Origin of the sequence: Kitasatospora sp. MAA4 (assembly GCF_029893355.1) — a bacterium.
Taxonomy (GTDB): domain Bacteria; phylum Actinomycetota; class Actinomycetes; order Streptomycetales; family Streptomycetaceae; genus Kitasatospora.
Map to the genome: position 1 here is coordinate 340,877 of NZ_JARZAI010000001.1, position 113,256 is coordinate 454,132.

Annotated in this window: 102 protein-coding genes and 6 pseudogenes (2 of these 108 only partly in view); 51 read left to right on the top strand and 57 right to left on the bottom strand. The window is 70.1% G+C overall.

The features are described 5' to 3' along the window. Together P3T37_RS01535 and P3T37_RS01540 are read right to left on the bottom strand one after the other, a co-directional pair. Positions 1–901, bottom strand: partial view of a hypothetical protein gene (locus tag P3T37_RS01535; RefSeq protein ID WP_280721521.1) — the beginning only. It extends 1,574 nt beyond the left edge of the window; 901 of the gene's 2,475 nt are visible here — the first part of the coding sequence; it begins with the start codon at positions 899–901; the stop codon falls past the left edge of the window. Between the two features lie 81 nt (positions 902–982). Beyond that, positions 983–1,708: a Crp/Fnr family transcriptional regulator gene (locus tag P3T37_RS01540; RefSeq protein WP_280721522.1), complete on the bottom strand. Its 726-nt coding sequence runs from the start codon at positions 1,706–1,708 to the stop codon at positions 983–985. A 175-nt stretch (positions 1,709–1,883) separates the two neighbouring features. Between P3T37_RS01540 and P3T37_RS01545 the strand changes: the two genes are divergently transcribed. From P3T37_RS01545 to P3T37_RS01555, 3 genes are read left to right on the top strand one after another with little or no spacing between them, the layout of a single operon-like run. Beyond that, positions 1,884–2,645: a hypothetical protein gene (locus tag P3T37_RS01545; protein WP_280721523.1), complete on the top strand. Its 762-nt coding sequence runs from the start codon at positions 1,884–1,886 to the stop codon at positions 2,643–2,645. 7 nt (positions 2,646–2,652) lie between these two features. Beyond that, positions 2,653–3,069 (top strand): hypothetical protein, encoded by a 417-nt coding sequence (locus P3T37_RS01550; RefSeq protein WP_280721524.1) that lies wholly within the window; start codon positions 2,653–2,655, stop codon positions 3,067–3,069. Further along, positions 3,066–3,965 carry a protein phosphatase 2C domain-containing protein gene (locus tag P3T37_RS01555; RefSeq protein ID WP_280721525.1) on the top strand — a complete coding sequence of 300 codons (900 nt, stop codon included), beginning with the start codon at positions 3,066–3,068 and terminating at the stop codon, positions 3,963–3,965. The genes P3T37_RS01550 and P3T37_RS01555 overlap by 4 nt, the downstream gene beginning before the upstream one ends. A gap of 197 nt (positions 3,966–4,162) precedes the next feature. Here P3T37_RS01555 and P3T37_RS01560 read toward each other — a convergent pair. Next, positions 4,163–4,678: pseudogene (locus P3T37_RS01560) on the bottom strand (5'-3' exonuclease H3TH domain-containing protein); the annotation flags it as partial. A 49-nt stretch (positions 4,679–4,727) separates the two neighbouring features. Here P3T37_RS01560 and P3T37_RS01565 point away from each other — a divergent pair. Both P3T37_RS01565 and P3T37_RS01570 read left to right on the top strand, forming a co-directional pair. After that, the gene (locus tag P3T37_RS01565; RefSeq protein WP_280721526.1) at positions 4,728–6,326 is read left to right on the top strand and encodes a recombinase family protein; all 1,599 of its coding nucleotides are present in this window, start codon (positions 4,728–4,730) and stop codon (positions 6,324–6,326) included. Positions 6,327–6,363: 37 nt separating this feature from the next. Then, positions 6,364–6,978, top strand: a complete 615-nt coding sequence (locus P3T37_RS01570) for a hypothetical protein (protein ID WP_280721527.1) — start codon at positions 6,364–6,366, stop codon at positions 6,976–6,978. A 95-nt stretch (positions 6,979–7,073) separates the two neighbouring features. On the opposite strand, the gene P3T37_RS01575 is transcribed toward P3T37_RS01570, so the two are convergent. Together P3T37_RS01575 and P3T37_RS01580 are read right to left on the bottom strand one after the other, a co-directional pair. Further along, the gene (locus tag P3T37_RS01575) at positions 7,074–7,595 is read right to left on the bottom strand and encodes a GNAT family N-acetyltransferase (protein ID WP_280721685.1); all 522 of its coding nucleotides are present in this window, start codon (positions 7,593–7,595) and stop codon (positions 7,074–7,076) included. 2 nt (positions 7,596–7,597) lie between these two features. Beyond that, complete coding sequence (locus tag P3T37_RS01580; RefSeq protein ID WP_280721528.1) at positions 7,598–8,860, bottom strand: helix-turn-helix transcriptional regulator; 1,263 nt, start codon at positions 8,858–8,860, stop codon at positions 7,598–7,600. A 244-nt stretch (positions 8,861–9,104) separates the two neighbouring features. On the opposite strand from P3T37_RS01580, the gene P3T37_RS01585 reads away from it, so the two are divergent. From P3T37_RS01585 to P3T37_RS01610, 6 genes are all read left to right on the top strand, one after another. Then, entirely contained in the window at positions 9,105–9,557 is a 453-nt protein-coding gene (locus P3T37_RS01585) for an ATP-binding protein (protein ID WP_280721529.1), read from the top strand. Then, a complete protein-coding gene (locus P3T37_RS01590; RefSeq protein ID WP_280721530.1) occupies positions 9,554–9,751 on the top strand; it encodes a hypothetical protein in 198 nt (65 codons plus the stop codon). The genes P3T37_RS01585 and P3T37_RS01590 overlap by 4 nt, the downstream gene beginning before the upstream one ends. A 20-nt stretch (positions 9,752–9,771) precedes the next feature. Then, positions 9,772–10,914, top strand: coding sequence for a cyclophane-forming radical SAM peptide maturase AmcB (gene amcB / locus P3T37_RS01595; RefSeq protein WP_280721531.1), 1,143 nt, complete (start codon positions 9,772–9,774; stop codon positions 10,912–10,914). Continuing rightward, positions 10,911–11,075 (top strand): multiple cyclophane-containing RiPP AmcA, encoded by a 165-nt coding sequence (gene amcA, locus P3T37_RS01600; protein WP_280721532.1) that lies wholly within the window; start codon positions 10,911–10,913, stop codon positions 11,073–11,075. Before amcB ends, amcA begins: the two co-directional genes overlap by 4 nt. Positions 11,076–11,142: 67 nt before the next feature. Then, positions 11,143–11,832, top strand: a complete 690-nt coding sequence (locus P3T37_RS01605; RefSeq protein ID WP_280721533.1) for a pentapeptide repeat-containing protein — start codon at positions 11,143–11,145, stop codon at positions 11,830–11,832. Positions 11,833–11,854: 22 nt separating this feature from the next. Continuing rightward, positions 11,855–12,571 (top strand): hypothetical protein, encoded by a 717-nt coding sequence (locus tag P3T37_RS01610; protein ID WP_280721534.1) that lies wholly within the window; start codon positions 11,855–11,857, stop codon positions 12,569–12,571. 88 nt (positions 12,572–12,659) lie between these two features. On the opposite strand, the gene P3T37_RS01615 is transcribed toward P3T37_RS01610, so the two are convergent. Then, on the bottom strand, positions 12,660–13,337 hold the full coding sequence (locus P3T37_RS01615; protein ID WP_280721535.1) for a hypothetical protein: 678 nt from the start codon (positions 13,335–13,337) through the stop codon (positions 12,660–12,662). Between the two features lie 519 nt (positions 13,338–13,856). Between P3T37_RS01615 and mobF the strand changes: the two genes are divergently transcribed. Continuing rightward, positions 13,857–18,863, top strand: coding sequence for a MobF family relaxase (gene mobF, locus P3T37_RS01620; protein ID WP_280721536.1), 5,007 nt, complete (start codon positions 13,857–13,859; stop codon positions 18,861–18,863). A gap of 107 nt (positions 18,864–18,970) precedes the next feature. On the opposite strand, the gene P3T37_RS01625 is transcribed toward mobF, so the two are convergent. After that, the gene (locus P3T37_RS01625) at positions 18,971–19,729 is read right to left on the bottom strand and encodes a hypothetical protein (protein WP_280721537.1); all 759 of its coding nucleotides are present in this window, start codon (positions 19,727–19,729) and stop codon (positions 18,971–18,973) included. A 353-nt stretch (positions 19,730–20,082) separates the two neighbouring features. On the opposite strand from P3T37_RS01625, the gene P3T37_RS01630 reads away from it, so the two are divergent. Then, the gene (locus P3T37_RS01630; protein ID WP_280721538.1) at positions 20,083–20,478 is read left to right on the top strand and encodes a CU044_2847 family protein; all 396 of its coding nucleotides are present in this window, start codon (positions 20,083–20,085) and stop codon (positions 20,476–20,478) included. A 22-nt stretch (positions 20,479–20,500) separates the two neighbouring features. Next, positions 20,501–25,264, top strand: coding sequence for a serine protease (locus P3T37_RS01635; protein ID WP_280721539.1), 4,764 nt, complete (start codon positions 20,501–20,503; stop codon positions 25,262–25,264). Between the two features lie 221 nt (positions 25,265–25,485). On the opposite strand, the gene P3T37_RS01640 is transcribed toward P3T37_RS01635, so the two are convergent. The 5 genes from P3T37_RS01640 to P3T37_RS01660 all read right to left on the bottom strand — a co-directional run bounded on the left by P3T37_RS01640 (position 25,486) and on the right by P3T37_RS01660 (position 34,556). Beyond that, positions 25,486–28,260 (bottom strand): RNaseH domain-containing protein, encoded by a 2,775-nt coding sequence (locus P3T37_RS01640; RefSeq protein ID WP_280721540.1) that lies wholly within the window; start codon positions 28,258–28,260, stop codon positions 25,486–25,488. Position 28,261: 1 nt separating this feature from the next. Beyond that, a complete protein-coding gene (locus P3T37_RS01645; RefSeq protein WP_280721541.1) occupies positions 28,262–31,618 on the bottom strand; it encodes a hypothetical protein in 3,357 nt (1,118 codons plus the stop codon). After that, the gene (locus tag P3T37_RS01650; RefSeq protein WP_280721686.1) at positions 31,615–32,805 is read right to left on the bottom strand and encodes a hypothetical protein; all 1,191 of its coding nucleotides are present in this window, start codon (positions 32,803–32,805) and stop codon (positions 31,615–31,617) included. Before P3T37_RS01650 ends, P3T37_RS01645 begins: the two co-directional genes overlap by 4 nt. Before the next feature lie 681 nt (positions 32,806–33,486). Further along, complete coding sequence (locus P3T37_RS01655; RefSeq protein WP_280721542.1) at positions 33,487–33,771, bottom strand: hypothetical protein; 285 nt, start codon at positions 33,769–33,771, stop codon at positions 33,487–33,489. Continuing rightward, positions 33,768–34,556, bottom strand: a complete 789-nt coding sequence (locus P3T37_RS01660) for a helicase C-terminal domain-containing protein (RefSeq protein WP_280721543.1) — start codon at positions 34,554–34,556, stop codon at positions 33,768–33,770. The genes P3T37_RS01655 and P3T37_RS01660 overlap by 4 nt, the downstream gene beginning before the upstream one ends. Positions 34,557–34,650: 94 nt before the next feature. On the opposite strand from P3T37_RS01660, the pseudogene P3T37_RS01665 reads away from it, so the two are divergent. Next, a pseudogene (locus tag P3T37_RS01665) lies at positions 34,651–34,743 on the top strand (transcriptional regulator); the annotation flags it as partial. Between the two features lie 183 nt (positions 34,744–34,926). Further along, on the top strand, positions 34,927–36,414 hold the full coding sequence (locus P3T37_RS01670; protein ID WP_280721544.1) for a hypothetical protein: 1,488 nt from the start codon (positions 34,927–34,929) through the stop codon (positions 36,412–36,414). Between the two features lie 138 nt (positions 36,415–36,552). On the opposite strand, the gene P3T37_RS01675 is transcribed toward P3T37_RS01670, so the two are convergent. The 5 genes and pseudogenes from P3T37_RS01675 to P3T37_RS01695 all read right to left on the bottom strand — a co-directional run bounded on the left by P3T37_RS01675 (position 36,553) and on the right by P3T37_RS01695 (position 39,959). After that, the gene (locus P3T37_RS01675) at positions 36,553–36,756 is read right to left on the bottom strand and encodes a hypothetical protein (RefSeq protein ID WP_280721545.1); all 204 of its coding nucleotides are present in this window, start codon (positions 36,754–36,756) and stop codon (positions 36,553–36,555) included. A gap of 39 nt (positions 36,757–36,795) precedes the next feature. Then, on the bottom strand, positions 36,796–37,500 hold the full coding sequence (locus P3T37_RS01680; RefSeq protein WP_348533205.1) for a Shedu immune nuclease family protein: 705 nt from the start codon (positions 37,498–37,500) through the stop codon (positions 36,796–36,798). Continuing rightward, positions 37,464–38,582, bottom strand: a complete 1,119-nt coding sequence (locus P3T37_RS01685; protein ID WP_280721546.1) for a hypothetical protein — start codon at positions 38,580–38,582, stop codon at positions 37,464–37,466. Before P3T37_RS01685 ends, P3T37_RS01680 begins: the two co-directional genes overlap by 37 nt. Positions 38,583–38,607: 25 nt before the next feature. Then, a pseudogene (locus P3T37_RS01690) lies at positions 38,608–38,895 on the bottom strand (DUF4263 domain-containing protein); the annotation flags it as partial. A gap of 695 nt (positions 38,896–39,590) precedes the next feature. Next, a complete protein-coding gene (locus tag P3T37_RS01695; protein ID WP_280721547.1) occupies positions 39,591–39,959 on the bottom strand; it encodes a transposase family protein in 369 nt (122 codons plus the stop codon). 317 nt (positions 39,960–40,276) lie between these two features. Here P3T37_RS01695 and P3T37_RS01700 point away from each other — a divergent pair, with 317 nt between their 5' ends. Both P3T37_RS01700 and P3T37_RS01705 read left to right on the top strand, forming a co-directional pair. Further along, a complete protein-coding gene (locus P3T37_RS01700; RefSeq protein ID WP_280721548.1) occupies positions 40,277–41,935 on the top strand; it encodes a Helicase associated domain protein in 1,659 nt (552 codons plus the stop codon). A 66-nt stretch (positions 41,936–42,001) separates the two neighbouring features. Next, positions 42,002–42,214: a hypothetical protein gene (locus P3T37_RS01705; RefSeq protein WP_280721549.1), complete on the top strand. Its 213-nt coding sequence runs from the start codon at positions 42,002–42,004 to the stop codon at positions 42,212–42,214. A gap of 100 nt (positions 42,215–42,314) precedes the next feature. Here the strand turns inward: P3T37_RS01705 and P3T37_RS01710 are convergent, their stop codons facing one another. The 4 genes from P3T37_RS01710 to P3T37_RS01725 all read right to left on the bottom strand — a co-directional run bounded on the left by P3T37_RS01710 (position 42,315) and on the right by P3T37_RS01725 (position 45,970). Then, positions 42,315–42,872, bottom strand: coding sequence for a hypothetical protein (locus P3T37_RS01710; protein ID WP_280721550.1), 558 nt, complete (start codon positions 42,870–42,872; stop codon positions 42,315–42,317). A gap of 196 nt (positions 42,873–43,068) precedes the next feature. Next, positions 43,069–44,025, bottom strand: a complete 957-nt coding sequence (locus tag P3T37_RS01715; protein WP_280721688.1) for a 5'-3' exonuclease — start codon at positions 44,023–44,025, stop codon at positions 43,069–43,071. 48 nt (positions 44,026–44,073) lie between these two features. Beyond that, a complete protein-coding gene (locus P3T37_RS01720) occupies positions 44,074–44,922 on the bottom strand; it encodes a PhzF family phenazine biosynthesis isomerase (protein ID WP_280721551.1) in 849 nt (282 codons plus the stop codon). Positions 44,923–44,932: 10 nt separating this feature from the next. After that, positions 44,933–45,970, bottom strand: coding sequence for a cation diffusion facilitator family transporter (locus P3T37_RS01725; protein WP_280721552.1), 1,038 nt, complete (start codon positions 45,968–45,970; stop codon positions 44,933–44,935). 209 nt (positions 45,971–46,179) lie between these two features. Between P3T37_RS01725 and P3T37_RS01730 the strand changes: the two genes are divergently transcribed. Both P3T37_RS01730 and P3T37_RS01735 read left to right on the top strand, forming a co-directional pair. Beyond that, positions 46,180–46,974 (top strand): 3-oxoacyl-ACP reductase, encoded by a 795-nt coding sequence (locus P3T37_RS01730; RefSeq protein ID WP_280721553.1) that lies wholly within the window; start codon positions 46,180–46,182, stop codon positions 46,972–46,974. A 121-nt stretch (positions 46,975–47,095) separates the two neighbouring features. Beyond that, positions 47,096–48,325, top strand: coding sequence for a DUF2510 domain-containing protein (locus tag P3T37_RS01735; RefSeq protein WP_280721554.1), 1,230 nt, complete (start codon positions 47,096–47,098; stop codon positions 48,323–48,325). Positions 48,326–48,378: 53 nt separating this feature from the next. Here the strand turns inward: P3T37_RS01735 and P3T37_RS01740 are convergent, their stop codons facing one another. After that, positions 48,379–49,587 carry an alanine racemase gene (locus P3T37_RS01740; protein WP_280721555.1) on the bottom strand — a complete coding sequence of 403 codons (1,209 nt, stop codon included), beginning with the start codon at positions 49,585–49,587 and terminating at the stop codon, positions 48,379–48,381. A 90-nt stretch (positions 49,588–49,677) separates the two neighbouring features. On the opposite strand from P3T37_RS01740, the gene P3T37_RS01745 reads away from it, so the two are divergent. After that, a complete protein-coding gene (locus P3T37_RS01745) occupies positions 49,678–50,457 on the top strand; it encodes an SseB family protein (protein ID WP_280721556.1) in 780 nt (259 codons plus the stop codon). A gap of 1 nt (position 50,458) precedes the next feature. On the opposite strand, the gene P3T37_RS01750 is transcribed toward P3T37_RS01745, so the two are convergent. Beyond that, positions 50,459–50,833: a DUF1844 domain-containing protein gene (locus P3T37_RS01750; protein WP_280721557.1), complete on the bottom strand. Its 375-nt coding sequence runs from the start codon at positions 50,831–50,833 to the stop codon at positions 50,459–50,461. A 454-nt stretch (positions 50,834–51,287) separates the two neighbouring features. On the opposite strand from P3T37_RS01750, the gene infC reads away from it, so the two are divergent. From infC to P3T37_RS01790, 8 genes are all read left to right on the top strand, one after another. Next, positions 51,288–52,043 carry a translation initiation factor IF-3 gene (infC, locus tag P3T37_RS01755; protein WP_280721689.1) on the top strand — a complete coding sequence of 252 codons (756 nt, stop codon included), beginning with the start codon at positions 51,288–51,290 and terminating at the stop codon, positions 52,041–52,043. Between the two features lie 141 nt (positions 52,044–52,184). Further along, complete coding sequence (gene rpmI / locus P3T37_RS01760) at positions 52,185–52,379, top strand: 50S ribosomal protein L35 (protein ID WP_035804704.1); 195 nt, start codon at positions 52,185–52,187, stop codon at positions 52,377–52,379. A gap of 106 nt (positions 52,380–52,485) precedes the next feature. Beyond that, positions 52,486–52,881: a 50S ribosomal protein L20 gene (gene rplT / locus P3T37_RS01765; protein WP_280721558.1), complete on the top strand. Its 396-nt coding sequence runs from the start codon at positions 52,486–52,488 to the stop codon at positions 52,879–52,881. 94 nt (positions 52,882–52,975) lie between these two features. Then, entirely contained in the window at positions 52,976–53,851 is an 876-nt protein-coding gene (locus P3T37_RS01770) for an RNA methyltransferase (RefSeq protein ID WP_280721559.1), read from the top strand. A gap of 47 nt (positions 53,852–53,898) precedes the next feature. Continuing rightward, complete coding sequence (locus P3T37_RS01775) at positions 53,899–55,041, top strand: ATP-binding protein (protein WP_280721560.1); 1,143 nt, start codon at positions 53,899–53,901, stop codon at positions 55,039–55,041. Between the two features lie 211 nt (positions 55,042–55,252). Further along, complete coding sequence (gene pheS / locus P3T37_RS01780) at positions 55,253–56,374, top strand: phenylalanine--tRNA ligase subunit alpha (RefSeq protein ID WP_280721561.1); 1,122 nt, start codon at positions 55,253–55,255, stop codon at positions 56,372–56,374. Beyond that, positions 56,374–58,893 (top strand): phenylalanine--tRNA ligase subunit beta, encoded by a 2,520-nt coding sequence (pheT, locus tag P3T37_RS01785; RefSeq protein WP_280721562.1) that lies wholly within the window; start codon positions 56,374–56,376, stop codon positions 58,891–58,893. The genes pheS and pheT overlap by 1 nt, the downstream gene beginning before the upstream one ends. A gap of 243 nt (positions 58,894–59,136) precedes the next feature. Continuing rightward, positions 59,137–59,712, top strand: a complete 576-nt coding sequence (locus tag P3T37_RS01790; RefSeq protein WP_280721563.1) for a hypothetical protein — start codon at positions 59,137–59,139, stop codon at positions 59,710–59,712. Positions 59,713–59,769: 57 nt separating this feature from the next. Here P3T37_RS01790 and P3T37_RS01795 read toward each other — a convergent pair whose 3' ends face one another. Continuing rightward, positions 59,770–60,639: a 3-hydroxybutyryl-CoA dehydrogenase gene (locus tag P3T37_RS01795; RefSeq protein ID WP_280721564.1), complete on the bottom strand. Its 870-nt coding sequence runs from the start codon at positions 60,637–60,639 to the stop codon at positions 59,770–59,772. Positions 60,640–60,846: 207 nt separating this feature from the next. On the opposite strand from P3T37_RS01795, the gene P3T37_RS01800 reads away from it, so the two are divergent. Continuing rightward, complete coding sequence (locus P3T37_RS01800) at positions 60,847–61,665, top strand: SDR family oxidoreductase (protein ID WP_280721565.1); 819 nt, start codon at positions 60,847–60,849, stop codon at positions 61,663–61,665. Positions 61,666–61,684: 19 nt separating this feature from the next. Here P3T37_RS01800 and P3T37_RS01805 read toward each other — a convergent pair whose 3' ends face one another. The 6 genes from P3T37_RS01805 to P3T37_RS01830 form a co-directional block, all read right to left on the bottom strand. Further along, the gene (locus P3T37_RS01805; protein WP_280721566.1) at positions 61,685–62,560 is read right to left on the bottom strand and encodes a polysaccharide deacetylase family protein; all 876 of its coding nucleotides are present in this window, start codon (positions 62,558–62,560) and stop codon (positions 61,685–61,687) included. Between the two features lie 58 nt (positions 62,561–62,618). After that, positions 62,619–64,193: an alpha-amylase family glycosyl hydrolase gene (locus P3T37_RS01810; protein ID WP_280721567.1), complete on the bottom strand. Its 1,575-nt coding sequence runs from the start codon at positions 64,191–64,193 to the stop codon at positions 62,619–62,621. Positions 64,194–64,227: 34 nt separating this feature from the next. Next, complete coding sequence (locus P3T37_RS01815; protein WP_280721568.1) at positions 64,228–65,613, bottom strand: pyridoxal-dependent decarboxylase; 1,386 nt, start codon at positions 65,611–65,613, stop codon at positions 64,228–64,230. A gap of 83 nt (positions 65,614–65,696) precedes the next feature. Continuing rightward, the gene (locus tag P3T37_RS01820) at positions 65,697–66,977 is read right to left on the bottom strand and encodes a bifunctional GNAT family N-acetyltransferase/ATP-binding protein (protein WP_280721569.1); all 1,281 of its coding nucleotides are present in this window, start codon (positions 66,975–66,977) and stop codon (positions 65,697–65,699) included. 119 nt (positions 66,978–67,096) lie between these two features. Further along, positions 67,097–67,783: a class F sortase gene (locus P3T37_RS01825; protein WP_280721570.1), complete on the bottom strand. Its 687-nt coding sequence runs from the start codon at positions 67,781–67,783 to the stop codon at positions 67,097–67,099. Positions 67,784–67,883: 100 nt separating this feature from the next. After that, positions 67,884–68,309, bottom strand: a complete 426-nt coding sequence (locus P3T37_RS01830; protein WP_280721571.1) for a hypothetical protein — start codon at positions 68,307–68,309, stop codon at positions 67,884–67,886. A gap of 267 nt (positions 68,310–68,576) precedes the next feature. Between P3T37_RS01830 and P3T37_RS01835 the strand changes: the two genes are divergently transcribed. Then, positions 68,577–70,499 (top strand): Xaa-Pro dipeptidyl-peptidase, encoded by a 1,923-nt coding sequence (locus P3T37_RS01835; protein WP_280721690.1) that lies wholly within the window; start codon positions 68,577–68,579, stop codon positions 70,497–70,499. A gap of 42 nt (positions 70,500–70,541) precedes the next feature. Here P3T37_RS01835 and P3T37_RS01840 read toward each other — a convergent pair whose 3' ends face one another. Continuing rightward, the gene (locus P3T37_RS01840; RefSeq protein WP_280721572.1) at positions 70,542–70,787 is read right to left on the bottom strand and encodes a ferredoxin; all 246 of its coding nucleotides are present in this window, start codon (positions 70,785–70,787) and stop codon (positions 70,542–70,544) included. 4 nt (positions 70,788–70,791) lie between these two features. Next, positions 70,792–72,006 carry a cytochrome P450 gene (locus P3T37_RS01845; RefSeq protein WP_280721573.1) on the bottom strand — a complete coding sequence of 405 codons (1,215 nt, stop codon included), beginning with the start codon at positions 72,004–72,006 and terminating at the stop codon, positions 70,792–70,794. Positions 72,007–72,279: 273 nt separating this feature from the next. Between P3T37_RS01845 and P3T37_RS01850 the strand changes: the two genes are divergently transcribed. The 4 genes from P3T37_RS01850 to P3T37_RS01865 are packed head-to-tail and all read left to right on the top strand — an operon-like array spanning position 72,280 to position 77,572. Further along, positions 72,280–73,983 carry an ABC transporter substrate-binding protein gene (locus P3T37_RS01850; protein ID WP_280721574.1) on the top strand — a complete coding sequence of 568 codons (1,704 nt, stop codon included), beginning with the start codon at positions 72,280–72,282 and terminating at the stop codon, positions 73,981–73,983. Further along, complete coding sequence (locus tag P3T37_RS01855; RefSeq protein ID WP_280721575.1) at positions 73,984–74,931, top strand: ABC transporter permease; 948 nt, start codon at positions 73,984–73,986, stop codon at positions 74,929–74,931. Beyond that, the gene (locus P3T37_RS01860) at positions 74,928–75,917 is read left to right on the top strand and encodes an ABC transporter permease (protein WP_280721576.1); all 990 of its coding nucleotides are present in this window, start codon (positions 74,928–74,930) and stop codon (positions 75,915–75,917) included. Before P3T37_RS01855 ends, P3T37_RS01860 begins: the two co-directional genes overlap by 4 nt. Beyond that, positions 75,914–77,572 carry an ABC transporter ATP-binding protein gene (locus P3T37_RS01865; protein ID WP_280721577.1) on the top strand — a complete coding sequence of 553 codons (1,659 nt, stop codon included), beginning with the start codon at positions 75,914–75,916 and terminating at the stop codon, positions 77,570–77,572. Before P3T37_RS01860 ends, P3T37_RS01865 begins: the two co-directional genes overlap by 4 nt. Here P3T37_RS01865 and P3T37_RS01870 read toward each other — a convergent pair. The 3 genes from P3T37_RS01870 to P3T37_RS01880 are packed head-to-tail and all read right to left on the bottom strand — an operon-like array spanning position 77,558 to position 80,858. Continuing rightward, positions 77,558–78,976: a pyridoxal-phosphate dependent enzyme gene (locus tag P3T37_RS01870; RefSeq protein ID WP_280721578.1), complete on the bottom strand. Its 1,419-nt coding sequence runs from the start codon at positions 78,974–78,976 to the stop codon at positions 77,558–77,560. The genes P3T37_RS01865 and P3T37_RS01870 overlap by 15 nt on opposite strands. A gap of 9 nt (positions 78,977–78,985) precedes the next feature. Continuing rightward, complete coding sequence (locus P3T37_RS01875) at positions 78,986–79,906, bottom strand: aldo/keto reductase (RefSeq protein ID WP_280721579.1); 921 nt, start codon at positions 79,904–79,906, stop codon at positions 78,986–78,988. A gap of 13 nt (positions 79,907–79,919) precedes the next feature. Beyond that, positions 79,920–80,858, bottom strand: a complete 939-nt coding sequence (locus tag P3T37_RS01880; protein WP_280721580.1) for an NAD-dependent epimerase/dehydratase family protein — start codon at positions 80,856–80,858, stop codon at positions 79,920–79,922. Positions 80,859–80,928: 70 nt separating this feature from the next. Between P3T37_RS01880 and P3T37_RS01885 the strand changes: the two genes are divergently transcribed. Further along, on the top strand, positions 80,929–81,840 hold the full coding sequence (locus tag P3T37_RS01885; RefSeq protein WP_280721581.1) for a LysR family transcriptional regulator: 912 nt from the start codon (positions 80,929–80,931) through the stop codon (positions 81,838–81,840). Positions 81,841–81,875: 35 nt separating this feature from the next. Here P3T37_RS01885 and P3T37_RS01890 read toward each other — a convergent pair whose 3' ends face one another. The 5 genes and pseudogenes from P3T37_RS01890 to P3T37_RS37000 all read right to left on the bottom strand — a co-directional run. Beyond that, entirely contained in the window at positions 81,876–82,130 is a 255-nt protein-coding gene (locus P3T37_RS01890; RefSeq protein WP_280721582.1) for a hypothetical protein, read from the bottom strand. 225 nt (positions 82,131–82,355) lie between these two features. Next, the gene (locus tag P3T37_RS01895) at positions 82,356–82,868 is read right to left on the bottom strand and encodes a GNAT family N-acetyltransferase (RefSeq protein ID WP_280721691.1); all 513 of its coding nucleotides are present in this window, start codon (positions 82,866–82,868) and stop codon (positions 82,356–82,358) included. A 21-nt stretch (positions 82,869–82,889) separates the two neighbouring features. Next, positions 82,890–83,060: pseudogene (locus P3T37_RS36995) on the bottom strand (IS5/IS1182 family transposase); the annotation flags it as partial. 293 nt (positions 83,061–83,353) lie between these two features. Beyond that, the gene (locus P3T37_RS01900) at positions 83,354–83,749 is read right to left on the bottom strand and encodes a spore-associated protein A (protein ID WP_280721583.1); all 396 of its coding nucleotides are present in this window, start codon (positions 83,747–83,749) and stop codon (positions 83,354–83,356) included. A 1,347-nt stretch (positions 83,750–85,096) separates the two neighbouring features. After that, positions 85,097–85,488: pseudogene (locus P3T37_RS37000) on the bottom strand (transposase); the annotation flags it as partial. Positions 85,489–85,698: 210 nt separating this feature from the next. Here P3T37_RS37000 and P3T37_RS01910 point away from each other — a divergent pair. Continuing rightward, on the top strand, positions 85,699–86,334 hold the full coding sequence (locus P3T37_RS01910; RefSeq protein WP_280721585.1) for an alpha/beta hydrolase: 636 nt from the start codon (positions 85,699–85,701) through the stop codon (positions 86,332–86,334). Positions 86,335–86,393: 59 nt separating this feature from the next. On the opposite strand, the gene P3T37_RS01915 is transcribed toward P3T37_RS01910, so the two are convergent. After that, the gene (locus tag P3T37_RS01915) at positions 86,394–86,564 is read right to left on the bottom strand and encodes a hypothetical protein (RefSeq protein ID WP_280721586.1); all 171 of its coding nucleotides are present in this window, start codon (positions 86,562–86,564) and stop codon (positions 86,394–86,396) included. A gap of 718 nt (positions 86,565–87,282) precedes the next feature. On the opposite strand from P3T37_RS01915, the gene P3T37_RS01920 reads away from it, so the two are divergent. Both P3T37_RS01920 and P3T37_RS01925 read left to right on the top strand, forming a co-directional pair. Next, positions 87,283–88,137, top strand: coding sequence for a helix-turn-helix transcriptional regulator (locus tag P3T37_RS01920; RefSeq protein ID WP_280721587.1), 855 nt, complete (start codon positions 87,283–87,285; stop codon positions 88,135–88,137). Then, positions 88,134–88,343: a DUF397 domain-containing protein gene (locus P3T37_RS01925; protein WP_280721588.1), complete on the top strand. Its 210-nt coding sequence runs from the start codon at positions 88,134–88,136 to the stop codon at positions 88,341–88,343. Before P3T37_RS01920 ends, P3T37_RS01925 begins: the two co-directional genes overlap by 4 nt. A 178-nt stretch (positions 88,344–88,521) precedes the next feature. On the opposite strand, the gene P3T37_RS01930 is transcribed toward P3T37_RS01925, so the two are convergent. Beyond that, a complete protein-coding gene (locus P3T37_RS01930; RefSeq protein ID WP_280721589.1) occupies positions 88,522–88,857 on the bottom strand; it encodes a DUF6193 family natural product biosynthesis protein in 336 nt (111 codons plus the stop codon). A 30-nt stretch (positions 88,858–88,887) separates the two neighbouring features. Between P3T37_RS01930 and P3T37_RS01935 the strand changes: the two genes are divergently transcribed. After that, on the top strand, positions 88,888–89,652 hold the full coding sequence (locus P3T37_RS01935; protein WP_348533204.1) for a hypothetical protein: 765 nt from the start codon (positions 88,888–88,890) through the stop codon (positions 89,650–89,652). Between the two features lie 77 nt (positions 89,653–89,729). On the opposite strand, the gene P3T37_RS01940 is transcribed toward P3T37_RS01935, so the two are convergent. The 8 genes from P3T37_RS01940 to P3T37_RS01975 form a co-directional block, all read right to left on the bottom strand. Further along, positions 89,730–90,941: a serine hydrolase domain-containing protein gene (locus P3T37_RS01940; RefSeq protein WP_280721590.1), complete on the bottom strand. Its 1,212-nt coding sequence runs from the start codon at positions 90,939–90,941 to the stop codon at positions 89,730–89,732. A 106-nt stretch (positions 90,942–91,047) separates the two neighbouring features. Next, on the bottom strand, positions 91,048–91,509 hold the full coding sequence (locus tag P3T37_RS01945) for a GNAT family N-acetyltransferase (protein WP_280721591.1): 462 nt from the start codon (positions 91,507–91,509) through the stop codon (positions 91,048–91,050). Beyond that, positions 91,506–92,282, bottom strand: a complete 777-nt coding sequence (locus tag P3T37_RS01950; RefSeq protein ID WP_280721592.1) for a hypothetical protein — start codon at positions 92,280–92,282, stop codon at positions 91,506–91,508. The genes P3T37_RS01945 and P3T37_RS01950 overlap by 4 nt, the downstream gene beginning before the upstream one ends. A 32-nt stretch (positions 92,283–92,314) precedes the next feature. Continuing rightward, on the bottom strand, positions 92,315–92,971 hold the full coding sequence (locus P3T37_RS01955; RefSeq protein WP_280721593.1) for a DUF6875 domain-containing protein: 657 nt from the start codon (positions 92,969–92,971) through the stop codon (positions 92,315–92,317). Further along, positions 92,968–93,390, bottom strand: coding sequence for a hypothetical protein (locus P3T37_RS01960; RefSeq protein WP_280721594.1), 423 nt, complete (start codon positions 93,388–93,390; stop codon positions 92,968–92,970). The genes P3T37_RS01955 and P3T37_RS01960 overlap by 4 nt, the downstream gene beginning before the upstream one ends. Before the next feature lie 148 nt (positions 93,391–93,538). Next, complete coding sequence (locus tag P3T37_RS01965; RefSeq protein WP_280721595.1) at positions 93,539–94,387, bottom strand: helix-turn-helix transcriptional regulator; 849 nt, start codon at positions 94,385–94,387, stop codon at positions 93,539–93,541. A 24-nt stretch (positions 94,388–94,411) separates the two neighbouring features. After that, the gene (locus P3T37_RS01970; RefSeq protein WP_280721596.1) at positions 94,412–94,936 is read right to left on the bottom strand and encodes a DUF6879 family protein; all 525 of its coding nucleotides are present in this window, start codon (positions 94,934–94,936) and stop codon (positions 94,412–94,414) included. After that, positions 94,917–95,150, bottom strand: coding sequence for a hypothetical protein (locus P3T37_RS01975; protein WP_280721597.1), 234 nt, complete (start codon positions 95,148–95,150; stop codon positions 94,917–94,919). The genes P3T37_RS01970 and P3T37_RS01975 overlap by 20 nt, the downstream gene beginning before the upstream one ends. 140 nt (positions 95,151–95,290) lie before the next feature. Here P3T37_RS01975 and P3T37_RS37005 point away from each other — a divergent pair. The 3 genes and pseudogenes from P3T37_RS37005 to P3T37_RS01985 form a co-directional block, all read left to right on the top strand. Then, positions 95,291–95,380, top strand: a pseudogene (locus P3T37_RS37005) (VOC family protein); the annotation flags it as partial. An 89-nt stretch (positions 95,381–95,469) separates the two neighbouring features. Then, positions 95,470–96,432, top strand: coding sequence for an ATP-binding cassette domain-containing protein (locus P3T37_RS01980; protein WP_280721598.1), 963 nt, complete (start codon positions 95,470–95,472; stop codon positions 96,430–96,432). After that, the gene (locus P3T37_RS01985; RefSeq protein ID WP_280721599.1) at positions 96,432–97,292 is read left to right on the top strand and encodes an ABC transporter permease; all 861 of its coding nucleotides are present in this window, start codon (positions 96,432–96,434) and stop codon (positions 97,290–97,292) included. Before P3T37_RS01980 ends, P3T37_RS01985 begins: the two co-directional genes overlap by 1 nt. A 30-nt stretch (positions 97,293–97,322) precedes the next feature. On the opposite strand, the gene metG is transcribed toward P3T37_RS01985, so the two are convergent. Continuing rightward, positions 97,323–99,032, bottom strand: coding sequence for a methionine--tRNA ligase (metG, locus tag P3T37_RS01990; RefSeq protein ID WP_280721600.1), 1,710 nt, complete (start codon positions 99,030–99,032; stop codon positions 97,323–97,325). 260 nt (positions 99,033–99,292) lie between these two features. On the opposite strand from metG, the gene P3T37_RS01995 reads away from it, so the two are divergent. Continuing rightward, a complete protein-coding gene (locus P3T37_RS01995) occupies positions 99,293–99,811 on the top strand; it encodes an N-acetyltransferase (RefSeq protein ID WP_280721601.1) in 519 nt (172 codons plus the stop codon). 7 nt (positions 99,812–99,818) lie between these two features. On the opposite strand, the gene P3T37_RS02000 is transcribed toward P3T37_RS01995, so the two are convergent. After that, the gene (locus tag P3T37_RS02000; RefSeq protein WP_280721602.1) at positions 99,819–100,478 is read right to left on the bottom strand and encodes a response regulator transcription factor; all 660 of its coding nucleotides are present in this window, start codon (positions 100,476–100,478) and stop codon (positions 99,819–99,821) included. A gap of 271 nt (positions 100,479–100,749) precedes the next feature. Here P3T37_RS02000 and P3T37_RS02005 point away from each other — a divergent pair, with 271 nt between their 5' ends. Continuing rightward, positions 100,750–103,782 carry a BTAD domain-containing putative transcriptional regulator gene (locus P3T37_RS02005; RefSeq protein WP_280721603.1) on the top strand — a complete coding sequence of 1,011 codons (3,033 nt, stop codon included), beginning with the start codon at positions 100,750–100,752 and terminating at the stop codon, positions 103,780–103,782. Positions 103,783–103,800: 18 nt separating this feature from the next. Here the strand turns inward: P3T37_RS02005 and P3T37_RS02010 are convergent, their stop codons facing one another. Next, positions 103,801–104,019: a hypothetical protein gene (locus P3T37_RS02010; RefSeq protein ID WP_280721604.1), complete on the bottom strand. Its 219-nt coding sequence runs from the start codon at positions 104,017–104,019 to the stop codon at positions 103,801–103,803. A gap of 196 nt (positions 104,020–104,215) precedes the next feature. On the opposite strand from P3T37_RS02010, the gene P3T37_RS02015 reads away from it, so the two are divergent. Beyond that, entirely contained in the window at positions 104,216–106,057 is a 1,842-nt protein-coding gene (locus tag P3T37_RS02015; protein WP_280721605.1) for an APC family permease, read from the top strand. 24 nt (positions 106,058–106,081) lie between these two features. On the opposite strand, the gene P3T37_RS02020 is transcribed toward P3T37_RS02015, so the two are convergent. Beyond that, positions 106,082–106,411 carry an SAV_915 family protein gene (locus P3T37_RS02020; RefSeq protein WP_280721606.1) on the bottom strand — a complete coding sequence of 110 codons (330 nt, stop codon included), beginning with the start codon at positions 106,409–106,411 and terminating at the stop codon, positions 106,082–106,084. 316 nt (positions 106,412–106,727) lie between these two features. Here P3T37_RS02020 and P3T37_RS02025 point away from each other — a divergent pair, with 316 nt between their 5' ends. From P3T37_RS02025 to P3T37_RS02035, 3 genes are all read left to right on the top strand, one after another. Continuing rightward, positions 106,728–107,939: a PLP-dependent aminotransferase family protein gene (locus P3T37_RS02025; RefSeq protein WP_280721607.1), complete on the top strand. Its 1,212-nt coding sequence runs from the start codon at positions 106,728–106,730 to the stop codon at positions 107,937–107,939. A 219-nt stretch (positions 107,940–108,158) separates the two neighbouring features. Continuing rightward, positions 108,159–108,362 carry a cold-shock protein gene (locus P3T37_RS02030; RefSeq protein WP_035804653.1) on the top strand — a complete coding sequence of 68 codons (204 nt, stop codon included), beginning with the start codon at positions 108,159–108,161 and terminating at the stop codon, positions 108,360–108,362. Between the two features lie 256 nt (positions 108,363–108,618). Continuing rightward, on the top strand, positions 108,619–110,256 hold the full coding sequence (locus P3T37_RS02035) for a DEAD/DEAH box helicase (protein WP_280721608.1): 1,638 nt from the start codon (positions 108,619–108,621) through the stop codon (positions 110,254–110,256). Between the two features lie 50 nt (positions 110,257–110,306). Here the strand turns inward: P3T37_RS02035 and P3T37_RS02040 are convergent, their stop codons facing one another. Next, a complete protein-coding gene (locus P3T37_RS02040; protein WP_280721609.1) occupies positions 110,307–110,924 on the bottom strand; it encodes a hypothetical protein in 618 nt (205 codons plus the stop codon). Positions 110,925–111,058: 134 nt separating this feature from the next. Between P3T37_RS02040 and P3T37_RS02045 the strand changes: the two genes are divergently transcribed. Beyond that, positions 111,059–111,370, top strand: coding sequence for a hypothetical protein (locus P3T37_RS02045; RefSeq protein ID WP_280721610.1), 312 nt, complete (start codon positions 111,059–111,061; stop codon positions 111,368–111,370). Positions 111,371–111,381: 11 nt separating this feature from the next. On the opposite strand, the gene P3T37_RS02050 is transcribed toward P3T37_RS02045, so the two are convergent. Beyond that, positions 111,382–111,861 carry an ATP-binding protein gene (locus P3T37_RS02050; RefSeq protein WP_280721611.1) on the bottom strand — a complete coding sequence of 160 codons (480 nt, stop codon included), beginning with the start codon at positions 111,859–111,861 and terminating at the stop codon, positions 111,382–111,384. 213 nt (positions 111,862–112,074) lie between these two features. Here P3T37_RS02050 and P3T37_RS02055 point away from each other — a divergent pair, with 213 nt between their 5' ends. Then, positions 112,075–112,986 (top strand): SigB/SigF/SigG family RNA polymerase sigma factor, encoded by a 912-nt coding sequence (locus P3T37_RS02055; RefSeq protein WP_280721612.1) that lies wholly within the window; start codon positions 112,075–112,077, stop codon positions 112,984–112,986. Positions 112,987–113,016: 30 nt separating this feature from the next. Here P3T37_RS02055 and P3T37_RS02060 read toward each other — a convergent pair whose 3' ends face one another. After that, positions 113,017–113,256: the final stretch of a UbiA family prenyltransferase gene (locus tag P3T37_RS02060; RefSeq protein ID WP_280721613.1), read on the bottom strand. The gene runs 603 nt beyond the window's last position; the window shows 240 of its 843 coding nt (coding positions 604–843); the start codon falls outside the window, past its right edge; its stop codon occupies positions 113,017–113,019.

Below are 113,256 nucleotides of genomic sequence, written 5' to 3' on the forward strand. Positions count from 1 at the left end.
GCCGGGCGGCCAACTCGGCGCCGGACAGCGAGCCGAGCAGGTGCAGCAGGTCGCGCTCCGGCGGCCGGAGCCTGTTCAGCAGCGCGGGGAGCAGTTCGGGGAGGTCGGCGATGCCCGGCAGGCCCTTGCCTGTCGCGGCAGACAGGGCAATGCGCCGCAGCCGGAGCGGGTTGCCGTGCACAGCGTCGCACAGCGCCTGTACGGTCCGGGTCTCGTCGGGCCGCAGCTCGCGGGCCAGCACCGTCTGCACCAGGTGCGCCCCCGCCGGGGCCGTCAGCCCGTCGAGCTGGATCGCGTGTACGCCGGCGACCGCGGACCGTTGCTGCGAGGTGAAGACGAAGGAGGACTGCTCGGCCATGTCGAAGAGCCGGTGCAGGTCCTTCTCGTCGAGTCCCGCGTCGTCCAGGTAGATCCGAACCCGCAGGGTCTTCAGGTGCTCCTTCAGCACCTCCAGCGACGGCTTGTAGTTCGGCGCGTCGAAGCCGATGTCGAAGATCGCCTGCGCGATGTCGTCAGCCGTCCGTCCACCGGCTTCGATGTAGGCCGCGCCCTCGGGCCCGCGCGGCATCGTGCACGCGAGGTGGCGCAGCAGCGCGCTCTTGCCGACCCCGGACGCGCCCCAGATCTGCACCAACTGACGCTTCTCGACCGCCTGTTGCAGCACCTGGAGGTCCCGCTCCCGGCCGATCAGCGGATCGGCGCCGGACCGGGGCAGCTGGGAGATCGCCTGGCGCCTGACCGGTTTCGGCAGCGGCCCCGCATGCACGGTGACGGTCGCACCGTACTCGGCGGTGACCCTCAGGGTGTTCACGGTGTTGTGGCTGCCGACGACCATCGTTCCGGACACGTCGCCGACCCTGATCCGCTCGGAACTGTCCGGAGCGCCGTTGTTCTCTGGCATGTGCTTCCCCCGCCCTCTCCAACTCTTGGGTCCCAGCACTTGGTCATGGTGGCGCCGACCGGTTGTGCGAACCCGACGCTTTTACGTATTCGGTGAGATCCCCGGTGATCCGGCCGCGGCGGCGATCCGGGCGAGGCGGTCCAGGTCGAGGATCGTGATCCTCCGGTAGCCCGTCACGACCGCGCCCGACTCCCGCAAGGCTCGCAGGGCCTTGTGGATCGACGACTCCGCCGCGCCGACCAGCGTGGCCATCTCCGGCTGTGACAGCGGGAGTTGAGCCTCGTTCCGGCCGGGGCGCCGGTAGCTGACGGCCAAGTGGTGCAGGATCCTGGCCAGCCGCCCGAGTACGTCGCAACCGGTGAAGTCGACGATCCGGCCGGTCGCCGTGCGCAGCTTGGCCACCACGCTCGCGTTGAGCGCGAGTCCGATGGCAGGGTGCTGCTTCGTGCAATCCAGCAGTTCGGAGCGCAGGATGTAGCGGGCCAGCACCCGGCCGCAGGCGGTCACGGTGCCGATCCGCGGCTGACCGTCGATCCCGGCGAGCTCCCCGACCAGGTCCCCGGCCATCCGCACGGCCAGCAGCGCCTCCCGGCCGTCCTGCGCGTGCGCGGTGACCTTCACCGTGCCGCCGGTCAGGAGCAGCGCGAAGTCCGAGGTGTCCGCCTCGCGGATGGTGATCTGACCAGCCGGATAGACCACGCGGTGGCCGAGACCGAGCAGGACTCGGCGGTCGTCCTCGCCGACCCGGCCGAGCAGCCCGGCCGGCGGCCAGTACGTCTCAGCCCCGCGCACCCGTGTCCTGCTCATCGGCGACACCTCTCTTCTTCGTTCGGCCGAAGCCGGACAAGCGGTATTAGTAGCCGTTCTACCCGAGGACCCCTCCTCTACGATCTCGTCAATCATCTTGTCGGCGCCGGGAATTCGGCGCCGACGGCACATCGATCTTCGAAGTGCCGGCCCCCGTCGTGATCGCGGAGGGAATGTGAACCCGAGGTACGAATACCGAGCCCTGCTCGCCTGTGACATCGCGGGTTCCGCAGGTCGCGGGCAGCAGCGGCTGCAAGAGATCCGCGGTGTGCTGCGGTCCGCGCTGTCCGGTGCCTGCGGCGTCGCGGATCTGGACCTGCGGGAGTTCGCGTACACGGACACCGGCGACGGTTGCCGGCTCGTCGCCCCGGCCGGGCTGCCCAAGGCCAGACTGCTCCTCCCGCTCCTGCCGGAGCTGAGCGAGCGGATCCGCGAGCACAACCGCCATGCCGTCCCGGGCACTCAGCTGCGGGTACGGGCCGCAGTGCACGCGGGGGAGGTCCGGCTCGACCCGGAGGGCACCGTCTCCGGCACTCCCTTCGAGACGCTTGCCCGGCTGCTCGACTCGGCCCCTCTGCGGAATGCGGCCCTGGCCGGTCCGGACGGCACTCCGGTGGCCGCGGTCCTTTCGCAGCACGTCTACGAGGAGACGGTCGGGCACGGCTACGAGGGGTTGGAGAGCGGCGCCTTCACTGCGGCCGAGGTCCGGGTCAAGGAGTACGCCGCACCGGCATGGCTCTGGTACCCGGGCAGCCCTGTCGGGCCGCGCGGCGATGCCGGAACGGTCGATGCCGGGGCAGGCGAATCCGGCTCCGGCGAGCCGCCGGCGGAACCCGGGGCACGGACCGTGGAGCAACGCGTCCAGGCCACCGGGAACGGCACGGTTTTCGCCGTCGGCCGTGGTGACCAGCACATCCGCTACAACGACTGGAGTTGACGCACCGATGAACGAGGAACTCGCCGAGCTGGCCGCGAGCGGCGCCACCGCGCTGGTCTCCGCGATGGGCACCGATCTCTGGCAGGAGGCGAAGCGGCTGATCAGCGGCGTCATAGAGCAGGCCCGCAGCAGCCGCCGCAGGGAGCTGTCCGACGAGCTGGAGCGGAGGTCGACCGCCACGAGGGGAGCGGTCGACCCCGCGGTCCTGAACTACTGGACCGAGGCGCTGTTCCAGCTGCTCGACCGGAACCCGGAGCTCGCCCAGGACGTCATGGCCCTGGCATCGCTGCAGACCGCGCAGCGGCCGGACATCGTGGTCCAGGTCAACTCCGCCACCGATTCGGGTGAGGTGTTCGCGGTACAGCACGGTAGCCAGCACTTCGCCTTCGGGCCGAAGGCCCGCGATCCCCAGGAACGACCGTGAGCTGGGACAACAACCGGCGGGACGGCCTGATGAACGGATGGGTGCGGGCGGCGCTGATGGTGGCCGTCGTGATCGGGGCCTTCATCGAGGTCAGCACGCCGCACCTGCACTACGGCCAGTTGGTGGATGCGCTCGCCCTGGCGGCCGTGGGTGTCGTCGGCACGGCGGCGGCGCTGGGGTCCGAAGCCGCCGCGACGGTCGCCCGGCCGCGGGCCGGGCTCGAACGGGAGCCCCGGCACGACGTGACGGTTCCGGTCTGCCGCTACGCCGCCGGCCCGGCGGTGCCGACGGCCCAGCCCGCGAGGCCCCGGCCGTTCCTGCGCGAGCGGCCGACCGACCTGAGCGTCCCCCGCTTCGGCGAAGGCGCCCGTGCGCAGGGCTACCCCTGGCTGCTGCCGGAGCGAACAGTACAGAACGGGATCGCCGCCGACGAAGCCGCGGTCGGTGCCCTCGCCATCCGCGCGGCCTCCGTCATCGGCCCCGGCCACCGCTGCGGCCAGCCCGCCGACCCGCGGCAGGACTCCTACCGGATCGGGCGGAGCCGGGACAGCCGGTACGCGATCGTGGCCGTGGCCGACGGCCTGTCCAGCGCGGCCTGGTCCGACGCCGGAGCGACCACGGCCGCCAGCCAGGCCGTCACCCTGCTGCGCGAGCAGATCGAGGCCGGGGGCTTCGGCCGGCTCGACGTCACACAGCTGTACCGGCGGATCGCGGACTCGGTCGCCGGGCACGCGACCGGACGCGGCGTCGGCACCGCGCAGGTGGCCACCGTGCTGATCACCGCGGTGGTCGGCGCGCCGGACGAGAACGGCGTGGCGCAGGCCTGGGTCGGGTGGCTCGGCGACAGTTCCTCGGCCCCTCGGCGAACGGGGGCGGAGGCAGCCCATCCCCGGTGACGACCGTGCAGCCGACCTCCGCCTTCCCCAGCAGCTCCGAGGGATGGTCGCCGAGTTGCCCGTCCCCGGACCCCACCACGTCACTGCCCGGGCCCACAGCTACTGCCACCGCCAGGGAGTTTCCGCCGAGTCGCCGGCCGACCTGGACGAGGCCGCCTGCGATACCGGGTGCTGCTGGGTAACCGGTGGCCGGGCCCTCAGTGCTGCTCGCCAACCTGCGCGAGGGTGTCCAGCAGCCGGGTGAGGGAGGTGCCCAGACCCCAGCGGGTGGCGAGGTCCTCAAGGGTCATCGGGTCGAGCGGCTCCTTCGGCAGCGCCGGGTCGAAGTCGGGCAGCGGCACGTCGGTGGCGACGCGGACGACGGTGGGGGCGACGTCGAGGTAGGCGGCGCCTTCGAGGAGGTTCTTGCGGCGGGCGGGGGTGAGTTTGGAGAAGGGGTCGGCGGCGGCGGCGCGGATGGCGGCCAGGTCGCCGTAGTCGGCGATGAGTTGGGCGGCGGTCTTCTCGCCGATGCCCTTGACACCGGGCAGGCCGTCGCTGGGGTCGCCGCGCAGGACGGCCATGTCGGTGTACTGGGCGCCGGCGACGCCGTACTTCTCGCGCAGCAGGGTGTCGTCGGTGATCTGCAGGGTGCCGACGCCCTTGAGGGGGTACAGGACCTGGATGTCCCGGGCGTCGTCGACCAGTTGGAAGAGGTCGCGGTCGCGGGAGACAGAAGTTTCCCAACACGCGAAACCGGGTCTGACCTGCGAGGATCCGAACATGCTCAGAGCCGTCGTCGGTGCACGCGTCAGCGTGGTCAAGGGGGCCGAGAAGGTCTCCCACCTGGTGCAGAAGGAAGCCGGCCAACGCTACGCCGACCGGTCGGGCTGGGAGGTCGTCGGGTACTTCCAGGACCTGGACGTGTCGGCCGAGGTCCGCCCGTTCGATCGCCCCGACCTCGGCCCGTGGCTGGGGGAGAAGGCAAGCCTGTGGGACGCGATGATCTTCTCGAAGGTGGACCGCGTCTTCCGCTCGGCGAAGGACTGCGCGGACGTGGCGCACTGGGCGGAGGCCAACCGCAAGATCCTCGTCTTCTCGGACGACGGCATCGTCCTGAACTTCCGGGACGAGGGCAAGGACTCGATGTCGGCGATGATGAGCAAGGTCTTCCTCATGCTCGCCTCGCTCTTCGCGGAGATGGAGCTCAAGCGGACGAGGGACCGAGTTCTCGGTGCCCACCGATTCCTGCGGAAGACGGTGCGTTGGCCGGGCGGGTACGCGCCCTACGGCTATGAGGTGGTGGATCACCCGGAAGGCGGAAAGACGCTCAGTCTGGAGCCACAGACGGCGGGGGTGGCGCGCGAGATGGCGGAGTGGTACATCGCAGGCTGGTCGTTCCGTGAAATCGCCGGAGAGCTGAATCGCCGTAACGAGCCGACGAACCTGGTGCGCCATCTGAGGGCCCAGGGGAAGACCGAGACCTCGAAGGGGAAGAGCGTCGACGGGATCGAGTGGGCCACCAGCGTCGTCGCCGACCTGCTCAGGACCCCGTCGCTGCGAGGGTACAAACTCCACCGTGGCAAGGAGACCCGTGGCGCCGACGGGCTGCCGATCAGGATCGCCGAACCGGTCTTCGACCGAGAGCTGTGGGCCAGGCTGGAGCCCGCGCTCGCGGCCAGATCCACGAAGAAGACTCGGACCTTTTCCACGTCCGCGCTGCTCGGCGTTGCCTTCTGCGATGCGTGCAATGGGCCGCTGTACCCGAAGAACGCTCCGAAGAAGTCGAGTGGGAAGGTGTACAGCTACTACCACTGCCCGAGCGGGAGCGCGAAGGGGAGGGCGAACTGCGGAACGTCACAGCCCTCCCAACAGCTGGAGGACCTGATTGAGGAGACCTTCATCGCGAAGGTCGGCGACAAGCACGTTCCAGTGCGCCGGTACATCCCGGGGGAGGACCACTCGGAGGATCTGGCCGTGGTCAAGCGGGCGATCAAGGGCCTTCGGGAGGAGAAGGACGAAGGCCTGATCGTCGGTCGCGAGGACGAGGACGAGTGGAAGGAACGCATGCGGGCGCTGCTCCAGCGGCGAGAGGAGCTCGATGCCCTGCCACAGCGGCCGGCGCAGTGGGTTCTGGAGAATTCCGACGAGACGTACGCGACGGCCTGGCAGGCTCGGGACACCGCAGGGCGTCGGCAGCTTCTGCTGGACAGCGGAATCAGGCTGGTGGTCAAGCCCGGACCGGCTCTCCAAGCCCAGGTCGAGGTCCCGGAGGACTTGGCCGCCCGGCTCAGGGACGCGGTCACTCGGAGCGGATCGACCACTGCCTCGGGTGGCGAACCCCCTTCGGCCCAGGTGGAGAACACCGTCACGTCGGGTTGATGTACTGGCGCGTGCCGCCGCCGGGGTCTCGGGCATCATGACCATCGACCATGGGCGTATTTTGAGAGGATCGGTACCGCAGGTGTCTGGAAGCGGACAGGCAGCATTGACGGAGCTGTGGAATCAGCGATGGCCTGGCTGCCCTCCGGTTGGGCACCAACTCCGCGGCCCTTACCGAGATGTCTGGGTCCGCTTTCACAGCCTGCCGGAGTCGAAGCGCTACCCGCAGGACGAGACCGAGTACGCCATCGTCTTGGAGCGCTACAACACCGTCCTCGACGAACTGTTCGCAGGCGAGGACGTGTACGTGATCAACCCCAAATGGACGGCGGAGCCCGATGTGCCGCCTCACCAACCAGATGCTGGCTACTGGCAGAGCTTGCTGATCCAGGACGACCCTGACCCGGAGTTTCGCACCTATTACCACCTCTTCGCTGCTCGCCGCCGCTGGCAGCGTGGGTGCATCGACGACTTGCTGCGTGACGTTGCCGACGACAAGACCGCGGACGTCCTGGTCACCGATGCCCGTCTGGAGCGCATTCACCATCCTTATGACGGTGGCGCCGACGTCTTTCTCACCACGCCCGAAGAGCGGGATCGGTTGCGGGACCGGCACTCCAGCTGGCTTTCCAGCCACCCGGCCGGTCTCTGACCGGCTCGAATATCTACTGCGGTCCCGCGTTCGACGAGGGGGCAGTTCCCGAGTCCGAGCGGGTACTGGTCTCGGTCCCGCCGATTCGGACGCCGTCAGCGTGGGCGGATCATGGCGGTGAGCCGAGGTGAGTCAGGCGAGGGTTGCTGGCTGTTGAAGGCCTGGTAGCCCCAGGTCTCGTACAGGGCTTGGACTTTGCCGTCCCCAGCGAGCGGGTTGACCATGAGGGTGACGCGATCCTCGGCGCGGTGGGCGAGGAGCTCGTCGTGGATGCGGCGGGCGGTACCAGTACCGCGCCAGGGGGCGCGGACGCCGATCTCCTTGATGACCAGCACGGGGGCGTCGGTGAAGCCGTCGGGCAGGGGTTCGGCCATGCGCTTCCAGTACCGGTCGCCGGCGTCGGCGGTGTTGCCGTAGGCGTAGCCGATCGGGACGTCGCCGTCGTAGCCGAGGACGAGTGCGAAGCCGGGTTCGGTGGCGTGGCGGTCGAGGCGTTCGGCGAATGTCTGGACGCGGTAGTTGGCCAGGTGCAGTAGGGGCGCCCGTACGTCGGCGTAGACGTCCAGCAGGTCCTGGCGGGCCTGCGCGGTGAGGTCAGTGTGGTGGCGGAGCTCGATCGTCACGCGGTGGTCCTCCTGGTGTTGTGTGCGTACTCGGCCCAAGTGCGGGCCAAGTTGCTGCCGTCGGCCAGGTCGCCCAGCTTGGCGCCGAAGGCGTTCAGCATGCCGGTGACGCGGGGGTGGGCGGAGACCTCGGCTGGGACCGACATGGCGGTGGCGACGGCAGGTTCGAGGTCGCCCTGGCCGAGCTGGGCGTGGGCGAGGCGAACCGTGGTGATCGCGTGTGAGCGCTGCATAGCGCCGCGGCGAAGCGCCATGCTGCGGTGCGCGTGAGCTTCCGCTTCCTCCCAACTGCCGGCCGAGAGGTAGGCGGCCAGGGCCAGGGAGTCGAGTTCGGCCTGATCGTAGAAGGCTGTTATCCACAGAGGGCGGGAGGCGCCGGAGTCGGCTCGGTCAAGGGCCTCCTGCGCGTGCCCGAGAGAGCGTCGCACCGCATTGGTGTCTCCGGTCAGGCCGTGGATGGCCGCGTGGCGGGCGTGTCCGAGGGAGGCGAACAACGGGTCGCGCCGGGCGATGGGCAGGTTGCGAGCCACGTCGTTGGCCGCGAGCGCGTCGCCGGGCCGGCCGAGATGGCGGTAGAGGCTGCCGGCGTGGGACCAGATGCGGAACTGGATGGACGAGTCACCGGACATGGCTGCCAGGGAGGCAGCCTTCTGGTGATGCTGGAGAGCGGCGTCGAAGCGGCGGCCGTCGATGGCGGCCCACATTGCGCTCGACATGAAGGAGGCCGCGCTGGCGTACAGCTGTGCCCTGATCCGCTGGGTGGCGGTGCCGCGTTCCTGGAGGGCGAGGGCTTCGTCGGCCAGCTGGCCAGCCCGGGTCTCGATGCTGAGGCGCCCGCCGTGGCGGTGGTCGCTGGCGACGACCTCGGCAAAGCGGGCCTGCAACTGTTGGACGTCGCTGATCCCGATCCGACGTGGTCCGGCAGCGGCGCCCGTGAGTGCGGCCACGGTGGTGCCTCCGGCGGCTGCTATGAAGTCGCGTCGCCTCACGTCTTCCTCCCTTGCGCTGCTTCGGGCTCGTCCTGTGGGGACGAAGCCCAGGTCCTCGGGCGGGCAGTCGAATACTGCCGTGAGCGCAAGGCGGATCTTCGCTGGTGGCCAACGGGTCTGACCAGTCAGCCAGTTGTGGACCGTGCGCTCTGATACCGTGCCGAGCTTCCCTGTGAGGACCTTGACCTCGGCGTTCACTTCGCGGGCTAACTCTGCCTTCGTCATGCGGCGTTCGGCCATCCGGAGGCGGAGTGCGACGTTGGCCACCATGCGGTCAACGTAGCTGTGGTGTGACGTGGTGTGCAGGGGGTCGGGTAATGAGGCGGTCAAGTTTTCCGGTCGAACGCGGACCAGAGGCACTCGCACTTTGCCTCACCGACCCGTAGCTGACGGTCGTTCACTGGTTACGCGAAGCCGTCCTCCTCTCGGGGACGGCATCTGGTTCCAGGCCCGTCCTGTGTTCCGGGCCGGGCACCGGCCAACCCTCAACCGCACTCCAACCAGGAGTTCCGCCATGGCCTTCACAGCCGGCACACCTTCGGGAGTCGAGCCAACGGCCGCCGTGACCGCAGCCGCTAGCGGTACCGAGTCGGTCGGCCTGGACCTGCCTTACCAGGCTGAGTCCGTGTCCGCCGCCCGTCGGCTGGTGCGCGTGCAACTGGCGCTCTGGGGCCTGGACCACCTCGTCGAGGACGCGCAGGTGATCGTCTCGGAGCTTGCGACCAACGCGGCCAAGACCGGGTGCCGACTGCGGATGCGGGTCGAGATCGAACGGCTCACCGAGAAGGCCGTCCAGATCCGCGTCACTGACGGCTGCCGCATCCTGCCGGTCATGGTCAAGGCCGATGGGCAGGACGAGGGCGGCCGGGGCATCGCTCTGATCCACCACCTCACCGGCGGCCGTTGGGGCGCTGATCAACTGCTGAACGGCAAGACCGTCCATGCCGAACTGGGGGCCGTGGCATGAGTGCCCAGCACCGCGGTCCCGACCGCGACCTTTTCGGCGACGCCATGAAGACCCTGGTGGTCTCCGGCCACCTCGCCGTGCTCGGTCTGCTCGGCTACCTGGTCGAGCACCAACCGCCCCAGTACCAGCCGCTCACCGCGGCCAGCGCACCGGACACCGACCCGGGCACCGACCCGGGCACCGAATCCCTCTGACCGAGCGAGGAGCCAGCACGATGCAGACCCTGGCCAGCTACCGGCGCCGCATCGCCCGCCGTCCGAACACGGTGGTCGTGCAGCCCGACGGCTTCTGCAATCTCAACTGCACCTACTGTTACCTGCCCGACCGAGGCCGGCGCACACCAATGCCGGTGACGGTCGCCGAGGCGGTGGCTCGGTCGATCGCCGAGTTCGCCGACACCACGACCTCCTCGCCCATCGAGGTCCTGTGGCACGCGGGCGAGCCGCTGGCTGTGGGGCGGCAGCGGTTGGCCGAGTTGCTGGCCCCGTTCGAGCCGCTTCGGAAGGCAGGGCTGGTCGAGCACTCGGTGCAGACCAACGCGGTACTGATCAACCCGGCCTGGTGTGACTTCCTGACCGCGTACGGGTTCCGGGTCGGGGTGAGTATCGACGGCCCGGCCGCCCTCAACCGTCAGCGCGTCGACTGGGCCGGACGCCCGGCCTTCGACCGGATCATGAAGGGCATCAGTTGCCTTCGGGACCACGAGGTCCGGTTCTCCGCGATCGCAGTCGTCAGCGCGGAGAGCACCCTCGGCCCGGAAGGGCTGCTGGACTTCATGGCGGACCTGGGCTGCCACAGCGTCGGGCTGAACATGGAGGAGACCGAGGGCGTCAACACCGGCCGGGCGGTGCCCACCGTCGAACAGGCCCGCGAGTTCTGGCGCCGCACCATCGCCTGGTCCAGGCTGCACCGAGAGCTGACCGTCCGCGAAGTTGACCGGCTCGGCAGCTACCTGCGGTCCGCCCGTGAAATGGGTCTGGCCGCGTGGGACGACGCGCTGATCGACCCGATCCCGACCGTCTCCGCCGCCGGGGACGTGGTCCTGCTCTCGCCCGAGCTCGCGGGCATCAGTGACCCGGCATACAACGACTTCCGGGCCGGCAACGTCCTGGAGCTGACCATCGGCTCCATGCTGGATCGCGCGCACCACCTGCGGTACGTGCGCGAGTTCCTGACCGGCCTGGACGAGTGCGAGGCCCGGTGTGAGTTCTTCGGCTTCTGCCGGGGAGCCCAGGCCGGCAATCGCTACTTCGAGAATGGGCGCCTGGACACCACCGAAACCAACTACTGCCGCGTGTCCAGGCAGGCCCTCGTCACCGCACTGTCCGATACCGTCCGAGAGGAGCAACCAGCATGACCATCCTCGAACTGCTGGCCGTCACCGATTCCCCTGTGGTTGCCGACCTGACGTCTGGTCACCCGGTCACGGTCGCCAAGTTCGACAACCGACCGACGTGGGACAACGTCGGCTCGTCGTTCGACAACCGGCCCACCTGGGACAACAAGACCAGCAAGTAGCACCACCTGAGCACCCGGGCCCGCACCGCGCGGTGCGGGCCCGGCCCGACAGAGCGGAGCCCCACCCGTGGACAGCATCACCTTCGGCCGCGTCACCGTCACCCTGCCCACTCTGGACGAGCCCGGCCTCTACCTGTCCAACGTCACCTCCCTGGACTCCGCCCGGGGCATCGTCCAGGACTTCCAGTACGGCGACGCCGACCTGCGAGACCTGGACCTGGCCGACACCAGCCTCATCACCGGCCGCGTCAGGGGGCTGCGGGCCGACCGCGTCCAGCTCGACAAGGTCCGCCTGGACTCCGTCGAGTTCGACACCTGCGACCTGGCCACCGCCCGCATCGCCGACAGCAAGTTGTCCCGCGTCGTCTTCCGCAACTGCAAGATCATGGGTGCCAGCCTCACCGGCGTGGCCCTGGACAACGTGCTCTTCGAGAACTGCAAGCTCGACTACGCGAGCTTCGAGCAGGTCCGGGCCACCGGGCCGGTCGCGTTCTCCAAGTGCGTGCTCACCGAAGCATCGTTCACCGGCTGCGACCTGACCGGTGCGGTCCTGGACGCGTGCACACTGCGGTTGGCCGAGTTCGGGCGAGGCAAGTACCAGGGCCTGGACTTGCGCGGCAACGACCTGACCTCGCTGCGCGGCCTCGCCCACCTCGCCAAGGTGGTCATCGACCGGGCCCAGCAGTCCGAGCTCGCCGAAGCCCTGATCGCGGAGCTGGACGTGACCTTCGGCGACACCCTGAACCAGCGCCGGTGACCCGAACCGGGAGGAGCCCGGATTGAACCTCGCCATCGCCCACACCGACCCCGCCGCCCTCATCGCCCGCTGCGAGACCACCGGGGTCCGCATCGCTGCCGGTGAGCCGGAGTACGAGTCAGGGGCCGTCCTTCCGGCCGGCCCCTGGCAACCGCTGACGGCCGACCTGGCCGCACGGCTCAAGCCCAGCGCCCAGACCGACGACGACACGCTGGTCGAGCTGGTCAAGCTCCCCGACGGCCCGGTGCCCGCGAGCCTGGCGGCGCTGGCCGACCCGCTCGGAGATCCAGACGCCGTTCACCTCGGCCAAGCCGCCAGCCCTGCCAAGGCCCTGACCACCACTCCCAACTACCAGGACGGCCGACGCATCGGACTGCACGTCGACAACTGGGACCGCCTGGACTACGAGTCCAAGCACACCGGCCGACGGCGCCTGTGCTTCAACCTCGGCCCCGGAACCCGCTACCTCCTGCTCGCCGACCTCGACATCCGCACCATCTGCCGCACCCTCTACTCCGACCCCGCCGGCCGCTACCCGCACACCGACGACCTGCGGGCCTACGTCGCCGGTCGACAGCCGCTGCGGGTCTTCCGCATCCGCCTGGCGCCGGGAGAGGGTTACATCGCGCCAACCGAACTGCTGCCCCACGACGGCTCGACGGAGGACCAACCCGAGCCGTCCATGGCAGCGTTCTGGCTCGGCCATTGGCCGCGCGGCAGCCTCACCGCTCTGGTCTGACCTCTGGTGAACGGAACCGGGTAAGCCTGGGGCATGCCCTTCCTGTTCGGCGTGCCGGCGTGCCCTGTGCCGCTGCCTAGGTTGGCCGCTATGCGGCGTAGGTGACTCCGTCGAACGTGAATGCCCCACTGCGCGAGATCGGTACGGCGATGGGCTCGGCGACGCCGGTCGTGGAGTCGACCACTCCGAAGCCCATCGCCGGGCGGAACGAAGCTGTCGACGTTGCAGTGCGGCGAAGCGTTCCGATCTCGAAGCCCCAGAGCGTGTCGGCCGTCGGGTCGCCGGCCGGGATCTCTCCGATCAGTGCGAGGCCGCTGGTTCCGCTGCAGATGATGGAGTGTCCGAACCCGCGCGCGAGCAGGATGGCGAGTGCGCCCGGATAGCGACTGGGGCCAGGGCCGGTCGCGGTGAGGCTCAGCCAGCCCGGTGCGACCGGTTGGATTCCGGCGACGACGGCAAGGCCCAGGTCGGAGATGACTGCGGGCCAGCATGGACAGGGGCCGGCTAGGTGGCAGTCCCCGCTTGCTCCAGCCCCGGCCTGGATGACGACGTCTCCCGAGTAGACGGCGCGCAGCTCGGCAAGGGCACGCGTAGTGCACTCGGAGCCCTTATGAGTCGAACCGGGCTGACTGGCGCTCATGACAACCACTCGGTCCGGCTGCCAGTCACGAACGAACCGGATCAGGTTCACCACGGCGCGCGGATGGCAGCTGGGTGTCAGCAGGTCTGCGACGACGACCACCCGCTCGCCGACGGTCGGCGGCACGTAGCCAGGGCGCGAGCGGAGCAGTTGCGCGAGTGGCGCGTCGGCGTGAGCAGTACGAGGTTCACGGGTCATCACAGGGGGCGGCATCCCAGGGAGTCGATGGGGATCGGTTCCGTTGCTCCGCAGCAGCCGGGAGCAACTTTGATCAGAAGAGCGAGCGGCCCTTTCTGGCCGTGACTCTAGCTACAAAAGCCCAGCTCGGAAACCCCTTGTCTTCACGACTGAGAGTCCCTGAGAAGCAACGATAAATATCGAGACATGAATGACAGGAAAACCGTCCATTCGTCGCCGCGAGTCCATCGACTCTGCAGGTCAGATGTGACGAGTCGAGGCTGCTCGGCATCACCATCCGCTCCGCTCGAAGATATCCAGACACCTCTTGCAGATATTCTGAGCATGGTCCGCTGCGCGGGGCTAAAGTACTCGCATGACATTTGATGAGGCAGGTGAATCGGCGGCTCGAATAGCTGTCGCACCTACCCTCATCAAGGTTCGGAAAAGCTGGGGGTGGTCGCGTTGATGACCATCCACAAGCTCACCTCCGGCACCGGCTACACCTACCTGACGCGCCAGGTCGCGGGCGGCGACGTACAGCGTCAGCGGGGACAGTCGGCAGCCGAGTACTACACCCAGAAGGGCAACCCCCCGGGCGTCTGGCTCGGGCAAGGTGCGCCCCTGCTCGGACTCGACGGCACCACCGTGACCGAGGAGCAGATGAAGCTGCTGTACGGCCTGGGACAGCACCCCGAGGCCGAGCGGATCATCGCCGAGCACCTGGCCGCCAACGTGCGTGCCGACATGAACGACAAGCAGCTCAAGGCCACCCGCGCCGCCGCGATCAAGGCTGCGACCCTCGGCCGCGCCTTCCCCGAGTACAAGGCACTCGACCCCTTCGCCGAGCGCGTCGAGAAGCGCCTGGCCGTCATCGAGAAGCAGGCCCAGCGCGAGCCCACCCGGGCCGAGATCAAGAAGATCCAACGCGAGGAGTCCACCCGGCAGCGGGCCGCGGTCGCGGGCTTCGACGCCGTCTTCGCCCCGGTGAAGTCCGCCGCCGTGCTCTGGGCGCTGGACGAGCGCGAGGAAGTCCGCGCCGCCGTGCGCGAGGCTCACGAGGCCGCCCGCGATGCCGCGTTCGCGATGCTCGAAGAGCACGCCGCGTTCACCCGCACCGGCAGCACCGGACAGGCCCAGATCGAGACCAAGGGCCTGATCGCAGTTGCCTTCGACCACTTTGACTCCCGGGCCGGCGACCCCAACCTCCACACCCACGTCGCCATCTCCAACAAGATCCAGGGCACCGACGGGAAGTGGCGCTCGCTGGACGCCCGCGCCCTCTACTCCATGACGGTGGCAGCCTCCGAGTTCTACAACTCCCGCTTCGAGACCGAGCTGTCCGCGCGCTTGGGCGTCACCTTCGAGGCCCGCGAGGACGCCAGCACCAAGCGCCAGCCAGTGCGCGAGATCGTCGGCATCCCCATCGAGGCGATCACCCACTTCAGCGCACGCCGGACCGAGATCGAAGCCCGCTACGAGCAGCTGCTGCGCGAGTACCGCCGCGACCACGGGCACGACCCCTCCCGAGGAATGACCCACCAGCTCGCCCGCCAGGCCAACCTCGATACCCGCGAGGGTAAGAAGGCCGCCCGCTCCCTTCAGGAGATGCGCGCCGACTGGACCCAGACCGTCACCGCCGCCCACGGCGAGGACGTCATCGACCGCGTCATGGCGGCCGTCCCCGCAGGCGGAAGCGCCCCTGCCACCGCCGAGAACGACGAGCAGAAGCCGGTCGAGATCCCGACCCTGGCTGCTGCCGTGATCACCGCCGTTTCGGAGGAGCGGGCGGTGTGGACGGTGTGGAACCTGCGCGCCCACGCCGAGCGCCTGGCCCGATCCGAGCACCCCACCACGAGCGCCGAAGAGCACAGCGCCTTGGTCGAGGCGATTGTCAGCGAAGCCGCCTCCCCGGTCCACAGCATCCGCGTTGACGCCCCTGCGCTGCTGAGCGAGCCCGAGGAGCTGCTGCGCTCCAACGGTGACTCGGTGTTCGTCCAGCACGCCTCCGCCCGGTACACCAGCCGGGACATCATCGACGCCGAACGCCGGCTCGTCACCGCAGCCACCACCCCCACCACCAGCGGCCTGAACGCCGCGTTCGTCGGTGCCGCGATCGACGGTTTCGAGGCCCGCAACCGCGCCCTGGACGAGGGGCAGCGGGCCCTGGTCACCGCGTTCGCGATCGACAACCGGATGCTCGCCGTCGGCCTCGGCCCGGCCGGCTCCGGCAAGACCACCGCGATGCAGGCGTACGTCCACGTCGCCGCCCAGGCCGGACAGCGCGTCGTCCCGCTCGCCACCTCCGCCGCAGCCGCCGCCGTCCTCGCCAACGACCTCAAGCAGCCCGCCGAGAACCTCCACAAGTTCCTCTGGGAGTACATGGGTGGCAAGTACGCCGGACAGCTCCAAACCGGCCAGAACGTCCCCAAGAGCCGGGCCAGCTTCGCCCTGAACCCCGGCGACGTCGTCCTGGTGGACGAGGCCGGCATGGCGGGCACCTTCAACCTGGACAACCTCACCCGGATCGCCGCCCAGCGCGGCGCCACCGTGCGCCTGCTCGGCGACTACCGCCAGCTCGCCTCCGTCGAATCCGGCGGCGCACTGCGCCTGATCGCCGCCGAAGCCGGCGCCGTCGAACTCACCCAGCTCCACCGGTTCAGCAACAAGGCCGAGGCCGACGCCACCCTCAAGATCCGCGTCGGCGACAACGCCGGACTCGACTTCTACCTCGCCAACAACCGGGTCGTCGGCGGCTCCCGCACCGCCATGATTGAGGCAGCCTACGAGGGCTGGAAGGCCGACATGCTCGCCGGCCGCACCACGCTGATCAGCGCCGCCTCCGGAGCCGACGGCACCGCCCTGTCGGCACGCGCCCGCGACGAGCGCGTGGCCGCCCGACAGGTCGAGGCCGACGGCGTCCTGCTGCGCGACGGCAACCGCGCCGGCAAGGGCGACTGGATCGTCACCCGCGAGAACAACCGCAAGCTCACCACCGCCCGTGCCCGCGACTTCGTCAAGAACGGCGACGCCTGGCAGATCCTCAAGCGCCACCAGGACGGCTCCCTCAAGGTGCGTCACATGGGTCACCGCGGACGCCTCACCCTGCCCGCCGAGTACGTCGCCACCCACGTCCAACTGCTCTACGCCTCCACCGTCATGCGCTCCCAGGGCAGCACCGTGGACACCGCCCACCCGCTGGTCACCGAGGACATGACCCGCGAGGACCTGTACGTCCAGCTCACCCGCGCCCGCCACAAGACCACCATCTACACCGCCACCCACGACCTGCTGCCGTTCGACAACGACGACCAGCTCGACCAGACCAAGCACGACCCCGACACCTTCGCCGCCCGCGAGGTACTGGAGCGCGTGCTGGGCCGCGAGGGCGCCCAGCTCTCCGCCACCGACACCATCCGCAACGCCCAGGAGGAAGCCGTCTCCCTGGCCACCCTGGCACCCCGCCACCAGCACGCCACCGAGACCCTGACCACCCCCTACTACCAGCAGCTCGTCCACCGACTCCTCGGCCCCGCCCTCGCCGAGCAGATCACCACCGACGAAGCCTTCACCGCCGTCGCCCGCGCCCTGCGCAACGCCGAAGCCGACGGCTGGCAGCCCGAGCGCCTGATCGCCGCCGCCACCTGGCGCGGCGACCTGGCCACCGCCGACTCCCCGGCCCAGGCCCTCGCCTGGCGCCTGAACACCATCACCGACGACCGCCCCGCCCCCGCCCACCTCAACGCCCCCACCACCGCCGACACCACCCGCTACGCCGCCCTGGTCGCGCAGCTCACCAACCTGCCCGCCCACCGATTCGACCCCGAGAGCGCGACCGCCCAACCCGCCGCCCTGCACGTGGCACCCGCCGCCGCCCAGGCCCCCGACGCGCACCCGCACGTCGCCGCCGACACGCTCAATCGCTACGCCGGCTCCGCCGCCACCGTGCTCAGCACCACCACCGACAAGGTCACCGCCCACCCGCAGTGGCCCCACCTCGCCGGAGCCCTGGCCGCCGCCGAACGCACCGGCCGCGACACCACCGCCCTGCTCACCACCGCCGCCACCCAGGCCACCAACGCCAGCGACCCGGTCACCGCCCTGACCCGCGCCGCCCGCACCACCCTGGCCACCGACGGCACCCCCGAGAACCACCAGAACACCCCCGCAGCCCTGCGCCACCAGGCCCTGGCCACCGACGTCCTCGGCGACGAGCACGCCACCCGCGCCCGCAACGAAAGCACCTGGCCCGCCCTCACCGCCGCCCTGCGCCGCGCCGAGACCGCCGGCCACGAACCCGCCGCCCTGCTGCGCCAGGTGGCCGAGAGCCGCCCGCTCACCAGCGCCGACAGCCTCAGCCAAGTCCTCGCCTGGCGCATCGGCCGCCACCTCGCCAACGACGCTCCGGCGGCCACAGCCCAGCAGAGCAACCGCGCCGAGACGGAGCTGTGGCGCACCCTCGCCTGGACTCTCAAGACCATCGAGAACACCGGCACCACTGCGGAGACCGCCCTCTCTGAGGTGACCGGCCGCACCGCGCTGCCCGAACTGCTCCAGCACGCCCAGCAGCAGGCGCTCGCCCACACCCGCGCCGGCTCCGGCAGGGCCGACCTCCCGGCCTGGATCAGCGCCGTGCCGCGTTCCACCGCGGCCAACCCGGTCCACCACGAGTACCTCACCGACAGCGCCGCGCTGATCGCCAACCGCTTCACGGTGCTCGCCGAACGCGCGGTGGAGAACCGCCCGGAGTGGAGCCAGACCCTCGGCGAAGCCCCGCAGGACCCCACCCAGCGCGCCCAGTGGCAGCACCAGCTCGCCGTGGTCGCCGCCTACCGCGACCAGTACAAGGTCACCGACGACAGCGCCGCCCAGCCCGCCGGCCCCTACATCGAGGAAGGCCGCACCGGTCACGGCGCTTACTGGCAGGCCACCGCAGCCGCCGTCACCGCCCGGCGCATCGCCACCGCGCCAGCCGCCCCGGCGACCACCGCGGACTCCGACCAGCAGGCCCGCCGCCAGCTCGCCGCCGATGTCTACCGAGCCCTGCCCGAGGCCGACCAAGCCGAGATCCTGCGCACCGTCGCCACCCGGACCGGTGCGTCCTGGCTCTCCGGTCGGCCGAGCCTGGACGACGCCGCGCTGGCCCAGCAGCACGTCGCCGAACACGTCAGCACGGTGCTCGCCGAGCGCCGCCAGCTCACCACCGAAGCGGTCCAGCCCGAACAGCCGCACACGGAGGAGCGCCGCCAGCCGACCCTCGCCGAACGCCGCCGAGCCGGCCGCCAGGCCGAACGCCAGGCCCACCGCGACCAGCTCCAGCAGCGCGGCGGACAGCCCACCCGCACCGCGCGGCCTGTGCCGAACCGCAGGGTCGAGCCCGGCGACCAGCGCCAGGTCCAAGCTCCGGCCCAGCGCCCGGCCGAGCAGCGGCAACCGGTTCAGCCGCGCCCGCACCAGACCCAGCAAGACCAATAGGGCCAGCGCCTGCGCTGAACGGCAGCCGCCATTCCCGGATGTTGGTGGCCGGAGCGGGAGGACGCACGCTGATCCGCCAAGGCGTCCGCTCCGGAGAAACCCGCCGACTACCGGCTGCCGACCTTGGGCCGTACGGTGCCATGGCACCGTACGGGCCCTGTCTGCTGACTCCAGACGTGTTCTCCGGACCTGAGGAGCGTCCAGCCCTTCGTGCGGTGCGGCATCAGCTCGCCGACTCCGAGCTGTCCGAGCAGGTGGGCCGCGAACCTGGCCTTCTCCAGAGCCTGCTGCCTGTCGCGGTCGGCCGTGCTCTTGTAGCCCTCGGCCTTGGCTCCCGCTTCGACGGTCTCCAGACGTTTGCGTTCCACTTGTTGTCGGGAGCGGGCGGCGGCCTCGATCTCCTCCTCGCTCGCGTCTGGCCTCCCGATACGTTCGAGAGTCCGGGCCATCTTTCGCTGGTACTCGATCGTGTTGCGGGCGGCCAAGCTTTCGAAGTGGCTCTTGGCGTTCAACAGGTCTGCGACAGGCGACGGGCATAGGAAAACGGTCAGCCGCCCGTAAGCGTCGAAGGCACAGTGGTTGTAGTCGGCGGCCTGGGCGATCTGCGCACCGAAGTCCCGGTAGCCCGAGATGCTCTCGGGGAGCTTGAACTCCACTCCGAGAACTGGGTCCAGGTCGAACCAGCCGGCCGGGTCGCGAGGCCGGACAACAGCGTCCAGGCGCACGGCCTTGCCGCTCGGGTAGCCGCCGGGCACTTCGCGCTGGATGTGAAAGTGGGGTTCGAGCACAGCAAGGACGTTGTCGGCCAGCTCGCGTTCGTTGGCGTACAAGCCGGGTGCATGCGGTACCAGGTCCCCGTAGTACATGCAGCCAAGGGTGCTACTGGCCTCCGACAACCGGGAGGGCTATGGGGAGCCCGGCCACTGCATCCGACCAACCGCCAAGGACACCGGTGCTGACTGCTCTGCCGTCCTGCAGCAGGGAGTTCGGTTGGTCCCACGAGGACTGGGGCCCAACTGCGGCACTGTCAAGACTATCCACGGGTGACCACAGAGACAGGTGGCACCCGACGTGACACCTAACCGTGCGTGGGATCTTCGTTGTGCCCCAGGAGACCCCACCATGCCCGGTAGTGTGGCCACCGCAGTACGACGGCAACTTCGGCGGATGTGCCGGGGCTGCAGGTCAACGATCGCTTGGGGGGCGTATGCAGGACTTGGTGGAGTTCACTTTCGTTGACGGAACGGCCGTACTCGTTGAAGTTGCACCGGTTGTTCAGGCGATTGGTGCTGCTGAGGCTCACCAGCAGTTGCCGGGGGACTCGTCGGTCGGTCCTGTGGGGGTGACGGGACGGGTGGTCCAACAGGCTGGTCAGACTTTGCGTGAGGCATTCGCGCCAGTTGTCCCAGTGCTGAGCAGCCTTCATGATCAGGTGCGCCGCATGCCCCAAGCTCCCGACGAGGTATCGGTGGAGTTCGGTGTGAAGCTCACGGCGGGCCTGAAGCTGGCGGTAGTGAGCGGCGGCGAGGCGAGCTTCACGATCTCGGCGAAGTGGAGTCTTGCTTCCGGGGATTCCGCACAGCTGCCTGAGGTTTCGACCGTAACGACGAGCTGAACCTGCGGGCAGGTGGGAAACGGTGCCGCAGGCTGATGAAGGGTTGTGGGCCGCGTTCGTCACCCTCCTGGCCGAGGACGGGCGGGTCGTTGGCGGCGGAGTTCTGACCCATATCGCGGATGACACGATCGCGGTGCTGACCTGTGCCCACGTGGTCAACTTGGCCTTGCCTGGCCGCGATGTCTTCGAGCAGTCCCACCCGGGGGAAGCGACTGTCAGGCTGGCGTTCCCCGCAGCGCCTGGGACGCAATCCAGCGCGACCGTCGAGCACTGGTGGCCGGCGCGCTCGCTGACCGACGTCAACTTCGCACCGGTGCGAGGCAAGGACCGACGGTGGTCGGGTGACCTTGCGGTGCTCAAGATCGCTGGTCCACTCCTGTCCGAGTTGCGCCCGGTTCCACTTGTTGCACCGACTCTGACTCAGCGGGCGTGGACGTGGTTCGGTAGCGGCGAGCCGAGCACCGTCGTACGGCTGCAGGTCAATGGCATCGCTGACGAGTGGGTTGTTCTGGAGACCCCTCCGACCGGCCACGCAGTGCAGGGGGGATACAGCGGAAGCCCTCTCTGGGACCGTGATCGCTCTGCGGTCGTGGGACTGATGGTGAGTGCTCACGATCCGATGCCCGTAGCCCAGACACGCACTGACACCCCTGTACGACAGTGTTACGCGATTCGTGGCGACGAGATCATCCGGCGGGTACTCGATAACGGCGACGATCGTTGGGCACGGCTCGACCCCCAGGTGCAAACATTGTTGACCGCCCAAGCCCAAGCCGCCCGCGCGTTCCCGTACCGGGCCATTGGCGTTCACCGCGATGACCTGACGCTGGTCTACATCCGGCAACAACTCTCCGACGACAGCGCGGACGGTCCGGCAGCGGCCCGACAGAAGGTCGACATCAAGTCACTTCCGTCACCCCCCGACAACGGGCACCGGTCCCCACGCACCGTCGAGGAATCACTGGCCTACCACCGTCACCTGATGGTGCTAGGCGCCGCGGGCACCGGAAAGTCCACACTCACACTGCAACTGTCCACCCAGCTGGTCGCTGTACCCAAAACTGGGGAGAGTGATGGGCGGCCGCTGATCCCGGTTCGTGTCCTCGCAAGGGACCTAGCCTCCCGTAGCCGCGTTGATCTCCTGGAGGCGATTGCGGACGCCGCAGCCGAATCGGTGGCAGTACAAGTGCGGGCTGGCCTCAGCCCCGACCTGTTTTCCCGTTCCGCATCTGGCCTGCGCTGGCTGGTCATTGTGGATGGCCTCGACGAGGTGGAGGACACCGCGGCGCGAGCCGACCTGTCTGCTCGACTGCGCCGATTCATGAGTACTGCTTCCGACCATCGGCTGCTGATTACGAGCCGATCCCTCCCCGAGCGCGAGGCCGAGAGCTGGGGAACTGTCAATAGTCTGGCTCGGTACGAGATCGAGCCCTTCCAGCGCGACCAACGGAAGGACTTCGCCGAGAAGTGGTTCGCTGGACAATCGGAGCTGACTCAGCGTTTCTTGAAGGAGGTGGCGTCGGGTCACCTGGAGGACGTGGTCTCTGTGCCGCTGCTCGCCACGGTGGCTGCCATCGTGTTCGAGAGCCAGCCGGAGCGTCCCCTTCCGCAGAGCCGGTTCGCCCTCTACGAGCAGTTCCTGGGGTACCTGTATGACTCCAGAGCCGCGCAACTGGTCGTTGACCTGCGCAAACGCCTTAGCGGCTGGCCAGGCGCCGACCATATAGTGCAACACCTCGTCGATCAGCGTGCCTCCTTGCTTGAACATCTAGCTTCTGCGGCACTCCGCGGCGAGCCACTGCTCCCAACCGCACTGCAATGGCTCCGCAGCTCCGGGGGTGAGCCGCACCCGCAGCCCCCCGATTGGATGGCACTGGTGGCGTCAGTGCTGACCTCGACCGGGTTGCTGGTGCACGACGGTGCAACGTTGAGGTTCATCCACCACAGCTTTGCCGAGCACCTCGCGGCCTCCGCTGAGGCCCACCTACTGCCCGCCCGATTCGACCCGGCCGATCCAGTGTGGTGGAGCGTGCTCTGGGGTGCTTTGGCCGGCGGTCGTGAACGCACCACCTTGTTGCACCGTGCACTCCGTGGGCAGGCTACCGAGCTCCTTGACTGGCTCCTGGCCGGGAATGACCGAGCACGCGAACTAGCTGCCGCCATGATCTTCGAAGGCGTGCCAAGCCTGCCACAGCAGCGAGAAGTGCTTGCCGAAACAGTGGACTACTGGCTTTGGCGCACGATTACGGATGCTGGATATATGAGCCAGGCCGTACGGGTGATTAATGGCGTGCAGATCGCTCCAGGTGAAGTGGTAGATATTCTCCGGACGGTTGTGGAAGATTATTCCTTCCCGGCTCCGGTCCGCGACTCCTGCTCGCGTGCACTCTTGCGCACCGGCGGAGAGAATGTTCTATTTGGGATGCATGGTCTTGCGCAGATCGTCGATAGCCGAGAAGTGACCCGCGCGCTGAGATTGCGTGCAGCGGAATCTCTCGTGGACCTCGGAGGGCTGGCGCATTCAATTATTCGGCCTTGCTTGGCCAATCTGATGGCAGACCTCCGAGGCGTATCGACCGGCTATAGCGAGGCGGTCCAGGATCTGATGCAGGAGATCGAGGAGGCAACGCAAGAAGGACAGGAATTAGATGTTCCAGACTTGTTGCGGCCAACGGTGACTAAGGGATCTAACAGGGCCGCCCGCTCCGGTGTCTGGAAGTCGATCTATTACTGGCGGGCGAGGGAGAATCCAGATTGGTCTGCCTCGGTGGGATTTTCCGGGGAACCTGCAGCTTATGTCGGCGTCAAAGATGAAGTGCTGGCGGATGAGGCCAGAATGGGTCTTGAGGATGGCACTCGCCATGGTCACAAAGACGGCATTCCAGAAGACCTGATAAGCGGATTCGGCCTATCCTGCGGCGATTTGCTGAACCCGCCGGCGATCGCCCGCGTCGTCCTTGAGACTCTTGTCGAGATCTCCAGGGCTGCTGCCAGGGAATCTCTGGATGCCCACTGGAAGAGCGTCGAAGGACTGTTCTGTGATGGCGATGTTGGCGAACTCGATAATTCTTTCAAGGAGTCGGCGGGCGCGAGACACCGGTTGGACGTATTTCTATATGATCCACTTTGGGGGAGTGCGGCCAAATGGCTTATTTCGAGAGCGGATTTGCATACTGAAGAGACAATCAACGACGCGATGCAACTGGTTGAGGGTGCTAATCGGCTGTCCCCGGTCCAGCGAGATGCCCTAGCAGCGTTCCTGGTCTACGGGCCCCCGCAGTCTGTGGCGGCGGCCGTGCAGGTATTTAGCGATTCCATCGTCGCCGAGCCGACCCGCCAGCTGCGCCTGGAACTATTCGGGGATGCTTGCGTCGTCATTCGAGAAGGTGTAGCCGGAGACGCGTTGGTGCCGGCGGCCTCCTTGGTCAGTCATTTTCTTGCGGCGCCGATGATCGACTCGGAACTCATGCAGATGTACTTGCGGGTTGCCAAGGTAATTGGCAGCGAAGTCATGGCGGAGCAACTAGTTCTAAACGATTCGCGTGGCCCTGAATTCTTCGTTGCCGTACTCCGGGAGCTCGATCCAAGCCTTTCTGGGAAAGCGGCGAAGTATCTCGCGGATCAGATCGAGGCCGGCTTTCCGTTCGGGGTGGGAGCATGGTGCAGGGCGGTCAGATCACTAGGGAGCTGGAGCGAGGAATCGCGCCAAGCATCCGTCAGGCTACTCGGCAAGGCTGCGATAGAAGTTGAACTTCCAGATGCCTTCGGCATCTTCGAGACGCTCGTTGTTCTTGACGAGCGCTCTCAGGCAGGTCGCCATCTAGCAGACGTGGCTCAAGATATTTCAGCAGACCAGCGGGACCGGCGGCGAGCAGTGCGCATGCTTCTGGACATTCGCGTCGGCCACACAGATGTGGCTTTCTCTGCCTTGGTGGGCATGATTGAGCATGCTTCTCCGGCGGAGCGGATTGAACTGGCAACTGACCTGGCAAGAGTCAATCAGGTTGGACATGAAGCTGCTTACACAGCAATCTTCGACGAACTTGAGCGGTCTCCTCTCGAAGTCGGTGACCCGGCATATGTACTAGCCGCAGCAGCGGACCTCGGGCCGACAGCGCGGAGCCGGCTTGCCCGAGATATCAGACGGCTTCGGACGCATTGGTCGATTCCACATAAGGCTCAGCTCCGCGCCCTGGAGAAGCTTGCCTTGCTGGGGCCGGACCTTCACCGCGCAGCGCAGGGCGCTTTGGAGCACATGGCTCTTTCGTTGGACGGGATTGAACGCGTTTCTTCGGCTGCTCGTATCCATGCCTTGGGTTGGATCAGTCCTCCCAAATCATCGCGTCTGCTGACGCGGATTGCCAAGTCTGAAGAACGTATCGAGGTGCGTGCGTTTGCCGCACGCAAGTTGGTCACCCACGGCGCAGCTCAACGTCGCCTGGGAGTCGATTTCCTATATGAAATTGCCATCTCGCAGTCGGCGCATCCCCTGCTGGTGCTACAAGCCTGTCGAGAAATAGCCGAAGCAGGCGAGGAAGTAATGGCCCGAGAGCCCCTGCGTGCGCTGGTCGCGAATGCAGGTGTTATGCCAGCCCACCGGCATGAGGCTGCACTCCTGCTCATGATGATCGATCTTGCTTGCGGCCCAGTAACCGCGTCGGCTCTGGCTTTTCTGACGGCTGACGCAAGTGTTGACCCGCATATCCGCAGTTGGGCCGAGTATGCGATGTCATTCATTGGCACGGGGATTCGGCCCATTGCGGATGGGGGAGGCGCGCAGTTTTGATCGCCTCAAACTGGGATGCTAGGCGCCCGGCCAGTGGGCCGGGCCAAGGTCGCTCTTGTCCCAGGAAGTCCTGAGTAGACCCGCCAGAGCGGGCCAGATGGCAAGTTCCGGCAGAGTAACGTACGGGCTGCCAAGGCGGCGCGATCCCTGGCGTCCTCGTTCATTCATCATCTGCTTGGCCTCATGCCCATCGGACTTGACGGGCACAAAAGCTGAAGAGGTCAGTCGATGTACTCCTCCAGCAGCTTGGCGTGGTGCTGGAGCCAGGGCAATGCAGTGGGGGTGTCTGTGTGGAGATGGCACCGGCGGAGGTGGTTGACGTATGCGGCGAGGTCAGCCGGGTTATCGTCTGCCTGGTGAAAAGAGATGTGAATCTCCAGAGCATGGGGATTTGCCCCGTGCCGGGAAAGGTAGTTTAGGCCGTCGTACTTGGATGCAGTTTTGGCGAGCCGGTTGGTATCAGGGCGAGGGTTGATGGCGAGGTACGTGTGGTCATTCCACGGGACGACGCCGGAATACCGGCCCCACTCCTCGTAGGGCAGTGCGTCGTCGGCGTCCGACACTAGAGGTGCGATGTCGTCGGGGTCGGCCGGCGATGGTGTTGGCTTGGGTGTCTCGTCGTGCTGTTCAGCGGTGGGAAGGTTCACGCCGAAGGCGAGGGGGATTTCGTCGGGTGCCTCGTTGATGCGAACGATACGCAGGCCGGGCAGGTCGGCGGGAGTACGGGCGGGGCCGGGCAGGACGCCTGTGCAGTCTTGGCCGGGCAGTCGCAGCTGGTTGGGGCTGATATGGGGGTTCTGTAGCCAGGGCCAGAGGTCGGTTCGCCGGAGCGATTGGGCGCGGGCGAGGAAGAGTCGTGGGGTGTGGGAGTCGGTGGCCAGGGCCTGTGTGATGAAGTCGACCAGTTGCTGGCGCTCGCGCCAGGGGAGCCGGCCGCGGCCGTTGACCAGGGCGCGAGGAAGGTCCTGGATGTCGATGGGGGCTTCGCGGGGGTGCTTGGGCGTGGGAATGAGCTGGCCGGTGGTGGTGCCGTCGGTGTGGCTGCGCAGGATGTAGGGGACGACGCCGTTCCTGGCCTTGGCGATGTGGACGGTGACGATTTCGAACGGGCCGTCCAGGCCACGGGGACGGGACAGACGCGGTAGGTGTCCGATGGAGCGGAGGATGTCGCGCACGGCGGACGCCGCGCGGTGGACGTCGTCGTTGCGAATGGTGCTGCCCGGGAACGGCTGTGCGGCGCTGTTCTTGGCTTGGGGGTTGGCGGTGCGGGTGATTGGGTGCAGGCACTGCACGTGCCGGCCGAGCGCGGGCAGGGTCTGCTTGAGGAGCGGTTTGGGGTCGTCCTGGTAGGCGAGCGCGAAGGCTACCGGCTTGTCGATCTCCACCAGGCATCCGACCAGTTGACCGGTGTCCGGGAAGGCGCGTCCGAGTTCGTCGATACGGGTGCGGCGCTGTTCGGCGCGGTGGGCGCGGCGGCCTTCGGTGGTTGCGTCCTTGTCCGGCTTGGGCAGGCCGGAGGTGACGGTGTCGGGGTTGATCAGCTGGATGGACAGCGTGGTGGAGCCGTCGTAGTGGTGGAGCGCGGCCTGTTCGGGGTCCTGGGCCCGGTGCCGGTAGCCGAGCAGGCCGGTCAGGGCGAGATGAATGGCCTGGTAGGTGTCGGGATGGCTGTGCCACAGTTCCAGGATGTGGTGGGCGTTGTCGCGGGCGGGCTCGACGCGCGGGGGGCGGCGTTGGGGTGCCTTGGCGCGGGGTTCCACGGGGGTGAAGTGGAAGGCGGACAGGGGCGCCTTGAGGTGCTCGAACAGCTGCAGGTGGTCGATGGGCTGAAGGCCGGTCTCAGCGGGGTGGCCGTGGGTGGGGGTTTTGGGTGAAAGGGGTTCGTCGTCGGTGGGTGCGAAGTAGGTGTAGCCGGTGGAGTGCAGCAACAGGGCTGCGGGGTCGCCGCGTCGGGGCTCGGGCCGGTGCAGGCCCGCTGCTGAGCGCGGATCGGTGCGGACCTGTTCGGGGTCGGGGTAGTGCTGGCTGCTGGGGAGGGAGGGCAGGATGCGGGCGATACTCGGCAGGGAGCGCCAGCGCATGTCGAGCTTCTTGCCGGTGACGGTGACCGGCACCTTCAGCAGCATCGGCCTCTCCACGGAGCGCAGAGCGCCGCTGGGCAGGTACATCAGGACGGTGGCCTGGGCCGGCTTGCCTCCGCGGCGGGGGATGTAGGCGGGTTGGGTGCCACCGAAGCGGGCGATGTGCGGAGTGGCACGCAGGAGCAGCTGACCGTCGTGCGGCATGGAGATGATGCGCAGACAGGTGCGGTGGGTCCACAGGCCGTGGGCGCCGTCGTCGTCGGTGAGTTCCTGAGGGGGCCAGGTGTACAGGCTGCGCGCACCCCGGTCTTCCATCGGTCCGAGCACGAGATGTCCGTTGTGTGGCTGGCCTGGCATGGCGAGCTTGTTGTCGACCCAGGAGGCGGTGATGTAGCTGGCAAGGAGGTCGAAGGCTGGGGGGTGGGGGGCCGCAGTGCCGTTGGGCATCTGGCCGGTGCCCAGGAGGTTGACCTCCTTGTTGGTCCACTGCAGAGGCATGGCCGACTTGATGATGGTCGGCCAATCGACGTCCTCCTGATGGGGGGCGACGTGAGCGACAGCCCAGGCTTCGATGGCCAGTTGCAGAGGCAGCTCGTCTTTGGGCTGTTGCAGTGCGTACAGCCAAGGTCCGCCTTCGTCCAGGCGGCCGGCGACGGCCACGACGGCAGGTTCGACCTGCTGGACCAACTCCCGCAGTGCGTAGGTGGGCAGGTAGGGAGAATCGGAGTCTGGATTGTTGGCCCACGCCCGTAGCAGGCGCTCCAGCAGTGCGGGAGGAAAGGGAGCGATGTGCATGCTGGCCTTCAACTCCGCGTCAGGCCGGGCGGTGAAGGTGGGGATGAGGATGTGGGCGTAGCTTGGCGGGGCCTTGCGCTTGGAGTCGGCCGTCGGGTCGGTGGTGTCGGTCGCGGTCATATCAGCCCCAGTCGATGGTTTCCAGGAGGTGGGAGGCCAGGCCCCACACAGCGGTGGCGATCGCGTGCTTGGTGAGCCGTTGCGGGTCCGCATTCGGGCCGGGGTCGGCCAGCATGCGGCGGACCAGGGAGCGGGAGGCCACGAGGACGCTGGTGCGGTCAGTGTCGGCCGTGCGGTCGCGCGGGTCGGCGGCGCGTGGGGCGAAGGCCGCGTCGAGGAGGTACACCCGGATGGGGACGTTGCCGCGCAGTCCGCGGCCGGAGGTCTGGTAGAGCGCGCTCAGTTGGTCACTGACGAACGCGTCGCGCAGGTAGGCGTCGCGTAGCGCCCGGAAGTTCAGTGGCCGGCCCATCATCGTGTTCCAGGTGGAGCGAGCGCCGAAGACCAAGGCCCTCATTTCCCGTCCCGCATCGATGCCGATCCCGCCGTAGCGCACCGGGCGCTGAAGGCGGTGGATGGCCTGGGAGTTGAGGACTGCGAGGGGGAAGCCGAGGTCGGTGGGCGGTGGGTGAAGTCGGGCGAGGTAGAAGATCGCGCCGATCGCGGCGACCCCGTGCTGGTTGAGGAAGTTGTGGCCGCGGCCTGCTGAGCCTTCGGCGGCGACCATGACCCGCGCGCCGGTGGAAGGGAAGGAGGAGATGCGGCGATGGTTGAGGCCGTACATGCCCGGTGGTTGCTTATCGGGAACGACGTGCAGGGCGGGCACCGGGGTGCGGGTGTTCATGTACAGGGCGCTTGTCTCGGCATCGTTCGTGCTGAGGGTCACGAACAGGGCCTTGCGCCGGTCGGGGTCGCAACCGTCCAGGACCTGGTCAAGCAGGGAAGCCACGGCTCCGGGGTCGGGGGTGCACACCGCGTCGGTCATCGTCCGCACAGCGGCCTGCCGGGCCGCTCGGCCTCCGGCACCGGACACAAAGATTCCTCGCTCGTGACCGGGTCTACGGCGGGGCCGGAAGTACAGCCGGCTCTGCCGCAGGGCTGCGGTGCAGTCGGGTGGTTCCCGCAGAATCAGTGTCGGGTTGATGTCGATGTTGTAGCGGGCGGAGTAGGGGTTGCTGCTGGTCGCGGAGGACAGCACCACGTGCGGGCCTTGAATGCCTTCGCAGGCCAGCATGTCGTGGAGATGGTAGAGCAGCCATCGGCCCACCCCTCGCAGCCACAAGACGTCCAGTGCGCCGCCGGGTTTCTTCGGTGAGGTCGACCACTGCAGCGCCATCATGTTGCCCATCGGTTGCTCAGGGACGATGGCCAGCAGTTCGGCGGGCGGTTGGTGCTTGAGGAGGCTACCGAAGTCCTCCATCGGCATCAGGGACCTGATGGATTCCTGCATGGACGACAGTTCGAACACCGAGGCAGTCAGGCGTGCGCTCCAGTAGCCGGCCGTCAGGAGTCGGCCCAGCTCCTTCAACCGCCCCGGGGGTAGGGACAGGCCGGCGGGGGCATGCTTGGACACCCACGCCTGTGCCTCGTCCTCGGCGTCAGTGTCCACTTGGTAGGCCGCTGTCATGCTGTCTACCAAGCGGCGAAGGTTGGTCGGCGGGGCGGCGAACGGAGAGCCGACCAGGGTCGAGAAGTGCTCCTGGAAGTACTCCTCGGCCTGCTGCCACAGGTGTGAGTCCTGCTCGCGTTCGGTGTGACCGGTGATGCCGTGCAGGGCTCGCGCCAGTTGCATCAGTAGGGTGTGGCCGCTGAACGGCCCGTCGGCCACCACCTCGGTCAGCAGATCAACGCCTGCGGTGCGGTCCTGCTGCCCTTCGGCGGGGGGAAGTAGGAGCGGGAGCAGCCCGGCCATGGCCTGCGCATGGTGGTTCACATACTGCTGGTAGCGCTGGCCTTTCTTGTAGCCCATGGCGTGGTACCAGGTGCGTCCCAGGGCCTCGTGCCAGGCCACTGCCTGGCGACTGCTCCAACCGTCCGGTGCGGTAAGCGGCTCCTGGTGCATGAACTTGGTGTCGAAATGCGTCATCACCTGGTCGGCCTCGTCGGCCACCACCAGGTCGAGGTCGTGCTGGAACGCAGTGATCCACCGGGCTTTGTAGGAGGCCGGCCCCGCAGACGAGGCCAGCAGTGCCGCTGGTGTGGTCACCCACACCTGCGCCGTGGGCACCTTCCGGGCTGCGGCCTGAGCCGGGCAGACGGCCAGCAAGGGGCAGTCCGCCTTGCGTCGCTTGCCGCTCTCCACGACGAGTTTGCCGCGGCAGGGCCGCTCGGTGGCGGTCAGCGGCTCGTGCACGGGGCCGGCCGGTTCCAGTAGGGACTCCAGCATGCACAGGTCGGTGGCGAAGTCCGCGGCGGCGTCGTCGCCCTCCGGCAGCGGCGCCGGCTGTCCTTCTTGGGCGACGTACAACTGGTCGTCCCAGTACCGATCGAGATGCTCGGTACGGCTGCGGGAACCGATTAGTGGGATGGCATCGATGCCTAGCGCACGGAAGAAGCGCACCTTCTCCAAGGCGTTGCCCACCGATGTGACCAGATAGCCGACCCTTAGCCCGCGGTCCACCGCGAACTTCACAAGAAGGTCGTTGAATGTCGTCTTGCCCGCGTTCATCAGGCCGACGATGTGTGCCACCCCGTCGATGGCGAACACACCCAGCCCCTCTTCCAGCCCGCCCACGTCGTCCCACCGGGGACGAGCGAAAACGAGGTTGTCGACGCGGCGGGTGAAGTTCTCCGTGCGGTAGCGCGGGTGACCACTCAGCAGGTCGCTGGCCTCTTTCGCCACCTGGCGCAGGTCGTCCTCCGTCATCGGAGGGAACAGGCGACGCGTACGGGAGGTATTCGCCGCAAGCAGCGGCATGGGCGCGGGGGCGGGAAGCCAGTCGGGCAGGCGCAGCCTGACCGTACTGCGGTCGTCGCGCTTGAAGCGCACCCGCGCGCCGGGCGGGGCCGGCTCGTGCACGCGCTCGGCGACATAGGCCACAGGCGCGGTCATCGCCTGTCGGTAGGCCGCTTGGCGGCCGGGCAGCACCGCGCTACCGCGACGGCGGAAGACTGTGTCGTTGACTGCTCGCAACGTGCTGCTGTTCTCGGGCTCGAACAGGCGTAGGTGCACTGGCACTTGGCAGTAGGCGTTCAGCCGCAGTTTCCACTGGCCCCCGCGGGCGGTAGCCCCCATGCGCCGCCGCACGGCGCGCACCACGCTCTCCGCCCCGAGCTCCGGGGAGACGAGGTAGCCGTCGAGGACCTTGCGCAGTAGCAGGGCAGCTTCTCCGGGGAGGAACTCCGCCATGAACAGCAGGCCCAACTCAACCCGGAAGAACTCCTCCATGGACAGGGCCGGTTCCACCAAGTCTGTCGCGCCCGTCGCGTCGGCCTCGACCTTCAGTTGATCGAACCAAGTGGTGATGTCCCGGGTCACGGATGCCTCCGGGCACGCTCGTGTGCCAGCACTGCCTCGATGAAGGCATCCTCGGAGATGATCTCGACGCCCTTGGCCCTGCCTTCGATCGCGGTGGCCAAGTCGTCCATGTAGTCGGGCCGCTCGGCCTGGTGCTGGGCGACAACCAGGAACCGGCGAGCGGCGTTGGCCCGTGCGTCCCAGCGGAAGTTGCCTCCCAGCATGGACGCGCTCGCGTGGTCCTTGACGTCGGCCGCCCACCAGAGTCCGGTGCCCATCGTGCCAGTCCCGTCGAAGTCGACAGCCGCGTCAACGGCGTCCATGCCCCACCAGCGGTGCAGCCGCTCACCGAGAACCGGCTCAAGGGCGGCGAAGACCCTCATCTCGCACAGCCCCGGATCGTGGTGAAACCTGCGTACGGCCCGGTGCTGTACGAAGCACTCTGTGATGGCCTTCACCGTGCGCAGGGCGGGCGAGCAGGCACAGCCGGGGGTGCCGCAGGTAGTGCCTTCAGCCAACGGGTTGCCGCACTCGTTGCAGACGACGAACGTGTGGGTTCCGTCAGTCGCCACAGGGCGGTAGGAGTGGGTGAACCACTGCTTGGCCCAGGGCACACCGTGCGCGTCGCGGGCGGGGAAGCGCCTGATCAGGTCGAGGAGGTCCAGGTCCGTGGCGATAGCGTGGTCGACCAGGAACCCCCGGAGGTAGACGTAGGTGTCCTGGGGGTTCCCCGTGTTACGGTCGGCGACCGTCATCAGCAACTCGAAGGCACCTTGCTCCACCAGCTCAGCTTCCGGGTCCTTCGAGAGCACGATCCGTGCTGCTTCATCCGTGAACGCGGAGGGTTGCCCGTCCTCGATTAGCAGCAACCCGCCGTCACTGGGGGCGAGGTGGAGTTGGACGGGCCACTGCGCCAGCGGCAGCTGGCACCAACGGAGTACTTCCGCGTGACTGGGCATAGTCCGGTGCCCGGACTCCAGGAGTCGCCACAGCAGACGGGTCACCCCCGCGTTCCATGCTGCGGGCAGGCCCACTGCGGTGCCGGCCGACTCGGGGGTGCTCCACAGGGCACGTTGCTGGTTGATTCGGATGCGGGCCAGGCCAGCGGCCAAGAGCTGGATCGTCGCGTAGTCGTCGGCCAAGTCAGTGGAGACCTGCTGAAGACGAGAACGCCGCACCGCATCGACCGGTACAGCGGCACGGCGCATTGCCACACTCCCGAGTATCACGTAAGGCGATCGAATGATAGCAGAGAGTATCCATTCTGGATGGCGGCATGGGCGCAAGGAGTTCCGCCTCGTCCGCTGTGCGCACGGCCACGAGTACGGGCCCGGCGGGGCAAGCGGTGCGTGCGCTGATAAGCCCCCGTATCGCCTCCCGCCGCCACTCGGCCGTCGGCGTGCGGCTGACAGGGTGAATAGACGCTCGGGGGGCGAGTACTGGTCGTGAGCGAGCGGCGTGGGTTGGGTATCAGCGCTCAGGGTGCGCGCGTTCTCAATCTGCTCCACCGACCTTGTCGAACGGCGCTGAGCCGGCCGCCAGGTCGAACGCCAGGCCCACCGCGACCAACTCCAGCAGCGCGTCGGACAACTCGCCCGCACCGCCCGGACGGCACCGAAGCGCCAAGTCAAGGCCACCGAGCAACACCAGGTTGAAGCCCCGGCCCAGCGCCCTCCTGTCCAGCAGCCGCAGGTCCGTCCCAGGTCCGCCCGGACCAGTAGGCCCGAATCCGCGGCTGTCCCGTAGTGGGCAACCAGCCGACATCCTGCCCAGCGCCGGGGCTATCCACGGGCGGTGGACAACTCGACCTGCCGGGGCTACCGGTTCGACTGGATCGACTCCGGCCGTCGCTGGCAGGTCGTGCCGGCGACGACCGCGGGCTGACCCGGTCAGATGCTGCGGGGCTTGACGCTAAACCGATCGGCGAGTCCCTGCGCGAGGAGCCCGTGGGCGCGAAACTGAGTCTCGACCGCGCCCGGGTCGGCCCACGCGCCAGCGTCCGCGAGCGAGATCACCGACTTGCGCAGGGCCTGACCAAGGTTGCCCATGGTCTCCTCGGTGACAATGCGTGTGCCCGGCGGAGCGACCGCGTTGTATTCCAGGGTGTTGGACCGGTGCAGCAGGACCGGGGTAGCGCTGCAGGTGCTGTCGTAGGTCTCCTGGAACCAGTTCATTGAATGGGCAGCTGCTCAACGACGCTGCGCCAGATCTTGTCCGTGGTCGCGCCAGACTTCGCCTCCAGCACCAGGTAGCGGAGATTGCCGATCGCCCACAGGACGTCGGGCCCGTTGCGGACGGACTGCTCCGGGCGCTGGGCAGCGAAGCCGAGGTGCAGGCCGAGGCGCTCCAGGGCGGCTTCGAACGCTGGCACCCGCTTCGGGTCGTAGACCAGGTCCGCCAGGAGCGAGTCGATGCCGAGAAGCAGGCTGTTGCGGTCCCGGTACGTCGTCTCCAGGTACTTGGCGGCCTGGATCGTCTGCGGGTTGTTCGCTGTGAGCCGGGTGGCTTTGACCCCCTCAAGCGGGCGCAGCAGCGACGGGTTGTAGGCCAGTGCCTTCACCAGGGGCTGGGCGACTTTGCGGGACAGCTCGATCTGGACGCGGGTGGCAGGCCCGAAGCGCTCTCGGTACTGGGGGGAGGCGATCAGCTGGGAGAGGCGGGGGCCCAGGAGCAGCACCACGCAGTGGTCGCTGCGGGATCGGACGCTGCGGCCCATGCCCTGCTCCAGGCGCTGCAGCTGCCGGTTCACCATGCCGTCGGAGTCGCCGAGCAGGACCTGCTCGCGCCGGGTGATGCCGCCGTAGGCTTCGGGCAGGCCGTCCATGACCAGCACTTCGCACGCCTTGCCGGGCAGGTTGATGCCGTCGTACGTGTCCACCAGCACCACCAGGCCGACGTGGCCGGCGCGCAGGGCGTGGACCGCCCTGCCGATGTTGGTGAGGAGGGTGGCGGTGGGCATGAAGATGGTGGAGGCGAAGCCGGCGTTGACGGTGGCGAAGGCGGGTTCGTACTGGGTGGCGGCGCCGGCGATGCCGATGACGGCGGCGTAGAGCCTGTCATCGCAGCGGCGCGGGGTCTGGGTGTACTACCGGGTCGAGCCGACGGTGCTCGCGGCGATGGCCGGGCTACTCGCGGGCAGCCGCTGACCCGTGGGAGGCGCAGGCCACGTCAGCCCGCCCGCCGTCTGCCGACTGCTCTCGGTAACGTGCTGACTGCATAAGGCTCTTGATGCACACGGTGTCGCGCTTCGTTGTGCCTTGAAAGGGTCTGTCTGTCCGAGTCGAGGGCTATCGTCGTGTCGAATGGTCCAGGCGAGGAGCACGGTGGCTGTGGAGCACGCAGAGCAGGGCCAGAACGACGACGAGCAGGCATCCGTCCAGGACGTGCCGGAGGTGGAAGCCGCAGTCGTGGTGAAGCCGCGCAGGGCGGCCACCATCGGGTCGTTGACGGAGACGAACGGACAGGCCGGTGCAGCCGCAGCGGTCTTGCGCACGGTACTGGACTCCGTCCCCTCGACGTCGAGCCTCATTGCCGAGGCCGTGCGCAACGCCGGCCTGGGCTTCGACAAGACGGCCCTGCAGATTGCCCGGCAGGTTGCCGAGTCCAGCTCCATCCTGGAGAGCACGGCCCAGATGCAGGCTTCGCGGTCACGGCTTTGGGCTGACATCGCCGAGAAGTACGACACGCGCGGCGCTGTGGCGAGCGTCATGGCCACGTTCGTCGAGGTCATGCAGCAGTACGACTCCTGGGCGGATCAGGCAGGGCAGGTGCTGGAAAGCGTCGCCGCGGGTCATGCGTTCGCCTTGGAGTACTCGGCTCGCTCCGTCGCCGAAGTGGCAACAGCGTCCAGTCTTCGCGCGCTGGACCTGGTGACGCCAGAGGACCGTCGCCTGGCCCAGTTCACGGCTACGGCCAGCTTGGTCGAGCGGTCGTTTGGAACCGGGGCCCTGACGAGCTGGCGGACCTCGCTCGCGGCCGATATTCGTATCGAGGAGGCGTACCACCTCGCCGGGGGAGCAACTTCGGACCTCGTGGAACTCGCGCGGATCTCCAGGGCGCAGGTGGGCCTGACCGACTGGGCAGTTCTCCGGGATCCGGGCGCCGGGCTGCTCGGTGCCGCCACAGGCCGTGCTGTGATCCAGTGGGAGGACTTCCTGGTGCACAGCCTGCCCGCCCCGCGCCGCGTGGGTGCGGCTCCAGTCATAGCGGGCCGAACGACCCTCGGTCTGGTCAGCACAGACCTGCTGTCCTCAACCGACTTGCAGGGGCTGGAGCTGGAGGAGACGGCCGAGCGCATCGACGACGAGGTCCTCGCGCCCTGGCAGGAAGAGCGCCTCGGTATCTTCGGCGACCTCCACGCCGTACTGCGCGAGCTCGACCCGAACGTCCCCGAGCTGCTGGAGGGTGCCTGGCACAGCATCCACCACCAAGGCCCGGCAGTCGCGGTGACGGTCGCCAACCTGGTCGTCGAGGTCGTGGACCGTACCCTTCGCGCCGCTGCTCCGGACGACGTCGTGCGGGCCTGGCACACGGCCGAGAACCGGTCGCAGAAGGAGTGGGAAGGCCAGGATCGGCCCCCGCATGCCCTGAGGGTCGTGTATCTGGCGAGCAAGCTTGGTGGCGACCGCCAGCTTGTCCAGGCACAGGCCGACGCGTTCGCGATGATGGTGCGTCGGATCCGCAATCCCCTGCAGAAGGTCAAGCACGCGTCGAAGGGCGATCTGGCGCAGGTGCGGCTGCTGCTCCTGAACTCCGAGTATCTCCTCATGTCGCTACTGCTGAACCACGGCCACGACTGGGGACCTGGCACCCCGTAACACTCCGGCACGGTACGTGCGGTCAACGGCGAAGCGTGGACGCGAGCGTCGAGCTGAGGAACCTGCGAACCAGGAGGTGCCCCCGCCCTGACAGCTGCAGCTGGCGGCTTCACCCACTGGACTCAGGCAATCACCGACTCAATACGCGCACACGGCTCGAATCCCTACCAAGCCGCCCAACTCGCCACCCTCATCGTCACAGCCGTCGACGGTGCCACCGCGATGTGCGGGCAGGCCAAGCGCAGCATCCAGCTTCTGGAACACATCACACAGCAACTCGAAACCCTGATCGCGCAGGCGCTCTGACGCCAGGGGAGACGACTTGCCCGTCGCAATGACCATGCGATGGAGCTCGATCCGACGCGCTGGCGCCGGCACAAGTCAGCGGTCCTCGACGATGAAGCAGGCCCGCTGGTAGAGCTCGTCGAACGTGATGATCTCGACGTCCTGGATGGATGTCCGGTACAGCTCGAAGGAGCTGAGCTTCGCCGGGTTCACGGCGCCGTTATGGATGAACTCGCGCAGGCTCCCGATTACCACAACCTGCCGGGGGCGGGTGGTAGACAGCCCGATATCGATTGGGGTGCCGTCGTCCTCGTAGATGCGATCGAGGAACTCGCGGGAGATGAGCTGCTGGGCCTTGTTGGCGGTCACCTGCACCTGGGCCACACCCCCGCCCAGCTCCTTCGAGGCATGGAAGACGCCCGATCGGTACGGGGTCCTGGCGAGCAGCTCCGTCTCGTGGGTCTTGATCTCGCAGAAGAGCATGCTGCTGATCAGGCCCTTGGAACGCATGATGGCGTCAATGCGCTTCCCGGCCCCGCCGAAAATGCTGGCGCCTGTGGTGATGCGTTCCAGCTTGCCATCGTCGATGGATTCGCAGGCGATGAGGTTGAGGCCGTAACCAAAGATCCACTGGTTCTTTTCGAAGAATGCCTGCCAGACCGCCTCCGCCCCGCGGGTCGTGGCCAGGCTCTCCGCCTGCTGGAAGTAGTCCGGATCGGTAAGCAGTCGCTCGAACCTCTGGAGCTGTTCCTTGCGGTTGCTGATCAGCCGGATGTCCTCCTCGGTGAGGCCACCGCCGATCGCGGTCCTGACCGCACCGAGAACCGTCGTCCGGTCCTGACCGCACCGAGAACCGTCGTCCGGTCCTGACCTGTAAGCAGCTGGGCCAACTGCGCCTCGCCGCCGGCCACCAGCTGGAGAGGGTCGCCGTGCGTGCTCAGGCCAGCGCAGCCCTGGAGGAAGTTGATGACCTTCCAGAAGTTCTGGTGAGCGTCACCGGTGTCGACGAGCGCCTTGACGGCCCGGGTGGCCCCAGTGTCAGGAATCATCTGGCTGACGGGTGTCTCCCCAGCCTTCTTCTTGTCCTTCTTCCAGAGTTTGATCCTCGGCGTGAAGCTGTCGCCCTTCTTGATGATGACGACGTTGCACAGGGTCGCCACCTGAGGCCGATCGTCGAGGACGAAATCGGTGATCATCCGGTGTGCGCGGGTGTCGTAGAGGTACTGGAACCCGCCGCCGTCCTGCGAACCGCGGATCTGCAGGCTGGCGAAGTCCCCCCGAGTGACATCGAACTCGGTTGCGGAGTAAGGGAGGCGGAAGCCGCGAACGACAGGAGTGCCAGGTGTGGCGCCCTGGATCCGCCAGTCCGGCGGGATGCTGGGCATCGGCCGGGGATCACCTTCGACCACGAGGTCCTGAACGTCGATGCGCCCGAGCTGGCCGAGCACGGCCTCCAGCGTTCGCCAGATCAACTCCTTCGTCTCTTCGGTACAGGTGTGCAGGAGCTCGCGCTCCACCGTCAGGACCGCCTCGTACGTGTCCGCCGTCCAGCCGTCACCCGGTATGGGATGGAAGAAGCCGCCGTCGCGGCGCAGGGTCAGGACCGCGGTGCGCAGCAGATCGCGTGCGCTCTCCTCGCCGGCGCAGTCCAGGAGGCTGTAGGTCTGGCCCAGGACTAGGTCGAGTTTGCTCGTCTCCTCGTCGCCCAGTGGCAGCGGGACCAACGGGCCCGTCGGCGCAACGCGGACCGGGGCGTACAGGGGGCGGCCGGAAATGAACGCATAGGGACGGAGGTTCCATCCGTCCGGTGCAAGAAGCCGGTTCAGCTCCTCGATGTGCCCCGTCGCCTCCTCGACATCGGCCGCTACCTCCGGATGGACCATCCGTGCCAGAAAGGGCGAGAAGTACCTCGTCCGGTCCGTGGGAGAGCCCCAACCTGGGGTCCTCGAAGATCCAGTCGTCGGCCAGGTCGTGGTTGTTGAACCGGTGCTGCTGGATATCGGCGCGGACCGTCGGGAGCCGGCTGTTCTCTGACGGCGATTGGTCCAGGTCGTAGAGGTCCTCCAGGAACGTGACTTCGTCCAGTTTCCCCCACCAGGGACTCGACATCCCGCGCAGGTACTTGAAGATGTCTTGCCGCGTCACCGCCGTGATTTCTGGTCGCGCGTGTGCCGGGGCGGGGTCATTGGACGTCATGCCTCCATGATGGATGGCCGGTAAGTCGGGAGGCGGGCTATCGGGACTTTCCGTTCTCGCTCGGGCATCAAGGCGTCTGGCCGGCTGGCTGCGAGAACGTCGCAGCACGTCCGGGCGAGGCTGGGTGATCACCCGCGATGTGAGGTGCAACGAGAACGGCGGTGGTCACGCTCTGTGAGGAGCGTGACCACCGCCGACGTTGGTCTGCCTAGCTGATCTACCGTCAGCTATCGGTGTCGCCATTTCACACTCATTTCACATGAGGGCGAGGAGGAGCGAGCAACGGCGAGAGCTTCTGAGAGACGTTTTCGCAGGTCAGAGGCCATGAAAGGGTGCCCTGGCCAACTGGCCCATAGAGGCTGATTCAGAGGTCGAAGTACGGCTCGAACTTGTTCTGCCCGACTGCCCGACTGCCCAGCTGTCATGTGGAATCGCGGTGCGTCCTGGGCGCGCCGGGGAGCCTCGGTCGAGAGGCCAGTTCCGTCCTTGGTGGTCGGCCGTGGGGGTGTCGAGCAGGTGAGTGCCGAGTGCCGGCTGTGTCCCGGGCCCTGGAGGCGTCGGCGTATTGGCGGATGGGCGACCCCTGGGGCCTCGTTGAAACTCTGCCGGTCGAGGTGACGACGGCGAGCAGGTGGGCGGTGGCCTGGTCTGGGGCGCGGGAGCCGCGTGCGGTCTTCCCATCCACAGCCAGCGTGTCAGTCCCGACGGGGGTCGTTACCCTGCAGGTCGGCAAGGGCCGCCGGTGCAGACCGGGACCAGTACCCGGCGCAGCGTGGAGGTGGACGGCGGGGTTCGCAGGCCGAGGGGCCGTGGGCGTGCACGCCGAGCCGGGCCAGGGTGTGTTGGGGTGCGTGGCGGGCCCACTGGCCGATCGCCAGGTAGGACCGGGCGCCGGCCGGGACAGCGCAGGCGGCGGTGCGTAACACCGCGGCCAGCGCACGGCGTCGTCCCCCGCGGCCGCGCGGGTCGGGCAGGGCCGTCAACCGCTGTGTTAGCAGCGGCACTTCGCGAGCGGCGCGGCTGGGCGACTTGATCAGGCAGACGGTGGCGGACTGGCGGCACATCGAGGCTCCGGTGGCACAGGGCAACAGCAGACGCCGTTGGACCGCGTTGTCAGTAGCGCCCGGTACGGTCCTGGCTCATGCCGAGTTCGACACCACGTGCAGGCGAGAGCCTCGCAGAGACATACCCCCACGTAGCAGCGGAATGGCACCCCGACAACATCCTGCTCCCGAGCCAAGTCAAGCCGAAGTCCTCCAAGAAAGTTCGCTGGCTCTGCAGATTTGACGAGGGCCATACCTGGGAGACAACGCCAGCCGCCCGAACCTCAGGCGGAACAAATTGTCCATTATGTGCATTTTCAGGACGATCTCGGATTGAGGTGGAACTGGCGCATGAGATCGACTACTTACTCGGATGCGGCGTTGAGACGTCTGAAGTCACTGGAGCCGCACAGAGCTGGGATTGCGACGTCGTCATCCATGCCCGTAGGGTCATCGTCGAATACGACGGGTATCGCTATCACCGAAGCGCCGAGGCCCAAGAGAGAGATCATCGAAAGATCCACGACCTGACCGCAAGCGGTTGGATCGTCGTGAGGGTGCGCGAGCACGGCCTCGCCCAGATCGATTCACAAAATGTGATGCTGCCGCAGTATGCAAGAACCAAGGCTATTGCCGATGCAGTGCTAAATCGCATTGCCGACCTGACTGGCCCAATTGACGGCCTGGGCAACTATCTCAACGCCACCGAAGCTAAACGCACCCAAGAAGCCGCCGAGTGGATACTTAGAGAGCGCGCGGCGCTCAGAAGCCAGTGGATCAACATGGTCAGGCTTACCGGCTCATATTTTGCCAAGCATTCCCGTCTGCCGCAAAAGGGGCACATCCTGGCCTCTGGCCATGCCATCGGCGCGTGGGTTGCAAAGCAGCGCTCAGACTTCGCTCGCCGGCGATTGGCACCTTGGCAAGTGGAGATGCTCAACGGGATGCCTGGGTGGGAATGGAATGGCTACCCTGGATTCAACGTCATGCTGCAGGCATTGACCTCTTGGACGGAGGAGGCCGGGGTTGCGTCCCCATCCAAGGACACCATGCAGGATGGGCTTCCGATCGGGCCGTGGGCGGCGCAGCAACGCACACGCTACAAGCGTGGAACGCTCAAGGAAGACAGGCGCCAGCGCCTTGAGGCCCTCCCAGGCTGGTCGTGGTTCCCAAGAAGCGATGAGTGGGAACGCAAGCTTCGCCTCGCCCGCTTGCACGTCATCCATTGCGGTGACATGAATATGCGATCGGACCATGTCTGCGACAATGGCGAACCTCTCGGGCTCTGGGTCGGCTACCTGCGCACGCGGTACCGGGTGGCGAAGCTCACCAGCCAGCAGATCCATGAAGTGGAAGTTCTCCCGGGGTGGACTTGGAGCCCGGACGGCGAACGTCGCGCGCAGATGGTTGCTCTCTTGCGCGCGTTTGAAGCAGAGAACGGGCATGCGCGCGTGCCCTATCATTACCGCACTGACGACGGTACCCAGTTGGGGATATGGGTTTCCGATCAGCGAAAGCTGCATTCGGCGAGAATCATGCCCAGATCAGACCGCCTGCAACTTGAATCACTTTCGGGGTGGACGTGGTCTGTTCCTGATGCCATATGGGAGGAATACGTTGCGGCAATGCTGGAATTTTCAGACGCAAATGGCCATTGCCGCGCTACTCGCACTCAGGAACTCCATGGATTGCCGATCGGCGAATGGCTCGCTAAGCAGCGCGCCAGTGTCAAGTCCGGCAAAATATCGGCCGATCGGAAGGCTCGCCTTGAGTCGCTTCCGGGCTGGACCCTGAATGTATTTGACCAAGCATGGGAAATTTGGTTCTCCCTTCTTGAGGGCTATATGCAGAAGCACGGAGGGGCGGTGCCGCCGGAATCATATGTGACTCTGGACGGCCGGCGGCTCGGCTTGTGGGTGCGGGAGCAGAAAAAGCTCATGCGTGAAGGGCGACAGCGGGCAGACCGACGCCTACGCCTTGATCCTCTCTTGGATTGAAAGAGGGCTGCAGGTGATGGGTGGCAATATCAGTTTCATGGTCACCACTTCCGGGAGGGCGGAAAGGTGGTCGCCGGACCCGGTGGCGCGATGATCGATGAGGTAGGCGTCATCATCAGTGACCTGACCGTGCGCACCACCTGCCGTGGCGACGGCATGGTCGGCATCGCTGTCCAGTGCAACGATGTTGACGAGTGGTACACCCTCCAAGGCAGCCCCACCGCTGTCCCCGATGGCCACCTGGAGGGCTATCACCACCACGTCCTCAAATGCCGTTGAAGTCGGCCGCGAAGCCGGCGCAACGCCCCCGCAATAGCCCGGCTCGCAGGCAGCCCGAACCGCAGTTCGGGCCGCCTGTCGCTGGCTGTGTGCGTGTCGGTCAGCCCTGCAGCCAGCTGTTGCGGAAGTTCTTCACCGCCTCGGGGTCGCTTGGAGCCTTGGCCGCCATCAGCACGGCGAAGGCGGCCTCCTCGACGGCCCTAAGCCACAGCTCGCCGTCGTAGGCGGCATGGTCAGTGTTGAACAGGCGCTTGCCGATGACTTCCGCGACGGCCGTCCGGCCTTCCGCGGCTAGAGTCCGGATGGCATCGAGGATGTTCCCGGCCAGCGCGGTCTCATTCGGGTAGGTGAAGGTGAGTCGGATCCAGCCCTCGATGTTCCCGCCCGCCAGGTACAGGCTGCCGTCTCCGGCACGCTGGACTTCGAGCCAGAAGCCCGGGTCCTCTTCATCCCCGAGGGCGGGCAGGACTGCGAAGAGCGCGAGTAGGCGCTGGTTCGCGGCGATGACGCTGGGCTGCGCCGCAGTGATCGCCGACAACCGAAGGACGTGGTCCACCGTGAGCTTGGACAGTTCCGTGTCCGGCGGACAGTTGAGGTTCTGCTCAGCGGCGTGCTGGCGCAGTTCGTGGCCGTCGTCGTAGGTGTACGAGGTCAGCAAGGTTTTCCCCTCCCGAACGATGGTTGCGCGGTGGCCGCTTAGCCCGTACGGCCGCTCAGACACTGCCCGCTTGGCCGCGCAGTCAAAGCCAGCTTGCGGTGTCTGATTGTCAGTGAGCTGCCCGGCTTCCGTCCGGGGGCACGTGCTGTGCGGTCGGCAAAGGGGTTGCCGGGCGCCGATGTCTTGCCGATCCTCGTTAGCGGGTGGCGGCGAGGGTGTCGAGGAGGCGGGTGAGGGAGGTGCCGAGGCCCCAGCGGGTGGTGAGGGCTTCGAGGGTCATGGGGTCGAGGGGTTCGGTGGGGAGGATGGGGTCGAAGGTGGGGAGGGGGACGTCGGTGGCGACGCGGACGACGGTGGGGGCGACGTCGAGGTAGGGGGCGCCTTCGAGGATGTTCTTGCGGCGGGCCGGGGTGAGCTTGGAGAGGGGGTCGGCGGCGGCGGCGCGGATGCCGGCGAGGTCGCCGTACTCGCGGATGAGTTGGGCGGCGGTCTTCTCGCCGATGCCCTTGACGCCCGGGAGGCCGTCGCTCGGGTCGCCGCGCAGGGCTGCCATGTCGGCGTACTCGGTCCCGGTGACGCCGTACTTCTCGAGCAGGGCGGCCTCGTTGATGACCTCGGCGTTGCCGACGCCCTTGACCGGGTAGATGACCTGCACGCCGCGGGCGTCGTCGACGAGCTGGAAGAGGTCTCTGTCGCCTGTCACGATCAGGACGCGCGCGGGTTGGTAATGTGCAGTCTCCCGGTCGCCGGTGACGATCCCGACGGGACCGGTGGCGCGGGCGGTGAGGGTGCCGATGACGTCGTCGGCCTCGTAGCCGGGGGAGCCGATCCGGGCGATGCCGAGGGCGTCCAGGACCTGTTCGATCACCGGGACCTGGGGGGAGAGGGTGTCCGGGATCTCCTCCTCGCCCGCCGTCCCCTCGGGGGCCAGTCGGTGGGTCTTGTAGGTGGGGATGAGGTCGACGCGCCACTGCGGGCGCCAGTCGGCGTCCATGCAGGCGACCAGCTGGTCGGGGTGGTGGTCCTGGACCAGCCGGGTGATGAAGTCGAGCAGGCCCCGGACGGCGTTCACCGGTTGGCCGTCCGGGGACTTCAGGGACTCCGGGACGCCGAAGTAGGCGCGGAAGTAGAGGCTGGCGGAGTCGAGGAGCATCAGTCGGGGTGCGGTCACCCGCCGATCATCCCGCACCCCACTGACAAATCAGGGCAGTCGTACCGCCGCGCCGCTGACCCGCACCCGCGGGTCGCCGGTGCGCAGTTCGACGTGGAGCAGGCCGGGGCTGCCGAGGTCCTCGCCCTGGTGCAGGGTCAGGACGGTGTCGCCGGGCGCCTGGCCGAGCTCGCGCAGGTACGCGCCGAACGCGGCGGCCGCCGCGCCCGTCGCCGGGTCCTCGACCACGCCGCCGACCGGGAACGGGTCGCGGACGTGGAAGACGGTGGCGCTCTCCCGCCAGACCAGCTGGAGGGTGATCAGCTGGTGTGCCGTCATGAAGGCGGCCAGCCGGTCGAAGTCGTACGCCAGGTCCGCGAGCCGCTGCCGGGTGGCGGCGGCCAGCACCAGGTGCCGGGCGCCGGCGTAGGCGAACCGCGGCGGGAGCGAGGGGTCGAGGTCGGCGGGCTGCCAGTCCAGGGCGGCCAGCGCCTCCTGGAGGTCGGCCGGTTCGACGTCCAGGACGTGCGGCTCGACGCTGGTCAGGGTGGCGCGCAGGACGCCGTTCGGGTCGGCCGCCACGGTGACCGGGACGGTTCCGGAGCCGGTCTCGAAGACCAGGTCGCCGGGGCCGGTCAGTTCGGCCATCGCCACCGCCGCGGCGACCGTGGCGTGGCCGCAGAACGGCACCTCCATGGCGGGCGCGAAGTAGCGCACGTCGTAGTGGCGCGGGCGGCCCTCGCGGTCCGCGGTCAGGAAGGCCGTCTCGGAGTAGCCGAGTTCGGCGGCGAGGGCCAGCATCTGGTGGTCCGTCAGGCCGGTGGCGTCCGGCACCACGCCCGCCTTGTTGCCGCCGTCGGGGGTGCTGGTGAACGCGGCGTACCGCAGGACTGTCGTCATGGTCGGGCTCTCAGTGGGTGTGCGGCCCGCTGCGGTGGACCGGGCCGTGCGAGTCGGCACAGTGCTCACCGGTCAGGAACTCGGTGGCGTCGGTGATCTGCAGCAGATCCTGGTCGTCGTCCTCGCCGACGTGATCCACTTGCAGCGTAGCGTGGGTGATTTTGTAGTCGTCGCGCAGGCGGCGCTGGAGGTCGCGCCGGACGGCGTGGCAGTCGCCGCCGGGGGCGACCAGGATGTGCGCGGAGAGGGCCGGCTGGCCGGAGGTGATCTCCCAGACGTGCAGGTCGTGGATCTCCACCACGGCGGGGCCGGCCACCAGTTGGTCGGCGAGCGCGTCCGGGTCGATGCCGGCGGGGGCGGCCTCCAGGAAGATCCGGCCGGAGTCCCGGACCAGCCCGTACCCGGCCCGCAGCATCAGCGCCACCACGATCAGCGAGGCGATGGCGTCCGCCCGCAGGAACCCGGTGGTCAGCATGATCGCGCCGGCCACCGCGGTGGCGATGAAGGCGTAGAGGTCGGTCAGCACGTGCTGGAAGGCGCCCTCGACGTTGAGCGAGCTGCGGTTGGCCTTCGACATGCACCAGGCCGCGCCGATGTTGACCACGATGCCGACCAGCGCCGTGACCAGGACCAGGCCGCCCTCGACGTTCGGCGGCGAGATCAGCCGTCCGATCGATTCGTAGCCGAGCCAGGCCGACAGCACCAGCAGGGTGACGCCGTTGGCCTGCGCGGAGAGGATCTCGGCCCGCTTGAGGCCGTAGGTGAAGCCGCCGCGGGCCGGCTTGGCGGCCAGCCGCATCGCGACCAGTGCCAGCACGATGGAGACCGCGTCGGTCAGCATGTGCGCCGCGTCCGAGATCAGCGCCAGCGACTGGGCCGCGAAGCCGACCAGCACCTCGCCGAGCATGAAGACCACGATCAGCGCGAGCGCGCTGGTGAGCCAGCGCCGGTCGGCGTCGGCGGCCACCGCGTGCGAGTGGCTGCCGTGCCCGTGACCGTGGTCGTGGTGGGCAGGCGCGTGATCGTGATCGTGGGCGTGGTCGGCCATCGCGGTCGTCTCCTGATCGCTGAGAGAGGTCAAGGACGGGGGAGCCCTGCAGGGAGAGTGAACCCCAGATCGGAGGAAGATCCAAAGGCTGCACTGGTGACCGTTGTCGTTCCCTTCTGGGACGTTTTCGGTGCCGCTGTACAGGCGCTTTGTGAACCCAACGTATACTGCTGATCGCTTTCCGTGACGGAATTGTCGAAGGAGGACCGATGCCCCACAGGTCGACGGACACCGTGGTCTGCCGCCGCCTGGTCGGCCGGACCGCGGTGATCACCGGCGCCGGCAGCGGCATCGGTCTGGCCGCCGCGCACCGGCTCGCCGCCGAGGGCGCGCGGGTGGTGGTGGCCGACATCGACGAGCCGGCCGGGCGGGCGGCGGCCAAGGCGGTCGGCGGGCTCTTCGTGGCCACCGACGTCACCGATCCGTACATGGTCGAGGCGCTCTTCGACACCGCCTACGAGACGTACGGCAGCGTGGACGTCGCCTTCAACAACGCGGGCATCTCGCCGCCGGAGGACGACTCCACCCTGACCACCGAGTTGGCGGCCTGGCAGCGCGTGCAGGAGGTCAACCTCACCTCGGTCTACCTCTGCTGCCGGGCGGCGCTGCCCTACATGCGGCGGCACGGGCACGGCTCGATCATCAACACCGCCAGCTTCGTGGCCCGGATGGGCGCCGCCACCTCGCAGATCTCCTACACCGCATCCAAGGGCGGGGTGCTGGCGATGTCGCGCGAGCTGGGCGTGCAGTTCGCCCGCGAGGGCATCCGGGTCAACGCGCTCTCGCCGGGGCCGGTGGACACCCCGCTGCTGCGCGAGCTCTTCGCCGCGGACCCGGTGGCGGCGGCCCGGCGCCTGGTGCACATTCCGCTCGGCCGCTTCGCCCGGCCCGAGGAGATCGCCGCGGCGGTGGCATTCCTGGCGAGCGACGACTCCTCGTTCATCACGGCCTCCGAGTTCCTGGTGGACGGGGGAATCTCGTCCGCCTATGTCACGCCGAACTAGGCCGTGTCCCGTCACTCCGGCGCCGGGGTGACGGGACTCTCACCGTAATCTCATCCGAAATGGCCCGATTGCGCGGCTCAGTTGATATCGCGTTTATCTGTCTGCCCATACATTTCTTGCTGTGAGCGACGCGAAGATCCCGGCCGGGTGGTACCCGGACCCCCAGGACACGACCAGTGACCCCCGGCCCGAGCGCTGGTGGGACGGCAGCGGCTGGACGGCCACCACCCGTCCGGTCGCCCCGAACGACGACACCGCAGGCAGTACGGACGCCGAGGACACCGCCGTGCTGAGCAGCACCGGCACCGTGCTCGAGGGCGAGGTGCTGCACAGCGGCCCGACCGTGCGCTTCCCGGAGGCGCCCACCGAGGCGATCCCGCCGATCGACGGCCCAGCTGAGGACGCGATCGACTGGTCGCAGCCGGTGGCCCGCAAGCCCTCCCTGTTCAAGCGGATCTCCAAGCCCGTGCTGGTCGCGGCGGCGGTGGCCGGCCTGCTCGGCCTGGCGGTGGGCTCCGGCGCCACCTACCTCGCCGTGCACAAGGACGGCAGCGTGCAGGCGGCTCCGGCGGCGGCTCCGCAGAACGCCGCACCGCCCCTGCACAAGCGCGGCGGCGGTACGGGCGGCGGCGCCGGCGGTACCGGCGGCCTCCCGGGCTTCCCGGGCCTCCCGGGCCAGGGCGGCTCCGGCGGTGCGGGTGCCAGCGGCGGCGGTTCCGGCTCGATCCCGGGGCTGCCGGGCTTCCCGGGGCTCGGCGGCTCGGGTGGCTCCGGCGGCTCGGGCGCGAGCAACCTCGCCGTCGACGTGATCAACAAGATCCAGCTGCCGGTGCCCTCCGGCTGGAGCGGCGGCACCGGTGACGACGGCAGCGCGGTGCTGTCCATCGGCACCTACACCTGCCCGGGCTCCGGGCCCTCCGGCGGTAGCGGCGGCGCCGCCACCTCCACCTGCTCGCTCGGCGGCGCGAACACCGGCCAGCTGAAGGGCACCGACCCGCAGGCGGCCGCCAAGTCGGACATCACCGTGGCGGCCAACGACTCCTACCCGAACAGCAAGTCGCACACCGAGCTGAAGTCCGAGGCGGTGACCGTCGACGGCCGCAGCGGCTACCTGGTCCGCTGGAAGGTCTCGGCCTCGCAGGGCAACGACGGCTACGTCGAGACGGTGGTCTTTCCGACCGCGGACGGCAAGAGCCTGATCTCCCTGCACCTCGGCTTCGACATCGCCGCCAAGGCGCCGGACGTCTCGCTGATGGACACCATCGTCCAGGGCGTCACCGACTTCACGGGGACGCTCCCGGGCGGCGGCGGCGCAGGCGGCGGCTCCGCGAGCGGCGGCACCAGCACCTGACCTCCCGTCAGCGCATACGGGCCCGGCCGGACCACGGCCGGGCCCGCAGCTGTTTAGAGGAAGGTCTGCCCCTCGCCGCGGTAGGTCGGCACGGTCTGCACCACCCGGTCGCCCTCGATCAGTTGGAGCTCGGCGAAGCGCTCGCACAGCTCGCCCGCCTTGGCGTGCCGGAACCAGACCCGGTCGCCGATCAGCAGGTCGTCGGCCGGTGAGCCGAGCAGCGGCGTCTGCACCTCGCCGGCCCCCTCCTGGGGGTCGTAGCGCAGGCCCCGCGGCAGGTACGGCACCGGCGGGCGGTCCGGCCCGGCCGCGCCCGAGGCGGGGTAGCCGCCGCCGAGCACCGTCACCACCCCCACCCCGGGCCGGCGGACCACCGGCTGGGCGAAGAGCGCGGCCGGACGGCCCTGGAACGAGCGGTAGTTGTCGAAGAGCCGCGGCTGGAGGAGCCCGGAGCCTGCTGCCACCTCGGTCACCGCGGCCTCCGCGGCGGTGCTCTCCACGCTGCCGGTCCCGCCGCCGTTGACGAACTCCAGGTCCGCCACCTGACGCAGCGCGCGGACCACCGCCGAGCGCCGCTCGGCCAGTTCGGCCCGCGCCTTGGCCTGCATCAGCTGGATCATGCGCGAGCGCAGCGGCCGTCCGGCGATCCGGTCGCCGACCCCCGCGATGTGCCCCTCGTACGCCATCAGGCCGACCACCCGGAACCCGGGCCGGTTCTGCACCAGTTCGGCGAAGGCGCGCAGATCCTGCGGTGTGCGCAGCGGCGAGCGCCGTGCGCCGACCCGCACCCGGCCGCCCAACAGCTGGAGGGCGGTGTCCATTTCGAGGCAGACCCGGACCTCCTCGCGACCGCCCCGGGCAGCCTCGACCAGGTCGAGCTGGGCGGGGTCGTCCAGCAGCACGGTGACACCGGCGGCCAGCTTGGGGTCGGCGGTCAGCTCGGCGAAGCCCGCCCGGTCGGTGGACGGGTAGGCGAGCAGGACGTCCTCGAAGCCGGCCCGGGCCAGCCAGATCGACTCGGCGAGCGTGAAGCTCATCAGACCGGCGAACCCCTCGCGCGCCAGGACCCGTTCCAGCAGCGCCCGGGAGCGGACCGACTTGCTGGCCACCCGGATCGGTTTGCCGGCCGCCCGGCGCACCAGGTCGTCGGCGTTGGCGTCGAAGGCGGCCAGGTCGACGATGGCCAGCGGCGCGTCCAGGTGGGCGGTGGCGTGGTCGTAGCGCGCGCGGTCGGCCGCGGGGGAGGAGAGGTGGTGGGCCATGCGCGCAGACTGCCACAGACTGCTACCCGGGGGTAGGGTCCGAACACGTCCTGGTGCGGTCGTCCGGGCCGCAGCCGTTAGGCTCGCCAGGTGGACCGCAAGAACATCCCTGACCCAGGTTTCGCCGGCGACGACGGCCGCGCCGATCCGGCCCTCGCCCAGGCCCTGGCGGCCTGGGCGCAGCACCGCGAACCGGCCGCCGAAGCGGAGTTGCTCGCCGCACTGCCCGCCGCCCGCCTGATGGTGCCGATCGTTGCGCTGCTCGGCGAGGTGGAGACCGACGCCGAGAGCGAAGCGAGATGGGGGTCCCCCCGGCCGAAGGCTGGGGGATTCAAGCACGAGAAGACCAGTGACATGGCGGTCCCGGTGATCGAGGCCGCCGACGGGCGGCGCGCCCTGCCGGCCTTCACCTCGCTGGAGTCGCTGGCCCGTTGGCGCGCCGACGCGCGCCCGGCGCCGGTGGCCGCGCCGCAGGCCGTGCTGGCCGCCTACGCGGAGCGCGCGGACGTGCTGCTGATCGACCCGTCCGGGCCGGTGACCTACGAGCTGACGGGTGCGCGGATGCGCGCGGTCGCCGAGGGCCGGGCCTGGCTGCCGCCGGTGCGCGATCCGCAGGTGCTTGCGGCGCTGAGCGCGCTGCTGGCGGCCGAGCCGGAGGTGCTCCGGGCCGAGCTGCGGCCCGGAACCGAGACGGACGCGGTGCTCGCGCTGGGAGCCGCGGCCGACGCGGCGGTGCCGGAGCTGGCGCAGCGGCTGGCCGGTGCGCTGGCGGCGGACCCGGTGCTGCGGGTGCGGCTGGGGCGCGGCCTCGACCTGGCGCTGCTGCCCGCGGGCGCGGAGCCCGCGGGGCAGCTGTTCTACCAGAGGTAGCTCAGGAGTAGACCGGCCCGGTGAACTTCTCGCCCGGCCCGGTGCCCGGGGCGTCCGGGAACGGCGAGGCCTCGCGGAACGCCAGCTGGAGCGACTTGAGGCCGTCCCGCAGCGGTGCGGCGTGGAAGTTGCTGATCTCGGGGGCGCCCGCGGTCACCAGCCCGGCCAGGGCGGTGATCAGCTTGCGGGCCTCGTCGAGGTCCTTGTCGGCCTCGCCGCCCTCGGCGAGGCCGCACTTCACGGCCGCCGCGCTCATCAGGTGCACCGCGACGGTGGTGATCACCTCGACCGCCGGCACCTCCGCGATGTCGCGGGTGAGGTCGTCGAAGCCGATCGCGTCGTCCGCGGAGACGCTGTCGGTGGGCTCGCTGCTCAAGAGGGGCTCATTCCTTAGGGGTGGATCCGTACCTCTGGGAGGGTACAAGGGACGCTCGCGGGGACGGGAATAACGCTTCTCCCCGGAAGGCTGGTAAGCTTCGAGACTGACCGGCCAGGAACCCTGCGGAACCTGGCCAGCAAGTGGAGGCTCCACCCAGGAGGCCCGAGAGGGCAACCGCGAAAGTCTCCCACCTTTTCGGCCTCAGGGTCGATGGGTCCCGGGTCCGCGACAGACGCCTCAGGGCGTCCAGTCGCCTGGTGGCGTCCATCGGATGCCGCCCCGGTTGTGTGGAGCCCCGCCTGTTCGCCGAGCGGGGCTTTTTTCGTGTCGCGGTGCGCTGGACACCAGTTGGCAGCGCAGCACGAATGAAGCCCCGCCCAGTGGTCGAGTCCACTACGTGCGACCGCCTCCCTGACGGCCGCATCGCAGAAGGTGCAACCAAGGAGGCCCCATCAGCACCGAGCCCCGCATCAACGACCGGATTCGCGTCCCTGAGGTGCGACTCGTCGGTCCCAGCGGCGAGCAGGTCGGCATTGTGCCGCTTGCCAAGGCGCTGGAGCTTGCGCAGGAGTACGACCTCGACCTGGTCGAGGTCGCGGCGACCGCCCGGCCGCCGGTGTGCAAGCTCATGGACTACGGCAAGTTCAAGTACGAGTCGGCCATGAAGGCCCGTGAGGCGCGCAAGAACCAGGCGCACACGGTCATCAAGGAGATGAAGCTCCGGCCGAAGATCGACCCGCACGACTATGACACCAAGAAGGGTCACGTCGTCCGGTTCCTCAAGCAGGGTGACAAGGTCAAGATCACGATCATGTTCCGCGGTCGTGAGCAGTCTCGCCCCGAGCTGGGCTTCCGACTGCTGCAGCGGCTGGCGAACGACGTCCAGGACCTGGGCTTCGTGGAGTCCTCGGCCAAGCAGGACGGCCGTAACATGATCATGGTTCTGGGCCCGCACAAGAAGAAGACCGAGGCGATGGCCGAGGCCCGTGCGCTGGCTGACGCCCGCAAGGCCGAGCGTCAGGGCCGCAACATCGGTTCCGACGACGCCGACGACCTCGAGCTCGACGACGACGCAGCCCTTGAGGCCGAGAACGCGGCGGCTGAGGCCGAAGCGGAAGAGGCCGAAGGCGAAGAGGACGAGGCGGAGGACGGCGAGGACATCGCCGCCGACGCCGAGAAGCCGGCCGAGGTCGCTCAGGACGCCTGAGCCCCAGGGCTCCGGCCGGTCCGAGTGATCTGGCCACCACGGTGCCAGGGCGTCCCGCCCCGGCACCGGAGTACACCCAGCGCCCCTGCCCGCGTGGTCAGCCACGCGGGCCAGGGCGGACCGACGAGGAGAGACGGCGATATGCCGAAGCAAAAGACGCACAGCGGCGCCAGCAAGCGCTTCAAGATCACGGGCTCGGGCAAGGTGCTGCGCGAGCGTGCCGGCCGTCGCCACCTGCTGGAGCACAAGCCCTCCACGCTGACCCGCAAGCTGGCCGGCACCGTCGTGGTGGCCCCCGCGGACGTCAAGAAGGTCAAGAAGCTTCTCGGCAAGTGATCGCCCGCCGTGGCCGCAGGGCTGCGGAATCCGGCTGATCCTTCCCGACCCAATCGATTGACGGACCACGTGAAGTAGTCCGTGGTCCAACCCAAGGAGTAATGAAGTGGCACGCGTCAAGCGGGCAGTAAACGCCCACAAGAAGCGCCGGGTCATCCTTGAGCGGGCGAAGGGCTACCGCGGCCAGCGGTCGCGCCTTTACCGCAAGGCCAAGGAGCAGGTCACCCACTCGCTCGTTTACAACTACAACGACCGCAAGAAGCGCAAGGGCGACTTCCGTCAGCTCTGGATCCAGCGCATCAACGCTGCGGCCCGTGCCAACGGCATGACCTACAACCGCTTCGTGCAGGGCCTCAAGGCCGCCAGCATCGAGATCGACCGCAAGATGCTGGCCGAGCTGGCCGTTCACGACCAGAACGCGTTCGCGACGCTGGTCGAGGTGGCCCAGAAGGCGCTGCCGACCGACGTCAACGCGCCGAAGGCCGCTGCCGACGCCGCCTGATCCTCCTCCAGGATCAACGCATCGCAATCAGACCCGCAGGTTGCTTCAGCCTGCGGGTCTGATCTGTCTTCCGCTCCAGCTCCAGGGAACTGCCATGGCCGGTACCGACACCCCCCTGCTCAGCTCGCTGCGCTCGCCGCGCGTCATCGCCGCCCGCAAGCTGGCCCGCCGGGCCCAACGCGGCAAGGACCGGCGCTTCCTGGCCGAGGGCCCGCAGGCGGTCCGCGAGGCGGTGGCGTTCGGACTGCTGCCGGGCGGCGACCAGCACGCCGTGGTGGAGATCTACCTCACGCCGGAGGCCGCCGAGCGGCACGCGGACCTCGTCGCGGACGCCGAACGGGCGGGCCTGCCGGTGCTGACCGCCACCGACGAGGTGATCGCGGAGATCTGCGACACGGTCACCCCGCAGGGCATCGTGGCGCTCTGCCGCTTCCTGGACACGCCGTTCGAGGAGATCCTGCGCGCCCGCCCGCGTCTCGTCGCGGTGCTCGCGCACGTCCGCGACCCCGGCAACGCCGGGACGGTGCTGCGCACCGCCGACGCGGCCGGCGCCGACGCGGTGGTGCTCACCGACGCCTCGGTGGACCTCTACAACCCCAAGGCCGTCCGGGCCTCGGTCGGCAGCCTCTTCCACCTGCCGGTGGCGGTCGGCGTCCCGGTCGAGCAGGTGGTGGCCGAGCTGCGCGCCGCCGGGGTGCGGGTGCTGGCCGCCGACGGAGCGGGGGAGCGCGACCTGGACCAGGAGCTGGACGAGGGCACCCTCGGCGCGCCGACCGCCTGGGTCTTCGGCAACGAGGCCTGGGGCCTGCCGGAGGAGACCCGCGCACTGGCCGACGAGGTGGTGCGCGTGCCCATCCACGGGCACGCCGAGAGCCTCAACCTCGCCACGGCCGCCGCCGTGTGCCTCTACGCCTCAGCCCGTGCCCAGCGTTCGTCCGCAGGGTGTCGCGCCCCGGGTGCGGAGCGCTAGGGTCAGTCTCGTTGGGGGACGGGTGGGCTCGGATGGGGAGGACACCCATGGTCGGCAGCGAGGACGGGCCTGAACCCGCGGCGGTGACGCTGATGGACGCCCAGCCGATGGACCCAGACGAGCTGCCGGACGGCCTGGTGATCGCCGACGCGCAGGGCCGGGTGGTCTGCTTCAACCGCGCCGCCGCCCGGCTGACCGGCTTCGCCGCGGCCCGCATGCTGGGCCGCCCGCTGGACGAGGTGCTCCCGCTGGAGGACCTGGACGGCCGCCGCTGGTGGCCGCTGACCGACCCGTACGGCGGCCTGGCCATCCGCACCCGCCAGCCCGAGCGCAACCTGCTGCTGCCCGGCGGCCGCGAGGTGCTGGTGTCTGTCCAGTACGTCCGCGAGCGCCCGCGCGGGCCGGTGCTGCGGGTGCTGGTGGCGCTGCGCGGCACCGAGGCGCGCCGGCGCACCGAGCGGGCGCACGCCGAGCTGATCGCCACCGTCGCGCACGAGCTGCGCTCGCCGCTGACCAGCGTCAAGGGCTTCACCGCGACCCTGCTCAACAAGTGGGAGCGGTTCACCGACGGCCAGAAGCGGCTGATGCTGGAGACCGTCAACTCCGACGCCGACCGGGTGACCCGGTTGATCGCCGAGCTGCTGGACATCTCCCGGATCGACGCCGGCCGCCTGGAGCTGCGCAAGCAGGTGGTGGACCTCGCCAAGGCGGTGCACCGGCAGGTGGCCGGGAAGATCGCCGCGGGTGTCGCGGAGGAGCGCTTCGACGTCCGGATCGCGGACGGCCTGACCCAGCAGTGGGCCGATCCCGACAAGATGGACCAGGTGCTGGCCAACCTGCTGGAAAACGCGGTGCGCCACGGCGAGGGGACTGTCACCATCGAGGTGGCACCGGCGAAGGAGATCGTCGAGGCCGCGTCCTGGGAGCACCCGGGCACCCCGCCCCGATTCGTGGAAGGCACAGCGGTCACCGTGAGCGACGAAGGCAGCGGCATCCCCGAGGAGTCGATGCCGCGCGTCTTCACCCGCTTCTGGCGCGGCAGCAAGCGCGGCGGCACGGGCCTGGGCCTCTATATCGTCAAGGGCATCGTGGAGGCCCACGGCGGCGCCATCCGGATCGACCGCGCCCCCGGCGGCGGCGCGCGGTTCCGATTTATCCTGCCCGCCGGGGTGCCCGACTTCATGTCCTGAGTTTCGGACAACGGGCCCGGCGGGCGGTGGAAAAGCAGGCGTGAGACTGCCTGCGACTACACTCGACCTGGTGTAACGCCCTGTGCGGCTGAGCCGCGGACACCCTCCCCGTGCATGTGGTGGGATCGGTCTGCCCGCGCCCCGGCCACATAGGGCGTAGCCGCTGGAAATGACCTGAGCACGGACGAGCTGGAGCACGGGAAAGATAGAGATGTCCGCACCCAATAAGTCGTACGACCCGGTGGAGGTCGAGGCATTGAAGCCCGAAGAGGTCGAGCGAGCCCGGGACGAGGCGATCGCGGCCTTCGCCGCGGCGACCGGCCTCGAGGAGCTCAAGCAGGCCAAGGTCGCGCACACCGGCGACCGGTCTGCGCTCTCGCTCGCCAACCGCGAGATCGGCGCGCTGCCCCCGCAGGCCAAGGCCACCGCCGGCAAGCTGATCGGCCAGGCCCGCGGCGCGGTCAACCAGGCGCTGGCGAAGCGTCAGGCCGAGCTGGAGGCGGAGCGCGACGCCCGCGTGCTGGTCGAGGAGGCGGTGGACGTCACGCTGCCGTTCGACCGTGCCCCGCGCGGCGCCCGGCACCCGCTGACCACGCTGGCCGAGCGCATCGAGGACACCTTCGTCGCGATGGGCTACGAGATCGCCGAGGGCCCCGAGGTCGAGGCGGAGTGGCTCAACTTCGACGCCCTCAACCTGGGCCCGGACCACCCGGCCCGCTCGATGCAGGACACCTTCTTCGTCGCGGCCCCCGACGGCTCGCCCGACTCGGGCGTCGTGCTGCGCACCCAGACCTCGCCGGTGCAGATCCGCACCATGCTCGACCGCGAGCCGCCGATCTACGCGATCTGCCCCGGCCGGGTCTACCGGACGGACGAGCTGGACGCCACCCACACCCCGGTCTTCCGGCAGGTCGAGGGCATCGCGGTGGACGAGGGCATCACCTTCGCCGACCTCAAGGGCACCATCGAGCAGCTGGTCTCCAAGCTGATCGGGGACGAGCTGGAGCTGCGTTGGCGGCCCTCGTACTTCCCGTTCACCGAGCCGAGCGCCGAGGTGGACCTTCAGTGCTTCGTCTGCCGGGGTGCCAGCGTCGGCAACCCGGACCGCCCCTGCCGGACCTGCTCCTCCGAGGGCTGGATCGAGCTCGGCGGCTGCGGCGTGGTCAACCCGCGGGTGCTGATCGCCAGCGGCGTCGACCCGAACCGCTACAGCGGGTTCGCCTTCGGCCTGGGCCTGGAGCGGATCCTGATGAATCGTCACAACGTCGCCGACATGCGCGACATGGTCGAGGGTGATGTGCGCTTCACTCTCCCGTTCGGGATGGAGATCTGATGCGCGTCCCGCTTTCCTGGCTGCGTGAGTACGTCGACCTGCCCGCCGGTGAGACCGGCCGCGACGTCGCCGAGCGGCTGATCCGGGCCGGCCTGGAGGTCGAGACCGTCGAGCAGCTCGGCGGCGACCTCAAGGGCCCGCTGGTGGTCGGCCAGGTGCTGTCCATCGAGGAGCTCACCGAGTTCAAGAAGCCGATCCGGCACTGCTGGGTGAACGTCGGCGACGCCAACGGCACCGGCGAGCCGCAGGAGATCGTCTGCGGCGCCCGCAACTTCGCGGTCGGCGACAAGGTCGTCGTGGTGCTCCCCGGCGCCGTGCTGCCCGGCCCGTTCCCGATCGCCGCGCGGCAGACCTACGGCCACACCTCGGCCGGCATGATCTGCTCGGCGCGCGAGCTCGGCATGGGCGACGACCACGACGGCATCATCGTGCTCCCCGAGCACTACGAGCCCGGCACCGACGCGATCGAGCTGCTCCAGCTGGTCGACGAGGTGCTGGACATCGCCGTCACCCCCGACCGCGGCTACTGCCTGTCGATGCGCGGGGTGGCCCGCGAGGCCGCCGCCGCGTACGGGCTGCCGCTGGCCGACCCGGCGCTGCTGGACGTGCCGCCGGCCAACTCCTACGGCTACCTGGTCAAGGTCGCCGACCCGGTGGGCTGCGACCGCTTCGTCGCGCGCACGGTGACCGGCATCGACCCGGCCGCCAAGTCGCCGATCTGGCTTCAGCGCCGCCTGCAGAAGATGCACGTGAGGCCGATCTCGCTGACCGTCGACATCACCAACTACGTGATGCTGGAGGTCGGTCAGCCGCTGCACGCCTACGACCGCAACCGGGTGGACGGCCCGTTGCAGGTCCGCCGCGCGAGCGAGGGCGAGCTGCTCACCACGCTGGACGGCGTCAAGCGCAAGCTCTCCGCCGAGGACCTGCTGATCTGCGACAACTCCGGGCCGATCGGCCTGGCGGGTGTCATGGGCGGCGCCTCGACCGAGATCCTCGACCCGGTGGCCGACCCGGAGACCGGCGAGGTCACCGGGTCCACCGAGGTGATCATCGAGGCCGCGCACTTCGACCCGGTCGCGGTCGCCCGCAGCGCCAAGCGGCACAAGCTGCCCTCCGAGGCCTCCAAGCGCTTCGAGCGCGGGGTGGACCCGGAGGCGGCGCGCGCCGCCGCCCAGCGCGCGGTGGACCTGCTGGTGCTGATCGCCGGCGGTACGGCCGAGGCCGGCGTCACCGACATCGCGGCCCCGCGCCCGATGCGCACCATCACCATCGCCGCCGACCTGCCCGACCGGGTCGCCGGCACCGAGTACGGCCGCGAGACCGTCACCCGGCGCCTGCAGGAGGTCGGTTGCGCGGTCTCCGGCTCCGACGTCCTGGAGGTCACCCCGCCGACCTGGCGCCTGGACCTCACCGACCCCAACGACCTGGCGGAGGAGGTCATCCGGCTGGAGGGCTACGACAACGTCCCCGCCCGGATGCCCACCGTCCCGCCGGGCCGCGGTCTCACCGAGGCGCAGCGGATGCACCGCCGGGTCGGCGTGGCACTGGCCGCGGCCGGCTACGTCGAGGTCAACAACTACCCGTTCCTCGGGGACGCGGCCTTCGACGCACTGGGCCTGGACAAGGACGACGCGCGCCGGCGCACCGTCAAGCTGGTCAACCCGTTGAACGACGAGGAGCCGGCGCTGCGCACCACGCTGCTGCCGGGCCTGCTCGCCACCCTGCGGCGCAACGTCGGCCGAGGCAACACCGACCTGGCGATCTTCGAGGCGGGCCTGGTCTTCCGGCCCAAGTCCGAGCTCCTGGTCGCGCCGCGCCCGCCGGTCGACCGCCGTCCCACGGCCGAGGAGCTGGCCGCGCTGGACTCCGCGCTGCCCGACCAGCCGCGCCGGATCGCGGTCGCGCTGGCCGGCGAGCGGCAGCCGTCCGGCTGGTGGGGCGCCGGTGCGCCGTCCGGTTGGGCCGACGCCGTCGAGGCGGCTCGTACGGTGGCCCGTGCGGCCGGGGTGGAGCTGGAGGTCCGCCAGGACCAGCACGCCCCCTGGCACCCGGGCCGCTGCGCGGCGCTCTACGCCGCGGGCACCGACCGGCTGGTCGGCCACGCCGGCGAGCTGCACCCGCGGGTCCTCAAGGCAATGCACCTGCCCGAGCGCACCAGCGCGATGGAGCTGGACCTGGACGCGCTGAGCGCCGACGGCGCGCGGCGCGTCGAGGGCCCGGCGGTCTCCGGCTTCCCGGTGGCCACCCAGGACGTCGCGCTGATCGTGGACCGCGACGTCCCGGCGGCCCGCGTGGAGCTGGCGCTGCGTGAGGGCGCGGGTGAACTGCTGGAGGCCATCCGGCTGTTCGACGTCTTCGAGGGCGAGCAGGTGGGCGAGGGCAAGAAGTCGCTGGCGTACGCGCTGCGCTTCCGCGCCACCGACCGCACGCTGACCGCCGACGAGGCCTCCGCCGCCCGCGCGGCGGCCGTGGCCTCGGCTGAGGCCAGCACGGGCGCGGTCCTGCGCGGCGCGTAGCCCGCAGCCTGCATCCGAAGGGGCCCCGACCGTTTCGCGGTCGGGGCCCCTTCCGGCGTCTAAATCCGGGGCGCCGTCGGTTGATTGCACGGTACGGTAGTTCAACGGGAGAACACCTCGATTTCAGCATGATCCGCACTCTTCACCGTGCCGGCGTGAGCAATTGGGCGGCACACCTCGGGCCCGGGAACTGGATACGTTCCCGGGCCCTCCTTCGTCTTCTCGCACAAAGGAGTACGTGCTGTGAGCGCCGCTGGAACCGCGGTGGCCCGTGCGGTCACCGACGTCCTGCAACCGCGCAACGTGCTGGTCGCCGGGCTGACCGGCCTGGGCGCCGCGGCGGCCGGCGACTGGACGGGCGCCGCCTGGGGGCTGTTCGCGGCCCTGTGCGCGGGGCTGGTCCCGGCCGGCTACATCGACTGGGAGCGCAAGCGCGGCACCTGGGGCGACCGGCACGTGGTCGACCGCACCAAGCGGGCGCCGATCTTCCTCGTCATCCTCGGCTCGATCGGCTGCGGCAGCCTGGTGATGGTCCTGGCGCACGCGCCGCACGACATCCTCACCGCGATGATCGCGCTGTGGGCGATGACCGTGGTGCTGCTCACCGTCAACACGGTGTGGAAGATCAGCGTCGACAGCGCGGTCGCCTCCGCGGTGGTGGCGATGCTGGCTGCGGTGCAGTCGCCCTGGTGGCTGCTGGCCTACCCGCTGGTGGCCGCGGTCTGCTGGTCGCGCGTCGCGCTGACGTACCACTCCGTCGCGCAGACGGTGGCCGGCGCCTCGCTGGGGCTGGCCACCGCGGGCGTCTGGCTGATCTGACGGCGCCTCACCTGCGGCCGGGTGAACCGGGCCGCAGGTGAGGCGGGAGAGCCGACGTCAGGAGGTCGCGGTGTAGTCGTAGAAGCCGCGGCCGGACTTGCGGCCGAGCAGGCCCGCGTCGACCATCCGGGAGAGCAGCGGCGGCGCGGCGTACAGCGCTTCCTTGTACTCGTGGTACATCGAGTCGGCGATCGAGGCGATGGTGTCCAGGCCGATCAGGTCGCACAGGCGCAGCGGGCCCATCGGGTGGGCGCAGCCGGCCTCCATGCCCTTGTCGATGTCCGACGCGGTGGCCACGCCCGACTCGAACATCCGCACCGCCGACAGCAGGTACGGCACCAGCAGTGCGTTGACCACGAAGCCGGCCCGGTCGCGGGCCCGGATCGGCTCCTTGCCGAGCACCTGGACGGCGAAGGCCTCGACCCGCGCGGTGGTCTCGGCGGAGGTGGTCAGGGTCGGGATGACCTCGACCAGCCGCTGCACCGGCGCGGGGTTGAAGAAGTGCAGGCCGATCACCTGCTCGGGCCGCGAGGTGGAGGCGGCGAGCTTCACGATCGGGATCGAGGAGGTGTTGGAGGCCAGCACCGCGTCCCGGCGGGTCATCACCTGGTCCAGCTTCTGGAAGATCTGGATCTTGATGTCCTCGCGCTCGGCCACCGCCTCGACCGCGAGGTCGCGGTCGGCGAAGTCGGCGAGGTCGGTGGTGAAGGAGAGGCGGCCCAGTGCCTCCTCGCGCTGCTCCTGGGTGAGCTTGCCGCGCTTGACGGCGGTGTCCAGCGAGTTGGTCACCCGGTTGCGGCCGAACTCCAGGGCCTCGTCGGTGGCCTCCGAGACCAGGACGTCCAATCCGGCCCGGGCGAACACCTCGGCGATGCCCGATCCCATGAGGCCGCAGCCGACCACTCCGACGCGCGCGATGTCGCTCACTTATCTGCCTTTCAAGACTCCGCCGGGCGGGATCACCGCCCATGTCGTTCGACCGTACTACTCCGAGCGGCTGAATCCTCCACTCGCCCTGCTGTTCGGCCGATCGGATGAGGTGTTCGCGCTTGCCCGTGTGGCCCAGCGCACGCGCCCGGCGTGCGGGCGCATGCTGTCGGCCGGGGCCCAGGCGGGGGCGGAGGGAGCGCGAGCATGCGGAGCGGGACGCTGGACGGACAGGTGGCCCTGATCACCGGCGCGGGGCGGGGCATCGGCCGCGAGATCGCCCTCGGCCTGGCCGCCGAGGGCATGGCGGTGGGCCTGGTCGGCCGCACCCAGGAGCGCCTGATCCAGACGTTGAAGGACTGCGTGCGCCTCGGCGCCCGGGGCATCGCGCTCTCCGCGGACGTCGCCAGGCCCGGCGCGGTGCGCGAGGCGGTCCGCACCGTGGAGCGCGACCTCGGCCCGATCGACCTGCTGGTCAACAACGCGGGCCAGATCGACCGGGCCGAGGAGCCGATCTGGGAGGTCGACTCGGCCCAGTGGTGGCAGGTGGTGGAGGTCAACCTGCGCGGCCCGTTCAACCTGATGCGCAGTGTGCTGCCGGGCATGGTGCAGCGCCGGCGCGGGCGGATCCTCAACCTCAACTCCGGCTTCGCGCTGCGCCCCGACGGCCGCTACACCGCGTACGCGACGTCCAAGGGCGCGCTGCTCCAGCTCTCCGACAACATCGCCGACTCGCTGGCCGCGCACCAGGTGGTGGTGCTGGACATCAGCCCGGGTGCGGTGGCCACCGACATGACCGCCGGGATGCCGATGTTCGCGGGGATGAAGGAGTGGAACTCCATCCCGTACATGGTCGCGGTCGCGGTGGACGCCGCCCGCGGCCGGTTCGACGCGCTGCACGGGCGCTTCGTCCACGCGGGGCGGGACAACCTGGAGCAGCTGCTCGCACGGGCCGACGAGATCCGCGAGCTGGACGCCCGCACCCTGCGGCTGCGTCCGTACGGGGCTGACGACCCGTTGGCCTGAGCGCCGGGCGGGGCGCGCCTCAGGCCATCAGCTCGCTGGCGGTCACCGCGCTCAGGCCGCGCTGCCCGAGCGCGTCCAGCAGGCTCGGCAGGGTGTCCACGGTGCCCTGGTGGCCCATGTGCAGGGCGATCACCGACCCCGCCTTCACCGAGGCGAGGATCCGGCGCTGGACGACCTCGCCGCCCGGATCGGTGTAGTCGCGCGGGTCGAGGCTGAAGGAGAGGCAGTGCTCGTAGCCCACCTTGCGGGCCTGGTCCTTCACCCGTGCGGTGGCGTACTGGGCGGCGGAGGGGCGGAACCAGCGGCCGATCGAGCCGGTGAGCTCCTGGAGGCGGTCGGCGCACTCGGAGATCTCGGCGTACGCGCGGTCGGCCGACATGCTGCTGATGTCCAGGTGGTTCTGGGTGTGGTTGCCGAGCTCGTGACCGGCGCTCAGGATCCGCTTGGCCATCTGCGGCTGCTGGTCCAACCAGGTGCCGACGGCCAGCACGGTCACCCGGGCACCGTGCTGCTCGGCGGCCTCCAGGATGGCGGTGGCCAGCTCGGGGTCGCCCTGGCCGTGGAAGGTCAGCGCGACCTGGGGGCGGTCGCCGGAGCCGGTGACCACCTCGAACGGGGTGTCCTCGGGCAGCGGCGTGAGCACCGGGGGCGTCGGCGCGGCGGGGCTGGGCGAGGCGGCGGCGCTCGCGGCCGCCGGGGCGGGCGGGGCGGGCGGGTCGGAGCCCGGGACCGGGCCGGCGGCGGCCGGTGGTCGGCCCGGCGCTACGAGCGAGGTGGGCAGCGGTCTGCCCGCGCCGGCGGCCTCCTTCCCACAGGCCGGGAGGAAGGCGCCCGCCGCGGTGAGGGCGGCCAGCTGGGCAGCGGTACGCAGAATCCTGCGGCGGTCGACAGTCATCGCTGGTCAGCATAAATACGACATATCGCCCGGGCGATTCGGCGGCGGATCGCAGCGTCTATGTGCTGGTCCGCAGCCGGAAGATCCCGTACGAGAAGCCGCCCGCCCGGATCGTCCCCCCGGCCAGCTCCACCCCGTGCACGGCAAGGGGCTCCCCCCGGCCGAGCGTGCGGGGCAGCGCGACCTCGACGCCGTCGCGGCGGGGGTTGACCACCACCAGGTGCGTGCCGCCGCGCAGGTGGACCAACGGGTAGTCCTCGTACAGGACTTCGACGCTGCCGGTGGGACCGAGCGCGGGTGTCCCGCGGCGCAGCCGGATCAGCCCGCGCACGTGCTGGAGCAGCGAGTCGGGATCGGCGCGCTGGGCCGCGACGGTGGGGCGCCCGGGATCGGGGTCGATCGGGAGGTAGTGGTCGGCGGCGGGAGCGGTGGAGAACCCGGCACCCGGGCCGTCGTCCCACTGCATGGGGGTGCGCGAGCCCTGGCGCTGCTCGGTGCCGAACTGACTGCCCTCCTTCTCCGGCAGCCCGGGGACGAAGCGCATGCCGATCTCGTCGCCGTAGTAGATCACCGGCAGGGTCGGCCAGCTCAGCAGGAAGGCGAAGGCGGCCGGGAGTTGCTCGCGGGTGCGCGGGCCGCAGGCCAGCCGGGAGAAGTCGTGGTTGGCGGTGGGCAGCGCGATCTGGCCGCGGCCGTCTACGGCGGCCTCGGCGTGCCGCCAGGCGGTCAGGAACTCGGCCGTCGATCCGCGCCCCGCGGCGTCGAACCAGCAGGGTTCGCCGTGCGCCCAGGTTCCTTGACTGCCCGTCCCGTTGTCCCAGAGCGAGCGCATCGCCCGGCCGCGGAAGTGCAGGAAGAAGTCGGCGTGCAGGCCGGCCGGGACGGAGAGCGCCGGGTCGCCCCACTCGGCGAGCAGCACCCGGTCGGGGTAGTGGGCGTCCAGCCAGCCGCGCAGCTCGCCCCAGAGCCGGCCGGTCTCCCGGTACCCCGGATCGTCCTTGACCAGCGAGGAGGCCATGTCCACCCGGAAGCCGGCCACGCCGAGGTCGAACCAGTGCGCCATGATCTCCCGCAGGGCGGCCCGGTTCGCCAACGGCCCGGGGGCGTCGACCGGTTGGCGCCAGGGCTCGGCGGGGTCGGGGCGGGCGTAGCCGAAGTTCAGTGCGGGCTGGATCGGGTAGAAGTTGGCGCGGTAGAAGCCGCCGCGCGCACCCTGGTTGGGGATCCACTCACCGACCGGCGCAGTGATCCGGTCCGACCAGATGTAGCGGTCGTCCCCCGGGGTCTGCGCGGAGTGCCGGAACCAGGGGTGGCGGTGCGAGGTGTGACCCGGCACCAGGTCGAGCAGTACCCGGATGCCGCGCCGGCCGGCCGCCTCGACCAGCGCGACGAGGTCGGCGGTGGTGCCGTAGCGCGGCGCGATCGCCAGGTAGTCCTCGACGTCGTAGCCCGCGTCGCCGAACTCCGAGGCGAAGCACGGGCTGAGCCAGAGCGCGGTGACCCCCAGCCAGGCCAGGTGGTCCAGGCGGGCGGTGATCCCGGGCAGGTCGCCGATGCCGTCGCCGTCGGAGTCGGCGTAGCTCTGCGGGTAGATCTGGTAGAGCACGGCGTCGGCGAGCCAGTCGGGCGTCATGCCGTTCAGGGTAGGGGGCGCGGGGCCGCTGTCGTCAGAGGGCGTCGGCGGCGCCGATCAGGGCGCGGGCGATCCGGTGGGCGTCCTGCTCGGTGGTGCGCCAGTTGCTGAACGCGGCGCGCAGCGCCGGGACGCCCTGGTAGAGCGTCGGCGTCACGAACACCTCGCCGGCCGCCGCGCCTGCCAGCGCGGCCAGCCGCTGCGCGGTGGGCTCCTCGGCGAGGGTGAAGCAGACCACGTTGAGCCGGACGGGTGCCGCCAGCCGCAGCCGCGGCGCCGCCTCCAGCGCGGCGCCGAGCGTGCGGGCGCCCGCCACGCAGCGCTCGACGATCTCCCGAACGCCGTCCCGCCCGTATGCGCGCAAGGTGAACCAGGCCGGCAGGGCGCGCAGTCGCCGGGAGTTCTCGGGGGTGAGGTGGACGAAGTCCGGCACCTCGCCGAGCGGGCCGAGGTAGGCCGCCGCGTTCTGGAAGACCCGGGCCTGAAGGTCGGGGCGGCGGGTGAACTGGACGGCGCTGTCGTAGGGGACGTTGAGCCATTTGTGCAGGTCGATGCAGATCGAGTCGGCCAGGTCGAGCCCGTCGACCAGGTGCGCGTGCTCGGGCGACAGCGCCGCGAAGGCCCCGAAGGCGCCGTCCACGTGCAGCCAGAAGGGGTAGCGCTGCCGCAGCGCGGCCAGCGCCCGCAGGTCGTCGAAGTCGACGCTGTTGACCGTGCCCGCGTTGGCCACCACGATGCACGGGCCGTCCGCCGCCGCGAGCGCGCGTTCCAGCGCCGCCGGGTCGACGGCCTCGCGGCCCGGCAGCCGGTCCACCGCGACCAGCGCCTCGCGGCCCAGGCCCAGCACCGACAGCGCCTTGCCGACGCTGGAGTGCGGGCTGCCGGACAGCACCCGGACCCGGCCCAGCGCGCCCGCGCCCTGCTCGGCCGGCGAGACCCCGAGCTGCTCGCCCAGCCACTCGCGGGCGACCGCCAGGCCGGTGGTGTTGGACTGCGTCGCGCCGCTCACGAAGGCGCCGCCGTGCTCGGGGCCCAGGCCGAAGAGCTCGCGCAGCCAGGCCAGCGTCTGCCGCTCCAGGTGCTGGCCGGCCGGGTCGGCCGAGGAGTTGGGGTTCTGGTCGTAGGTGCTGGTCAGCCAGTCGCCGGCCAGGGCGGCCGGGGTGGCGCCGCCGGTGACGAAGCCCAGGTAGCGCGGCCCGGCGCTCGCCGAGAGGGCGGGCTCCCAGTCGGCGGTGAACTCCTCCAGCGCGCGCTCCAGCCCCACGCCCGCCTCGTCCAGCGGCGCGCGAGGGGGGACGGCTGCGCCGAGGTCGACCACCGGGCGCTCCGGCAGCCCGTCCAGGAATCCCACCGCCCGCTTGCGGACGGCCTCCAGCAGGTCGGGCAGCCGGTCGAGGTCGGTGGCGAGCTGGGGGTGCATCGGGCGGCTCCGTTCGTCGGGTACGGGCCGACCCTAGGCGCGGAGCACTGGCGGCGTCCCGAGCCACTTGGGATCAAGTGGACTCAGATTCGGGCGTGGGTGGCGATGTCCGCGGTGAACTCGTCGATCATCGCCGGGGTCACCGTCGGGCGGCAGCCGGCGATGGCGGCCAGGTAGTCGGCGGTGGTCGCGCCGGCGAACTCGGGGGCGCCGGGGAGCGGGCGGGCCAGGTCGCGTTCGAAGGCGCTCTGGGCGGCGCCGCGGGCGGCGTGCTCGATGTCGGCGGGGGTGAACAGCTCGCTGGCGCCGACCAGGACGTCCAGGTCGACGTCCGGGCGGCCGGCCGCGTACCGGCGCCAGATCGCCGTGCGGGCGGCGGCGTCCGGGGTGCCGATCGGGACGAGGTAGTCGAACCGGCCCGGGCGCAGGAAGGCCGGGTCCAGCGAGCGCACCGAGTTGGTGGCGCAGACCAGCAGCCGTTCGTCCTGCTCGCGGAAGCCCGGGATGATCTTCAGTAGCTCGTTGGTGATCCCGTGCGCCGCGCTGTCCGGCCGGTCACCGCGGACGGCGGCGATCTCCTCGACCTCGTCGATGAAGACCAGCACCCGTTCCAGCGCGCCGATCCGGGCGAACGCCTCGCGCAGCGCCGCCGCAAGGTTGCCCTGGTCGGCCAGCCGGGAGGGCAGCAGTTCGACGAACGGCCAGCCCAGCCGGGAGGCGATGGCCCGGGCGAAGGTGGTCTTGCCGGTGCCCGGCGGCCCGAACAGGGCGATCGCGCGCGGCGGTTGCACGCCGTGCCGGGCGGCCAGCTCGGGTTCGGCCAGCGGGAGGACGATCCGACGCTCGATCAGGCTCTTCTCCGCCTCCATCCCGGCCACCTTGTCCCACAGGTCGCCGGGCAGCAGCCGGCCGCCGAGCTCCTCCAGCAGGTCCACCGACGGTCCGGCGGCGGGCTCGGTCTTCTCGAAGTACGCGGCGGCCGGGCGCCGGGTGTAGCCCGCGTTGTGCAGGCCCTCGCCGAGCAGCTCCTCCTCGGGCAGCACATACGCGATCCGGCGCACCCGCAGCGCCACCAGCCGCCGTTCCAGCTCGCGCAGCAGCGCGCTCGCCACACCGAGGCCGCGCCAGCCGGGCGCGATCGCGATCCGCATCACCCAGGCCCTCTCACCTGCCGTGCAGGCCAGCGCCGCGCCGATCGCCGCGCCGTCGTGCACGGCCACCACCGCCGGCTGGCGGCCCGTCAGCGCACCGATGCACTCGGCCAGCGAGAACACCGACTCCTGGCCGAGTTCGGCCGTGGTGTCGATCAGGTGCACGACGGTGGCGAGATCGTCCTCGCGGTAGTCGTGGATCAGCCAGTTCATGGGTACCGCCCCTCGCAGCTCGTGGGCCGAGGCTAGGGCGGGCCGGCGTGCGGGGGCGTCCGCCGGGACGGACAAGGCGGTGGGCGAAACCGGACGGTCCGGCGCTGGCGCGGCGGCTGTCAGCCCGCCCGCAGCGCGGTGAGGTGGGCGAAGACCACGACATTGGCGGTGTAGTCGTTCTTCTTGTGGTCGTACGTGCCGCCGCAGGTGATCAGGCGGAGCTGGGCGTCCTGGGTGGCGCCGTAGACCCTGTCGTCCGGGAACTTGTTCTTGGGATAGGCCTCGGCGCTGTCGACGGTGAACTCGGCGGTGACGCCGTCGTCGCGCGCGATGTCGACCTTGCTGCCCGCGGGCAGGGCGCTCAGGTTCCAGAAGACGGCCGGGGAGGTCTTGGTGTCCACGTGCCCCAGGACCAGCGCGGGGCCGCGGTTGCCGGGCACCGTGCCGCCGCGGTACCAGCCGACCAGGTTGGTGTCGTCGGGCGGCGGTGCGTTGAGGGCGCCGTCGGCGCCCAGGTCGAGGGCGGTGAAGGGCGCGTTCACCCCGATCGCGGGGATGGTCAGCCGGACGGGGTGTGCTGCGGTGGCGACCGGGGCGTGTGGCTTGGCGCTGGCACCCGGGGTCGGGAGGCCGGCCAGCGGCGGGTGGGCGGCGGCGGGCTGGGGCGGCAGCGCGGTGGCGTCGTCCAGTGACTGGTGGATCATGAAAAGGCCGAGCAGGCAGGCGCCGATGGCCCCGTAGAGCACCCGGCGCCGCTGACGGCTCATCGCGGTCGAATCGCTGGTCGGCGGTGGTGTCTTGGCCATCGGGCGCCTCTCTCAGTGCGGTGTGGTGGGGGAGTGGGTGCGCCCCGCGCGGCGCGCCTCCGTCAGGAGGGCACTGCGCGGGGCGGGCGAGGGGCGGGGGTCAGGCCGCGACGCCGGCGGCCGGCTTGCGGCGGCGCAGCGCGACCGCGCCCACGGCGATGCCGCCGACCAGCAGCGCGGAGCCGGTGGCCAGTCCGCCGGTGCCCAGCGCGGCGAAGCCGCCGCCGGTGTGCACGGCGCCGTGCGGGCTCTTGTCGCCCTCCCAGGCCTCCTTGGACTCCTTGCCCTCCCCGCCCTTCGACTCCCCGCCCTTCGACTCGTCGGCCTTCTTGTCATCGGCCTTCTTGGAGTCGTCCCACTTCTTGTCGTCGGCCTTCTTGTCGTCGACCTTCTTGTCCTCCGTGGTCGGCGCGGTGACCGCGCCGGTCTTGGTACTCGGGTCGACATCGGCGTGGGCCATCGGGGCGGCCATACTCAGGGCAGCGGCGGTGAGAGCGGCAGCGGCAAGGTGGTGTACACGACGCATGAGGGTGAGTCCTTTCGGTGGGCGCTCCGCGGAGGGCGACGGATCGTCAGCCTGAGGGGATCCAGGGGCGCTCCACCCACACTCCGTCGCACACCGTGGTGACGCGACTTCGGATCGTGCAAACGCGTGACGCTGCGCAGTGGAAAGTCGGTGCCGTCGGTGTGCCGCCGGGCGGACGCCGGAGGCGTGTGTCATGCTCGTAAAATTTGACGGCACAGCGTCAAAACTCTTCTGGCGACCGCCCCGGCCGCCTACCGTCGTGGCGTGATGACTCAACGATCCCGCTGCTTAGCGGTCCTCGCCGCCCTCCTGCTGGCCTTCGCCGCCGCCCTGGTCGCCCCCGCGACCGCCGCTCCGGCGAACGCCGTCCAGCACGGCGCCAGTCAGCCCGTCTACTCCTACGCCAACGCCATCCGGGAGACCGTCTGGGTCGACACCGGCCTCGACAACGACGGCAGTTCAGGCACCGACCGGGTCGCCGCCGACATCATCCGGCCCAGCGAACCGGCCGCGGCCGGCCAGAAGATCCCCGTGATCATGGACGCCAGCCCGTACTACTCCTGCTGCGGACGCGGCAACGAGAGCCAGCTCAAGACCTACGACGCCAACGGCAACCCGGTGCAGTTCCCGCTCTACTACGACAACTACTTCGTGCCGCGCGGCTACGCCGTGGTGCTGGTCGACCTGGCCGGCACCAACCGTTCGCAGGGCTGCGTGGACGTCGGCGGTCCCGCCGACGTCACCTCGGCCAAGGCGGTGGTCGACTGGCTGAACGGCCGCGCCCACGGCTACAGCTCCGTCACCGGCGGCAGCCTCGTCAGCCCCACCTGGACCAACGGCTCGGTCGGCATGATCGGCAAGTCCTGGGACGGCACGATCGCCAACGGCGTCGCCGCGACCGGCGTTCAGGGCCTGAAGACCATCGTGCCGATCTCCGCGATCAGCTCCTGGTACGACTACTACCGCTCGGACGGCGCCGCGCTCTACAGCGGCACCCCCGCCGACCTGGCCTCGGAGGTGGAGAGCTCGAACGCCGCGCCGAACTGCTCGACGGTGCAGAGCCAGCTCGCCGCGGGGTCGCCGTCCAACGGCAACTGGAGCCCGCTCTGGCAGGCGCGCGACTACGTCGCCTCAGCAGCCAGTGTCAGGGCCAGCGTCTTCGTGGTGCACGGGATGGAGGATCTCAACGTCCGCGACATCAACTTCTCGCAGTGGTGGTCGGCGCTGGCCAGGACCGGCGTGGACCGCAAGATCTGGCTCTCCCAGACCGGCCACGTGGACCCCTTCGACTACCGGCGCAGCGCCTGGGTGGACACCCTGCACGACTGGTTCGACCACTACCTGATGGGCGTCGACAACGGCATCCAGAGCGCTCCGGTGGCCGACATCGAGCGCGCCCCCGACCAGTGGACCCAGGAGCAGACCTGGCCCGCCCCCGGTACGGTCGCCACCACCCTGAACCTGACGCCCGGCGCGCTGACCGCGGGGACGGGCGGCGGCAGCGCGAGCTTCACCGACAACCCCTCGCTCGGCGAGGACAACTGGGCCTCCGAGGCCGACCAGTCGACCTCGGAGAAGACCGCGTTCAGCACCGGCGCGCTCACCCAGCCGCTGCAGATGTCGGGCCAGGGCTCGATCACCCTGAAGGTCACGCCGTCCACGAAGAGCGCGCACCTGAGTGCTGTGCTGGTCGACCTCGGGCCGGCCACCATTCGCAACTACGAGGGCTCGGGCGAGGGCATCACCACGCTCGGCACCCGGTCCTGCTGGGGTGACAGCACGGCGGGCGACAGCGCCTGCTTCCTGGACACCGCGGCCGACACCGAGCAGGTGGGCTACACGATCTTCAGCCGGGGGTGGGCCGACCTCGGGCACTACGCCGGGCTGAACTCGGCCGCCACCATCACGCCGGGCAAGGCGTACACGATCACCTTCAACCTGGCCGGAACCGACCACGTGGTGCCCGCCGGGCACCGGCTGGCCCTGATCGTGGCCGGGACCGACAACGGGTTGCTCAACCCGGCGTCCACCAGGCCGAAGGTGACCATCGACCTGGCGCACTCCTCGCTCCAGCTGCCGCTGGTGGGCGGCGCGGGGCAGCTGCCGGCGGGCGGTGGGCACGCCGGTGGTGCGATGCTGCCCGGACTGACGGTTCGTCAGGCTCCGGCGGAGCGCGACTCGTTCCGGTAGGACTCGGCCGGGCCCGGTTTCCCCGGGCCCGGCCGACCGGGTTCACCAGTCCGGGGCGATCCGTTCCCCGGTGTCCAGGCGGTGGACGGCCAGCGCCTCCACCGGGCAGAGTTCGGCCGCCTCGGTGACCGCCTCGCGATCGGTGGTGGCGGGCCGCAGGGCGCGGGCGCGGCCGTCCGGGCCGAGGGCCAGGTCCGCCGGTGCGGTGCCGGCGCAGAGACCGGTGCCCACGCAGCGGTCGCGGTCGACCCGGACGACCAGGGCGGGTGCGGTGCCTTGACGGTTCATCGCGTTACCAGCCGACCGGCAGGACGAGCGGGCTGCGGGTGAGCAGCCCGCGGCGCCACTCGATGGACTCGGGGTCGACCTCCAGCCGCAGGCCCGGCAGCCGGCGGGACAGCCGGTGCAGGGCCAACTCCAGCTCCATCCGGGCCAGCCAGGCGCCCAGGCAGTGGTGCGGACCGGCGCCGAAGGTGAGGCTGGGCGTCGGCAGCGGCGCGAAGAGGTCCCGGCCGCCCTGCCCGCCGTAGACCGCCGGGTCCAGGTTGGCGGGCCTGGTGTCGGCGGCCACCACGCTGCCCGCGGGGATCGTGACGCCACCGATCTCCACGTCCTCCACGGCCCGGCGCAGCAGCCCGGGCAGCATCTCGCTGTCGCCGAGCGGGACGGTGCGCAGCAGTTGCTCGGCCGCGGCCGCCGCGGCCTCCTCGCCGGTGCCGATCCGCTGCCAGTCCTCGCGGGCCTCGGCCTCGCCGAGCAGGTAGACCAGCGCGTTGCCCAGCGAGGTCATCGTGGTCTCGTGCCCGGCCACCACCAACCCGCAGACCAGGGATATCAGTTGGCCCTCGGTCACCTCGCCGTCCTGGTCGCAGGCCTGCACCAGGCTGCTGACCAGGTCGTCGCCGGGGGCGCGCCGCCGCTCGGTCACCAGGGCGGCCGCGAACATCCCGAACTCCAGCATCGCCTCCTGCACCTGCTCTGCGGAGTACGCGGCGGCCGACAGCGCGTGGTCGCTCCAGTGGCCCAGCCGCTTGAGGTCCAGGCCGTCCAGTCCCATCAGCCGGCTGATCACCGCGACCGGCAGCGGACGGGTGAACGAGGCGACCAGGTCGGTGGGTTGGCCGCCGTCGGTCAGGTCGTCCAGCAGGCCGTCCACCACCGAGGCCACCCAGGGGCGCCAGCGTGCGATGGCCCGGGGGGTGAAGGCGCGCTGCACGGTGCGGCGCAGCCGCTGGTGCTCGATGCCGTCCAGGTTGAGCAGGCCGTCCGGGTCGTCGAGCAGGTTCGGATAGGGCGTCAGCGGGGGAGCGTCGGGGCCGTACAGCGAGGTCCGGTTGAGGCGGGGGTCGGTGAGCACCTGGCGGACGTCCGCGTGGCGGCGCACCACCCAGACGGGCGTGCCGGTCACCAGCGTGGCGAGCACCGGCGGTCCGGGGGTGGTGAATTGCAGGCAGTGCATCGGGATGAGCGCGGGTGCGGCGGTCGTGTCTTCGGCGTCGAGGGACATCGATCCTCCTGGCGGTAGGCCGGGGCACCGCCGGCACGCGCGGTGCTCCTGATGCTACTGACGGTAAACGTCCTACGCCTGCTCAACCAGGGGGTGGAACAAGCCAAATGCTGCCTGCGGCTGTCGTTGCCTTGCCCATGCTGTCCCCCTGTTGCGGGCAGATGGCAGTTCGGCGGGCGGTCTTGACCGGTCCAGCCGATCACTCCAGAGTTCTGGTCATGTCCCTGCCCGTTGTCGGGGGCGCAGAAGTCCCCCAGGTACGAGGAGTTGGGCATGAGCAAGAGCAGGGCCGTCGCCGCGGCCGCCGGATTCGCGCTGCTGGCCGGGCTGGCCACGGCCTGCGGCGGTGGCGCGGCCAAGGGCTCGGCGACGGCTGCCTTCGACCCGGCCACCTGCCAGGGCGGAACGCTCACCGTGCTCGCCCAGCAGGGGCAGGGCAAGTTCGACCCGGCCGAGCTCTACACCTCCGGCGGGGGCAAGGTCCCGACCCTGGTGTTCCGCACGCTCACCACGCGCGACCACACCACGGGCGGTCCGGACGGCGCCAAGGTGGTCCCCGACCTGGCCACCGACACCGGCGAGCCCAGCCAGGACGCCACGGTCTGGACCTACCACCTCAAGGCCGGGCTGAAGTTCGAGGACGGCACGCCGATCAGGTCGGCCGACGTCAAGTACGGCATCGAGCGCTCCTTCGCCCCGGAACTGCCGGGCGGGCCGCCGTATCTGCGGGACTGGCTGATCGGCGGCGAGCAGTACGCGGGCCCCTTCAAGGGCGCCGACCTGCCCTCCATCGAGACCCCCGACGACAGCACCGTCATCTTCCGACTCACCAAGCCCGAGGGCGACTTCCCCTATCTGGCCACCGCCACCCAGTTCGCCCCGGTGCCCAGGGCCAAGGACACCGGCACGGACTACCAGAAGCACCCGATCTCCTCGGGACCGTACGTGGTGACCAGCAACGACAACGGCAAGTCCATGGTGCTGGAACGCAATCCGTACTGGACGCGGAGCATCGACGACCAGCGCCTGGCCTGCCCCGACAAGATCGTCTACACCTCGGGGCTCGACTCGGCCGTGATCAACCAGCGGCTCGCCGCGAGCAGCGGCGACGACGCCCGCGCGGTCAGCGGCGACACCGACATCGACGCGGGCATCCTGGCCAGGCTGAACAGCGACGCCGAACTCAGGAGCCGGGTGACCACCGGCTACTTCGGCGCCACCCAGTACCTGGCCTTCAACCCCACGGTGAAGCCCTTCGACAACCCCCTGGTGCGGCAGGCGATTTCGTATGCCGTCGACCGCCAGTCGGTGATCAACGCGGTCGGCGGCAGCGCGGTCGCCAAGCCCGCGACCACCTTCCTGCCCGACCAGCCGGCCTTCGGCTACACCCCCTACGACTACTTCCCGTCCGGGCCGAGCGGCGACCCCGCCAAGGCCAAGGAGCTGCTGGCGCAGGCGGGTTACCCGAACGGACTGAGCATCACGCTCAGCCACGCCACCAGTCAGACCGACATCGGTCCGGCGGTCGCCGCCGCGGTGCAGGAGGCGCTCGGCAAGGCCGGGATCACCGTCAAGCTGGACCCGTCCGCCGACGACGACTACGGAACCAGGACCCAACTCCCCTCCAGCGAGCCCGGGTTCTTCATCAGCGGCTGGGGCGCCGACTGGCCCTCCGGCGGCCCCTTCCTGGCCCCGATCTTCGACGGCCGGCAGATCCTCACCGCCGGTGGCAACTTCAACTCCGCGCAGCTCAACGACCCGCAGGTGAACGCCGAGATCGACGCGGCCAACAAGCTCACCGACCCCGCCGCGGCGCAGCGGGCCTGGGGGCAGCTGGACGCCGAACTCGGCAAGCAGGCCTGGACGGTGCCGCTCTACCACCCGGTCTACAAGCGGCTGGTCGGCAAGGACGTCAAGAACGCTTACGTCAGCCAGTGGAACGGCGTCTACGACCTGTCCCGGATCTCGGTCAAGTAGATGCCGAGTTCAGCATCCAATCCAGTGTGGCGGCGGCTGCGCGCCGACCGGGCGGCGATGGCCGGTCTGGCGGTGGTCGTGCTGCTCCTGCTGCTGGCGGCCGCCGCGCCGCTGGTCACCGCGCTGGAGGGACAGAACCCGACGGCCTTCCACAACGAACTGATCGACTCCGCCACCGGCGGCGTGCCGATCGGCCCGTTCGGCGGGGCGAGCGCCCGGCACTGGCTCGGCGTGGAGCCGGGTACCGGCCGCGACGTGCTGGCCCGGCTGGTCTACGGCGCGCAGGTCTCGCTCTCCGTCTCTCTCGGCGCCACCGTCGTGCAGGTCGCCCTCGGCACGCTGGTCGGGCTGGCCGCCGGGCTCGGCAACCGGCTCGCGGACACCGTGCTCAGCCGGACCATGGACCTGACCATCGCCTTCCCCGGCCTGGTCTTCGCCATCTCGCTGATGGCCGTGGTGCCGGGCTCGTTCCCGCGCCCGGTGCTGCTGATGCTGGTCCTCGGCGTGCTCGGCTGGGGCGGCACGGCCCGCTTGGTGCGCGGGCAGGCGCTCTCGCTGCGCTCGCTGGACCACGTCGCGGCCGCCCGGCTCAGCGGGGCGCGCTCCTGGCGCACCGCGCGGCGCGAGATCCTGCCCGGGCTGGCCGCGCCCGTGATCACCTACGCGGCGCTGCTGCTGCCCGGCAACGTCACCGCCGAGGCGGGCCTGTCCTTCCTCGGCGTCGGCGTCCGCCCGCCGACCGCCTCCTGGGGACAGATGCTCTCCGGCGCCACCACCTGGTACCAGGCCGACCCGACGTACGTCCTGCTGCCCGCCGGGCTGCTCTTCGCCACCGTGCTGGCCTTCACCCTGCTCGGCGAGGGGCTGCGCACCGCACTCGACCCGCGCGCCAAGTCCCGTCTGCGCAGGACGCGTTCTCGGCGTTCCCGGCAGGTGGCGTCGACGTGATCCGGTTCCTGCTGCGCCGCGCGTTCAGCACGCTGACCGTCATGCTGGTGCTGTCCGTGGTGGTCTACCTGGTCTTCTACGCCGCCCCGCACGATCCCGCCCGGCTGGTCTGCGGCAAGGGCTGCGACGGCGTCCGGCTCGCCGTGGTCCGCCACAAGCTCGGCACCGACCTGCCGCTCTGGCAGCAGTACTGGCAGTTCCTGCACGGGCTGCTGGCCGGACGGGACTTCGACGCCGGCACCGACGTCACCCACTGCTCCGCGCCCTGCTTCGGCTACTCCTTCCAGACCGACCAGCCGGTGCTCGGCATGATCACCGCGCGGCTGCCGCTGGACGCCTCGCTGGCGGTGGGCGCGGCGGTCGTCTGGCTGCTGCTGGGCATCGGCGCCGGCGTCCTGGCGGCGCTTCGGCGCGGCGGGATCGGCGAACGGGCGCTGACCGGCGTGACGTTGGCGGGCATGGCGATGCCGGTCTTCCTGGTCGGTCTGCTGCTGATGATGGTCTGCTGCGGCTACCTGCAGTGGCTGCCCTTCCCCAGCTACGTGCCGCTCACCCAGGACCCGCTGGCCTGGGCGTCCAACCTGGCCCTGCCATGGCTGTCGCTGGCCCTGGTGATGGCCGCCGCCTACGCCCGGATGACCCGCAGCGCACTGCTGGAGACGCTGGCCGAGGACCACATCCGCACCGCCCGGGCCTACGGGCTCGGCGAGCGGCGGATCGTCCTGGGCCATGCTCTTCGCGGCGCGCTCACTCCCGTCATCACGCTGCTCGCGATGGACCTCGGGGGCCTGCTCGGCGGTGCCCAACTGACCGAGTCGGTCTTCGGGTTCGACGGGATCGGCCGGCTCCTGGTGGAGTCGGTGAACACGATCGACCTGCCGGTGGTGGTGGGGATCACGCTGTTCGCGGGCTTCTTCATCGTCATCGCCAACGCCGTCGCCGACCTGCTCTATGCGCTGGCCGACCCGAGAGTGGGACTCCAGTGACCTCGGACCTCCTTGAAGTCGCCGACCTCACCGTCGACTTCGGCGCCGTCCGCGCGGTGGACGGGCTCTCCTTCACGCTGGCGGCCGGCCGCTCACTCGGCCTGGTCGGCGAGTCCGGCTCGGGCAAGAGCACCGTCGCCGCGGCCCTGCTCGGGCTGCACCGCACCAGCGGTGCCGAGGTGGGCGGCACGATCCTGCTGGACGGTACCGACGTCCAGCAGGCCTCCGACGCCGAACTGCGCCTACTGCGCGGGGCCCGTGCGGCGATGGTCTTTCAGGACCCGCTCTCGGCGCTGGACCCGTACTGGTCGATCGGCGCGCAGATCGCCGAGGTGTACCGGGTGCACACCGGCTCCAGCCGGCGGGCGGCCGCCGAGCGGGCGGTCCAGGTGCTGGACCGGGTCGGCATCCCCGACGCCGCCCGGCGGGCCGCCGCCCACCCGCACGAGTTCTCCGGCGGGATGCGGCAACGGGCCCTGATCGCCATGGCGTTGGCCTGCTCGCCCAAGCTGCTGATCGCCGACGAGCCGACCACCGCGCTGGACGTCACCGTCCAGGCGCAGATCCTCGACCTGCTGCACGAGCTGCGGGTCGAGCACCGGATGGCGCTGCTGCTGGTCACCCACGACCTGGGCGTGGTGGCCGGCAACACCGATCGGGTGCTGGTGATGCAGGGCGGCCGGGCCGTCGAGCACGGTCCGGTGGCCGAGGTGCTGGGTGCGCCGGCGGATCCGTACACCCGGGAACTGATCAGCGCCGTACCGAGGTTGGACGCCCGGCGGGCGGCTTCGTCGGTCGCCGCCGGGGAGGTGCTGCTGAGCGTCCAGGAGTTGCGCAAGGAGTACCCGGTCGCCACCCGCGGGCTGTTCGGCCGGCGCGAGCGGCTGGCCGCGCTGGACGGCGTCAGCCTGGACCTGCACCGCGGCGAGGCGTTGGGCGTGGTGGGGGAGAGCGGCAGCGGGAAGACCACGCTGGGACGGCTGCTGGTGCGCCTGCTGGAGCCCACCGCCGGGCGGATCCTCTTCGAGGGGCGCGACCTCGCGCACGCCTCTGAGCGTGAACTGCGGCCGGTGCGCCGCGAGTTGCAGATGGTCTTCCAGGACCCGCTGTCCTCGCTGAATCCGCGCCGGACGATCGGCGACGCGATCGCCGACCCGCTGCGGGTGCAGGACCGGATTGGTGAGCCACAGGCGCGAACCGCGGTGGGCGAGTTGCTGGAACGCGTCGGCCTGCCAGCGGACTGGTACGGCCGATACCCGCACGAGATCTCCGGCGGCCAGCGCCAACGCGTCGGCATCGCACGGGCGTTGGCGCTTCGGCCGAGAGTCCTGGTGTGCGACGAGCCGGTCTCCTCACTGGACGTCTCCACCCAGGCCCAGGTGGTCCGGCTACTCGCCGAGCTGCAACGGGAGTTCGGGCTGACGCTGGTCTTCGTCGCGCACGATCTCGCGGTGGTGCGGCAGGTCAGCGACCGGATCGCGGTGATGCGAGCCGGCCGGGTGGTCGAGCTGGGGGTTGCGGACGAGGTCTACGAGAACCCCCAGCACCCGTACACCCGGCAGCTGTTGGCAGCGGTGCCGGTCCCCGACCCGGTGGTGGAGGGGGACCGGCGGGTGGCCCGCGCTGTGCTGGCCTCGGCCTCAGCCGTCCAGTAGCGCGCGCAGTTCGGCCGGGCCCACCAGGCCGACGGCGTACCCGTCGTGCAGGACCGCGGCCGTGCCGAGTCCGCGCTCGGCCAGCTCGGCGAGTACGGCCTCGGCGCCCTGGCCGGAGCCGAACTGCGGGAGCGGGGCTGCGAGATGGTCGCCGACCGGGTCGCCCGGGGTCGCCCTGCCTTCCGACAGAGCCGCCTCCAGCTGCTCCAGCGACACCGTCCCGACCAACTCCGATGCGGCGGGCTGACGGCCCGGCCCGACCGGGCACGGACCGGCCGACAGGACGGGCTCCGCCCCGTCCGTCCGCCGGGCGCGCAGCGCGTCCAGGGCCTGGCCGACCGTGCTGTGGTGGTGCAGGTACGGCATCGGCCGCTCGCGCAGCTCGGCCGGCAGGGCGTCGCCGACCCGGGGGAGCGAGGCGTCGCCGTCCAGGAAACCGAGGCGCAGCAGCCACTCGTCGTCGAAGTACTTGGAGAGGTACTGCTTTCCGGAGTCCGGCAGCATCACGACCACCAGGTCGTCGGGGCTCAGGTCGGCGGCCACCCGCAGGGCCGCGGCTACCGCCGTGCCGGCCGAACCGCCGACCAACAGGCCCTCCTCGCGGGCCAGTCGGCGGATCGTCAGCAGCGACTCGCGGTCGCCGATCGACAGGATCTCGTCCACCACGTCCTGGTGGAACGACTTCGGCCAGATGTCCTCGACCGTCTCCGGGTGCCGGAAGTGCCCGGCCGCCTCGACGAAGTAGGGACGCCCGTCCCCGCCGCCGTACACCGAAGCCTCCGGGTCCGCGCCGATCACCCTGACCGCGCCGCCGCTGGCCTCCTTGAGGTAGCGCCCGGTGCCGCTGATCGTGCCGCCGGTGCCCACGCAGGAGACCAGGTGGGTGACCCGGCCGTCGGTCTGCCGCCAGATCTCCGGCCCGGTGCCCGCGTAGTGCGCGTCGGGGTTGGCCGGATTGTCGTACTGCCCGGCCAGCCAGCCGCCGGGCGTCTCCTCGGCGATCCGGGCGGCCACGTTGAACAGGTGCTCGGGATGCTCGGCCGGCAGCCCGCCGCGCCCGACCAACACCTCGGCGCCGTAGGCCCGCAGAGCGGCGACCTTCTCCGCGCTGGCCTTGTCCGAGATGACCAGGATCGCCCGGTACCCCTTGGCCGCCGCCACCATCGCGAGCCCCACGCCGGTGTTCCCCGAGGTGGCCTCCACCACCGTGCCGCCGGGCTTCAGCGCCCCGGACTTCTCGGCCTCCTCGATCATGCGCAGACCGATCCGGTCCTTCACACTGCCGCCGGCGCTGAGGTATTCGAGCTTGGCGTAGACGGGCGCATGCCGGCCGTCCCCGGGTGTGCGCAGGCGCACCAGCGGGGTGTTGCCGATGAGTTCGAGCAGGGACTCGTGGGTATCCATCACTCCAGCCTAGAGGCAGGGGTGGGAGCCGGGGGAAGGCACACAGGGGTCTGGCAGCGCGTCCTCGAGCTGCGTCAGCTCCTCCGGGCCCAACCTGAGTTCTGCGGCCTGAGCCGAGTCGGTGATGGAGGCCGGGCGGCTGGATCCCGGTACCGGCAGCACTGCCGGGGAGCGGGCCAGCAGCCAGGCGAGCGCGATCTGCTGCGGGCTGACGCCGCGTTCGGCCGCAACGCGGTGGAAGGCAGTGCCCGCCGAGGTCGGGCCGGACGGGCCGTCCAGGGAGCTGCGGGAGAGGCCGCCCAGCGGGCTCCAGGGCAGGAAGGTCAGGCCCAGCTGGGCGCTCAGTTGCAGCTCGGGCTCACTGTCGCGCACGGTGGGCGAGTACCGGTTCTGCACGGAGACGAGACCGCCGCCGAGGATCTGATGGGCCTGACGGATCTGGGCGGTGGTGACGTTGGAGATCCCGGCGGCGCGGATCGTGCCGGCGTCGAGCAGCTCGCGCAGTGCTCCGACGGACTCCGCCCAGGGCACGGCCGGGTCCGGTTTGTGCAGCTGGTACAGGCTGATGGTCTCGACGCCCAGGCGCCTGGCGGAGGCCTCGGCAGCGCGCTTGAGGTGGGCAGGAGTTGCGCTGACGGTCCAGCTGCCGTCGCCGGGGCGGCCACGTCCGCCCTTGGTGGCCACCAGCACGCCGGAGGTGTCGCCGCCGTATCGGGCCAGGGCGCGGGCGACCAGAAGCTCGTTGTGACCCACCTCGTCGGCGTGCCAGTGGTAGCTGTCGGCGGTGTCGATGAACGTGACGCCGGCGTCGAGGGCGGCGTGGACGGTTGCGATGGCCCGTGCCTCGTCCGGGCGGTGTTCGATGGACAGCGGCATGGCGCCCAGGCCGATGGCGCTGACGGCGGTGTCTGCGATGGTGCGGTACTGCATGGTGACGTGATCCTCAGGCGGTGGGTGACGGCTCGATGGTGAGGGCTTCGGCGACGGTGCCGGGCAGCCAGTCGGTGACGTGGGAGAAGGGAAAACCCAGCTTCTTCGCGCGGGTGTTGCTCATGGCGTAGTGGCGGTCGAAGGAGAACGGCGAAGCCTCCTCGCCTGCCGAGACGGTCCGGTGGACGGGCTCCCGGCCGGCCTGCGCGGCGATGATCGCGGCGAGGTCGTGTACGTCGAGCGGGCCGTCGGAGCAGGCGTTGATCGGACCGGTGAAGTCGGCCGTGGCCGCCCACCGCAGCAGGTCCGCCAGCTCCTCGTAGTGGATGAAGACCGTGGGCAGCACCTTCGCGTGCACAGTGATCGCCCCGCCCCGGGCGATGCGCTCGACGTAGTGCGCCAGCCGGCCGGTGAACTCCTGCGCGCCGCCGCCCAGCACGTGGGCGCTGCGCACGGAGGCGAACGCGAAGCCGCCGGCGCGGGTGAGGACGGCCTCCGCCTGGCGCTTGCCCTCGGCGTAGTGCGCCTCCAGGTACGCGTCGTCGTGCCAGGGCAGGTCCATGGCCACCAGCCAGGTGGCCGGGTCCACGATCTCCTCCGGTACCGGTGTGCCCGCCGGCACAGCCGGCAGCGCGGTGGTCGCGGGGTCGTAGACCTCGATCGTGGAGGTCATGACGTAGCGCCGGGTGCGGCCGGCAAAGACGCGGGCGGCGACAGCGGCCTGCACCGGGGTGTAGCAGACCTGGTCCACCACGACGTCGAAGGTGCGGGAGTCGAGCGCGGCCGTAAGAGCGGCCTCGTCGTTCCGGTCGACCACGAGGTGCTCGACGCCGGCGGGCGGCGGGGTGGTGCCGCGGTTGATCACCGTGACCTGGTGGCCCGCGGCCCGCAGGCGCGTCACCAGGAGCTTTCCGAAGTACCGACTTCCGCCGATGACGCAGATCTTTTGCATGCCCCCATCCTGGAGACCTATCGTCATCAGCAGAAGTCGTGACTCACTGGATAGGTATTAAGGAAAACTGTTGATCGATGTTCAGCGGCTCCGCGTCCTGCGGGCGGTGGCGGAGCACGGCAGCTTCAACCAGGCGGCCACGGCTCTGCGCCTCACCCCCTCCGCCGTCTCCCAGCACGTGGCAGCCCTGGAGCGCAGCCTCGGCGCCCAGGTCGTCGCCCGCAGCACCCGCGGCGTCACCCTCACCCGAGCCGGTCAGATCATGGTCGGCGCCGCCGAATCCGTCGCCGCAGAGCTCGAACACGCGCAACAGCAGGTCGCCCAGCTCAGCACCGGCCGTACCCTGCTCACCGTTGCCACCTTCACCAGCGGCGGCAGGCTCCTGCTGCCCGGCGCTCTCTCCCGGGTCATGGCAGCCCATCCCCGCACCGTGCTCCACATCCGGGAGGGCGAACCCGAGGACACCCTGCCGCTGGTCCGCCAGGGCGCCGTGGACCTCGCCCTCGCCTACCACTTCGACGGCCCGCTACCCGTCGGGCCGGGCCCCAGCTCCAGCCTGGAGTGGACGCCACTCCTGGAGGACCCCCTGCACGTCGTCCTGCCGCAGGGGCATCGACTCGCCGACCACGAGGCGCTCGACCTCGCCGAGTTGGCGGCTGAACCCTGGGTGCTCGGCTGCCTGAAGACCGAGGCATACCTGCGCCGCTACGCCGATCGCGCCGGTTTCGATCCGGAAGTGCGCGGCACCACCACCGACTACTTCTTCGCCCGCTCTCTCGTCGCCGCAGGCATGGGGATCTCCCTGGTCCCCTCCATCGCGCTCGCCCCGGAGATCCCTGGCCTGTGCACCGTCCCGATCAAGTCGCCGGGGCCGATCCGGCACATCGGCGTCGCCGCCCTCACCCGAAGCGACCGGCCCCACGTCACGACGCTCATCCACGCCCTGCGCGAGCAGGCGGTGCAGCAGCACCAGGGGCGTTGATCCCGCGGCTCTTCTCGGAGAAGATCTCCACCGGACTACTGCCGTCGCCAGGCATCCTCGGGCTCGGAGCCGGCGGCGCGCAGGCGTAGCTGCCAGCTGTCGGCCTCGGCGGCGACCCTGACGACGATCAGTCCGGGGCGCGGGACAGCGAGTGCCTTGCCGGTCTGCTCGGTGATCGTCCGATCCGGGTAGCCGGACCAGACCGCCGGCACCGGGCAGTCGCACGGGCCGACGGCCCAGCAGGCGCAGGCGAAGGTCACGGACCAGCTGCTGCAATCGACTTGGGCCACCAGCTCGATCGGAGTCAGGTCCCGGACGGCGAGGACGGTGCTGCCCCGCCCGGAGTGCGTCGGTGACAGGCAGTCGAGCTCCTCCGGGCTCAGCAGTCGTACGGCCCCGTGGTGGCCGGACTGGCCTTGGCCGCACGCTTGGCGGGCCGACGGAGGACCAGTGCGGTGAGAAGGCAGCCCAGCAGAAAGGCGGTGACGATCAGCACGACTCCCCCAGGAATTCGGTCACCGGAGAAGGTCCTTGCGCATGAGCGTGCACATGGTCTCGTACGTACGGATTGAACCGTCCGGCGCCTGCTCCTCCCACGCGTCGGGCTGCCGGTCGTAGGCCACGTACCCGAGCCGCTCGTACAGCGCGCGGGCCCGCGGATTGCTCTCCTCGACCCCCAGTTCGGCCCGCCCGAGCCCCCGCGACCGGATGCGGTCCTCGGCGGCCCGGACCAGCAGAGTCCCAAGGCCGCACGACTGCAGAGCCGGTAGCACCGCGAGCTGCCACAACGTCCCCGCACCGGGTACGGCCCGGTAGTCGACGCCCCCGATGGCCACCGGAAGGTCAACTGCCGTGCAGAGCGCCAGATAGTCCACCTCCCCGGCCGCCGCGCGCTCCAACTCCCGGTCCACCTGCACAAGATGAAGCGCGGAACCGGACCAGCCGCACGCCGGCAGATCCGCAGGCGTCAAATCACGGACGAGAACCGGTACAACGACCTCGGCTCTCTCCGAACCCAAGCAACTCATACCCTCATCACAGCAGTTCCGCGTCCTGCCACGCCAGGGAAATTCCGCCGGCACGATCTCTCGCAGATCGCAGGACCCCGGATCCCCGGTAGCCGATCGCGCCACCCGGTCCTGCTTCCAGGCCGTGATCATCGGCTCGATCAACGCCCACTGCTCATCCGATAAGTCGCTCGGATGCGCCCGTCTTTCCATGCGCCGCAGAACATCACCCGAACCCCGACCGGCACGCCAGTACGGCCGACGTTCACACGTACGAGCGATCACGAACGAAGAGAAAAGGGACTTAACGTCCACTCAGGTGTGACACGAGCCGCCCGTCGAGACGGCGGTGCGATCCCGGACCGCACCGCCGTCTCGACGGGACACCATGACCGGACCCCAGGGGCAACCTCCCGTGCAACGGGACAACGTGCTGCACGACGGGGACAGCATGCACTGCATGGCAGGACATCCTGGACAGCTACCGCAAGCGGTCACGAGCGTAGTCAGCCGCAGTGCGAGTTGTACTGGTAGTTGACCTCGCCGTCGATGCTGCCCTGCCAGTCGATGCACGAGTGCGGCGCGTGGAGGCGCACCGGGCCGGCGTAGGTCGTGTAGAAGCCGCCGTCCTCTATCCAGGTGCCGCCGGAGAGCCGGATGCCCGCGTCCATCGACTTCAGGTACGAGCTCGGGTTGCTGCGGACGGTCACCACGCAGTTGTAGCCGTTGGAGCTGTTGTAGGTGAGGAATACGGTTCCCTCCGCCAACGGCAGCGAGTCGACAACGGAGTACCCGCTGCCGCATGCGCCGTTGTAACTGGCTGCCTCAGCGGTCGCGGGAATCGCGACGAGTATCGGTCCGGCAATGGCGGCGACGGCAGCGATCTTCTTCAGGATGTGCATGGCGAAACAGCCTTCTTTCAGGAAAGGGAAACGGGGGGATGCCCTCGGCCGCTGCCAGGGCGTTGGAGTGAGCGTGTTCCGCGGACAGGCCGGACTGCCGAGTCCCCGGCGCCGGGTTGACGAGGCGCTCCGGTCCGAGTCGGGTTGCATGGCGCCGGTCCACCCCGCCGGCGCAGCCGGCCAGGGACCTCAAGGCGTGCGGACACCGGCGGATGAGACGGAAGAGCATGTGGTAACGACCGCTGTGCCGGCCATCAGGACTGTCGCGGTCGGGCGTGTTACTTTCCGAGCGGGCATCAGGCGTGCTTGACCCACCCGAGGCGCTCGGGCGGAGGGGGGGCAAGTGGTTCTCAGGCTCCCGGCGCGACTGCGCTCATGTGGCCGGGAGCGCCGTGGGCTTGGTCCCTGAAGGTCTTACGTGAGGACGAGGCACCAGCCACGCAGGGCCGGCGCGTGCCGCAGGGCGCGTTCGCAGACTCGGCGCAGGTTCGCGGCTGCCGCATCCGGAGTGGCTGCAATGATCGCGGCAGCGATGCGACAGCGGTTGAGGTCGACGCGGGCGCGGATGTGTCCCCCACCCGGTCTTCGTGTTGGCTGTGGACCCAGATCAGATCGGTGACGGCTTCAGCCGTCAGCTGCGATGGCGCCGGATCAGGACAGATGAGAGTCACCGCGACCAAGTGCACGGAATCCGATCAACTCCGTGCTGATGTTGCGAGGCGAATGCCGTCCCAGTCGAAACCGGAGCCGGTGACGCCGCGTCGATCGGTCGGGCGATCTGCGACGACGCCGCCTACGGCGGTGGCACCCAGGCCGACGGTGAATGCCACGGCTATGGCGGCGCATACGAAGCGTATCGGGTGGCCCACGACTGTTCTCCCCTGTTTCGTCACCAACGCTGTGCCCGTCAATGGTTCGCGGAACTCGTCCCGGTTCTTGTGGCGTTCTCCGCTGCTGAGAAAGATCCTGCCGTCCACACACGGCGGTGTCACGGCCAAAGAGGTGGCACCAAGTCGCTTGGCAGCTAAGTGCAAGATCATCTAGAAGTAGTCATCGCGTTCGGCGCACTGAGAGACGTTAAGTCCGTTTCTGGTAGCGGCCGCGTCCGGGTTGGTCGAGGAGCCCCTGACGAACGAGTCGTCCCAGGCGGGAGCGGGTGACGTTGATCGAGGGCTCGTCGGTGGGCAGGCCGAGGAGTTCGTGCAGGTCGCGCACCCGGAAGACCCGCCCGGGATGCTCGTTGAAGGCGGTCACGATGCGCTGGTAGAGGTGGCGATCTCCGCCGGGGCCGGTTCGTGGTCGGGCAGGGTGAGGCCGTCGATGACCTTGCCGGCGGTGACGATCATTGTTCGCGTCCAGTCCCGTCGTCTCCTTCGGCACCCCGGCCGCCACGCGGACGGACTGGGTGTCGATGATCACCAGGGACGGGTCCTCTAATCGCCCGGCCCGCTCCCGCACCTGGCAGCGCAGGATCTCCTGGATCCGCTGGTCAAGACCGTCCTGGCGCCACAGGGTGAAGTAGTAGGACACTGCCGACCAGGTCGGTAAGTCGTGCGGCAGGAGCCGTCACTGACAGCCCGTCCGGTTCTGGTACGGCAGTGCGTTCACGACCTCGCGCAGGTCGCAGGAGCCCGGGTCCCCGGTCGCGACACCCGCTCCTGCTTCCAGGCGGTGACCAACGGCTCGGTCAGGGCCCACTGCCCGTCGGACAAGTCCGTTGAGTACGGTATCCGTTCCATGCCCCGACCCCATCATGAACACGACATGCGAGTCAGCCCGAATGCCTCCGTACCCACGAACGGGCGACACCAGATCATCCAGAAACGGACTTAACGTCCTCTGAGACGTCGTCAAACGGCACGGTCGAGCGCGACTTCACCCTCGGCGAGATCCCCGGCGTCCTCTGGTCCCCGGCCTCCGGCACGGCCGATCGCGCGCCCCTGATCCTGGTGGCCCACGGCGGCGGCAACCACAAGAAGCACCCGGCGATGTCCGGTCGCGCCCAGCGCCTGGTGGCCGGTTGCGGCTTCCATGTCGCGGTCATCGACGCGCCCGGTCACGGCGACCGGCCGGTCACGGCGCACGACGAGGCGGAGATCGCCGACCTGTTCCGGGCGCGGGCGGCGGGCGAGCCGGAAGGCCCGATCGTCGTCCGCTACAACGACCACCTGGCGCAGCTCGCCGTGCCCGAGTACCGGGCGACCCTGGACGCCCTCCAGGAACTCCCGGAGATCGGCACCGACGGGCTCGTCGGCTTCTGGGGCATCAACATGGGCACCGCGATCGGCGTGCCGTTCGTGGCGGTCGAACCCAGGATCACGGCCGCGGTCTTCGGGCAGCACTGGCCCGACGTCCTGGCCGAGAAGGCGAAGCAGATCACCATCCCGATCGAGTTCGACCTCCAGTGGGACGACGAGCACATCTCGCGCGAGGCCGGTCTGGCGCTGTTCGACGCCTTCGCCTCGAAGGAGAAGTCGTTGCACGTGAACGCGGGCAGGCACAAGGAGCTGCCCAGGTTCGAGGCCGACAGCGCGGTCCGGTTCTTCGCCCGGCACTTCGGCCGAGCGGTCAACTCGCCGGCCTGACATGAGCGGTCGCGGCGGCGTCCGGCCTGTTGGCTGGGCGCCGCCGCCGTATCGCCTGCTCACGAGGGCACCTCCAGGTCCGGACAGTGCGCTGCCCCGCACCGACACCGGGGCCAGTCGGTTGCCGTCGGTCGTCGGGCGACGCGGGCGACCAGCTGGGGGTCGTAGTCGTCCAGCGGGTCGTACGTCGCCTGCGGCTCCTGGCCGGACGCCCCGCTCGTCGCTTTCACCGGCTTTCCCTCTCAACGGCTGGGCCACATTCCCCCAGACGATCTTCCCTACGTCAATCCGAGGGCAGCAACCCCAGCGCAGGCAGAGCGACTTCACGAGGAACAGCCCACGCCCCGACTCCGCCTCCCCATTGACCGCCCGCAGCACCGGCGCCCGGTCACCCCGCGCATCGTGCACCTCCACCCGCAGCCGCACCGCGTCCACCTGGAGGGACAGCCACACCAGGCGCTCCCGGGGCGTCCCGTGGGCCACCGCGTTGGTCGTGAGTTCGGAAACCACCAACAGCCCCGCGTCGAGGAACCGGTGACCCCCCTCGACCTGACCCAGCAGGTCGACCAGCATCCGCCGAGCCACCCCCGGCGATCTCCGGCTGCGCGGCAGCCAGCAGTTGTTCTCGGCGCTGGGGGCGGTGGGTGCTCTGTCGAGCGATTCGGGCATGGCGAAGCAGCCTTTCGAGTGCAGGGAGTGAGAGCTGAGACGCGATCAGGACCGGGCGGTGGTCACGGCGATGGGCGGACGGAGGCATGGGAATGCCCGGTGGCGAGTCGCCATGATCACTTACGGTGAACATTCGGACTACTCCCTGTAGTGTGCTCCCGGCGGGCCGTTGCACGCAACCGCTTGCGTCAAGCAATTGCATGGACAGGAAGATGGGTTGAGTTCCCATGAGGGGGTGGCAGACTGTGCAAGGACCCGAACAGCCAGGGAGTGCGACCTGTGAACAGTCCAACCGTGCTGCGACGTAGGCTCGGCGGGGAGCTGGGCAAGTTGCGCGCGTCGCGCGGCATGCACGCAAAGGACGTGGCGGCAACACTCGGCTGGTCCGCTTCGAAGTTGAGCCGAATCGAGAGCGGCCAGGTTCCTCTCCAAGAGCGCGACGCGGCAAAGTTGTTGGCCCACTACGGCGTGAGCGACCCCGATGAGCTGAAACAGCTCCTCAACCTGACACGGCAGAGTCGTCAGCAGGGCTGGTGGCATCCGTACGGCGACGCGCTCCCTGAGTGGTTCCGCGCCTACGTGGGCTTCGAGGCAGACGCCACGAAGATCGTCACGTTCCAGTGCGAGCTGATTCCCGGGCTGCTTCAGACCGAGAAGTACGCGTGGCATGTCATCCGTGCGATGAACCCGACGGAGTCCGCCGAGGACGTGGAACGCAGAGTCGCGCTTCGGATGGAGCGACAGCAGATCCTCGAACGACGCGATCCGCCTCAACTCTGGGCCATCGTAGGCGAGGCCGTCATACGTCGCCCGGTCGGTGACGCAGCCACGATGGCCGTTCAGTTGAACCACCTCGCCACCATGGCCGACGAGCGGCCCAACATCACCGTCCAGGTGCTCCCCTTTTCGGCCGGAGCACATGCGGCTATGGGTTCATCGTTCTCGGTTCTGTCGTTCACTGATATTCCTGGCAGCGTTGCCTACTCCGAGGCGACCACCAGCAGCATCTACACAGAGCGAGAGTCCGAGGTTGCCCGCCATGATGAGACCTTCCTACGTCTCATGGCGTCGTCGGTCCAACCAGAGAGATCCGTCTCGTGGTTGAGGGAAGTCGCAGAGGAGTACACCAGGTGAAGCAGGAGATCCGCCGCGCCCAGTGGCGCAAAAGCACATACAGCAACGGCCAGGGTGACTGCATCGAGGTCGCCGACGGTTTCGTCGGGGTGATGCCGGTCCGGGACAGCAAGGACCCTGACGGTCCCACTCTCCTCTTCCCCTCTGACGCCTGGCGCGCGTTCGTGGCCGGGGTGCGGGCAGGGGTGTTCCCCGTCGACCGCTGATGTGCAGAGGATGGAGCGGCCGAGCCACTGTTCGCCGCCCTTGCAGCGGGAGTGGTGGTAGGCCGGGCGGACAGTGCCCGGAGGCTGCGGCCACGAATGGGATGACGCCATGACAGCGGCATCGTCAAGTCGGCGCCCATGATCGGCTGACCAGCCCCGTCGGCGTGGCCACACGTCGTCACATGTGCCCGTCCGCAGAGGCGGTGATGACCGGCTCGGAGTCGGTGGGCAGGAGTTCGAGCACCAGAGTCACGGCCTCTGCGGCGGTGTCGACTTCGCCGATCAGGGCGGAGGGATTGCGTCGGCGAACCTTGAACCGCCCGTTGTGCAGGGGCTCGATCGATCCGGCCTGCACAGTCCAGGGGTAGCTGGCGGAGCTGCTGAAGAGCAGGGTGAAGTGGCTGGTGAACGGATGCAGCCGCCGGAGTCGTGGTTGAGCGGCAGCGGCCTCCAGGAGCGGGATGATCCCCGGATAAGGGTGCCCGGGCGAGCGGATCTGGTGTACTGCCTGCATCCACTGCCATCTGAGTCGTAGGGACTGCCAATGAGCCTCGACAGCCTCAGCCGGCCCGAGACGGCGCGCTGCGGCCATGTCTGGCATAACTGGCCTTGGCGGCAGGGACTTCTGTTGCTCGAAGGTCTCGTTGTTCGCGTCCACTGCCACAGTGTCGCGGTCGGAGCCCCAAACCGGTGCTCCGACAGCAGAGATCATGGCCAGGTGAGTTGTCGACCGAACCGCATCGAGGAACAGCAGTTGACCCCGTACTCCCTGGCGTTCTACGTGGACGTCGTCACCACCGGCACCGTACTCGGCGCGCGCCCGACGGACTCTCCCGACCGCGTCACCGGCGTCCTGGGGTCGGACTTCGGTGAGCACGTCTTCGGCGGCCACCACATGTGCCGTGACTACGGTCTGACCGAGTTCTTCTGGGAGCGCGCTTCCGTCGACCTCCCCTGGTCAGGCCGGCACTTCTCCTTGCAGGTGCACAGGCTGGCGTACCAGGGCTGTACGCTCGCCGACGAGACGCTCCGCTCCCGGTACGGGCGATTCGCCCCCAGGCTCCGGTTCGAGAAGCTGCAGTGGCTGCTGGAGCGCCGCGGCGTCCCCCTGCTGGAGATTCCGGAGAGCCCGGCGAACGCACCGTACTACCGAACCTTCTGGCAGCCCGATTCCCAGGTCGCCGTTTCCGTCATCGGCACCTACGGCGAGTACAGCACCCCGGACAATCTGCGGGTCGGCGACGTGTACCGAATCCAAGCCCCGATGACCGTCGACGAAGTGGAGTGGCGGAGGGCACAGGTCGGGTAGCGCCGGGACGCACGCGGTCCACAACCGTTGAACGGCCCAGGCCGGCCCCGCTTTCGGGGAACCTACAGCTGATCAGCTCAATCCTCGCAGAGGCTCTCGGCGAGCATTCCGTTGATGGCCCGGTTGAGCGCGGCGGAGTCGGCCGGGTCCAACGGGGTGACCGAGAGCGCGAGTTGGCGGGTACTGCTGCGGTTGCCGAACACGTACGTGGTGTAGCCGTAGATGCCGCCCACGTGGCCCCAGACGTCGCCGCAGGGCAGCGGGAGGCGCATCAGGCCCAGCCCGTACGTGAAGCCCGTGCCGGCTGTGACGGTGGTGGTCATCTCGGCGAGCTGGGCCGGAGCGAGCAGGCGCCCGCCCATCAGCGCCGCGTTGAACCTGGTCAGGTCGTCGGTGGTGGAGATGATCTCGCCCGCCGCCCCTGCCACCGAGGGGTTGAGCTCGGTGATGTCGGCCGGGCCATTGTCCAGCGCGAGATAGCCGTGGTCGTGCGGGCCGGGGATCGAGGTGGCGGTCCCCGGCAGGTAGGTGTGGCGCAGTCCGAGCGGTTGCAGGATCCGCCGCCGGACCTCGGTGCGCCAGGAGTGGCCGGTCACCCTGTCGATGATCTCGCCGACCAGCAGGTAGTCGGTGTTGGAGTAGTGCCAGCCCTGCCCGGGGGCGAAGTACGGCGGGTGGCCGACGGCGACGGCGATCAGCTGCTGCGGCGGGTAGCTCTGCCAGCGGCCGGCGCTGACCAGCTGCTCCAGTTCCGCCTCGGTGTCGTTGCTGAACTGCGGGTCGTCGGTGTAGTCGTAGATCCCCGCGGTGTGGTTGAGCAGCTGGCGCACGGTGATCGCCGCGCCGCCGGGGACGACACCGGGCAGGTAGCGCTCGATCGGGTCGTCCAGGCCGACCTTGCCCTCGGCGGAGAGCTGGAGCAGCACGGTGGCCAGGAAGGTCTTGGTCGCGCTCCCGATCCGGAACCGCGCGTCCGCCACCGCAGGCGCCCGACCGCCCAACTCCTGGACGCCGGCCGCACCCCGCCACGCCACCCGCCCGTCCTCGCGGATCTCGGCCACGGCGCTGACGGCCCCGCCCTGCGTGGTCATCGCCACCAACGCCCGCTGAAGCGCGGCACCATCGGAGCGGCCGGCCGACCCGAGAGTGAGCGCACCAGCCGGCAGCGCAGCTGCACCAGCCGCCGGGGCAACGGCTACGGCGAGGACGCCGGCGCCCGCGAGCAGCCCGGCGGCGAGGCGAAGGCCGTACGGACGGCGGCACGTCGAGATCGGCTGACGTTTCGTCATGCTGCTTCCCTCCGGTGACGACCGGCGGATCCGGCCCCCGCCAGCCTCACAGTCACCCCACCCGCCGGGCGTCAGTCGGTGGAGGGAGCCGGTACCTACCTACGTCTCATCCGGATGGGCGGATGATGTACACCGCGAAGCCGCGAGTACTCCCGGCACGGGTGAACCCCGCCTTGGTGAGGACTCGACCGGACGCGTGATTGTCCGGATGGTGCTTTGCGTGCACGGAGGGAAGACGCAGTTCAGTGAATGCCAGGGCGAGGAGGTTGGTCACAGCCTCACTCGCATGGCCGCGCCCCCAGCAGTCGGAGCGCACGATATAGCTGACCGTGGCTTCGCCGTGCGTTCGATTCAGCTTGATGACGCCTACCAGGCCGTCCTCGGTCTCGATACCGAAGACGTAGCGGGCGCGCGGTCGGGCCCGAGCTGAAGCAACAGCATCATGGACGTAGAGCGTTGCTTCGTCCTCGCCCATAGGGCCGCGGTCGAGGTATCCGACCGCGTCCTGGCTGTAGATCCGTGGGAGTTCCAGCACGTCCTCGGCGCGCAGCTCCCGCAGTTCGATCACACGCCCACCGCCGCAAGAGCTGCGCCGAGACCGGCAGCGGTCGGCCGGTCGGTCGGTCCGGCGAGCAGCACAGGGCGCAGCACGTCCTGGAGTTCCGGCCAGGGATTCGCTGAGACCAGGGGAAGCTCGCCTGTGGCGATGGCGTCGCGCAGCCCTTCGGGGCCGGCCTCCTTGCGATCGATCCCGCCGGCTTGGTAGTCGAGCGGCCAGTCCCCGGTGGCGCAGGTCCAGAGAACCCCGGCGAGCGCGTACACGTCGGCTGCCACTGATGTCCTGACCGGCTGCGGCCCGGTGGCGATCCAGTCGGCCAGCTCGGGTGCCATCAAGTGGACCATCGCCCCCTCGAAGATGTTCCAGGGAGTGGTGTCCCGATGCCAGGACCACGCGAAGTCGATCAGCTTTACTCCACCGTCGGTGTGGATACCGTGCTGCGGTTGAAGGTCCCCGTGCACCCACCCGAGAGTGTGGAGCTCAGCCACAGCGCGGCACAGGTCGACCGCCTCCGCCAGTGCCTGCGGGCGGCCGGTAGCGCCCTTGCGGGCTTCTTGGAAGACCTTCCAGGTGGACGGCCCGACCAGCCACGGCGTGACATACCAGACGGACTCGGCGGCTCGGCCGGCCGTGACCGTGTAGCCGGGGAGCTGGTCCAGGACGGACGCCTCACGTGCGGTGACCTCGCCTGCCTCTCCGGTGCCCAGCTTGATGGCGACGGTGGATGCGGTTCCGGTGGCTTTCCAGATGACCGAGCCGCGACGGTCTGTGATCTCCGTCAACTCGACCGGCCCGCAGGCAGCTTCAGCTGCCTTCACTGCTTCCGGGGGACAGGGAGTGAACTCGCCCATTCTCGTACTGCCTTCCACGCACAGGGGATGTGCTCAAACACGTCGCGCCCATCGTCCTTGGCTGCGGCCAGCGCTGCGGCGAGGTCGGGCGTGTCCTTGAGGAACCTCGGATCCATGCTTCGGACAGCTGTCCGAACCGGGAGAAAGGAGAACGGTGCAGGCGGAATGCTCCGCCCAAAGCGGTCGGACTCCTGGGTGCCCTTTGTGAATTTGCCGAACATCACGCCCACGGGCCCGTACAGGTTCTTGAGCGCCCAGTGCGGCCAGGTCATCAGGCCGCAGTGATCGGCGTCCAGGGCCTGGTCGAGCATGACGATGTTGTCGCAGGCGGGCACACCACGCTGACGCCTTGCCAGGAGGCGGATCCATTCTGCAGCCTGCACCCCTGCGTGGAACAAGTCCGCCTCAACGGCGAGCTGGTGGGCACCGGGGGAGATCTCATAGATGGTCCAGACCGTCATGCCGCGAGTCCGGGCAGCTTCGAGGAACGGGCAGTTTTCGTAGAGCGCGTGGATATAGCTCGCCACGTCCACAGTGATCGGGTTCTCGGATCTGGCCTCGATGAGGCGGAGCGCCCCGGCGGTGATATGGGACGCTCCGTCAGATGGGCCGGTGGTCACCGGGCGGTCTTCTTGGGCACCATGTCGTCGCCGTCGCCAGGGCCGGGCTTGGGGCTGCAGTCCCACTCGGCTACCACAACGCCGGTCTCCCGGTAGCGCGCGAGGGATTCGCTGTTCACGGTGCCGTGAGCGTTGGTGAACCAGATCAGCGGGAGGGGTCCGTATGCCTCCTCGTACGCGTTCACCCAGGCGATGGTGCCGTGACCGGCCGTCTCCGCGTGGATCAGCTCCTGGCCGGCGTGCTCCTGGCTGAACTCGCTGTGGGCTTCGCGGTCCTCGGCCAGCCGGTGCCAGGCGGCGTCGATGGCGGTGGAGAACATCTCGGGTGCGGCCTGGCCGGCGTCGAACCGCCGTGCGGCGACGGTGAAGAACTTGCCCAGCTCGACCAGTTCCAGGCTGGCCATGGTGGTGGTGCTCATGTGCTCCTCCAACGGGAGTGGCGCCGACCGGTCCTGGGAGTTGCCCGTCGGATGGGCTCTCGAAGCCTGAGATCGGCGTTTGGTGACGCCAACGACGCTAGAGGGCACGGTGCGTGACTCTCCATACGGTTGCACGTGGTTGCAGGGTCTACCGGAACGCGGAGAGCGCCGAGGCGATCAGAGTGCGCGCCTGTGGACCGTGTACAGCGAGCTTTGACAGCTCAGCAAACGCCTTCAGGTACGTTCTGATCTCTCCTGGAGCAGTCACATTGATCTCGGCCGTCAGAGTCTCGACTGCGACCAGGCTCTCATCGAAGGCGTAGAACGCCTCCAACGGCCAGACGGTACGGCGGCAGCGGAGCGGGATGATCCCAACGGATACGTTCGGCTGCCTCATCACCGTCAGCAGGTGTTCGAGCTGGCCGGCCATGCCGTCGTCGTCGCACACAGCGTGGTAGAGAACCGCTTCCTCAAGGACGAGGCCAAACTGGTGAGCGCGGTCCGCCAGTACGCGGGACCGGTCGAGCCGCGCGGCCACAGCCTGTTCTACGTCGTCCGGCGTTCCCTGGAAATCGGTGATGGAACGGAGCAGTCCGGAGGCGTAGGGGCCTGTCTGGGTCATGCCTGGCATCAGGTTGGACGCGTATACCCTGAAGCGCTTGGTCCTCTGATAGAGGGGCACCGTCTTCTCATGGACGCGCCGCATGCCGTCTCGGTGGATCTCGCGCCACTGCGTGTACATCGACTCAGCGGTGCGAGAGGCCGCGATGAGGTCAGCGGCCTGGTCAGCGGCGCCGCACGCTGTGCACCATGCTCGGATGTCAGCATCTGACGGGACGGTCATGCCCCGGGCGATCCGAGAGGACTTCGACTTGTGCCAACCGCACCGCTCGGCCAGTTCCAGCCCGGAAAGCCCCGCATCCTGCATCAGTGCAGAGAGCCGCGCGGCGAGTGCCACCCGCGCGGCCTGGGCGCTGGAGAGCGGCGACGAAGACATGAGCCGGCCTAGGGTGCTGTGCGATCAGACGGCGTACTTCTCGTGCGGGACAGCACGGCCCCAGACGGCTTCGAACGCCTCGGCGCAGAAGCGGGCCACCGCTGGCTCCTCGTTCTGGTCGGTGTGGACCCACCGGCCGTCGCCGTCAAAGATGTTGAACTGCACGATTCGGCCGTCGAAGATCCAGAAGTCGTTGCCGGGCAGGGCGAGGTCGGAGGCGAGTCGGCGGGGGAGCCAACGAACCTCCTCGCCACCGGCGATGTTGGTGAACGTGAACGAGTGCTCGTATCGGATGTAGTCGCTCGCGGGTTCGGAGACGATTCGAGCCCGGCGGACGGCGACTCCGCTGCTGGTGACCTCCTGCACGAGGTCGAGCCAGGGGCGCCACCAGGAGTTGCGGTCCTCGGGGTCGAGCCGGTGGCCGTCCTTCCAGGCTTGGAAGCGTTCCGTCTCGTTATCGACCGCGTAGACATCGCGCATCTCCAGGTGGAGAGCGGACTTCCTGGCTGACCCGAGAAGGTCGGCAAAGCTAGTCAAGCTCTGCGACATCCAGGGCCTCCTTCAGCACCTTCGCCATGCGGGCGGGGACCCGCACCACCGTCTCATGATCGGGGATCGCGCCGTCGGAGAGAACCGCGGTCTCGGTGGCCTCGTCGATCTTCCATCCTTGGATGATGAGGTCCGAGGTCTCCTCGTCCACCCAGATGGTGGGTGAGCCGTGGTCGCCCGACTTCTCGTCCTTGCCGATGAACCGTAGTTCCATGTCACCGTCCCCTTCGACGTGGTTGCGTCGCGTGGCAGAGATTCAGCCGATGTCCATGCTCCGCTACTTGGTCGTGCGCGTCTGGGTTTTGGCCAAGCACGTCGGGGGCGGGTGATGGTGTGGTGCCGGCCCGCTCGGTTGAGGAGACGCAGGTGATGGATGGCGTCGGTCGGTTCGGCTGGGTCACCGATCCCGAGGGCAATCGGATCGAGCTGTGGCAGCCCGCCTGACCGGGTCTTCACGCAGGCGGTTGCCCGGGTCACGGTGGGGGCGCATCGTGGAGGGGGTGGCGGCTTGGGAGTGAGGTGGCCCGGTGGTGGTGGGTGAGCTGGGGGAGGTGATTCGTACCGCGGGGTTGACCAAGGTGTATCCGAAGGCGGATGCGCCGGCCGTGGACGGGTTGGATCTGGGGGTGCGGCAGGGGGAGTTGTTCGGGCTGCTGGGGCCGAACGGGGCGGGGAAGACGACGACCGTCGGGATGCTCACCACGCGGGTGGTGCCGACGGCGGGGGCGGCCTGGATCGGGGGGATCGACGTCGTGGCGCGGCCGACGTTGGTGAAGCAGGTGATCGCGGTGGTGTCGCAGCAGAACACCTTGGACCGCTCGCTCACGGTGCGGGAGAACCTGTACTTCCACGGGCTGCTGTTCGGCGTGCCGGCCCGGCAGGCGCGGCGGACGGCCGATGAGCTGCTGGAGCGGTTCCACCTGGCGAAGTGGGCGGATGCGTCGGTCTTCGCGCTGTCGGGCGGGATGGCGCAGCGGCTGATGGTGGCGCGGGCGATCTACCACCGTCCGGCCGTGCTGTTCCTGGACGAGCCGACGGCGGGGCTCGATCCGCAGAGCCGGCTGGCGCTCTGGGAGATACTCGGTGAGTTGATCGCCGACGGGCAGACCATCCTGCTCACCACACACAACATGGAGGAGGCCGACCAGCTCTGCGACCGGGTGGCGATCCTGGACCACGGCCGGGTGCTGGCCCTGGACACCCCGGCCGCGCTGAAGCAGGGAGTGGGTGCCGACACGGTCGTCAGCGTGCAGGCGGACGGGGATCCGGCGGCGCTGGCCGAGCTGCTGACGCGCGAGATCACCGGGGTCACGCAGAGCAGGTTGACCGGTGCAGGCGTGGAACTGCAGGTCAAGGGCGGTGGCGCGAACCGCCTGCTGCCCCGGGTGCTGAGCGCCGCCGAGGCGGGGGGCTTCGCGGTGGCCGATCTGTCGGTCGCCGAGGCCACCCTGGAGACGGTGTTCATCAGCCTGACGGGAAAGGAGCTCAGGGACTGATGTCCAGTGCTGCCATTACCGCGCGGCCGACCCGGTCGGTCTTCGCCGCGAGCCGCTCCGCGCTCGGGGCGCTGGTCAAGCGCGACCTGCTGGTGCTGCGCAAGCACGCCGGGGAGTTCGCCGCCCGGACGATCATGCAGCCGCTGCTGCTGGTCTTCGTCTTCCTCTACGTGTTCCCGTCGATCGGGCAGGGGGTCGGCGGTGGCGGCGGCAAGGCCGGCGAGTCGGACTTCGCGACCGTGCTGGTGCCGGGGGTGGTGGCGATCACCATCATGTTCCAGGGCATCCAGTCGGTGGCGATCCAGCTCTCCCAGGAGTTCGGCTACACCCGCGAGATCGAGGACCGGGTGCAGGCGCCCTGCCCGCTCTGGCTGGTGGCGGTGGCGCGGGTGCTCTCGGGGGCGGCGCAGGGGATGATCTCGGCGATCCTGGTCTTCCCGATCGCGGCCGTGGTGCACGCGCCGGGGGTGGAGGCGCACCTGTCGGTGCACTGGTGGGTGGTGGTCACGCTGATCCCGTTGGCGTGCCTGGCGATGACCTCGCTGGGGCTGGTGCTCGGCACGACGTTCGAGCCGCGCAACATCGGCCTGATGTTCGGCTTCGTCGTGCTGCCGCTGGTCTTCCTCGGCGGTACGTACTACCAGTGGACGAAGCTGTCGGCGATCCAGGTCGGCGGCTTCCCGTGGTTGCAGACGCTGGTGCTGGTCAACCCGTTGATCTACATCGCGGAGGGGATGCGGGCCGGGCTCACCGAGGCGTCGCACATGCACCTGTACGTGGTCTATCCGGTGCTGATCGGGTTCTGCGTGCTGTTCCTGAGCCTGGGGCTGCGCAACTTCCGCCGCCGGGTGCTGTCGTAGGAACAGCAGCCGACGGCGGAAGGGAGGCGACTACTGGGCGCCGAAGCGCTCGCGCCAGGCGGCCAGGTCCTCGTCCGTGATCTTCGCGAAGAGCACCGGCGGGACGGTGAACGGGGTGCCGGCGGCGACGAAGTCCAGCGCGGCGGCCTGCTCGCCGCTCACCCACGCGGGCTCGTCCGTCACGGCGGGCGCGAAGACGGCCCGCATGGTGGCGCTGGTGGCCGGGATGAACGGCGCCGAGACGGTCCCGTAGAGGTGGATCAGGTTCATCGCGGTGCGCAGCGTCAGCGCGGCGGCGGCCTCGTCGGTCTTGATCTCCATCCAGGGGGCCTTGGTCTCCAGGTAGGAGTTGCCCGCGCTCCACAGCGCCCGCAGGGCCTGCGCGGCCTTGCGGAACTGGAGGGCATCCAGGTGGTCCTGGTACTCGGCGAGCAGGCCGGCGATCTCCTCGCCGAGCCGCTGCTCTGCCTCGCCCGCCGGGCTGCCGGCCGGGACGGTCTCGCCGAACCGCTTGGTGCTGAACGTCAGCACCCGGTTGACGAAGTTGCCCAGCGTGTCAGCCAGGTCCTTGTTGACGGTGGTGGAGAAGATCTCCCAGCTGAAGCTGGTGTCGTCGGACTCCGGCGCGTTCGCCATCAGGAAGTAGCGCCAGTAGTCGGCGGGCAGCAGCTCCAGCGCGGCGTTGGTGAAGATGCCGTGCTGCTGGCTGGTGGAGAACTTGCCGCCGTAGTAGTTCAGCCAGTTGAAGGCCTTGACGAAGTCGACCTTCTTCCACGGCGCGCGGGTCCCGATGATGGTGGCCGGGAACATCACGGTGTGGAACGGGACGTTGTCCTTGGCCATGAACTCGGTGTAGCGGACGTCGTCCGCCTGGTACCACCAGGACTTCCAGTCGCGGTTGGCCGGGTCCTGGTCGGACCACTCCTTCGTCGCGCCGATGTACTCGATCGGGGCGTCGAACCAGACGTAGAAGACCTTGCCCTCGGCGGCGAGCTCCGGCCAGACGTCGGCCGGGACGGGCACGCCCCAGTCGAGGTCGCGGGTGATCGCCCGGTCGTTCAGGCCCTCGGTCAGCCACTTGCGGGCGATCGAGGAGGCCAGGGTCGGCCAGTCGTTGCCGTGCTCGTCGATCCACGCCTCGACCTCGCCGGCCAGCTTGGACTGCAGCAGGAAGAGGTGGGTGGTCTCGCGGACCTCCAGCTCGGTGCTGCCGCTGATCGCCGAGTGCGCGTCGATCAGGTCGGTCGGGTCCAGCAGGCGGGTGCAGTTCTCGCACTGGTCGCCGCGGGCCTTGTCGTAGCCGCAGTGCGGGCAGGTCCCCTCGATGTAGCGGTCCGGCAGGAACCGGCCGTCGGCCACCGAGTAGACCTGGCGGATCGAGCGCTCCTCGATGAACCCGTTGGCCTTCAGCTCGCGGGCGAACTCCTGGGTGATCTCGCGGTTCTGCTGCGAGGAGCTGCGCCCGAAGTAGTCGAAGGAGAGCTGGAAGCCGTCGTAGATCGCCTTCTGCGCGAGGTGCTGCTGCGCGCAGAACTCGTCCACCGGAAGGCCGGCGGCCTTGGCGGCCAGCTCGGCCGGGGTGCCGTGCTCGTCGGTGGCGCAGATGTACAGCACGTCGTGGCCGCGCTGGCGCAGGTAGCGGGAGTAGACGTCCGCCGGGAGCATGGACCCCACCATGTTCCCCAGGTGCTTGATCCCGTTGATGTAGGGAAGCGCGCTGGTGATCAGGTGTCGAGCCATCCTGGGAAGCTCCCATTCATGTAGGTGGCGCCGGGCTCCGGAGAGTGCGCGCCGCTGGTCGGCGACGGTCGCCGGGGTGATTGCGTCCGGCCGGTGGGGCGCCGTGAACCCGGAGGTTGCATGACGTCACTGGCCATGGTCATTCTATCGGCCCTGGCGGGGCGGGCCGTACCGGGATTATCGGCGGCGGACGGCCGCCGGCCACGCACCCGGTCGGCCGTCGTGGGACCCTCGACCCAGTACGAGAGGCAGGAGCCCCTGTGACCAGTAGCCGGACCTGGACCACCCGCCCCGAGGCGCCCGGGGACGCCGCCGCGATCCACGCGATCAACGCGGCGGCCTTCCCCACCGCCGCCGAGGCCGACCTGGTCGACGCCCTGCGGGCCGACCGCGACGCCTGGATCCCCGGCCTGTCGCTGGTCGCCCAGGCGCCCGACGGCACCCTCGTCGCCCACGCGCTGCTCACCCGCTGCCACGTCGCCGGCCGTCCCGCCCTCGCCCTCGCTCCCTGCGCCGTGCTGCCCGAGTACCAGGGGCAGGGCGCCGGGAGCGCGGCCGTCACTGCCGCGCTGGACGCCGCGCGGACGGCCGGGGAGAGGTTGGTGCTGGTCCTCGGGCATGCCGACTACTACCCGAGGTTCGGCTTCGTCCCGGCCTCGCGCTGGGGCATCCGGGCGCCGTTCGAGGTGCCGGACGAGGCGATGATGGCCCTCGTCCTGGACGCGGTGGGGCCGGTCCCGTCCGGCGTCATCCAGTACTCGTCGCCCTTCGGCAGCTGAGCGAGGGTCAGATGTAGCCCTCGCGCAGCGCGAAGGCGACGGCGTGCGCACGGTTGCGGAGCTGGAAGCGGGTGGTGATCCCGTGCAGCACGTTCTTGACGGTCCGTTCGGAGTAGCAGAGCCGGCGGGAGATCTCGGAGGTGTCCAGTCCGTCGGCCAGCAGCCGCAGGATCTCGATCTCCCGCGCGGTGGGCTCGGTGGTCGCCCAGCCCGGGCTGTCGTCCGTGCGGCGCTTCATCCGGCCGACCTGGCTGAGCACCCGGCCGAGCAGGTCGGAGGGCAGGTCGCTGTCGCCCTGGGCGGCGGCCCGCACCGCGCGCAGCAGCCGCTCCTGGTCGGCCTCGTGCCGCCAGACGACGGCGTTGACCCCGCTGGAGACCACGTCCATCAGCTGGGCTTCGGAGATCCGGCCGATCACCAGGACCACCCGGCCCGCTCCGCCGCGGGCCAGTCGGCGCAGGCGGGCCAGTGCGGCGTCGTCGAGGTTCTCGGTGATGACGACGGCGACCGCGTTCTCGGGGCCGTGCTCGTCGTCGGCGAGGTAGATGCCGGGGGCGTGGCGCAGTTGGCCCGCCGCGCCGTTTCTGGTGATCGGGTCGTCGGCGTGGATCCGTATCACGGTCGAGGCGGTGCCGACAGTTTGTTCCAGCACGTTGTGCATGGTCATGGGCTCCCATCCGTTGAGGTCGGGGTCGCATCCCGGGCTGCGTTCTCGTCACGGTAGCCGGGGGGCGATCAACGCGGGCTCACCAGGAGATCGGCGCCGGCGGCCCCCGGAGGCGTCCGGCGTTGAGCGGGCGTTGATCGCACCGGTGAACCGTTCGACCGAGAACAGCCCGTGGAAATCGGCGGAGCTGCCGTTATCCTGATCGACCGGGGGTGGGCTGCGGGGAGGCGGGACGGTAGTGGGGGACGTGCGGTTCACAGTGCTCGGTCCGATGGGGGTCGACCGCGACGGAGTCGCCCTGGTCACCGGATCCCCTCAGCAGCAGGCGATGCTCGCCGCCCTGCTGCTGCGCCCCGGGCGCACCGCCGGCATCGCCGAACTGATCGACGCCCTGTGGGGCGAGGAGCCGCCGCAGGCCGCCACCGCCACCATCCGCACCTACGCCTGGCGCTGGCGGCGGATCCTGGAGGAGGACCGGGAGAGGCCGCGGGTGCTGGTCTCGGCCGGGGACGGCTACGAGCTGGTGGTCGCGGACGCCATGATCGACGCGCGGCAGGCCGTGGCGCTGACGGCGCTGGCGGCGCAGCAGCAGGCGGCCGGCGAGTTGGAGGCGGCCGCGGCGCTGCGCGACCGGGCGCTCGGGCTCTGGCGGGGGGAGGCGCTGGCCGGGATCCCCGGACCGTTCGCCGAGCGCCAGCGGGCCGAACTGGGCGAGCTGCGCGCCGACCTGATGGAGGAGCGGCTCGCTCTGGACATCGGCCTCGGCCAGGCGGCCCTGGTGATCCACCAGTTGACCGAGTTCACCGCCGCGCAGCCGCTGCGTGAGCGGCCGTACGCGCTGCTGATGCGGGCGCTGTGCCAGATCGGGCGACGGGCCGACGCGCTGGCGGTCTACCGCGGCGCGCGCAGCCACCTGGTCGCGGAGCTGGGGATCGAGCCGGGGCCGGAGCTGGAGGAGCTGCACCGGCGGATCCTGGCCGGCGATCCCGCCCTCGGGTCAGCGGAGTCGGGCTCGTTGGACGCGGTTGACGCCCTCGTCGCGGTGGACGCACCGGGCGAGCTCAGGGGGATGCTGGGCGAGGAGGTGGAGCCGTCGCATCCCGATCCCGCCACCGCGCCGCAGCCGACTGCCGGCAGCTCCGCCGGTCCCTCCCAACTTCCCCCCGGCGCACCCGACTTCACCGGCCGCGCGGCCCCGGTCGGCGAGCTCTGCGCGGCCCTGACGGCGGCCGGGCGCGAGGCGCTCGCCGTGGTGGCCGTGGCGGGGATGGGCGGCGTGGGCAAGTCCACGCTGGCCCTGCACGTCGCCCACCGGGTCCGCGCCGAGTTCCCCGGCGGCCAGCTCTACGCCGCGCTGCACGGCGGCGACGGCGTCCCGGCCGACCCCGGCGACGTGCTGGCGGGCTTCCTCACCTCGCTCGGCCTCTCGGTGGAGGCGCTGCCGAGCAGCGTGCAGGACAGATCGGCGCTCTTCCGGTCGATGACGGCCGACCGCCGCCTGCTCGTCGTGCTGGACGACGCCCGGGACGCCGCGCAGGTCCGTCCGCTGCTGCCGGGCTCCGCGGACTGCGCGGTGCTGGTCACCAGCCGCCCCCGGCTGGTCGGGCTGCCGGTCGTCCTGCACACCACCCTGGACGTCTTCGACCCGGTGGACGCGCTCGGCCTGCTCGGCCGGGTGATCGGGCCCGACCGGCTGGCCGCCGAGCGGGAGGCCGCGCTCAACCTGGTCGGGAGTTGCGGATTCCTGCCGCTGGCCGTCCGGATCGCGGCCGCCCGGCTCTCCTCCCGGCCGTCCTGGACGGTGCAGACCCTGATGGCCCGGCTGACCGACGAGCAGCGCCGGATCGACGAGCTGCGGATCGGCGAGCTCACCGTCGAGGCCGTCTTCGAGCTGAGCTACCGGCATCTGACGCCCGCCCAGGGGCGGGTGTTCCGGACGCTGTCGGTCTTCGACGGCCCGGACATCGGGCTGAGCGCCGCGGCCGCCGCGCTGGCGGTCGAGGAGCCGGTGGCCGAGGAGCTGCTGGAGGCGCTGGTCGACATCGCCCTGCTGGAGTCGCCGGCCCCCGGCCGCTACCGCTACCACGACCTGCTGCGCTCCTTCGCCCGCCGCCGCGCCCGCAGCGAGCCCGACGAGTCGGCCCAGGCGCTCGGGCGCCTGCTGGAGTTCCTGCTGGCCACCGCCTGCCAGGCGTTCCAACTCGCGATCCCCGGCGACCCGGTCGCCGGGGTGCTCGGCGCGCTCGGGGCGCCGGGCCTCGGGCTGCGCGATCTCGCCGCCGCGCGGGCCTGGGTGGCCGCCGAGTCCGAGGGTGCCGTCGCGCTCGCCGTCCAGGTGGCCGAGCACGCGCTGGCCTCCCCGGGCTGCGCGGCGGGCGGCGCGCCCGCCCTGGAGGCCCGCCGGCTGCGGATGGCCGTCGACCTGCTGATCGCGCTCTGTCCGTTCGAACAGGACGCCTGGTACGGGCGGTTGGCGCCGGCCGCCGACCTGCTGGCTCGCTGCGCGGCACTGCGCGGCGACACCCAGGCCGAGGGACGGGCCCGCTTCCTGGCCGGGACCATCGCCCTGCGGGCCACCCGGCTGGACGAGGCCGAGAAGTCCGAGCGGCGGGCGGCCGAGGCCTGCCGCAGCGCGGGGGACGTGGTGGTGCTGCGCCAGGCGCTGAACGACCTCGGCCTGATCGCCTACCTCCAGCACCGCTACGAGGAGGCGGTCGTCCACTACGACGAGGCGATCATGCTGGCCCGTCAACTGGGCCACCGCTCAGGCGAGATGGCGACCACGGTGAACGCCGCGCTGGCGCTGGTGCGCAGCGGCCACCCGGCCGAGGCGGTGCCCGCCTGCGAGAGCGTCCTGGTGGACCTGCGCCGGATCAACGACCTCGCCGGCACCGCGTACCCCCTCTACGTGCTGGGCCTGGCCCGGCACGGCATGGGCCACTACGACGCCGCCATCGCCTGGTACCGGCAGTGCCTGGCGGTCGCCGTCGAGGCCCTGATGCCGGACCGCGAGGCGCAGGCCCGCACCCGTCTGGCGGACAGCCTGCGGGCCGTCGGACGGCTGCGCGAGGCCCGCGAGCAGGCCGAGCAGGCGCTGTGGATCTGCGAGCAGGCCGGCGCCGCGCGGGACCAGGGGCACGCGCTGGTCGCGCTCGGCCGCGTCCTGGTGGAGCTTGGCAGCCTGGAGCACGCCCGGACCAGCCTGGAGCAGGCGTACGGCCTGTTCGACGGGCTCGGACTGCCGGACGCGGCGGACGTCCGGCAGCTGATCACCGCGCTCGGTCCGGTCCGGCTGCGGTTCTGACGACAGGCGCGGGCCGGGTCAGGGCAGCGTCATCAGGAAGCGCTGGTGCGGCGGGGGCGGTACGACGGCGCCGGTGGAGTTCCAGCTCTCCATCGGGGTGAAGACCGTCCCGACGCCGGAGCGCAGTGGCGACGCCGCGCCGACCGTCCCCAGCAGCGCTGCGGCCAGCGCCGCGACCGCCAGCGCGGTCCGCAGCTGAAGTCCCCGTGCCGTGCCCCGGTCAAGCATCGTCGCCATCCCTCCGCCCACGCCCCAGAGTCCACGGTGCGGGTGGGGGCCGCGACCGATGCCACGACTATGGCAGCCGCCCGATCAACGCCCGATCAACGCCGACCGATCAACGCCTGCGGATCCGGCCGATCAGGCCTGTCGACCGTTGAACCGCGGCGCCGTGGAGCAGACTGGCCCTCACCCCAGCACTGCTGTCCCCGGTTTGAGCGAGGTCACCACGATGGCGTACGGACTGTCACGACGTGAGCTGGAGCCCAGAGTCCGACTGCTCCCGGGCGAGGGCGGCCGCGACCACCTGACCAGCGTGGAGGGCCTGGCCGCGCTGTCGCTGGACGCGCTGAGCTCGGTCGCCTACGGGCCCGAGGCGATCGTGGTCGTCCTGATCGCGGCCGGCACCGGCGCCCTGGGCGCCGCGCTGCCGATCACCCTGGCGATCGCCGGGCTGCTCGCCGTCCTGGTGGTCTCCTACAGCCAGGTGATCGCCGTGCACCCCGACGGCGGCGGCGCCTACGCGGTGGCCAAGAAGGACCTCGGGCCGACGGTCAGCCTGCTGGCGGCGGCGAGCCTGGTGGTGGACTACGTGCTCACCGTCGCCGTCAGCCTCGCGGCCGGCGCCGCCAGCCTGGCCTCCGCCTTCCCCGCACTGAGCGGGCACCTGGTGGCGGTCTGCCTCGGCGGACTGCTGCTGATCAGCGCGGTCAACCTGCGCGGCATCGCCGAGAGCGCCCGGGCGCTGATGCTGCCCACCGTGCTGTTCATCGCGACCGTGCTCGGGATCGTCGTGCTCGGGCTGTTCCGCTCGCACCCGGCGGCGGTGGTCGGGACCGCCCAGACCGTGCCCGTCACCGAGACGCTCGGCCTGCTGCTCGTGCTGAAGGCCTTCGCCGCCGGCTGCTCGGCGCTGACCGGGGTGGAGGCGATTGCCAACGGCGTCCCGGCGTTCCGCACACCGCGGGTGAAGCGGGCGCAGCGCACCGAGTTGATGCTCGGCGCGCTGCTGGGGCTGATGCTGGTGGGTCTGGCGGTGCTGATCCGCCGCGACCACGTCGCGCCGCGCGGCGGGGTGACGGTGCTGGCCCAGCTCGCCGCCGGCGCGTACGGCAGCGGGTGGGCGTACTACGCGACCAATGTGATCGTCGCGCTGGTCCTCGGCCTGGCCGCGAACACCAGCTTCGGCGGACTGCCCGTCCTGATGAGCCTGCTGGCCCGCGACAACCGGCTGCCGCACCTGTTCGGCCTGCGCGCCGAGCGTCCGGTGTACCGGTACGGCGTGCTGGCGCTCGCGCTGCTGTCGGCGGCGCTGCTGGTCGTGGTGCAGGCCGACACCCAGCGGCTGATTCCGCTGTTCGCGATCGGGGTGTTCATCGGCTTCACGATCAGCCAGGTCGGCCTGGTCCGGCACTGGGCGCAGCAGCGGCCCGCCGGCTGGCTGCGCCGGGCCGTGGTCAACGGCGTCGGGGCGGTGCTGACGGCGGTCGCGGCCCTGGTCTTCCTGGCCTCCAAGTTCGTCGAGGGCGCCTGGGTGGTGGTCCTGGCGGTGCCGCTGCTGATGCTGCTCTTCACGCGGGTCCAGCACTACTACGACGCGGTCGGCGCCGAGCTCGGGATCGGCCTGATCCCGGCTCGGCCGATCCGGCGGGAGCACGGCGGCGGCCTGGTGATCGTGCCGATCGGCGAGGTCAACAAGCTGACCTCGTACGCGCTGACCGCCGCGCTGGCGCTGGGCAGCGAGGTGGTCGCGGTCGCTGTGCACAGCAACCCGCAGACCGTGCGCGAGCTGACCGCACGGTGGGAGGAGTGGGACCCGGGCGTGCGCCTGGAGGTCATCGACAGCCCGCACCGCTCGCTGGTGCAGCCGGTGGTCGACTACGTCCGGCGCACGGCCGAGGACGGGCGGCAGATCGCGGTGCTGATCCCCGAGGTCGAGCCGCGGCACCGCCGCTACCGGATCCTGCAGAACCAGCGCGGCATCCTGCTCGCCACCGTGCTGCGGGCCCGGACGGACGTGGTGGTCTGCATGCTGCCGTACCGCCTGCCGCTCTGAGAGCTGCCGGCTCTGTCAGCTCTGTCAGCGCGCGAGGGTCGGCTCCACTGCGGCGTACCGAACCTCGGACAGCGGGCGCGGGGCGGCGGCGGCGAACGGCGGGTCGACGGTCAGCCGGTTGACGCCCAGCGGCTCGGCGAGCGCGCGCAGCGCGGGTTCGGCGAGCAGGATCCAGGCCTGAGTCGGGCCGAGGGTGGCGATCAGCCGCGCCTCGGAGCTGAAGGCGACGGCCGTGCGGTCGCCCAGCGGTGTGCGGAACATGCGGACCGTGTGGCCCAGCGGCCCCGACCGTACGGGCACGAGCAGCTGCTCGTCCCGTCCGGCCGGGACGCGTTCGGAGGGCTCCGAGTTCATGGGATCACTCCGTAGGTCGGCCTGTGGGTACTCGGTGCGGGTACACAGCGACGGTATGCCCGCGCCGACCGCGCTGCCGCCCGGTCCTGACACGTTCTTGATCCCGAGGCCGGATGTTCATACACGGCGTTGACAGCGCCGCGGCCCGTGGTCGCGGGGCGGCACCACCGTCGGCCGCTACGAACCGCGCCACCCGCGAGCCACCGATCTGTGACAACACCGACCTGTGACGACAGCGACCTGTGACAACGACCGTGCGGTGATCACCTGGTGGTCACATCGGCGGCCCGTGGCCGGATTTTCCTAAGGTGTCGTCATGACCCGTGCACCGATACCCTCGCCTGCCGCGCGTGCGGCGTCTGTCGGCCCGTCTCCCGTCCGCGAGATCCTGGCCCTGACGGCGCGTCCGGAGGTGATCTCGTTCGCCGGCGGACTGCCCGCGCCCGAACTCTTCGACGTGGCGGGCATCCGGGCCGCCTACGACCGGGTACTCGCGGAGGTGCCCGAGCGGGCGTTGCAGTACTCGACAACCGAGGGGGACGGCGACCTCCGGCGCGAGATCGCGGCCCGGCTCAGCGGGCGGGGGCTCGCCACCGGCCCCGACGACCTGGTCGTCACCACCGGTTCCCAGCAGGCCCTGACGCTGATCGCGAGCGCGCTGCTGGAGCCGGGCGACGTCGTGCTGGTGGAGGACCCGGGCTACCTGGCCGCCCTGCAGTGCTTCGCCTTCGCGGGCGCCCGCGTGGTGCCGGTCCCCACCGACGAGGGCGGGCTGATCCCCGAGGCGCTGGACGAGCTGGTGGCCCGGGAGCGCCCGAAGCTGCTCTACCTGGTGCCGACCTTCCAGAACCCGACCGGCCGCACCCTGTCGACCCGGCGCCGCCAGGCGGTGGCCGAGGCCGCCGAGCGGCACGGGTTCTGGATCGTCGAGGACGATCCGTACGGCGACCTGCGCTACGACGGCGAGCCGCAGCCGTGGATCGCGTCGCTGCCGGCGGCGGCCGACCGCACGGTGCTGCTCGGCTCCTTCTCCAAGATCATGGCGCCGGGACTGCGCCTGGGCTTCCTGCGCGCACCGCGGACCCTGCGGCGGGCCTGTGTGATCGTCAAGCAGTCGGCCGATCTGCACACCTCGACCATCGACCAGGCCGCGGCGGCCCGTTACCTGCGGGACTGCGACCTCGACGGGCACGTCGAGCTGATCCGCGCGGCCTACCGCGAGCGCCGGGACGCCCTGGTGGACGGTCTGCCGGCGGCCCTGCCCGCGGGCAGCCGATGGAACCGGCCGGAGGGCGGCATGTTCGTCTGGGTGCAGCTGCCGGACGGGCTGGACGCGACCGCGCTGCTGCCCTCCGCGGTCGAGCACGACGTCGCGTACGTCCCGGGCGCCCCCTTCTACGCGGGCGAGCCGAACCGGGCCACGCTGCGGATGTCCTTCGTCACCCACCCGCCGGAAGAGATCCGGGAGGGCTTGCGGCGACTGGCCGCGGCCCTGTCGGTGCAGGCCGCGGTGGCGGTGGCGGGTTAGCGCGGCTCGGGGCCGGGCGGGAAATCCTCCCGTTCCGGCCTCCGGCCTGCTACAGTCGTGTTAGTTGCAGTTGTGGTTCCCATGAACTTTGTGTGCGCCTGCTGGTTTGTGACCGCCAGGCGCCTTTTTGTTTTCCCGGCTCTTCCCCGGATGGATCCCATCGCGGCGACGCGGAGTACGCACTGTGCGGATTCCGGTCACCCTTGAAGGAGATATTTAATGGCTAATGGCACCGTGAAGTGGTTCAACGCGGAAAAGGGCTTCGGCTTCATCGAGCAGGACGGTGGCGGCGCTGACGTGTTCGCCCACTACTCGAACATCGCCGCCCAGGGCTTCCGTGAGCTGCTCGAGGGCCAGAAGGTCGAGTTCGACGTCACGCAGGGCCAGAAGGGCCCGCAGGCCGAGAACATTCGTCCGCTCTAATTTTTTCTCTGCACAGGCACCCGCCGCGCAGCAGGGGCCCGCACCGCGCGAATGCACGGAGCGGGCCCTCGGCATTTTCGGCGTTTTCGCCGTATACAGCGCGGGACGCGCAGCTCCACGCCGCGTCCGCGCCGCTCCACGCTGCGCCCTGTAAGCGCCCCGTCGTGGCATTCACACTGGCTCGTTCTTGCGATCTCCGTACGGCCCTGCGCCGCGGAGTCTTCCCACAGACGTGCCATCTGAGGAAGGTTTTCGCATGACTCGTCCCACTGGTTCCTCCTACCGGCGCTCCGAATCCCGTTCCGGTTCCGGCTCCCGCAGTGAGTTCGGCTCCCGCTCCGGCGGTGGCTCGGGCGGTTACGGCGGCGGCTCGGGCGGCTACGGCTCCCGTTCCGGCGGCAGCTCGGGCGGTTACGGCGGCGGTGGCTCGCGCCGCGCCTCCGGCCCGCCGAGCCGTCAGTCCCGCGCCCCGCAGGGCGAGTTCGCCATGCCGGTGAGCACCACCCCCGCGCTGCCCGCCGTCGAGGCCTTCGACGAGCTGGACATGCCGAACGCGCTGCTCTCGACGCTGGTCCGACAGGGCGTCACCTCGCCGTTCCCGATCCAGGCCGCCACCCTGCCGAACGCGTTGGCCGGCCGTGACGTGCTCGGCCGCGGTCGCACCGGCTCCGGCAAGACCATCGCCTTCGGCCTCGCCGTGCTGGCCCGCACGGCCGGCAGCCGGGCCGAGCCGCGCCAGCCGCTGGCCCTCGTCCTGGTGCCCACCCGCGAGCTCGCCCAGCAGGTCACCGAGGCACTCACCCCCTACGCCCACTCGGTGCGACTGCGGATGGCCACGGTGGTCGGCGGCATGCCGATCAGCCGCCAGGCGCAGGCGCTGAGCCGCGGCGCGGAGGTCGTGGTGGCCACCCCCGGCCGCCTCAAGGACCTGATCGAGCGCGGCGACTGCCGACTGGACGAGGTCTGCATCACGGTGCTGGACGAGGCCGACCAGATGGCCGACATGGGCTTCCTGCCGCAGGTCACCGAGCTGCTGCGGCAGGTCGCGCCGGACTGCCAGACGATGCTCTTCTCGGCCACCCTGGACCGCAATGTCGACCAGTTGGTGCGCCGGTTCCTCAAGGACCCGGTCACGCACTCGGTGGACCCGTCGGCGGCCACGGTCAGCACGATGGAGCACCACCTGCTGCACGTGCAGGGGCACGACAAGAACGCCGCCATCGCGCACATCGCCTCCCGCGAGGGCGGCGTGATCATGTTCACCGACACCAAGCACGGTGCCGACCGCCTGGTCCTGGACCTGCTCGCCAGCGGCGTCAAGGCGGCCGCGCTGCACGGCGGCAAGTCCCAGCCGCAGCGCACCCGCACCCTGGAGCAGTTCCGCAACGGCCAGGTCACCGCGCTGATCGCCACCAACGTCGCGGCCCGCGGCATCCACATCGACGGGCTCGACCTGGTCGTCAACATCGACCCGCCGAGCGACCACAAGGACTACCTGCACCGCGGCGGGCGCACCGCCCGGGCCGGCGAGTCGGGCACCGTGGTCACCCTGGTGCTGCCCAACCAGCGCCGCGGGATGGCCCGGATGATGGCCACCGCCGGCATCACCCCGCAGTCCACCCAGGTCCGCGCCGGCGACGAGGAGCTGGCCCGGATCACCGGCGCCTGCGTGCCGACCGGCGTGCCCGTCGTCGTCGCCGACCCGGTGGTCGAGCGCCCCCGCCGCGGCGCCTCCTCCTCCGGCCGCAACCGCCGCAGCCGCCCGGCCTACGCGGGCCGCGGCCAGAGCGCCGGTTCCTCGGGCGGCTCGGGCAGCGGCTCGGGCTCCTCGCGCGGCTCGTCCGCCGGCTCGCGCAGCGGTGCGCCGCGCCGCAGCAGCAGCGCCGCGCTGTAGGACTCGAACACCCGGACCCCGTTCGACCCGCCGTACCTCCCGCTCGCCCGCTAACCGGGCGGGCGGGACCAGTACGCCGGGTCGGGCGGGGTCCGTCGTCGTAGGTCCGCCCGGACCTCGCGGGCCAGCCGGTGGGTGTCCCGGCGGTTGAGGCTCGCGCCGAAGGCCGCGCCGACCAGGAACGGGACCAGCACCGGCAGCGAGCGCACCGAGCGGCGCGCGAGCCGCCTGCGGACCTGCCGCCGCAGCTGCGAGCCCGCCCCCATCGCGACGATGCCGGCCGGCCGCACCAGGCTCATCCCGTCGATGCCGCGCCGGTTCGCCCAGGCCCCGATGTACGCGGCGGACCGCTGGGCGGTGCTGCCGGCCGCGCGCATCCCGTAGACCTCGTGCAGTTCGGCGATCAGCTTGATCTCCACGGCGGCCACCGCCAGCGTCTCGGTGGCGATCTCGACGGCCAGCGCAGGCGGCGTCGGCACCATCGCGGCGGCCCCGATGCCCGCGCCGACCGCCCCGGAGGCCCGGCAGGCACCGGCCACCAGGCGGTCGGCGAGCGTCTCGGGGTCCAGCGCGTTCGGATGCTGGGCCCGCAGGGTCGCCAGGTCCCGTACGGGGATCCGGGGCGCGGTCGCCAGCAGCCGGTCGGTCAGCCCGCGCATGAATGCCATGCCCTCCGGCTACCCGCTGTCCGCCCGTCGCAGACTGCCGGCGGCCGGGCCGTTCAGATCCGTCCGGCGCTGGGCAGGATCCACCAGCGGCCGTGTGTACACCCCACGACGACAGCACAACGGAAGGGACCTCGATGCCGGAACTCTTGGTGGAGCTCAACCAGGCGCGGATCGACGGCGAGGACATGGCCGTCGTGCTCGACCTGCTCGGCGACCTCGCCACCGAGGTGGAGCCCGCCCAGCAGCGCACCGAGCAGCACGGCGACGGCTGGGTGCTGTACATCCACTGGATGTCCGACGCGCCGGTGCCGGCGGCGCTGGCGGCGGGGCTGCCGCTGGCGGCGGTCCGGATCCGCGACTACTTCACCGGCCGGGGCAAGGTCCCGCCGTCCCGGATCGACCTGCTGGACTCGGACCGGGCGCCGCTGATGCGGATCTCTCCCTGAGAGCCCGCGGATCAGCGGGGCGCGGGTGGCACGGTGACCTCCAGCCAGACGGACTTGCCGCTGCGGTCCTCGTGCACCGTCACTCCCCACCGCTGCGACAGCCGCGCCACCGTGAGCAGCCCGTGCCCGCCCGGGCGGCCGGGGCGGTGCGGCGTACGGGGCTGCGGCGGCACCGGGCTGGCGTCGGCCACCTCCACCCGGACGGCGCCCGCCGTCCCGTGCAGCAGCAGCTGCCGGGGCCCGCCGGCGTGCAGGCAGGCGTTGGTCACCAGTTCGCCGACGAGCAGCAGCACGTCGTCGGCCGCCGCCTGCCGTTCCTCGTCCTCGGCCGGCAGCCAGTTCCAGTCCTGCAGGGCCTGCCGGGCGAAGTCCCGGCACCGGCCGACCGAGCCCCGGGCGCCGTACAGCGCGAGCCGGCGGACCTGGCCGCCCCGGGGCAGTCCCGCGGGTGCGGGGTGCGGGGCCGGCAGCTCGGCCCGGCTGGTGTTCATCTGCCCTCGTCCGCCCTCGTCCGTCCTCGTCCGCCCTCGTTCGGAGTGCCGCGATACTCCTACGACTGCCCGCCGCCCCGGCCTTCAACCGTGCTCCGAGCAGGCGGTTCCGCGCTGACCTCGATCGCCGCGCACCGGTGGGCGTACGGTGGGCAGACGAGCAACGTCCCAGTCGTCGAAGGCCACAAGCCGACCGTGGAGGGGACACCACTCATGGCAGCCCAGAACGTCAGGCATCCGACCGTCGCACCCCCGGCGCAGCCGGTCGCCGCGTCGCCCACCGGCGTGGCGTGGCCGGCTGAGCTGCCGGACCTACCCGACCTGCCCGACCTCCCGCCGCTGTCGGCGGCGGAGGGCGTCAGCACCAGCGACGCGCGGGCGATGTCCAAGGTGCTCTTCCGGCGGCTCGCGGAGCTTGAGGAGGGCACTCATGAGCGCGCCTATGTGCGCAACACCCTGGTCGAGCTGAACATGGCGCTGGTGCGGTTCGCCGCCGCCCGGTTCCGTGCCAATCCGGAGCCGATGGAGGACATCGTCCAGGTCGGCACGATCGGGCTGATCAAGGCGATCGACCGCTTCGAGGTGGAGCGCGGCCTGGAGTTCACCACCTTCGCGGTGCCGACCATCAGCGGCGAGATCAAGCGCTTCTTCCGCGACACCACCTGGGCGGTGCACGTCCCGCGCCGGCTGAAGGATCTGCGCGTCGAGCTGGCCAGGGCCACCGACGCCTTCGCCGCCGAGTTCGACCGCGCCCCGACGCCCCGCGAACTCGCCACCCGCCTGGAGCTGAGCGTCGAGGAGGTCACCGAGGCGCTGACGGCGGCCAACGGCTACCACTGCTCCTCCACGGACGCCCAGAACGACCCGGAGGACGGCGAGGGGGCGCTCGCGGCCCGCACCGGCATGGTCGAGCACGGCTTCGAGGCCGTCGAGAACCTGCAAGCCCTCAAGCCGCTGATCGCCGCCCTGCCCGAGCGCGAGCAGCGGATCCTGTCGATGCGCTTCGGCGAGGAGCTCACCCAGTCCCAGATCGGCGCACAGCTCGGGCTCTCCCAGATGCACGTCTCGCGGCTGCTCTCGCGCACCCTCGCCGAACTGCGCGCCGGGCTGCTCGCTGAGGAATGACATTGTTTGATATGTGTCAGTTGATATGTGTCAGCTCAGCCGGGCGCCGCGCAGCAGCAGAAGCCCGAGGTCGAGGGCGGCCAGCGCGAGGGTGGCGAGGAAGGGCAGCCGTCCGGTCGGGACCAGCACGACGGCCGGCGCCAGCGCCCCCGTGACCGCCAGCGCCGCCCAGCCCGCTGCCCCGACCGGTCCCGGCGGCCCGAGCACCAGCACGGCCGAGGCCGCCAGCAGCGGGACGGCGGCCAGCACCCGGGCCCGGCCGGGCCCCAG

What these genes read in the sequence shown, in the direction of transcription:
- P3T37_RS02035 (WP_280721608.1), top strand. Translation starts at nt 108,619, where the DNA reads ATGACTCGTCCCACTGGTTCCTCCTACCGGCGCTCCGAATCCCGTTCC.
- P3T37_RS01855 (WP_280721575.1), top strand. Translation starts at nt 73,984, where the DNA reads ATGCCGAGTTCAGCATCCAATCCAGTGTGGCGGCGGCTGCGCGCCGAC.
- P3T37_RS01815 (WP_280721568.1), bottom strand. Translation starts at nt 65,613, where the DNA reads ATGCACCCCCAGCTCGCCACCGACCTCGACCGGCTGCCCGACCTGCTG.
- P3T37_RS01840 (WP_280721572.1), bottom strand. Translation starts at nt 70,787, where the DNA reads ATGAACCGTCAAGGCACCGCACCCGCCCTGGTCGTCCGGGTCGACCGC.
- P3T37_RS01900 (WP_280721583.1), bottom strand. Translation starts at nt 83,749, where the DNA reads ATGCACATCCTGAAGAAGATCGCTGCCGTCGCCGCCATTGCCGGACCG.
- P3T37_RS02020 (WP_280721606.1), bottom strand. Translation starts at nt 106,411, where the DNA reads ATGAACTCGGAGCCCTCCGAACGCGTCCCGGCCGGACGGGACGAGCAG.
- P3T37_RS01550 (WP_280721524.1), top strand. Translation starts at nt 2,653, where the DNA reads ATGAACGAGGAACTCGCCGAGCTGGCCGCGAGCGGCGCCACCGCGCTG.
- P3T37_RS01960 (WP_280721594.1), bottom strand. Translation starts at nt 93,390, where the DNA reads ATGAGCACCACCACCATGGCCAGCCTGGAACTGGTCGAGCTGGGCAAG.
- P3T37_RS01805 (WP_280721566.1), bottom strand. Translation starts at nt 62,560, where the DNA reads ATGACTGTCGACCGCCGCAGGATTCTGCGTACCGCTGCCCAGCTGGCC.
- P3T37_RS02000 (WP_280721602.1), bottom strand. Translation starts at nt 100,478, where the DNA reads ATGACCATGCACAACGTGCTGGAACAAACTGTCGGCACCGCCTCGACC.
- P3T37_RS01540 (WP_280721522.1), bottom strand. Translation starts at nt 1,708, where the DNA reads ATGAGCAGGACACGGGTGCGCGGGGCTGAGACGTACTGGCCGCCGGCC.
- amcB (WP_280721531.1), top strand. Translation starts at nt 9,772, where the DNA reads ATGCAGACCCTGGCCAGCTACCGGCGCCGCATCGCCCGCCGTCCGAAC.
- P3T37_RS02055 (WP_280721612.1), top strand. Translation starts at nt 112,075, where the DNA reads ATGGCAGCCCAGAACGTCAGGCATCCGACCGTCGCACCCCCGGCGCAG.
- mobF (WP_280721536.1), top strand. Translation starts at nt 13,857, where the DNA reads ATGACCATCCACAAGCTCACCTCCGGCACCGGCTACACCTACCTGACG.
- P3T37_RS02005 (WP_280721603.1), top strand. Translation starts at nt 100,750, where the DNA reads ATGGGGGTCGACCGCGACGGAGTCGCCCTGGTCACCGGATCCCCTCAG.
- P3T37_RS01875 (WP_280721579.1), bottom strand. Translation starts at nt 79,906, where the DNA reads ATGCAGTACCGCACCATCGCAGACACCGCCGTCAGCGCCATCGGCCTG.
- P3T37_RS01820 (WP_280721569.1), bottom strand. Translation starts at nt 66,977, where the DNA reads ATGAACTGGCTGATCCACGACTACCGCGAGGACGATCTCGCCACCGTC.
- P3T37_RS01975 (WP_280721597.1), bottom strand. Translation starts at nt 95,150, where the DNA reads ATGGAACTACGGTTCATCGGCAAGGACGAGAAGTCGGGCGACCACGGC.
- P3T37_RS01590 (WP_280721530.1), top strand. Translation starts at nt 9,554, where the DNA reads ATGAGTGCCCAGCACCGCGGTCCCGACCGCGACCTTTTCGGCGACGCC.
- P3T37_RS01725 (WP_280721552.1), bottom strand. Translation starts at nt 45,970, where the DNA reads ATGGCCGACCACGCCCACGATCACGATCACGCGCCTGCCCACCACGAC.
- pheS (WP_280721561.1), top strand. Translation starts at nt 55,253, where the DNA reads ATGTCCGCACCCAATAAGTCGTACGACCCGGTGGAGGTCGAGGCATTG.
- P3T37_RS01770 (WP_280721559.1), top strand. Translation starts at nt 52,976, where the DNA reads ATGGCCGGTACCGACACCCCCCTGCTCAGCTCGCTGCGCTCGCCGCGC.
- P3T37_RS01825 (WP_280721570.1), bottom strand. Translation starts at nt 67,783, where the DNA reads ATGGCCAAGACACCACCGCCGACCAGCGATTCGACCGCGATGAGCCGT.
- P3T37_RS01625 (WP_280721537.1), bottom strand. Translation starts at nt 19,729, where the DNA reads ATGTACTACGGGGACCTGGTACCGCATGCACCCGGCTTGTACGCCAAC.
- P3T37_RS01985 (WP_280721599.1), top strand. Translation starts at nt 96,432, where the DNA reads ATGTCCAGTGCTGCCATTACCGCGCGGCCGACCCGGTCGGTCTTCGCC.
- P3T37_RS01895 (WP_280721691.1), bottom strand. Translation starts at nt 82,868, where the DNA reads ATGAGTTGCTTGGGTTCGGAGAGAGCCGAGGTCGTTGTACCGGTTCTC.
- P3T37_RS01870 (WP_280721578.1), bottom strand. Translation starts at nt 78,976, where the DNA reads ATGGATACCCACGAGTCCCTGCTCGAACTCATCGGCAACACCCCGCTG.
- P3T37_RS01930 (WP_280721589.1), bottom strand. Translation starts at nt 88,857, where the DNA reads ATGCAGGCAGTACACCAGATCCGCTCGCCCGGGCACCCTTATCCGGGG.
- P3T37_RS01775 (WP_280721560.1), top strand. Translation starts at nt 53,899, where the DNA reads ATGGTCGGCAGCGAGGACGGGCCTGAACCCGCGGCGGTGACGCTGATG.
- rpmI (WP_035804704.1), top strand. Translation starts at nt 52,185, where the DNA reads ATGCCGAAGCAAAAGACGCACAGCGGCGCCAGCAAGCGCTTCAAGATC.
- P3T37_RS01970 (WP_280721596.1), bottom strand. Translation starts at nt 94,936, where the DNA reads ATGTCGCAGAGCTTGACTAGCTTTGCCGACCTTCTCGGGTCAGCCAGG.
- metG (WP_280721600.1), bottom strand. Translation starts at nt 99,032, where the DNA reads ATGGCTCGACACCTGATCACCAGCGCGCTTCCCTACATCAACGGGATC.
- P3T37_RS01730 (WP_280721553.1), top strand. Translation starts at nt 46,180, where the DNA reads ATGCCCCACAGGTCGACGGACACCGTGGTCTGCCGCCGCCTGGTCGGC.
- P3T37_RS01565 (WP_280721526.1), top strand. Translation starts at nt 4,728, where the DNA reads ATGCTCAGAGCCGTCGTCGGTGCACGCGTCAGCGTGGTCAAGGGGGCC.
- P3T37_RS01940 (WP_280721590.1), bottom strand. Translation starts at nt 90,941, where the DNA reads ATGACGAAACGTCAGCCGATCTCGACGTGCCGCCGTCCGTACGGCCTT.
- P3T37_RS02045 (WP_280721610.1), top strand. Translation starts at nt 111,059, where the DNA reads ATGCCGGAACTCTTGGTGGAGCTCAACCAGGCGCGGATCGACGGCGAG.
- P3T37_RS01650 (WP_280721686.1), bottom strand. Translation starts at nt 32,805, where the DNA reads ATGCGCCGTGCCGCTGTACCGGTCGATGCGGTGCGGCGTTCTCGTCTT.
- P3T37_RS02010 (WP_280721604.1), bottom strand. Translation starts at nt 104,019, where the DNA reads ATGGCGACGATGCTTGACCGGGGCACGGCACGGGGACTTCAGCTGCGG.
- P3T37_RS01830 (WP_280721571.1), bottom strand. Translation starts at nt 68,309, where the DNA reads ATGCGTCGTGTACACCACCTTGCCGCTGCCGCTCTCACCGCCGCTGCC.
- P3T37_RS01810 (WP_280721567.1), bottom strand. Translation starts at nt 64,193, where the DNA reads ATGACGCCCGACTGGCTCGCCGACGCCGTGCTCTACCAGATCTACCCG.
- P3T37_RS02050 (WP_280721611.1), bottom strand. Translation starts at nt 111,861, where the DNA reads ATGAACACCAGCCGGGCCGAGCTGCCGGCCCCGCACCCCGCACCCGCG.
- amcA (WP_280721532.1), top strand. Translation starts at nt 10,911, where the DNA reads ATGACCATCCTCGAACTGCTGGCCGTCACCGATTCCCCTGTGGTTGCC.
- P3T37_RS01845 (WP_280721573.1), bottom strand. Translation starts at nt 72,006, where the DNA reads ATGTCCCTCGACGCCGAAGACACGACCGCCGCACCCGCGCTCATCCCG.
- P3T37_RS01850 (WP_280721574.1), top strand. Translation starts at nt 72,280, where the DNA reads ATGAGCAAGAGCAGGGCCGTCGCCGCGGCCGCCGGATTCGCGCTGCTG.
- P3T37_RS01935 (WP_348533204.1), top strand. Translation starts at nt 88,888, where the DNA reads ATGAGCCTCGACAGCCTCAGCCGGCCCGAGACGGCGCGCTGCGGCCAT.
- P3T37_RS01715 (WP_280721688.1), bottom strand. Translation starts at nt 44,025, where the DNA reads ATGCTCCTCGACTCCGCCAGCCTCTACTTCCGCGCCTACTTCGGCGTC.
- P3T37_RS01660 (WP_280721543.1), bottom strand. Translation starts at nt 34,556, where the DNA reads ATGCCCACCGCCACCCTCCTCACCAACATCGGCAGGGCGGTCCACGCC.
- P3T37_RS01675 (WP_280721545.1), bottom strand. Translation starts at nt 36,756, where the DNA reads ATGGTCATTGCGACGGGCAAGTCGTCTCCCCTGGCGTCAGAGCGCCTG.
- pheT (WP_280721562.1), top strand. Translation starts at nt 56,374, where the DNA reads ATGCGCGTCCCGCTTTCCTGGCTGCGTGAGTACGTCGACCTGCCCGCC.
- P3T37_RS01580 (WP_280721528.1), bottom strand. Translation starts at nt 8,860, where the DNA reads ATGGTGGCCAACGTCGCACTCCGCCTCCGGATGGCCGAACGCCGCATG.
- P3T37_RS01640 (WP_280721540.1), bottom strand. Translation starts at nt 28,260, where the DNA reads ATGACCGCGACCGACACCACCGACCCGACGGCCGACTCCAAGCGCAAG.
- P3T37_RS01720 (WP_280721551.1), bottom strand. Translation starts at nt 44,922, where the DNA reads ATGACGACAGTCCTGCGGTACGCCGCGTTCACCAGCACCCCCGACGGC.
- P3T37_RS01835 (WP_280721690.1), top strand. Translation starts at nt 68,577, where the DNA reads ATGACTCAACGATCCCGCTGCTTAGCGGTCCTCGCCGCCCTCCTGCTG.
- P3T37_RS01740 (WP_280721555.1), bottom strand. Translation starts at nt 49,587, where the DNA reads ATGGCCCACCACCTCTCCTCCCCCGCGGCCGACCGCGCGCGCTACGAC.
- P3T37_RS01685 (WP_280721546.1), bottom strand. Translation starts at nt 38,582, where the DNA reads ATGGTCCATCCGGAGGTAGCGGCCGATGTCGAGGAGGCGACGGGGCAC.
- P3T37_RS02025 (WP_280721607.1), top strand. Translation starts at nt 106,728, where the DNA reads ATGACCCGTGCACCGATACCCTCGCCTGCCGCGCGTGCGGCGTCTGTC.
- P3T37_RS01880 (WP_280721580.1), bottom strand. Translation starts at nt 80,858, where the DNA reads ATGCAAAAGATCTGCGTCATCGGCGGAAGTCGGTACTTCGGAAAGCTC.
- P3T37_RS02030 (WP_035804653.1), top strand. Translation starts at nt 108,159, where the DNA reads ATGGCTAATGGCACCGTGAAGTGGTTCAACGCGGAAAAGGGCTTCGGC.
- P3T37_RS01655 (WP_280721542.1), bottom strand. Translation starts at nt 33,771, where the DNA reads ATGAACTGGTTCCAGGAGACCTACGACAGCACCTGCAGCGCTACCCCG.
- P3T37_RS01570 (WP_280721527.1), top strand. Translation starts at nt 6,364, where the DNA reads ATGACCATCGACCATGGGCGTATTTTGAGAGGATCGGTACCGCAGGTG.
- P3T37_RS01695 (WP_280721547.1), bottom strand. Translation starts at nt 39,959, where the DNA reads ATGTGCCGCCAGTCCGCCACCGTCTGCCTGATCAAGTCGCCCAGCCGC.
- P3T37_RS01965 (WP_280721595.1), bottom strand. Translation starts at nt 94,387, where the DNA reads ATGTCTTCGTCGCCGCTCTCCAGCGCCCAGGCCGCGCGGGTGGCACTC.
- P3T37_RS02040 (WP_280721609.1), bottom strand. Translation starts at nt 110,924, where the DNA reads ATGGCATTCATGCGCGGGCTGACCGACCGGCTGCTGGCGACCGCGCCC.
- P3T37_RS01800 (WP_280721565.1), top strand. Translation starts at nt 60,847, where the DNA reads ATGCGGAGCGGGACGCTGGACGGACAGGTGGCCCTGATCACCGGCGCG.
- P3T37_RS01585 (WP_280721529.1), top strand. Translation starts at nt 9,105, where the DNA reads ATGGCCTTCACAGCCGGCACACCTTCGGGAGTCGAGCCAACGGCCGCC.